The sequence below is a fragment of the Streptomyces cinnabarinus genome (assembly GCF_027270315.1).
Lineage (GTDB): Bacteria > Actinomycetota > Actinomycetes > Streptomycetales > Streptomycetaceae > Streptomyces > Streptomyces cinnabarinus.
This window is the reverse complement of the sequence record NZ_CP114413.1, coordinates 8,936,609-9,051,951: the sequence shown is the minus strand read 5'-3', so window position 1 is coordinate 9,051,951 and position 115,343 is coordinate 8,936,609. Positions and strand designations below refer to the sequence as shown.

Here is a 115,343-nt window from a genome sequence, read left to right as displayed (position 1 = left end):
CCCGCATCCTCATCAAGCTCGACGAGCAGCAACTCGGCTGGATGGCAGCCGACCGGGCACGCCAGGTAGCTGAAGCAGCCGGACACCCCCTCGCCGTGGCCGAGGCCGCCCGAAACCTGGCGGTGCTCGCCCGCCGCGCCGGCTGGGAGGAACAGGCGCTGTCGATCGCGCTCAACGCCGCCGACGACCCAGCCCTTCGCGCGTCCCGCAGCGGCGCTGCCGAGCGCGGCCTGCTGATCCAGTCAGCTGCGTACAGTGCCGCAAGGGCAGGCGACCAAGAGGGGATGCGGGAGTTGACGGACGAAGCCGCCGCCATCGCCGCCGGCCTCGGCGGCACCACGGTGCTGCGTGATCACGGCGGCGGCTTCAGCCCCGCCACCGTCCAGCTCCACCGCATCTCCGCCTCGCCAGGCCGGGAGCTCCAGACCCGACGCGCCAGAGCGTCGACGAACCCTGCGGGTGTGTACCAGCATCCCGCCGGACCCCTGCTGTCCTCCCTTGAGTAGCGAGCCGTTCAACAGGGCGGTGTCTGCTTCCCTCTCGCGGTGGAACAGACCGACAAAGGGGCAGTCCAGCGGCAGCGACCCACTCCGGCAGAGCCAGGGTGGAAAGCGACCCCGGCCGCCGCGCCGCTGCCCGTCTCTGCGGCAGGCGGCCCGACCGCCACCAGCGTCCCCGTCCAAGCGTCAGGGTGACGGTGCAGGCCCCGGGAGAAGTCCTCCAGGTCCGGGCCCGGGAGGCCGGCGGTGAAGCCCCAACGCAGGGAGTGCGGCGGCGGAGCGCAGGACGGCCGCGTATGCCGCCCGACCGCCGGTGCGGTGGAACCTTTACTGGAAGCGGGTCGTTCACAGGGAGAGATCACACAGTTCGAGCACCGAGGTGACATCGATGGCACTGTTCGACCGGCTCAAGGACCAGGCCAAGAGCTTGCAGCAGCAGGTGCAGGGCGGGCAGGGCAGTACCCCGCATGGCGGTGCCCCGCATGGCGGTGCCCCTCACGGCGGTGCCCCTCACGGCGGCTCACGTGGTGGCTCTCGCGCGCCGCTCGTGGGTCTGCTGAAGACCCAGCTCAGCTCGATCAAGACCGAGCTGAAGAGCGGTGCCTACCGGGACGCGAGCATGGCGATGTGCGCGCTGGTCGCGGCGGCCGACGGCCAGGTGGACGCGAGCGAGATCCAGCAGATGGAGTCGATGATCCTCGGCAACGAGGTGCTCCAGAACTTTCCCCCGGAGCAGCTGCGCCAGCGCTTCCACAAGCATGTCGACCAGCTCACCCGGAACTTCGCGCACGGCAAGGCCGAGGCGCTGCAGGACATCGCCAAGGCCGCCAAGAAGCCGACCGAGGCCCGGGCCGTCATCCAGACCGGCATCGTCATCGCGGGCGCCGACGGACACTTCTCGCAGGCCGAGCAGATGATCCTCCGCGAGGCGTGCACCACGCTGGGGCTCTCCCCCGCAGAGTTCCAGCTCTAACCTCCGCGGCCGGCCAAGAGGCCCATTGGTACACCACCCAGACTTCTGCGTTTCTGCTGATCAGGGGCCTGGTAGGGAGTGCAGCGAGGGTTGGGCCGGGCCGACAGCGGCGCCTGGATCGCTCTAGTGGAGCGGAACGTGATCGTCGCTGTCGGTCCTCTGCTCGGCCCCTGTAGCCGGCTCGCACGGCTCTGCCATGTCAGGGGGCGAGGCGTCGACGCATGCGCCCCGGCCGACTGCCGAGGGTGCGGTACTCAGGACACGTCAGCCTGACCCGGCCCCGATCGGCTCCCCGGGGAAATACCGAAGTGGGCACCGTCCTCCATCCCTTCGACAATGCCGACACCACTGACGACGACCGTGCCGATCGGCGTTCGAGCCCGATACCCCGATACGCGGCGAGCCGTTCCTAGGACAGGCGGCAGGTCGACGCACCACCACCGGCGCACAGCCCAGGCTGGACCAGCAGAGCGTTGGAGTGCCCGCGCGCCGCGTCCAGCACCATCTGCGCGCACCCGAAGTCGATGCTCGGTCGTGTGGCCGTTGGCCAGCTTCTCCGTCGGTGCCTCTGCGAGGAGGTGAGCGATCGGGGCAGGCGGTGGCAGCGGGTTCGGCAGGCCGGCCGGTCGGAGATGCGGATCACGACGGCATAGGGGCGGCGTGGTCATGCGGTTGGGTGGTGGAGGAAGTTCAGATCGGCCAGTTCGTGCTCGGAGAGGCGCAGTGAGCCCGCCGCCACGTTCTGGGTGAGGTGATCGAGGTCGCCGGTGCCGGGAATGGCCAGGACGTGCGGGCCGCGGTGCAGTGTCCACGCCAGTCGCACCTGTGCGCTGCTCACCCCGTGGTCGTCGGCGATGGCGTGCACGGTGGGGCTGTCATTCGCAGGTGCGCCGAGGGTGCGTCCGTTGCCGGCGATCGAGTAGAACGGCACGAAAGCGATGTGCTGTTCGCCGCACAGGCGCAGAAGTTCCTCCTGCTCGGGCGATACGCCGATGCCGTACATGTTCTGGACGCACACCACGGGTGCGATGGTCTGGGCCTCGGCGAGGTGGTGGGGGCGGATGTTGGACAGGCCCAGGTGGCGGATGAGTCCGGCTTCGCGGAGTTCGGCGAGCGCGCCGAAGCGGTCGGCGATGGAATCGGTGCCGACGATGCGCAGGTTGACGACGTCGAGGTGGTCGCGGCCGAGTTGGCGCAGGTTCTCCTCGACCTGGCCGCGTAGTTGCTCGGGGGTGGCGTGTGGCAGCCAGGCGCCGGAGGGATCGCGGCCGGGGCCGACCTTGGTGGCGATGACGAGGTCGTCGGGGTAGGGGGCGAGGGCGCTGTTGATCAGTTCGTTGGCGCAGAGCAGTGGTGAGAAGTAGAAGGCGGCGGTGTCGATGTGGTTCACGCCGAGGTCGACGGCCCGGCGCAGCACCTTGATCGCCTGGTCGCGGTCGCGTGGGACGGCGTCGGGCGTGAGCGCTTCGCCTTGCTGGGGCAGGCGCATTGTGCCGAAGCCGATGCGGTTGACTGTGTGGTCGCCGAGTTTCCAGGTGCCCGATGTTGCCGCGGTGATGGTCTGTGAGGTCATGGTGTGATGATCGGTGCACGCTAACCTGGTCGGCTATTGCTTCACGTATATCTGAATCCGTTGGGGGTGTTGTGGCGGAGCTGGCGTTCACGGCGAACGATCTCGCGCAGGTGCGGTTCGCGATCTCGCCGATGTGGGAGGTCGCGCCCAGCTTCCGGCTGCTCATGGCGAACACGCGGCATCCGGTGCACCTGCCCTGGGCCGAGCAGGTGCGGCCTCGGGTGCTGGCCGCCGGCCTGGACCGGGGATGGCTTGCCGAGCTGATCGGACCCTCCGGCTACGTGCCCGACTTCCTGACCCCGGCCCCCGCAGGGCCCGCCCCCGCACCCGCTGACGAGTGGGATGCGATCTTGGCCTCGCCCGCCGAGCAGGTACGCCAGGATCTCGATCACCTCGCCCGCCACCAAGGACACCTCGGGACGCGCCTGTCGGGCCTTCGCGCCGACCCTGTCTCCCGGCTAGCCAAGGTCGCACGGGAGATCGAAACGTACTGGGAGTTGGCGCTCGCCCCCTACTGGGCGCGGATCAGAGCCGTATTGGAAGCCGACATCTTCCACCGGGCCCGCACCGTCGCCGAGCACGGCACCGGGCGCCTCTTCAACGACCTGCACGCCACGGTGAGTTGGAACGACAACGTGCTAGGGCTGGTCCGGCGGAAACGCGACATGCCCCGCGAGTCCTCGGGCGCGGGCCTGCTGCTGATCCCCTCCGCGTTCACCGGCCCCGGCGTGCGTACTCAGGTCAGGCCGCCCGACCCGCCGCAAATCGCCTATCCAGCCCGCACCGTCGGCGCACTGTGGGAGAAACGGCCCGCCACGGGAGTCGCCGCCCTCACCGGTGTCCTTGGCCGTTCACGGACACTTCTGCTGACCGAGCTGGAGACCCCGGCCTCCACCACCGAACTGGCCCACCGCACCGGCCTGTCTCCGGCCGGGGTATCCCAGTACCTCACCGCCCTGCGTAACGCAGGCATGGTCAGCGCCCACCGTGCCGGCCGTTTTGTTCTCTACGCCCGTACTGCCGCCGCCGAAACCGTCCTCGCGGCTGCCTCCGCCTGAAGTTCCAGATCCCCCCGCGGACTTCCGGAGCCGACCGGTGAGCGGGCTGCTGTTCCTGGGACGGCAACCGGCAACCCGGCACGGGCAATGTGGCCGAACCAGGTTGCCCGGCGCCGGGGTTGCTCCATACTGGACCGGCTATGTACGGCCAACTCCCCATATGTGACACGGGAGTTCGAAGGGTCGGAGGTGTCTCGCGTGCAGAGTCGCTCCCACACCGAAGCCACTCGCCTGCTGTGTGCCGGCGCCTACCTCGACGCCGATTTCCGGCGCCGGGTGATCGAGCAACTCGTCGAGCACGAGGAACGTCCCGTGGCTCCTTCGCTAGGCATCGACGCCGTCGCGGTGCTGGGCCACGCGCTGCGCGCTCGCGCCCAGGAACTCCAGGTCGCGGTTGTGATGCTGCTCGCCTGGGCCGCGTTCTTCGCGCTCGAAGTGGACAGTGGCGGCCTGCACATCGACTTCGACGACGGTACCTGGCTCGACATGCCCGTCCTGTGGGCTCCGGCGTATGGGGTGCTGTGCTGTCTGCTGTGGGCCGGGCGGGTGGCCACCGGCCGCAGCATCGCCGTGTACACCCTCGACCGGGGCACGCTGAAGCGGGCCACGCACGGGATCAGACGGCTCACCATGCTGCTGCCGCAGTTCCCCCGCTTCTTGATGCTGGTCTACTGGGCGACGGTGCTGTGCATCCTGTTCACCCGGGGCGAGAACCTGTACGCGGTGTTCTTCCCCCTGCTGATGGCGGTTGTCGTCTGGCTGCACCGCTCCCGCGTGGTGTGGATCATGTCGCACCAGCTGGACCGGGACGTCTTTCCCCTGCTGCCGCCGGCCCGGATGCCCGCCACCCGTACCTGTCGCCGCATCGCCGAGGCCACGGCCCGCGAGCAGTACGCCGGGTTGGTCCTCCACGACCCCTTCCGCCCCTTCGTGGGTGCCGGCAAGCCTTACGAGCCGTGGTCGTTCGCGATCGAGCTCAAGCCAAAGCAGGGGGCCGCGTTCACCGGTCGCCCCTTGAGCACGCGCGCCGTCATCGACCTCGTCCGGCCGCGGGTGGAGGCACTGCGCGAGTCCATGGCCGCCACCAGCCGGGACCGGTTGGGCGACCTGGAGATCGACGAGGTGGTCTATCTGCCCGCCGGTGATGTGCCGCGCACGCGGGTGTCCTACGACCCCGCCGCCGTCGCCTGGCACATCCGCAACGCCGTCGACGAGGGCGGCGAGGCGCGCCGCCACTTCCTGCGCATCCGGATCGGCGCGTGGGAGGAACAGATCGTGGTGACGGTACTGGTCCGCGTGCACACGCAGGGCGGGATGCTGGTGCTGGAAGTGGCCCCCCATGTCCTCACGCCGATCCGGCCCGAGTTCGCGGCGGTCGACGTCATCACGGCGCGGGCCCACCTGGTGCTGCATGACGGACTGCGGGCCCTGCTCACCAGCCCGACTGCCACCTTCGCCTCCGGCGTTTCCGCGCTCGGCACGATGTCAGCCGTGGTGCGGACCTGGCTGGCCGATCCGCAGCGCGCGCTGCCGGACGGGCCCACCACCTCGGTACGGGAGCTGGGCAGCGTGGAGGAGATATCGCTGTTCCAGGAGATGGACGTCAGCCGTTACGTGAAGACGGTGCAGGACCGCATCACCAGCGGAGTACTGGACGCGCTGCGCGCCGAGGGCTATGAGACGGGCGAGTTCGAGCAACAGGTCGTCCAGGTCAGCGGCGGTGTCTACATCGGCGCGATGAGCGGCGGCGCCGTCGCCGTCGGCAGCGGGGCAAGGGCGGAGAGCACGAGCTGAGAGGACGACGGAACATGGCGACGAGTTCCGACGACACGGGCAGGGGACCAAGCGGCCAGGGGCACATCGCCATCGGGGTGATGACGGGCGGCGCCGTGGCCGCGGGGCCGGCTGCCCGCGCCGTCGACGCCTCGACGCGGGCGGCGACGGCGCGGCCGGGCGACTTACTGGACGCACCCCCGGAGTTGCTGGCCGCGGTACGCACCCTGCGCGAGCACCTGCGCACACTGACCCCGACCGACGAGACGGCCGAGGTCGACGAGGCGCTCACCACCCTGGAGGACGAGCTCGACCACACGGGCCGGGCGGCACGGGGCCAACTGGAGTGGCTGGCGGCGCGCCTGAACGCCGGCGCCACGGCCCTGGCCGGGCTGGCCTCCGCGGCGGCCGTCGCCCAGACCCTGAGCGGGTTACTGGGGTGACATCCAGAGAGGCGGCCGCCATGGCGCAGTGGAACACCGAACGCCAGACATGGGTGCCGGACGTGCACGGCCCGCCGCCCGGCCTGCGCGGCTCACGCGTCCTGCTCCTGGCGTTGGTAGCCGCGTTGCTGTGTGCGGGCCTGGGATACGGCGCCTGGACGCTGTTGCAGGACATCGACTGGGGAAGCGACGAGCCCGTCCCGGGGGTGAGTCTGAGTCAGGCCCACGTCGGCGTGTCCTGAACCTTTGAATGGGTTCTGCTTTGGCCACTGTGCACGGCGTACGCGGCGAGCCCTGCGCCTTGCGGATGGCGGAACTCTTGTGGCCGCTGCATCGGGTCAACGGTGTTCGGGGTTGTCCGCGCCAGGGCGGCAGCCGGCGTCCCACTGTGCTCTTTGGTTGCCGTGGGCGGGGATACCGCCTGAGCGTTTGAGGAGGGCGGCGAGGTGCATGAGGTTCCAGGCCATGAAGGAGGTGTTGCGGTTGGTGAAGTCGTTCTCCGGGCCGCCGGAGTCGGGATCGAGGTAGGAGGGGCCGGGGCCGGCGGCGCCGATCCAGCCGGCGTCGGCTTGCGGGGGGATGGTGTAGCCGAGGTGCTGGAGGCTGTAGAGGACGTTCATCGCGCAGTGCTTGACGCCGTCCTCGTTGCCAGTGATCAGGCAGCCGCCGACGCGTCCGTAGTAGGCGTACTGTCCGTGCGAGTTGAGGAGGCTGGAGCAGGCGTACAGACGCTCGATGACCTTCTTCGTCATGGAGCTGTTGTCGCCGAGCCAGATGGGTCCGGCGATGACCAGGATGTCGGCTGCCATGACCTGCTCGTACAGCGCGGGCCACTCGTCGGTGGCGAAGCCGTGCTCGGTCATGTCCGGGTAGACGCCGGGCGCGATGTCGTGGTCGACGGCACGGATCTCGGAGGTGGTGACCCCGCGCGACATCATGATGGCCGAGCTCTTGTCGATCAGGCCCTGGGTGTGGCTGAGCTGCGGGGAGGGCTTGAGGGTGCAGTTGATGTAGAGGGCGGTCAGGTCGTCGTAGCGGAACTGGTCGTCAGCGGACGGCGAGGCTGTCATGAGGTCAGCGTCTCGCGCGAGGGCTGGTTTATCCGGATTCGACACAACCCCGGTCGCCTCGGGTACCGGTGCGGGCCCTCACCGGCTGGTGCTCGGCCCTGGCGACGTCGGCGATCGCTCCCGGGACACTGGCTGCACCGTGATGAGGTCGGTGTCGTCATCGCACGCTCCGAGCGGGCGACGTGGAAGGCCCTTCGCGGCAAAGACCTTGCGTAGATGTGCGAGTCCGCCGCCGTCTTCGCCGTCGGCGTCAATGGGCCACCACAGCCACGGAAGACCGGCGGCCCGGGATCCTCGTCCGTGACCACGACCAGCCTCGGCCAGGGCGTTCCGTCCCTGCCCACGGGACCACCGTAGGGGCCAGTCAAGGCAAGCCGAAATCCCGTGGAGCGCACCTGCGTGGCGTGGAATGCTCTTCGGCGACTGCTGACGGAAGGGAAGGCTGAGAACGTGTACGTACCGTCATCTGCACGAGCTCTCGATGAGGACGAGCGTGAGCTCGTGGAGTTGGCACGCCGCACCATAGACGCGCATACCGACGCCGGGCCCGACGAGGACGGGATCCACACGATGGGCGCCGCGGTGATGGCCGCCGACTACCGGATGTTCGCCGGCGTGAACCTCTACCACTTCACCGGCGGGCCCTGCGCCGAACTCGTGGCTCTGGGAGCCGCACGAGCCCAGGGCGCCCGCCAGATGCGCTGCATCGTTGCCGTGGGAAACCACGGGCGCGGGGTCATCGGCCCGTGCGGGCGCGATCGGCAGGTCTTCGTGGACTACTACCCCACCATGCGCGTCATCGTGCCCACGCCCGCGGGGCCCAGGTCCGTTCTCGCCGCCGACCTGATGCCGCTGACTCAGCGATGGACCCCGGAAGGCATGAACGGTCTCGACCCATCGCTCTACCAAGACCCCGAGACGGCCGGTCCCCCGATCATCCGGTTCAACCCCCGCTACCTCGAAGACGTCCGCTCCGGCGCCAAGACCAGGACCACCCGCTTCCGGGACCCGGCACAGCTCGGGCCGGCACGGCTGGTGTTCGAGAGCGACCCCGAAGTCGTCCTGCCGGCAGAGGTGACCGGCATCAGGCACTGCCTGGTCAGCGACCTCACCGACCAGGACGCCCAAGCCGAGGGGCTGACGACCGCAACCGAACTCCGGGAAGGCCTCAAGGGCCACTACCCAGATCTGGCGGGAACCGACGAAGTCGACGTCATCACCTTCCAGATCAACGACAAGACAGGCGCCGTCTGAACCGCGCAGGCAGCAGCGACGACTGGGCCGCAAGGTGACGACGACCACGGGGCCCCTGACCGCACAGATTTCATACTTCTCAGTGCCGGCGCCGGCGGGCGGCGAGGAGCGCGACGTCGTCCTCGGGAACGCCGTTCGCGAGACCGTCCAGGAGGGTGTCGAGCAGGTCCTCCAAGGGGCCGTCCGCCGACAGACTCTCATCAACCAGCGCCCGCAGCGAGACGTCGATGTCAGTGCCGCGCTGCTCGACCAGACCGTCGGTGTAGAGCAGCAGCACGGCACCGGGCTCGATCCGGACAGTGATGGATTCGTAGTCTCCGAGTTCGGTACCGATGGGAGGGCCGGCCGGAGCCCAGAGCAGCTGGGGACCGCTCCCGGGCTGGATGACGACGGGCGGCAGGTGCCCGGCGCTGGCCACTGTGCAGGTGCCTGCCTGGGGATCCATGAGCGCGAGAAGACACGTGGCGACGCGGTCCACACCGATGTGCGCGACCCGGCGGTCAGTCTCCCCCAGGATCTTCTCGACCGGCATGCCGGATGCGGCCACGGTGCGCAGCAGCGAGCGGTACTGGCTCATGGCGACGGACGCACGGAAGCCATGCCCCATCACGTCGCCCATGACCAGCAGGGTGCGACCGCCCGGCAGGGCGATCGAGTCGTACCAGTCACCACCGACCAGCGCGCTGCGGCCGGACGGGAGGTAGCGCGTGGCGACTTCGACGTCGGGGTGGGGGCCGCCGGGTTCTGAGAGCAGGGCACGCTGCAGTTCCAGTGCCATGGTGTGCTCGTAGGTGTATCTGCGTGCGCTGTCGATGGAGGTCGCGGCCCGCCCGGCCAGGCCCTGGGCTGTCGCGATGTCGTCGTCGCTGAATGGCGCCGATGCTCCGGCCCGCCCCAGGATCACCACGCCGACCGAGCGTCCTGCGGTGGGCAGTGGGACGAAGAGGAGGGAGTGGATCCCGGCCGCGCGGAAGATCCTGGCGCGCTTGGGATCGATCGTCGCCTTCTGGAACACCTCGTCCGAGGCCAGGTTGCCCCGCCACGGTCGCCCGCTGTCCATGCAACGCCGTGCGACCGAGTCCCGCGGGAGGTCCAGGTAGCCTTCCGGACCGCCCAGCAGGCGCAGGCGCCATCTCAACTCCTCCGGTGCGGCGAGGGCCATTTTGCGCAACCGCAGCATTCCCGGAGCTGGCGAGGACGCACCGTCGTGCTCCTCTTCGACGATGCCGACTGCGGCGACATCGGCCATGGAGGGCGCGAGGAAGTCGGCCAACTCGGTGCAGGTGACCTCGACATCGAGTGTGGTGCCGACGCGGGTGGCTGCCGTATCCAGCATGGCGAGCCGCTGATGGGCGTTTTCCAGGTCGTCCAGGTACCGGCGCAGGTTGCTGACCTCCACGCCGATGCCGCACACACCGACAACCTGTCCTTGAATCTCCAGCCGGTGGAAGACCGCGCGCCACAGTCTGCGGCCCACGCTCGAAGGGACACGTGTGGTTCCGGTGACGGTTGCCTCCCGGGGCCGACCGTCTTCCATCACCTTCAGGACGATGTCCGTGGGGCCTTGGACGTCGGGCAGTACATCGCCCAGGGTCCGGCCGAGGAACGTGCTGGCGGGGACGCCGCTGACCCGGACGAACGCGGGATTGACGTAGAGGTAGCGCAGTTGCTCGTCGAGGATGGCGACGGGCGCCAGCGTCTCTTCGACGATCCCGCGCAGGAATCCGCAGTCGCAGACGTTCCCGGTCAGGTCGGCCGAGAGTCCGGTCACCTCTACTGGAACGGCGGCCTGGGCAGAATCGGGGAAGAGCCACCGCGGCGGTCGTTCAGCGTTCACCCGTCTCCTCTTCCCAGAGCCGTCCTGACCAGGTGATTTTCCTTTCCCATCGTGAGGGAAGGGACGTCGTCCCGCATCTGCAGGCCATGGTGTGCGAGACGTCGTCCTTCCCGGACGGTTCGCATCCCCGCCACCGTGCACCGGCTCGATCCCGGCACGGCCTCGGCACTGGCCAGTTCGGGTGATCCTGCTACGCCGCGCAGGGATCCGACCGTGCAGGTCGGACGGTGTGCGCTGGGATGAGGGGCGCGCGGGACCGTCCCGCAGCGGGGAGTCTTCCTGGTGCCTGTGAGCTATCTGCGTTCTGACGCGGACCGTCAGTACGGTGTCGGCTGGTCGGCTGTCCTGCGGCGGGAGTCCGCGGGCATGGTGCGGGATGTGGTGACGGCCGCGCGGCACGCCACCGGCGCCAGCCGTGCGCGTGCGCCGTACTGGATGCTGCGCCGCTTGGCCGGCGCTGCCGGCCGTCCGCTGGACCATGAGGACCTGGTGTCGTTGTCGTTCGCCACGCCGGGCGGCGGCCGTGTCCGTGTCTGGGTGCGCAAGAACCAGAGCGACCTGCTCATCCTGCACCAGATCTTTCTGGAACGCTCCTATGATCTCCAAGCGGCCTACGCGCTGAACGACTGCGGCACTCTGGGCACGATCGTCGACCTCGGTGGCAACACCGGCCAGGCGGCCGCCTACTTCACCGCCCGCTACCGTCCCCACACGCTGCTGACCGTCGAACCGATCGCCGAGAGCCGCGCGGTGCTGCTGCGCAACGCCCGGGCATCAGGTCTCAACTGGCTTGTCGATGAACGGGCGGTGTCCGACGCAGAGGGTGAACTCGCCTTCGCTGTCAGCGGGTTCTGGGACACCTGCACCGCCGTACCCGATGTGTACGAGCTGCGCCGCACCCGCCCTCACCGGTTGGAGAACATCCTCACGCGCCCCTCGCGCACGGTCGCGTCCGTGACGGTCGAGCGGCTCCTGGACGATCACGGCATCGAGCACATCGACCTGCTCAAGGTCGACATCGAGGGCAGCGAACGCGACATCTTCGCCGAACCCCAGCCCTGGATGAAGCACGTGGACCGCATTGTGATGGAGATCCACGACAAGTACATCGACGGCGACGCCGTCCGCGCCACCCTGCGCGCCGCCGGGTTCACCCGCGTGCCGCCCCGCAGCCCCGACCCGGTGGGCTTCAACCCGGTTGAGCTGCACGTGCGCCCTGAGATCCTTCGATGATCACGTTCACGGTCGCCGCGGTCGTCTTCGACTGCGACGGCACTCTGATGGACACCCACCCGTGCGTCCGCCACGCCGTCAGCGGCATGTTCGCCCGCCGCGACCGCTCCAGCAGCCCGCTGGTGCACACACGGCTGGCCTCACTGGCGCTTCCGGCACAGGCCGCCATCCTCGCCGAGCTGCTCGACGAGCCGGCGACCGCGCTGCTGACCGAACTGGAACACAGCACCATTGCCGCCCTTCCACGGCTGGCCCGCCCGATGCCCGGCGCGCTCGACCTCGTGCGCCGCACCGCGCCGAGGATGCCGACCGCGATCGCCAGCAATTCGTCGCGGTCCCTGCTCGACGCCACGCTCGCCCTGGCCGGGCTGGCAGACCTGGTCCCGTTCACTGTGGCCGCCGACGAGGTCGCCGCCCCCAAACCGGCCCCCGACCTCTACCTCGTCGCCTGCGACGCGCTGGGCGTGCGGCCCGAACAGGCGCTCGCCGTCGAGGACTCGCTCACCGGCGCCCATGCCGCCCGGGCCGCCGGAGTGCCGGTCCTGGGCGTAGGCCCCGCACTCGCCCGCCACCGCAGCAGCACCGACTGGTGGACGCCCGACCTGCAGGGCGTGCACATGGTCCGGCTTGACCGCGCGGACCAGAAAGGGACCATCGTCCGGCATGCTTGAGACCGCCAACGCCTGGACTCTGCAGCACCTGCCGCGCCTCAACACCGGCATCCTCTTCCAAGGCGCCCACTACCGCACCCTGATCGAGGCGGTGCGTACGCAAGCCCTGCCCCTCCTGTACGCCGAGCCCGAGGCGTACAGCCCCCGGCAAGCAGCACAGGCCACGGTGCTGCTGGGCATGTGGGGCTCCGCGTGCGTGCGGCACGCCGTCGAGCAGCGGCACACCCCTGCCTTCGACACCACCCCGGTCTTCGATCAGCTGGCCATCCAAGGCCGGCCGTTTCGCACCTATCTCGGGCAGGTCGCCGACCGCACGGGCCAGGGGCACCCGGACCGCGACACCTACGTGTCGTACTTCCACTGGAACCCGCCCACCATCAAGGTCGACTTCGCCGGGCAGCACTGGCACGTACCGGGCGTCTTCGCCGACGGACAGGTCCGCACCCACACCGGCGACCCGCGCGAGGTGGAGCTGCTGCTGTTCGTCAAACGGGCCGAAGCCGTCGAGCTGGCGGCCAACGACCTGCTGGAACCCCTGCTCACCACCGAGATGCCCACCCAAGACACCATCGAGCGGATGACGTGCGCCGCCGGACTCCTGCGTGTCGTGCACCAGTTGTTCGCCGACTTCACCCGCGCTCCCGCCGAGCGGCGCATGTCGCCGGAGTTCTTCACCGACACCTGGCGGCAGTTCACCAACCACTGGGAAGCGGGAGATTTCCCGCCCAGCGGAGCCGCCGACGTCGAGTTCATCGCCCGCGATCTGATCATGGGTGTGGACGTGCCCGACTACCTCTCCTACATCCGCCGGCTGTTCCCCGCCCTCCTGCCCGCCGGACAACAGCGCCTGACCCGCCTGATCGGAGCCACCTCGCTCCCGAACGTGGTTCTCGCCCGGACCGGGCTCGATGCCCAGGTCCTCCGCGATGCGGACCGCGACAAACTCGCCGCCGTCGCCGCCCAGCACCCGCAGCTCGCCGCCTGCTACCTGCTGCTGGCCGAGCACGTCCGCATCGCCACCGCCCACCTGAACTTCGCGCGCCGCTTCGTCTTCGACCTGCGCCGCACCCGAGACGACGCCGGCACCCCCGACACGATCGTCATGAGCAGCCGTATCGGCAGCACGGGCATCCGCGAATCCTTCATGAACGAACTGAAGAACGCCCGCCGCCACCACCCACTGACCGCGTTCGAACGACTGCCCCGAAATGTCCTTCACACCATCGTCCGCGCACCCGAGCCACGTTCACCGGACGACGTCGTCCGCACTGCTCGATAGCCCTCAGCAGCGGGGCTATCGAGGCTCCGGGCAGGTGTTCGCGCCCGTCGCTCCGCGGGCCGCCCGCAGGGACCGCACCACCAGCGGGACCTGCAACGGCACCCGCGCCCAGGCGGCGGCGCGCAGCGCCGGTGAGCGGCGCTGCCAGTCCGCCGCCATCTGCACGTTGGCGGGGAGCACCGCGAGGAACAGTCCGGCCGCCAGCCAGCCGCCCGCGCGCCGGGTGCGCGGCACGGCGAGCGCTGCCGCGACCGCGAGTTCGGCCGCGCCGCTCAGGTGGGTCCAGGTCCGCGGGCGGCCGGGCAGCACGCGCGGCACGATCGCGTCGAAGGGCTTCGGCACGGCGAAGTGCGCGGCGCCCGCCACGGCCAGCAGCCCGGCGAGCTGGAGTGCGGACCGGTCGGCGGCGCGGTCGGGCGTACGGGAGGAGTCCACGAGTACCTCACAGCGTCGGTCGGGGAGCTGACGGACCGTCTTCGTTACTGGCCGGTAGGCAGGGTAGCGGACACTCGCCGTCCTGCGCGGCCCACCCTTGCCCGATGCGGTCACCCCGCCTGACTCCGAGCCCCGGGCGAGCGCACGCCTTCGCCTCTTCCGATCCCGGCGCGGCACGACCTGGGGGCACCTGCTCCGCGTGCCGCATCAGCCGTGCCGGCTGGGTCAGCACTCTTGTCGCAGGGCACGCCTCCGGAGCCTCCAGCGCGACCACACGCCGCTGACCTGTGAGAAGGGCTTTCCCGCCGTGCCGGGCAGGCGGCGGCGCCGGCCGTCCCGTCTCGCCGACATGCGTCGAGGGAGCGCCGGGGTCAGATTGGAGGTATCCGGTCCATCGGAGGGAAACCGCTCCGGGGCGGATGAGGAGGCACCTGACATGACAGCCCACACGCAAGCCCCTGGTCGGCGAGGGCACACGCACGGCAGCGGTCTGCTGGTGTTCGCCGCTGTCATCATGATTTTCAGCGGCATCATGACGCTGCTGGAAGGCATCGCGGCCATAGCCAAGGACGACGTGTTCCTGGCCACCCGCAATTATGTCTTCGAGTTCAGCCTCACCGGCTGGGGCTGGATCCATCTCATTCTGGGCATCTTCATCATGCTCGCCGGGTTCGCCCTGTTCAAAGGCGCCGTATGGGCCAGGATCGTCGGCGTTCTGCTGGCCGGTCTCAGCATGATCGCCAACTTCATGTGGCTCCCCCACCAGCCGTGGTGGGCGCTGTTGTTCATCGCCCTGGACGCGCTCGTCATCTGGGCGCTGTGCGTGGCTCCCGGTCCTCTGCGGGACTGAGTTCCAGGACCGACTCGCGTAACACTCGACACCGCGACACGGGCGCTGCCGTGGGACCGAGCCCCAGGGGGACTGCGTGACACCGTCCGTGGAGCCGACAGCGAGCCGCATGAGCGCGCACGAATTCCGGGCGCTGTACGAACGCCTGCGCGAGCAGGCGGCGCAGCCGACGGTGGACGGCAGAACGGGTGCGCTGCGTCATCTGACTCCTGAGCGGGTCACAGCGGCCGCTGGGGAAGTCCGCACAGGACGTACCGTGTCGCTGGCGGCCGCGATCGATACCGTGCGGGGCCCCGACGACCCCGAACCGGCGGTGCACCGGATGACCGGCCCGAGCCCGGGCGAAATCACCTCGAAGGGGCTGCACTTCGCCACGGACCGTTTCGCCATGAACGTGCACGGCGACGCGGACAGTCATCTCGACGCCCTGTGCCACGTCGTGTTCAACGGTCAGCTCTACGGTGGGGTGCCCGCGAGCGCGGTGACGGCCGAGGGTGCTTCGAGGCTCTCCGTCGACCTGGTCGGCAACGGTCTCGTCGGCCGGGGCGTGCTGCTGGACATCCCGCGGCTGCGCGGCGTGCCCTGGCTGGATCCGGGCGACCACGTGACCCTGGACGATCTGAGGGCTGCCGAGGCCGCTCAGGGGGTCCGCGTCGGTGCGGGCGACCTGCTGTTCGTCAGGGTGGGCCATCGTCTGCGGCGCACGGAACTCGGGCCGTGGAACAGCGCGGAGGCTCGGGTGGGTCTGCATCCGACGGTGGCGGAGTTTCTGGCCGAGCGGAAGGTCACGGCCCTGGGGAGTGACGGCAACAACGACACCGCGCCCAGTTCGGTGCCGGACGTCGCCTTCCCCGTACATGTCCTGGCCATCCACGCCATGGGCATCCACCTGATGGACTACCTGCGGTTCGAGGATCTCGTCCCCGCCTGTGTGCGGGCCCGCCGGTGGAGCTTCCTGTGTGTGGTCGCTCCGCTGCGGCTGGCCGGAGCCACGGGATCGCCCGTGAACCCGATCGCGGTCCTGTGACCGGGACCGGCACCGCGCAAGGCGCTCCGGTCGCTGGCCGCGCGCCGGGGCGATACCTTCGGGACGGCGGGACCGCTGAGCCCTCGCCCAGGGGGGCATCAGGTGCCTGACACCAGGTCGGGGCCATGATCCAAGGATGGTGGTCGCCGTGGGCGACGGCACGCACTACGACGTCGTCATCATCGGCACCGGAGCCGGTGGAGGCACCCTCGCCCATCGCCTCGCCCCGTCGGGCAAGCGCATCCTTCTGGTCGAGCGCGGCGGCCATCTGCCACGTGAACGCGACAACTGGGACTCGACGGCCGTGTTCGTCAAGGGCAAGTACCGGGCGCCGGAGTTCTGGCTCGACAAGCACGGCGACGAGTTCCCGCCCGAGGTCAACTACTACGTCGGCGGAAACACCAAGTTCTACGGTGCGGCCCTGTTCCGGCTGCGGCCCCAGGACTTCGGCGAGCTGCGTCATCACGGCGGTGTCTCTCCCGCCTGGCCGATCCGGTACCAGGATCTGGAGCCGTACTACACGCAGGCCGAGCATCTGTATCTCGTCCACGGACGGCACGGTGAGGATCCCGGCGAGGGCCCGGTGAGCGCGCAGTACGCCCATCCGCCCGTGGCACACGAGCCGCGCATCCAGCAGTTGAGCGACGACCTGGAAAAGCGCGGCCTGCACCCGTTCCACCTGCCGATCGGGGTCAACCTGAGCCAGGAGGACGGGGGGCGGCCCACTCACTCCAGTGTCTGCATCCGGTGCGACCGGGTCGACGGCTTCCCGTGTCTGGTGCGCGGCAAGTCCGACGCCGAGGTGATCTGTGTCGAGCCCGCTCTGGAGCACCCCAATGTCGAGATGGTCACGCACACGCAGGTGGTGCGGCTGGAGACCGATGAGCGCGGTCGCAGGGTCAGCGCGGTCGTCGGCCGGCTTCCCGACGGCTCGCAGGTCCGGTTCACCGCGGATGTCGTGGTCGTCTCCTGCGGGGCGGTCAATTCCGCTGCGCTGCTGCTGGCCTCGGCGAACGAGCATCATCCCCGGGGCCTCGCCAACAGCTCCGACGTGGTCGGCCGGTTCTACATGCGGCACAACAACCTGGCCCTGATGGCGGTGTCGAAGGAACCCAATGACACCAAGTTCCAAAAGACCCTGGCCCTGCACGACTGGTATCTCGGCGCGGACGACTGGGACTTTCCCCTGGGCGGCATCCAGATGCTGGGCAAGTCGGACGCCGAGCAGATCCACGGCGAGGCTCCCCGGTGGGCCGGTGCGGTGGCACCCGACATGCCGTTCGAGGTACTGGCCCATCACGCCGTCGACTTCTGGCTGTGCGGAGAGGACCTGCCGCTGGCGGACAACCGGGTCACCCTCGACGGTGACGCTCGCATCCGGCTCGCTCTCGACGAGCGGAACAACATCGAGGGCCTGAAGCGTCTGCGGCACAAACTGCAGGGCATGCTGGGCCACTTGGGCATGCACGAGCACCGGCTGCTGTCCCGCAGCATCTATCTGCACAAGGGCATGCCGATCGGAGCGACGGCGCACCAGGCGGGCACCGTGCGTTTCGGCACCGATCCGGCCGATTCCGCGCTGGATGTGCACTGCAAGGCACATGACCTGGACAACCTGTACGTCGTCGACACGAGCTTTTTCCCGAGCATCGGCGCGGTCAACCCGTCCTTGACGGCCATCGCCAACGCCCTGCGGGTCGGCGACCACCTCCTGGCCCGGCTGGGCTGACGCCGGCAACCGGGCGTTGGTCCGTCCGGACGAAAGATGCTGGCGCAACAGCCCGAACAGATTCCGAAGAGATGCCGACCTCCCTCCCGGGTGATTGCGTGACCTTGCCCGGTCGAGGTGACGCAGGGCTTGAACGCAACCGGACAGCAGGGAGGCAGTACGGCATGGATTCCACCGTGGGAGCGCCCCAGGGCGTGATCCCGGCGCGCTTGCTGCACGGCCAGAAGGCCTTGGTCACCGGCGCCAATTCGGGCATCGGCAAGGCTACCGCCATCGGTTTGGGCCGGGCCGGTGCCGACGTGGTCGTGAACTACGTGGCGGGTCGTGAGGCCGCCGAGGAGGTGGTTGAGGAGATCGCCTCGTACGGGGTGCGATCGGCGGCGTACGAAGCCGACGTGTCCCAGGAGGACCAGGTCGTCGCCATGATGGACCGGATGGTCAAGGAGTTCGGCACCATCGACGTCCTCGTGGCCAACGCGGGCCTGCAGCGCGACTCCCCGCTCACGGAGATGACGCTCGCGCAGTGGCGGAAGGTCCTGGACGTCAATCTCACCGGCCAGTTCCTGTGTGCACGGGAGGCGACCAAGGAGTTCCGGCGCCGGGGTGTGGTGCCCGAGGTGTCACGTTCCGCGGGGAAGATCATCTGCATGAGTTCGGTGCATCAGATCATCCCCTGGTCGGGTCACGTGAACTACGCGTCCTCCAAGGGCGGCGTGCAGATGATGATGCAGACACTGGCCCAGGAGCTCGCCCCGGAGAAGATCCGTGTGAACGCGGTCGCCCCGGGGGCGATCAAGACGCCGATCAACCGCGCGGCCTGGGAGACCCCCGAAGCCCAAAAGGACCTCCTCAGGCTCATCCCCTACGACCGGATCGGCGACCCCGAGGACATCGCCCATGCCGTCGTGGCGCTCGCCTCCGACCTCATGGACTACGTGGTGGGAACCACCCTGTACGTCGACGGAGGCATGACCCTGTTCCCTGGCTTCGCCACCGGCGGATGACCCTTTCCCGGCCCTTGACCTGAACGAACGGCGAAGCCGCGCATGCCCACCTCGCTCCATCTGCTGGCCGACGCCCCGGCCCAGCTCCTACCGGCCCGGGAACTCATGGCCTTCACCCTGGCCTCCCACATCATCCTGGTCCCCCTCGGCGTGGCCTTCCCCTTCATCACCCTGGTCATGCACTACCGCGGACTGCGCCGCAAGGACGCAACGGCCCTGCTCCTGGCACGACGCTGGTCGGCCGTCATGGCGGTGCAGTTCGCGCTCGGCATCGTCACCGGCACCGTGCTCTCCTTCGAGTTCGGTCTGCTGTGGCCCGGTTTGATGGGGCGGTGGGGTGACGTCTTCGGCGTCGGATTCGGTGTCGAGGCCTGGGCCTTCTTCCTGGAGGCCGTCCTCATCGCCATCTACCTGTACGGATGGCGGCGGCTGAAGCCGCGGACGCATTTCCTCCTCGCACTGCCGCTGCCGTTCGCCGCGCTGCTCGGCGCGTTCGGCATCCTGGCCGCCAACTCCTGGATGAACACGCCGCAGGGCTTCTCCCTCGACTCCGAGGGCAACCCCGTCGACGTGAACGTCTGGAAGGCGATCTTCACGCCGATGTTCGGGCCGCAGTACTGGCACTTCGTCATGGCGATGGTGCTCACCGCGGGCTTCATGGTGGCCGGCGTCTATGCCGTGGGCTGGCTGCGCGGCCGCCGGGACCACTACCACCGGCTCGGCTTCGCCGTGCCGTTCACCATCGCCGCCATCGCCGCTCCGGTGCAGTTCGTCCTGGGCGACTCGATCGCCCGGTCGGTCTTCCACAAACAGCCGGTGAAGTTCGCCGCGATGGAGATCGTCTGGAAGACCGACACCCGCGTGCCGGAATACCTCTTCGGGCGGCTGCACGAGAACGGCACCGTCTCGGGCGGCATCAAGATCCCCCTGCTCGACTCCTTCCTGGCCGGGTTCAGCGCCAACACCGAGGTGAGGGGGTTGACCTCGGTCCCGGCCGACCAGCGCCCCACGGCCGTCCAAGCGACCATCGCCCACTGGGCCTTCGACATCATGGTGCTGATCGGGTCGGCGCTGCTGCTCCTGGCCCTGTGGTACGGGTTCATCCGGCTGCGCCACCGCCGCCTGCCCGCCTCACGGTGGTTCTACCGCGCCGCCGCCTGCGCCGGTGTCGCCTCCGTCGTCGCTGTCGAGTGCGGCTGGATCGCCACCGAGGTGGGACGCCAGCCCTGGATCGTCTACCAGAACATGCGGGTCGCCGAGGCCGTGACATCGACCCGCTCCACCACCCTGTGGATCATGCTCGGGGTGGTGATGGTGGTATACGTCTTCCTCTTCGGCTCCTTCCTCGTCGTCCTGCTGAAGATGCGCACGCGCTGGCGGCTCGCCGACGCGCAGCAAACGCCGAGCGGCTCCCCTATGCCGGAGGCCGACATCCCCTACGGACCGCGCGGTTCCCTTCCGGCGGACGACGTGCCGACGGCCGGTCCTGGCGCCGGCCGGGCGGGGGGTGAGGGCCCGTGACCGCCGACCTCATCGCCATGGTGCTGCTCCTGGCCGTGACCGCGTACGCGTGCGCGGGCGGCACGGACTACGGGGCCGGCTTCTGGGACCTGACGGCCGGCGGGACGGAACGCGGCAGGCGCCCTCGCTGGCTCATCGACCGCGCCATGGCCCCCGTCTGGGAGGTGAACAACGTATGGCTGATCTTCGTCCTGGTCATCATGTGGACCGGTTTCCCCGTCCTGTTCGAGACTGTGTTCTCCGCGATGTGGCTCCCTTTGGCCCTGGCCGTCGTCGGCATGGTCCTGCGCGGCGCCGGTTTCGCACTCCGCAAACCCACCCAACGCCTGGCCGGGCGACGCCTGTACGGTGCCGTGTTCGCGGTGGCCTCACTGCTCACGCCGTTCTTCCTCGGTGCCGCGGTCGGCGGAGTCGCGTCGGAACGCGTGGCTCCCGGTACCGAGCTCTCGGCGGACGTGTGGACCGGTGCGACCTCGCTGGTCTTCGGACTGGTCGCCGTCGCGGTCACCGCGTTCCTCGGGGCGGTGTTCCTCATCGGCGACGCCCGCAGGTTCGACGCGCCCGACCTGGTCGGCTACTTCAGGCGGCGGGCGCTGAGCAGTCTCGCCGTGCTCACCGTCCTGGCGGTGGTCACCGGATGGGTCACCCATGAGGACGCCCCCTACATCTGGCACGGCCTCACCCGCGGCCTGGGCCTGTTCTTCGTCCTCGTGGCCGGGGTCGCCGCTGTCGCCACCGCATGGCTGCTGCTGCGCTCGCCGGGCACGTGGGCGCGCGTCACGGCGGTCGCCGTCGTCGCGTCCGCCGTCATCGCCTGGGGCATGGCCCAGCGCCCCTACCTGCTGCCCACGTCGCTGACCGTGGCCGACGCCGCGGGTGCCTCCGGCACGCTGACGTGGCTGGCCGTCGTCACCCTGGTGGCCCTCGTGGTCGTCGTGCCGGCCGTCGTTCTCCTGTACTGGCTGGACTCGCGCGGTGAGCTGGAGGAGCTCACCGACTCCGAGCTGCGCCGGCCGGGCCGCGCGGCCGGTGACGGTGCGGCACCCGACGGCTGATCGGTTGTCCGTACTCGTCACTCGTCCTGGACATCGCCCCGCGCCCGTACCTCGCGGAGGGAAGCAGCCGTGACCGACGACGAGATCCTGCTCGGGCTCGCCCTGACGGTGGTGCTCGCCACCGGTTCGCAGATCCTGGCGAACAGACTGCGTGTGCCAGCCCTGATCATCCTGCTTCCTGTCGGGTTCGCCGCCGGCGCGGCAACGGACATCGTCCACCCGGACAAGCTGTTGGGCCCGGCCTTCTCGGCCCTGGTGTCGCTGGCCGTCGCGGTGATCCTCTACGACGCCGGGCTCGGCCTCGACCTGCGGAAACTCGCCCACCACACCCGCGGGATCGTGGGCCGGCTGCTGGTGTACGGCCTCCTGCTCACCTTCTTCGTCGTCGCGACGGTGGCACCGGCGATGTTCGCCATGCCGCTGCGCGTGGCCGCGATGCTGGGCATGATCCTCGTCGTGTCGGGTCCCACCGTCGTGGGGCCGATCCTCGACTTCGTGCGGCCGAGCGACAAGGTGCGGCGCATCCTCATCTGGGAAGGAACGCTGACCGACCCGATCGGCGCGATCCTGGGCGCCCTCACCTTCCACGCGGTCGCCTCCTCGCACCAGGTCGACATCGGCCGGGGCTACCAGATCGGCCAGTTCCTCCTCAGCCTTGCCGTGGGACTGGCAGGCGGGGTCGTCGGCACCCTGTTGCTGTGGTTCACCCTGCGCGGCCTCCGGCTCGGGGAGACTCTGGGAACGCTGGCACAACTCGCCGTCGTCATCGGGGTGTCGGCGGGCTGCGATGTCGTACGGGACGACACCGGACTCATCGCCGCGATCGTGACCGGCCTGGCCGTGGCCAATCTGCGCGGCTTCGACATGCCCGCGCGCCGCCCCTTCTTCGAGACCCTGGTCCAGCTGATCATCGGACTGCTGTTCATCTCCATCTCCGCGACGGTCACCCCGGCGTCCCTGGTGCCGGTGCTCCTTCCCGCGCTCGGCCTGATCGCGATCCTCGTGCTGGTGGTCCGGCCGCTCGTGGCCTTCGGCGCCGTGGCGGGCACCGATCTGTCCCGGGGGGAACGCGCCTTCGTGGGATGGATGGATCCACGCGGCATCGTCGCGGCGGCGACGGCGTCGACCTTCTCCGCCGGTCTGGTCCAGCGGGGGGTGACGGGGGCGGCGAAGATCCTGCCCGTCACGTTCCTGGTGATCGTGGGGACCGTTGTGGTGTACGCGCTGACGGCGGCCCCCGTGGCCAGACGGCTGGGGGTCGTCAAGGCGGCGGGCACGCGCATTCTCCTGGTGGGCGGCGAGCCATGGGTTATCGACCTGGGCAGGGCCCTGCGCTCCGCCGGACTGGGGGTGCTGCTGTGGGCGGGCCTCGACGAGCAGCGCGAAAGGATCAAGGAAGCGGGCCTCGGTCTGGCCCAGGGCGACCTGCTGGCCACGGCCATCAACCCCGGAGCGCGTCTGGAGGGTGTGACGGCCGTCTTCCTGGTCACCGATGACGACGACTTCAACGCGCTCGCCTCGATCGTGATGCAGGACAACGTCGACGGGCCCGTCTACCGGGTGGGGCCACCGCAGGACAGCCACGGCGTGGTCGCTCCGTACACCGGCGGCGACATCCTCTTCGGCCGCTCGCTGGTCCGCCACGCGCTCGCGGAGCGCTACGCCCAAGGCGCCCGGTTCACCGTGCGGCCGGCCGCCGATCCGCTGCCGCCGGAGCACGACACGCTGTTCGTGGTGCGGGCCGACCACCAGCTGGACCCCGTCACGGAGACCAGCGAGAGCACGCCGCGACAGGGCGACACCGTCATCCTCCTCGGACCCGCCGCTCCTCCCGCAGCATCCCGTCCAAGGTGATCGCGGCGTCGATCAGCGCGAGGTGGGTGAAAGCCTGCGGGAAGTTGCCCAACTGCCGCCCTGTGAGGTCGATCTCCTCGGAGTACAGCCCCAGATGGTTGGCGTAGGTGAGCATCTTCTCCAGCACCAGCCGCGCCATGTCGGTGCGTCCGGCCCGGGCCAGAGCGTCGACGTACATGAACGTGCACAGGGAGAAGGTTCCCTCGGAGCCGCGCAGCCCGTCGGGGGACGCCTCGGGGTTGTAGCGGTAGACCAGGCTGTCGCTGACCAGCTCGTTTTCCATCGCGTTCAGCGTGGACTGCCACATCGGGTCGCCCGGCATGATGAAACCGACCGTCGGCATGCGCAGCAGCGCGGAGTCGAGCACGTCGTCGCCGTAATGCTGCACGAAGGCCTGCTTCTTGGGGTCCCACCCCCGGTCGAGGACCTGCTCGTAGATCGCGTCCCGCGCCTGGACCCAGCGTCCTCCGGCCGCGGGACGGCCGTCGTCGTGGGCCATCCGCAGGGCCCGGTCGAAGGCCACCCACGACATCACGCGACCGTAGGTGAAGTCCTTGCGGCCGCCGCGTGTCTCCCAGAGCCCTTCGCCGGGCTGATCCCAGTGGTCGACCAGCCAGTCGAGCAGGGTGTGCAGGGCCTTCCAGCCTCCGTGGTCGAGATGCATGCCGTGCTCGTGCGCGAAGTAGATGCTGTCCAGCGCCTCTCCGTAGATGTCGAGCTGGAGCTGGTTCGCCGCCCCGTTGCCGATGCGCACCGGGGCGGAGCCGCGGTACCCCTCCCAGTGGCCGAGGGTCTCCTCGACCAGGTCGGCCGAACCGTCGACCCGGTACATGATGTTCAGCGGTCCGGAGCCGCCGCTTTCCTGGCCCGCCTTCTCCTTCACCCGGGCGTGCAGCCAGTCGATGAACGCGGCGGCCTCCTCCTTGAATCCAAGGCCCAGCAGGGCGTACACGGAGAACGAGGCGTCACGGATCCAGGTGAACCGGTAGTCCCAGTTGCGCTCTCCCCCAAGCTGCTCGGGAAGCCCCGTCGTAGGGGCGGCGACCAGGGCGCCGGTCGGCGCGTAGGTCATGAGTTTCAGCGTCACGGCCGAACGTTCCACCGCCTCGCGCCAGCGCCCGGAGTAGGTGGACTGGCCCAGCCAGGAGCGCCAGTAACGGACCGTCTCGTGGAAGAGGCGTTCGAACTCCTCCACCCGGACCTGCTGCGGGGGTCCCGCGGGAGCGGATTCCATGATCAGGCCGCGCTGTTGTCCGGCCTGCAGGGTCAAGGAGAAGTGCACGTCGTTGTCGTTGGCCGAGAGGATGTTCAGCAGCCGTTCGTCCTGCGGCTCCCGCACGAGGTGCAGGGCGAGGTCGAGGGCCTGGGAAGTGAACACGGCCCCGTCCTCGGTGAGGTGCAGCTCGTGAGGGCTACGGCCGTAGTCGAAGCGCGGAGCGATCTCTCCTTGGAACGTCATGCTGCCGCGTACGCAGCGCAGCATGCGGACCAGACGGTGCCGGTCAGTCACCGTCGTGCCGGTCACGGGCATGAAGTCGACGACCTCTCCCGCCCCGGCCTCGGTCATGAAGCGGGTCACCAGGACGGCGGTGTCCGGATGGTAGAGCTGCTTGGAGGTGTACGTCCTCGCCGCCGGCCGCACCGTGAAGTGGCCGCCCTTGCTCCGGTCGAGCAGAGCGCCGAAGACGCTGGGCGAGTCGAACCGCGGGCAGCAGAACCAGTCGATCGTCGCATCCCTCGTCACCAGCGCCGCGGTCTGCAGATCACCGATCAGGCCGTGGTCCTCGATCAGGGGGTAGTCGTCCATCGCGGACCCCTTTCAGCCCTGGTCGGCCACGGTCGGGGCACCCTCTCGCGGCCGATGTGATCAGCGGGGCGACACCCGATCAGCTTAGGCCGCCGACGCCGCTCCGTCCTGACAAGGCCATCGCACCAGGTGACAGGGGTGCCGGCGGCTGCGCTGGTGCGGAAACCGGCCTGGCGTGAGGTGATGGTGGTCCCGTCGACAAAGCCGGCCGTCTCACGTGGCGACAGCTCACCTGACATGTCCGGTGAAGGGGTGTGATGTGGGTGTCATGACTTCCTGGGCCGCCAGATTCCGGTTGCGGCAGTACGTCAAGGCGAGTCTGTGGATCATTCCGCTGCTCGGTCTCGTCCTGGGCGTCCTGCTCGCCGAACTCGCCCTGCTCGCCGACGGCTCGGACTGGCTGCCCAGTGGCTGGCAGTACTCCGCCACGACGGCGAGCGGCGTGCTCACCGCCATCGTGGGCGCGATGGTGGCGTTGCTCGGGTTCGTCGTCACCATCGGCGTGCTGGTGGTGCAGCAGGCCACCGGAACACTCTCACCCCGCTACATGCGGCTGTGGTATCGCGACAGGCTGCAAAAAGCGGTGCTGGCGACCTTCACCGGAACGTTCGCGTTCGCCTTCTCCCTGCTGCGCAGCGTCGAATCCCACTCAGTCCCCGACCTCGGGGTCACCCTGGCCGGCGCGGCAGTCGCCGTCAGCCTCGTACTCCTGCTCGTCTACCTCAATCGGTTCACCCACAGCCTTCGGCCGGTGGCCATCGCCGAGCTCGTCGCGGGCATGGGGGAGTCCGTCTTCACCAGCGGCGCGGCGGCCATCCGGGGCGCCGCTCCCGACAAATCCGAAGCCCTGCCCCCCGACGGCCCGTCGATGCGCATTCGTACCGAGCGGGGAGGCGCCGTCCAGGCCTTCGACGTGGCCGGGCTCATCGCGCAGGCGGCGCGCCACGACTGCGTCTTCGTCGTGACCCGGCTGGTCGGCGACTTCGTTCCGCCCGAAACCGTGCTCGTCGAGGTCCACGGCGGCGTCTCCGAACCGGACCCGGCCCACGTGGTCGGTCACATCGCCCTCGGGGCCGAACGCACCATCGAGCAAGACCCCGCCTTCGCGCTGAGGATCCTCGTCGACATCGCCATCCGGGCACTGTCCCCGGCGGTGAACGACCCCACCACCGCCGTACAGGTGATCAACTACGTCGAGCGGTTCCTGCACACGGTGGGCAGGACGCAGCTGCCCGGCCGCTACGTGCTGGCCGACGGCCAAGGCACGGCCCGGCTCGTGCTACCGGGGCGCAACTGGGACAATTACCTTCAGCTCGCCGTGTGCGAGATCCTCCACTACGGAAGCTCGTCCTTGCAGGTCTGCCGCAGGCTCCGCGCCATGCTCGAGGGTCTGCTCGCCACCCTGCCGCCGCAGCGACACCCCTCCGTGCGCACGCACTTGACCCTGCTGCAGGAGTCGATCAACCGGACGTTCACCGATCGGGCCCGACGCGCCATCGCGCAACAGGCCGACCCGCAGGGCATCGGCGGGCAGCCCTCCCTGTAACTCAGTGGCGGTACGTCGCGGTCGCGAGCTCGACGAAGGATCGGACCAACGGGTTGGTGTCGCCTTCGTTCCACACCGCCACCACTCGGCTCGGCGTCATGTCCGTCAGCGGCACCACAGCCAACTCGGCGGGCAGGTCGTGCCCGAGAGGAGCCAGACCGACCGTGCCGTTCCACAGCACGGCTTGCAGGCACTCCTGGACGGCGCGCACTACCGGGCCCTCGCGCGGCCTGCCGCCGTTCCAGTACGACTGCCAGAGGGGATCGGTCCCCTGCGGAAACTGAAACCAGCGCCGGTCGCTCAGGTCGGCCAGTCGCAGCCGGTCGCGGCGGGCCAGCGGATCGTCGGCGCGCAGGACCACGCCGATCGGATCGGTCCGCAGCGTACGCACCGTCAGGGCGGCCTCGTCGAACGGGGCCCGGGTCAGAGCGACATCGACCAGCCTGGCGCGCAGCCCGCACGTGGGATCGGTGAGATCGGTGTCCCGGATGCGGATGTCGATGCTGGGATGACGTCGGCGGTAGGCGGAGGCCAGCCTCGCCACTCCCGGATCCGTGCCGTCGCCCAGGATGCCGACGGTGATGGCCGCGACGCCCGCCGCCGCGCTCACCCGTACCCGGACCCGGTCGGCATGATCGAGCAGGTCCCGGGCCTCGTCGAGCAGCACGGCGCCCACCGGGGTGAGCGTGACGCCGGCCGGCGAGCGGACGAGGAGCGGGGCGCCGACGTCGGCCTCCATCTGCTTGATCGCCCGGCTCAGCGGCGGCTGACTCATATGCAGCCGGGCAGCGGCCCGTCCGAAGTGGAGTTCCTCGGCGACCGCCACGAAGTAGCGCAGGGTTCGTAGCTCCACGCAGCAACGATACCCACAAGGTATCGGCACTGCGGAAGGGGTCTTGGACACCGGTCGGGCGTCGGCGGTGCACTCGTACGCATGACTGAACCAGCCGAAACAAGCGAGCGGCAGGCCGGTCCCGCCGTCTCGGTGGTGGGTCCCGGCGACGGGGAGACGGTTGTTCTGGGCACCACGCGCATGCGCGTTCTGGAGGACGGCTCCCGCACCGGGCACCGCCTCGCGATCGCCGAGTCCGTTCTCGCCCCGTACACCGAAGGGCCGCCGCAGCACCGTCATGCCCGACACGACGAGGGCTTCTACATCCTCTCCGGCACCGTGCGGTTCACGGTCGGGGACGCGGTCCACGACGCCGCCGCAGGCACGCTCGTGATGGTTCCGCCCCATACCCCGCACACCTTCGCCAATCTGACCGACCGTCCCGCCGTGATGCTCAGCACCTTCACCCCTGACCTGTACGTGCAGTACTTCCGAGACCTCCAGGAAGCGCTCGCCGACGGCCGACCGCTGACGCCACGGGCCAACATCGACGCGATGAGCCGGTACGCGACCGAGCCCGCCACCGACCCCACCTGACTGCGACGGAATGATGAGCATCGCGTACTGGATCATCGCGGGCCTGCTGGCCCTCTTCTACGTCTACTCGGGCCTGATGAAGGTGGCCCGCAGCCGCGATCAGCTCCGGCCGATGATGGCATGGGTCGATCGCATCCCGTTGCCCGTCGTCAGGGCGCTGGGAGTGGTCGAAGTACTGGGTGCGATCGGACTGCTGCTGCCGCCGCTGACCGGCATCGCGTCGTGGCTGGCGCCGGCCGCGGCGATGGGCTTCGTACTCCTGCAGATCGGCGCGGTCGCCGTTCACCTGACCGGCGAGGACCGCCAGATCACACTCAACGTCGGACTCATCGCCACCGCGGCCGTGACGTTCTGGCTGGCCACCGGCCTGTGATCAGGCACCGTACCGGGCCCGCCGACGCCGCGGTCACAGCGTGGGCGGGCCACGGCGAAGTCCGGCCGAACGGCCCGGAGATCAGGAGCCGGTGAGGGAGATGGCCAGGTCCGTGATGTTCAGCGGGAACTGGCCGATGGAGGTGGCCTGTCCGGTGAAGACGTTGATGCTGTACAGCGAGGGGGTGCCGGCGCCGTAGGGGGTGAGGGAGGCGAAGGCGGCGTTGTCGACCGTCTTCCCGCCGGACAGGGTGCTGTAGATGTCCATGCCGGCGTTGATGCCGGCGTCGATGCCGAGGCTGCCGGTCGGGGCGAGCGTGCCGTTGTTCGCCGGGGACTGCAGGACGACCTGGTCGGTGGTCGTGTTGATGTCCACGAGCGTGGTCACGGTGGCCGCGTTGAGGTCGTTGTTCGTGTAGGCGGCGGCCGAGACGCCCTTGGTCGTGCCCTCCGTCGGCGGAGTGGTGAGGTTCAGGTCCTGGATCGTGCTGTGGTCGTTGAGGTTGTGCCGCAGGTTCTGGCCGTTGTCGCTGATGACGCGCAGCCGGTCGGCCGCCGGGTTGAAGTCGACGCCGAAGTTCGCGCCGTTCAGCGCGTACTGGAGCTGGGAGACCTTGGTGACGACAACGTCCGTGGTGGCCGGCGGGGTCTTGATCGTGTAGATGCCGCCCTTGTTGCCGACGCCGTACATCAGGCCGTCCTGTACCCGGAAGTCGATCCCGATCAGGGCCGTGTCGCCGCTGAGGCCGGTGACGGCCCGCACCCAGTCGAGGATTTGAGGCCGGTCGGTCGTGAACGTGGCCATCAGGGTGCCATCACCGCTGATCCCGAACGCGCGCAGGCTGGGCGTGGCAGCGGCGGCGGAGAAGCCGGTGCCGGGTGTGCCCAGCATGAGCGCCGTCGACGTGACCGGGACCGCTACCGCGGCCATGATTCTCTTTCGCGTACCTGCTTTCATCGAAGTTCCCCTCCCATTTGAGTGAACGCCATTCGAGGCGCCTGGCTGAAAGTTTCCCTACTCCCAGCCGTACTGATTACCGCAGGCATGCCGGCGTCCTGCCGGAATGATTCCGATGGGGTTCTTCCTGCGGGCCGGCATGCGGTACTCATTAAGGCCGCTTCACGGCTCCTCCACAACTGGAAGGGCTGACAAGAACGCCCCGATGCGGGAACTTTGCGCACTTTGACAAAGGCGCTGTCGATGCACTTGGGGCCGTTTTGTGCAGAGTGATAAACACCGTCCGGATCCCCTCTGCCGATCATTCGTGCTGAATGACAGGCTCGCGTTCATGGGGAGCCTCTTCGCCGAGCTGGCCCGGCAGGCGTCGACCAACGCCTGCCGTGAGGTCGAGACATACACACGTGAGATCCCGGAGTTCGAGTTCCTGGACAAGGACCCTCGGGCCCGGGACCAGACGCTGGGGCACTCCGTGTGGCTCCGCCGTCGTACCGTCGAACTGTCGCCCGACAACAGTGAGTTGAGCCGGGATGATCTTGACTACATCGCGTCCATGGGCGAGCTGCGGGCGGGGGCCGGGATGTCCCTCGGCGCGCGGCAGCGGGTGCTTCGCGTGCACACGGCCCTCATGCTGCGCGAGATCAACGAGGCGACCGAGGCCCAGCGCAGCACTGGTGTCGACGAGCTCATGCGCATGATGATCTGGTTCGCCCCGCAGGGTGAACGCGGCATCAGTGCTTACCGCCAGGGATTCGTCCGCGCACTGCGCCGCCGAATTCCCTACATTGAGCAGGTCGCCCTGCTGACCCGGTCATTGCTGAACGCAGACCCGATCTCGACGGAAATCGCCGAAGCGGTCGACATCGAACTTCCGGATCACTACGCGGTGACCGTGTTCCGGCTTCCTGACCCGCCCGCCCTCGATCGTTTCCTGGAAAACGAGATCGGTGCGCTGGTGAAGAGCCATCGGGCGCCGGTCGTATGGGGACCGGAGGTCAGCGACGGGAGCGGTGAGCTGATCGCCCTGCTTCCCCTGTTCCCTGGTGCCGAGACGGAGAGTGCACTGCCACACGTCACTCCCGGCCTCTTACCCGACCGCACGCCAGACCATCTGCCGCCTCTCGTACAGGACTTCGCCCACGCCCTCGGCCGCCCCTGCGCCGTCGGCCTGTCCAGCGCACCCCTGCCGGAACTGGCAGACGCGCTGAACCGCGCTCGGCGGATCAGCCGGGCAGCCCCGCTACAGCGGGCGTCCGCCCGGCTGCGGCCACACACCGTGGCGGATGTATTCGTCGAACTCGCCGTCGCGGACGTGCCGTTCGTCGACGACTGGCTCCGCGCGGTGGCCCGTCGTCTGGACAACGGCCCCGACCTCGTCGCCACCTTGGACGCCTACTACCGTCACGACATGCACCGCGGTGCCACGGCAGCCGCGCTCAACGTCCACACCCGGACCCTGGACTACCGCCTGCGCCGGGTCCGTGAGCTCACAGGTATCGACCCCGGCTCGACGCGGGGCGTGCGCACGCTCAGCGCCGTCGTCACCCGGCGCATGTCGGGAGCGTGACGCTGACCGCGCGCGGGGACCATGGACTGCGTCCTCACCCCGTGTCGCCCGTCTTCGTGCAGCTTGCGGCAACCGTGTCGGCGAAACTCCGGGCGAGCGGGGAGAGGGCGTCCCAGCGCCGTACGGCCCAGCCGACCGACAGCGGCGGCAGCGATGGAACGGGGATGAGGCGCAACGGGCTGCCGTCACCGGTGGCCGAAAGACCCGGTACGGCGGGGACGACGGCGTGGCCCAGGCCGAGTTCGGCCAGGAGCAGGGCGGTGTCCCAGTCGGCGACGCTGGTGTCCGAGCCGGTCCTGATCCCCAACTCCTCGAAGGCCGCGTCCAGATGGGCGCCGGAGGTGGAGTTGGGCGGCAGTCGCACGAGGCGGATGCCGCTTGTCAGGTCGGAGGCGTCGATGCGTGGCCGGGCCGCGAGCGGATCGTCGCGGCGTACGGCGAGCACCCACGGCAGATCGACGACGGGGCGCTGCTCGATGCCGCGCACCGGGCCGCCCACCGTGATCCAGGCCAGGTCGAGGTTGCCGGCCAGCAGGGCGTCGAAGCAGCGGCGGCCGGAGGTCTCGGTCTGGAACTCCAGGCTCACCTTCGGGTAGCGGCGCCGGAAGGAGACGATCGCCTCGGCCATGAAGTGCCGGACCGTCGTTCCGCCGGTCGTGATGCGCACGGAACCGCTTTCGCCGTTCACGAGGTCTCCCAGGCGGCGCAGCGCACCATCGAGACCGGCGATCCCCTCGGCGGCGGCATCGCACAGGATGCGCCCCGCCGCCGTGGCAACGACCCCGCGCGGCTGGCGCTCCAGCAGGCTCAGGCCCGTCTCCCGCTCCAGGCGCTTGACGTGCTGGCTCACCGCGGACTGTGTACAGGACAGGTCACGGGCCACGGCACTGAGGCTTCCCGCCCGGCACACGGCCACGAACACACGCAAGTCATCGAGCGTCACAACACCCAAGCTACACCTGGGATTTGTGAAGCAATCCCCAGGATTGACTGGGGTACCGAGGTGCCAGAAGATCGTTGCAGGGCCCAGGCGGCAACCCGCACGGGGCCTTCGCACGGATCCGGACCGGCGAAGGCGGCGTGCGGGTGCCGACCAACCTTGTCACCGAAGGGAACCGGACACCGTGCCCAGTCCTCCTGCTCCCGCCGAACGGGCTGTCACCATGCTGCGTGACTACGGTGCCGAGGGCGTCGCCCACCCAGGCGGCACGCTCCTCACCCACCTCCAGCGCGTACAGGCACGGGTCGCGGCGTGGAAGGCCCGCCCGGCCCTCCAACTCGCCGGCCTGTGCCACGCGTTCTACGGCACGGACGGCTTTCCCACCGCACTGCTGCCCCTGGACCGTCGCAGCGACCTCGCAGCGGTGGTGGGCACCGAGGCCGAGGCCATGGTGTACCTGTACGGCTCATGCGACCGCAAGTCCACCTACCCTGCCCTCCACCACCCCGACGCTGCCTTCTGCGACCGATTCACCGGCCGCTCCCTCACCCCTGGCCCACAATCGCGCAGAGACTTCGTCGAACTCACAGCAGCCAACGAACTCGACCTCGCCACCACCGACCCCGCCTTCCGCGACACATGGGGCCCTGAACTGCTCACTCTGTTCACCAGACTCCAGGACCTGCTCAGCCCCGATGCCTGGCACGCCTGCCGCATCACGCTCGCCTCCCCCTGAGTGACACAGGTCAGGAGAGCCCAGAAGCCGGCGCGGCCGAGCACGGTCAGCGCCATGCAGGCCTGCACCGCCGGGGCCTGCGTCCACCACCATCGTGGATGCAGGCCCCGGCAGTTCCGGCGCCGTGGCCGGTCGTCGTCGGCGGGCGGCTTACGGTGCGATCTCGAACGAGGGCGGCTGGAGTCCCGCGAGGCAGCTGGTGTCCGGGGCGCTCGGGCGGGCGAAGAACGACGTGGTGATCGTCTGCGCGCACCGCGAGTCGGCGAACACCACGTGGGCGACGTAGGGGACGGTGACGGCGGTCGAGCGGCTCAGCGTGCGGGCGGCGTAGGCGCCGTTGCTGGGTGCCGTCTGGGCGTCGAACCCGCCGGACAGGGCGAGAGTCGGGATGTCGCTGCGGGTCACGTCCCGGACCGACGGGGGCGCCGGGGGGACGTCCCAGGCGTGGCAGTCGTCGTGGAGCCAGGCGAGTTGCGGGGCGTTGGCGAGCATCGACCGGGGGAAGGAGGGGAAGGCGCGGCGTCCGCCCTCGACGATGTCGGCCCGGCTCTCGTACGGGGTCCACTGGCTGCAGAAGATGCCGTAGACCAGTCCGTGGGAGGTCCTTCCGATGGCCTGCGGGCTGTACTTGCCGCCCGCGAGCTGCTCGGCGATCCGCTGCGGGTTGCCATGGGCCAGTTCGTCGAGGGAGCGCGGCACTCCCTCCGCCACGTGAGTGGCCGAGGTCAGCCAGGTGACCAGGTTAGCCCCGTCCAGCACGACCTTCACCGGCTCCGGGTGGACCGGGACCGTGACGGTGGTGGTGATCGGGTCGGCCTCCAGCTCACGGACGAGGCGGAGGAAGGTGGCCCTCAGGTTCGGGTAGCGGGTGTTGCAGGCGGACTGCTGCGCGCACGCCTTGAACAGGCCGTCGAAACCCTCCCGTGCGGCCTTCCAGGTCACGGCCCCGCCGGCCAGGGACGGCGGCAGGACGCCGTCGATGCCGACCGAGCGGATGCCCTTGGGGTGCAGGCGCATGTAGTTCAGCGCCAGGTGGGTGCCGTAGGAGATCCCGAAGACGTTCCACTTCCTGACACCCAGCGTCCTGCGCAGGGCGTCGTAGTCGGCCGAGCTCTCGATGTCGTTGTAGGTGCTGCGGTCGGCGCCCTTGGCGTCCACCCGGTCGCGGCAGGCCCGCGTCGCCTGGACGTGCAGGCGCCGGGTGGACGGTGCGTTGGAGACGAGGCCGAGGGCCCGGGCGTTGAACTGGTCGATGTTCGGGCAGGTGAGCTCCGGGTCGGCCGAGTAGGTGCCGCGCTGGGACATGAAGATCACGTCGCGGTCGCGGTTGAGGTTGCCGACGAGCGCCATCGGGATCTCGGAGACCGCGTCGTCGCCGGGGCCACCGGCAAGCCACACGATGGGGTCGGGCGCGGGTCTTCTGCTCGCTGCGGGCATGATCGCGACAGCGAGGGTGATCTTGCGCCCGTGGCGGGCTCTTGGCTCCTTGTGCCCGTTGGCCTTGAAACGCTTCTCGGGCACGGTGAGGGTGCCGCAGCGGGCGCGCGCCAGGTCGGGGATCGGGTCCGCCGTCCTGGGGCAGGGGCCCGGTTCGAAGTGGGCGCCGTGCACGGTGCGGGCGACGGTGCCGATCGGGTCGTGGGTGCCGGACTCGGCGTGTGCGGGCAGCGCGGCGAGGCCGATGACGAGGGCGCCGGCCGTGGCTCCGGCCAGCGTGGACGGGAGCCGGCGCGCGGGGCGCCGGCCAGGGGTCGTACGAGGGGGCATCTTGCGTACTCCGGTCAGGGGATGATGGTGAACGGCTTGGGTTCGACTCCCGGCACACAGCCGGTGTCGGGCGCGGTCGGCCGCGCCAGGAAGGAGCGCAGCACCGACGCGGCGCAGGGGTTCTGCGGCACCACCCAGTGGGTGATGCCGGGAATGACCACGGCGGTCGAGCGGGGCAGCGTACGGCCGGCGAACGGCCCCCAGCTCGCCCCGGTCTTCGCGTCGAAGGTCCCGCTGATGATGAGCGCGGGCACCTTGCTGTGGGTGGCCACCCGCTGGACCGCGGTGCGGTCCGGGACGTTCCAGACGCGGCACAGGTCGTGCTCGAAGGGCAGTTGCGGTGCGTGGGCCAGCACGGAGTCCGGCCAGCCGGGGAAGGCCTGACGACCCGCCTTCAGCAGGTCGCGCTGGGAGAAGCCCGGGGCCCACTCGGCGCAGGCCACCGAGTGCGTCAGGCCGTGGGCGAACTGGCCGATCGCGGGCGTCGCGCCGGCGGCCTGGGCCTGCGCCAGGCGCTCCGGATTGCCGGCGGCGAGTTCGTAGAGCGCCGCGGGGACGTCGACAGGCGGGACCAGGCTGCCGTTGGTGACCAGCAGGTTCACCAGCGCGCCCCCGTCCAGGACGACCTTCACCGGGGTTCCGCCGCCGGGCGTCGGCACGGTCAGCCTCAGGGGGTTCGCCTCCAGCCGCCTCACCTGCTGCGTGAGGGTGCGGGAGAGGTTCGGGTAGCGGGACTTGCAGGCGGGCTGCGCCTCGCACGCCGCGAAGATCGCGTTGATCCCCTCCTGGGCGCTGTCCCAGGCCCACGGCAGGCTCACGGTCTGTGGCGGCACGACCGAGTCGATCGCCAGCGAGCGGATGCCCCGGGGGTGTCGGCGCAGGTAGGTCAGGCCCAGGTCGGTGCCGTAGGAGTAGCCGTAGACGTTCCACTTGTCGATGCCCAGGGCCCTGCGCAGGGCGGCGAAGTCCGCGGCGTTCTCGGTGGTGTTGTAGGCCGACAGATCGGCGCCCTCGGCTGTGAGGCGGTCCCGGCACTCCTTCGCCGCGCGCACCAGCCCGCGTCCGGTGGACGGCGCGTCGTAGGGCAGGCCCACGGCCCTCGCGTTGAACCGGTCCATCTCCGGGCAGGCGAGGTTCGGCTGTGAGTGGAGAGCCCCGCGCTGGGCCATGACGATCAGATCGCGGTCGCGGTTCACGCCGGAGTCGATCAGGAAGGGAATGGCTCCGAACGCGTCTCCGCCGGGGCCCCCTTCCATGAACACCACCGGGTCCGCGGCTGGCGTCCTCGATGCCGCCGGGATGATGGCGACGGCCAGCCGGATGGTCCGTCCCGTGCGGTGCTCACGGTGCCGGCGGTTCTCGGGGACCTCCAGGAAGCCGCACCGCCCGGGAACCGGCTCGGGCGTCTGGGGGCAGGGGCCTGGCACGAACCGCGCCGGATGCCCCGGTGGAGACCCGCCGACAGGCGGCGACTGGGCACTGCTCGGTGCGGTCCCGACCGCACCGAGGGCACCCAGGCATGCGGCGAGGAGCGCCGCCTTCGTACGCGTGCCGCCGCCCATTCGTGGGATGCGTCGAGCCCGGCTCCGTACGGCCGTCTCGGTCCCGGAGAAGGAGGACAGGGGGCCGGGACCGATGTCGTGTTCCGCCATGTGATCTCGTCTCTGTGACGTCCCTGGCCACTGCGGTCGGGGGACGGTGGGCGTGGCCGCGCCCCGCCGCACGGCCGGGCAGGGTGCGTACGCCAGCCTGCTTTCGGACAAGGACTTGCACCATTCGTCGCCTCCACTTGGAGCAGCCCCACCCCGGACCGAGGGCCGCCACGTCGTCCGCATGCACGTCCCCCGACCCCCCCCCGGTAGCGTGGATTGCGTGCGTTCCGCCAACACCGCCTCGGCGTCCACCGTCAGGCCCCGTGGCTGCCGGTAGGGGAACTCGGCCCGGTGTCGGCCGGCGCCGCATCACGACGCACCCGTGCGGCGCACCCGCAGCGGACTTGACGGCCTCAACCGTGCGACATCGAGACGGCACTGAGCCGCGCTCGTCGTTCCAGGTGGCGAAAGCAGGTGGTGGCCGTGCATCGGATGGCGTCGTTGTGTACCGCCGGGGGCGCCATGGCTCTGGTCGTGCTGGCCGGTGCCGCGAACCCGCACGCCTACGCGAGCGGCGACGACCGGGAGACCCGCAGCGCGCAGGTTCTCCAGGAACTGGTGCCTTCCCCGGACGGCCCGGGCTGCGCGGCGGCTGTCGGCGTGCGGGGAGACGTTGTCTGGGAAGCGGGGAGAGGGAAGGCCGATCTGGCGACAGGGCGCTCCATCACCTCCAAGACAGTCTTCGACATGGCCTCCAACTCCAAGCAATTCACCGCAGACGCGGTCCTGTTGCTGGCCAGACGGCACCAACTCGCGCTGAACGCCCCCCCCGTCCGACTACCTCGACAACCCTCCGGCCTGGGCGCGGGACGTCACGCTGGGCGACCTGATGCACCACACCAGCGGCATTCCCGACTACCAGGATCTGCTGGAGGCCCAGAGCATCGAGCTGACGGATCCGGCCGGCCAGGAGGAAGCGATCGCGGCCATCCTCGCCTCACAGCCACAGGATCCACCAGGAGAGCGTTTCTCCTACTCCAACTCCAACTACGTCCACCTGGCCCATGCCGTCGAGAGGGTGACCGGCACACCCTTCCCGGCCTTCCTCCAGCACGAGTTCTTCACCCCGCTGGCCCTGCACATGACGCTGGCCCCGGCAGTGGACGTGCCCGGAAAGGCGAAGTCGTACGACGAAAAGGACGGCTCCTACACCCCCAACTCCTCCCCCTGGAAGCAGTACGGAGACGGGTCCGTCCAGACCACCCCCGGAGAACTCGTCCGCTGGGCCGACAACTACCGCACTGGTCGCATCGGTGGACCCGAACTGCTCGCCGCGGTCACGGACCAGGCGGTGAATGTGGGCGATGTCCTGCGCCCACGTGGCATCGAAGAAGGCCGCTACGGGGCCGGAATCCTCCTGCTCCCCGACAACGGCCTGGTACATCGCGGCGACTGGGAGGGATTCCACAGCACCTTCAAGGTGAGTCCGGACCGCAGCAGTGCCGTCACCGTCGTGTGCAACGCGGACCCACCCGACAACTTCGGTGCAGCGAACCAACTGCTGGGCATCTGGACCAAATGATGCGTCTGGGCCGTCCGGCACCTGTCGACCCGCCTCGCCCCCGACGCTCCGCGCGCTCCCTCCTGCCCGTACTCATCCTCACCGCAGTCCTGATCGTGGTGGCGGTGGCCGTCGGCTCATGGCTGCAGTTCACCGAACGGCAGGCAGCCGACACGGTGCACACCGTCGGATCCTCGGCCGCCGACCGGGTCGATGTGGAGGCCGTTGTCCAAAGTGTCGACGCCGCGGGCAGAGAGCTGGTACTGCGAGTCTGGGTGACCCCGCGCGGGACCCTCGGCGAGGCGGACGGGGCCGCGCCCGTGGCCGATCTCAGCCTCCAGACCTCGGGGGCGACCCTGAGCGACCTCGAGTTCGCGGCGCACGAGCGGCTCGCGACGAGGGACGTGCGGGTCGCGCTCACCGGCGGATCGATCAGTGACTACCCGTTCGACACCTACGACACCGACATCGCGTTCCGGGCGCAACTGGGCGGCGAGCAGGTGCCGGTACGGATGCTGTTCTCCAACAACGACACCCTCTTCTCGGCCTCCGCGCAGCCAGCGTCCTCCCGCCAGGAGGCCGTGGTGGCACTGGGGCTGGCGCGATCGGGCAGCCTGCTCGTCTTCGCGGGCTTCATGATGGTCGTGATGTGGGCGCTGGCGGCCTCCGTGCTCATCGGGGCCTGGTACCTCACGACCAGCAGGGAGGGCCTGGTCTGGCCCGGCCTCGCCTGGATGGCCGCTACCCTGTTCGCCCTCGCCGCGTTCCGCAACACCGCCCCCGGCACACCCCCGATCGGCTGCGTGCTGGACTGGTTCGCCTTTCTGTGGGCCGAGACCGTCATCGCCCTCTGCCTGATCACCGTGGTCATCACCGGCGTCACCAAGGCCGTCCGCCAGGACGCGGCGCCCTCGTAGTCGCTCCGCCGCACTGGGTGGCTCGGGGCAGTCCCCCGCCGCGTGGTCTCACTCCTTGAGCACCTGTTCGTACCGCCCGAGGAAAGTGAAGGCGCCGTCTCGGGCTGCGTAGAGGAAGCTCGTGTTGTCCATGTCGAGGAGACGGGTCTTCGGGTCGAAGCTGATCGTTTTCGCGATGCCCTCGTAGCGCTGGCGGAACAGCGCCGCGGCCAGGGCGCCCCGGCCCACTGTGCCTTGACCGACCAGGCCGGTGAGGGTCTGGGCGGTCAGACCGACCGCGTCGTACGCCTCCGCCGCCCAAGGGGCTGGCTCCGCTTCCCAGCGTTTGCGGTGGGCGGCAGCGAACCGGGCGGCGGGCCCGGAGGGCGCCGCGCCCGTGGCTGTACGGGCGGAGCCGAAGACCCAGCCCTCGGCGCTCTCCCTCGCCTCGCGCAGGAATGCCGGGTCCATGACCTGCTCGATGGTGGCCCTCGCTCCCTCGAAGCGGGCCTTGGCCAGTTGCCGGGCCAACTGGGCCGCGCGCCGGGGCGAGGTCCCGGCGTAGACCACGGCGCCGGGACGCGTGGCCAGGGCCGCGGCGACCGCGGGCGTGACATCGTCCGCGTCGGCGTCGGCGTCGAGGGAGTGCACGGTGGTCGTACCCTCCGAGGGCGGTGCCTCCATCAGATCCCTGGCCAGGCCCTCGGCGACCGCACCACCCGCGAGATCCCGCACCACGGCGACCTTGCTGACCGAGCGCACTCGGGTCAGGTAGTGGAGCAGCGGCAGCGTCTGCATCGCCTGGGTCGCCCGGGTCACGCACAGCGTGGGCTTCATCAGCGGTGACAGGGCACCGCCGTCGCAGGACACCAGCACCATCGCCGTCCCGGCCGCCGTGTAGAGCGGTTCGCCGGCGGTCACCGTCGCCTCGGACATGGGGCCGATCACTGCGGCGACCGGTGACGAGCCGGACAACAGCGCTTGCGCCGCGGTGTGCGCCCGGCTCGCCCGACCGTGGTCGTCGGCGGTGCGCAGGGCGAGCCTGAACGGCGCGTCGGAACGGGCGTTGTGCGCCGCTACGGCCAGCAGGGCACCCCGGTGGGTGGCCTCCCCCGTCGCTTTGCCCGGTCCGGTCAGATCGGCGTGCAGCCCAAGCGTGTGCAGGGGGCGGGTGTCCGGCTCCGCTGAGGAACGACGGTCGAGGAACACCGCGGCGGCCGTGCCCGACACGGCGAGCAGCGTGGCGCCCGCGCCGCCGGCCAGCAGGAGCCGACGGCGTGCGGTGGTGGGGCGGGCGCTGGGTTCGGCGGTCCGGGTGACGGAAGGGTCCAGGGCCGTTGGGGCCGTCGCCTGTTGGGTGCGCGGCGGTGGGTCGAGGGCGCGTGCGGAACGGTCGGCGATCAGCCGCAGCACTCCGGGCGGGAGCCAGTCGGAGGCGCCCGCCGCTGTGCCCGTGCCCGCTTGCGGGGATGCCGCTGGCGTCCCCCAGCCGCTCAGCCGGCGCGGGTCGGGCGTGTGCCGCGCCGCCGACAGCTCACCGCCGTCGTCCTCGACCCGCAGCTCCAGTTCGAAGGGCTTGTCCGTGCGGGCGTTGTGCTCGGCCACCGCCAGTCGGGCCGCCCGTTCCTGCTCGCGTCCCGCCGTCTTCGCCGGGCCCGACAGATCGGCCTGGACACCGAGCAGCCACTGCCGTTTCGCGCTCACTCGTCCGGTGGCCGGCGTGTCGTCGCGCAGGAGTGCCCACGCGCCCACACCGGCACCCGCCGCGAGCAGCGCGCCGCCGGCCGCCAGGGACAGCACCCGTCGGCGGCCGGGCAGGGAGGGCCCGGCGGTCCCGGCCGTCGTGGCCGCGTGGGGCGTGTCGGCCATCGTGGCCTCGACTCCCGGCAGGGCCAGCAGGCCGGCGGCGCGGTCGGCGATCATCCGGACCACGGCGTCCGGCAGCCAGTGGATGTCGGAGCCCACCGCGCCGGGCGCGAGTACGGCAGCGGCCTCGGCGGCCGAGGGCCGGGCGCCGGGGTCCTTGGCCAGGCAGCTCTCCAGCAGGGCCCGCAAGGAGCCGTCGGTGATGCCGTGGAGATCCGGAGCGTAGTGGACGGCCCGGTAGAGCAAGGCTCCGCTGTCACCCAGGCCGAAAGGCGGCCGTCCGGTGGCCGCGTAGGCGAGGACACAGCCGAGGGAGAACAGGTCGCTCGCGGGAGTAATCAGCTGCCCGCGCGCCTGCTCGGGCGACAGAAAGCCCGGGGAGCCGACGACCAGGCCGGTCGCGGTGAGCGCGGTCTGCTCGTCCACGGCCCGCGCGATACCGAAGTCGATCAGGCGCGGGCCGTCCAGGGCGAGCAGGACGTTGCCGGGCTTGACGTCACGGTGCACCAGACCCGCGCTGTGCACCGCGTGCAGAGCCCGTGCCAGGACGCCGCCCAGGACCCGCACCGCGCCCGCGGGCAGCGCGCCGCAGGTGGCCACCGCCTCGGCGAGCGAGGGTCCGGGGACGAAGGCCGAGGCCAGCCAGGGTGCGGCGGCGTGCGGGTCGGCGGCGAGGACGCGGGCCACCCAGGGGCTCTCCACGCCTCGCGCGGCGGCCACCTCGCGCGCGAAACGGGCTCGGAACTCGGGCTGTTCGGCGTACTCCGGCTGGATCACCTTGACCGCGGCCGGCTCTCCGGCCGGAGTGCGGGCCAGGTACACCACGCCCATCCCTCCCGCTCCGAGCCGTCCCAGCAGCCGGTTTCCGCCCAGTTGCGAGGGGTCCGAGGGCAGCAGTCGCTCCATCACCTGCCCTCCGTCGCACCAGTGGCGGGGGTGTGCGCGGCCGAATCGGCCTTGGAGTCCGTCGGGTCGACGGGCCGGCCGATCTTCGCCTCCGCCCGCAGCAGCATCCGCGGCACCGGGCCGTTCACCTCCTGCAGAAGCCCCTTTGCGTCCCAGCCCTCGCCTGCGCAGGCCGACATCGACACCACGACCGGCCCGAAGGTGGCCTGTTGGTACTGGTAGGGGTAGGGCCCGCCCTCGGTGGGGCTCGTGCAACTGCCCATCTCGAAGAGGGAGTCCTCCGCGTAGTTGTTGCCGGCCTCGCCCCACACGGAGGCGTTGGAGAACAGCCCTGACAGCTTCCTGCCCTCGCTGAGGGTCTGTTCGGAGCAGCTCAGCGCCTCCTCCAGCATTCCGGCCTGCTCCCAGGCCGCGTCAGCGGTCGCCGGATGCACGGTGACGGTCACTGACATCCGTACCGGGCCCTTGCTCCCGACGGCGGGACGGACGAAGTTCCGGGTGAGGGTGGCGAGTACCCGCTCGGGCAGCGGTTCGCGCTGCCCGACGCAACTGTCGTCGAGCACCGACCAGTTATGGGGATCGTTCTCGTAGGGCGAGGCGCGCTTCGTCTCGGCGCCGAACAGTTCGGGACCGGCGATCACCTGCCGGATCAGCTTCCTGGCCGCTTCCTCCGTCCGCGGCACCTTGGCCGGATCGGCCTCCACCGTCGGCACGGGAGCGGGCGCCGGGTCGTCATCGCCGCCGCTTGCCTGGGTGGCGGCGGGCTTCCCCGATGCCCCGCCGTCGGAATCCCTGTCCGCCTTCTCCCCCGTACAACCCGATGTCAGCACTACCGCCGACACCGCAGCCCCCACCGCACACCGAAGTCTCAACGACGCGTGCCTCACCGTTCCGCCCCCCGCGGTTCGTGCCCCCGTGCGTGGCCGGCCTGGCCGCCGACAGCATGCAACTCCGCCCCCAGCATGCACTGTGGTGGCGTGCCGACGCCGCCGGGTCCCGGAATCCTGGCCGTCGGCCGGTGGGGTCTTCGAAGAGTTTCAACGTCGCTCCCGGCCACAGGGCGGAAGCGGGCCGGGCACGGCGCGGGGAGGCGAGCGCGGGGGTGTGGAGCGGGTACGCCCGCCTCCTGCGGGCGTCAGCCCTGAAGCCACCACGGGCTGCTGTAGGCCACCCCCCAGTCGTTGCAGGCGTGGCCGGCGGGGCCCGGCGAGGCGTTGGTCTGGGTGGGGTCGGAGACGCGCAGGACCGTCCAGGTGCCGTCGGCGGAGTTCATCGGGACCGTGAACTCGGTGACCCGGCCGACGGTGGCGGGAATGACGTCCACGACCGTGGGGGCGCTGGTGCCGGGGCGCAGTACCTGGATGTTCAGGGTCCTGCCGATCCAATCGGCGCCCCGGTCCAGGTCGACGGCGAACGTGACGTCGCCCGCGGTGAGGGGCACGTCGCCGCCCATCCGTATGCCGTTCGCGGTGGCGTCCAGGCGTAGCCCGGAGACGCGGGTGGCGAAGAACCGCCGGGCGCGCATGGCTGCCAGGACACCGGCCCGGGTGTTCTCGGTGACCCACAGCCCGCTGCGGCCCTTGCCCTCGGGAAAGCCCCAGTCGGTGCCGTGCTCGTCGCTGACACCGGTCAGGCCGGTGCGCCAGCCTGCGTTGAGGCAGGCGACGAGCGGGGAGGAGGCCCCGGAGGACCAGCCTTCGAAGAGGTAGTCGTCACCCCGGTTGAACATCTCCAGACTGACCATGCGGTCACGGACGGCCGAGTTGTAGGCGAAGTTGTTGAAGCGGCCTCTCTCCCGGCCCGGGTGGTTGAAGCCCGCGATGGCGTCCTTGTCGTCGAGCCAGTTGAAGTACGCGCTCATGCTGGGAGCGAGCGACATGTCGACGTAGCTGTCGGAGAACCACACATTGGAGTGGCCGAGGATCGCGTGGGTCCATTCGAAGCCGCGGATGGCGGTGTAGACGCCCGGAACGTTGGCAGCGTCAGCCAGGTCGGCGGTGCGCCTCCACTCCGCGGAGCTGAGGCCCCCGATGGTGAACACGCCGCTGTGGTCGGTGAGTGCGGCGACGTCGAGGCCGGCGCTGCGCATCGAGGCGAAGGCCAGGGCGGGGTCGCCGTCGCCGTCCGACATGGCGGTGTGGTTGTGCAGGTCGGCGTGGACCAGTGTGGTTCCCGAGGTGATCAGCGAGGTGCGTGAGGCGCCTCCGGCCGCGAGGGCGGCGACGCCGTTCGCCGCCGCGGTGCCGGTGGTGGCGGCCCGCGCGGTGCCGGGTGCGGCGGCCATGAACAGCATGCTGCCGGCCGCCGCGCCGAGCAGCGAGCGCCGGCTGGGGCCGCCCTCGTCGACCGCGTAGCCGCTGCCCTCGGGGCGGTCGTGGCGATGGGCGTGGTGGCGGTCAGGACTGTGGTGGTGCCTGGGATCTGCCATGCGTACATCCCACCGCCTTGGCAGGAACATGGCCACAATGAGCACGCTCCGACGAGCGAACGCCTGATGGAACCAAGCGGCGGGTACTGCGCCGCGGAGCTCTCTCGGCCCCCGTGCTCCCGCGGAACCCTGCCGCCGGGTGAGCTTGCGTGTTCAGGTGTGTAATGGGAACTGAAGGGTGGTCCGGGCGGAGAGCAGAGCCATGAGTGACCGCGCACGCAATCCCCGGCTGCCGCAGGCGGACGGCACGGCGGTGTGGAAGGCCCCCCAGTGGGGCGAGCAGGCCCCTGCCCAGGTGGTGTTTCCCGGCCACGGCAGGCCCATCGACCCCGAGCAGCGGGAGGCGGAGCTGACACGGTTCGTCGGCCGCATGACGGCCGACGGCTGGACCGAGGTCCACCGTATGCCCGGCGCCGTGCTCCTCGCCCAGGTCCAGCCCGCCCATGGCGCAACGGCCGTCGGCGTGGGTGCGACAGGCGTGGCGGCCGGAGCGGCAGTGGGCGGGGTCGGTCTCCTGGGCGTGCTGGGCGGCATCGGCATGATCATCCTCGGGGTACTGCTCACCCTCACCATCATCGGCGCCATCATCGGCATCCCCATGATCGCGGCAGGGATGGCCGTCTTCACCGGAGGCGCCGCGGCAGCCACCGCCGGCGGCGCGGTCGGCGCGGCCGGCATGGCGGTCGGCATCAGCGGCACCGCCTCCCACGACCGCACACTGCGCATCCAGGCCTGGACCGATGAGACAGGACGCATCCTCGCCAAGGGCGCCTGAGCACCGCTTTTGCGCTGCATGCCGCGAGGAAGGGCCCGCGACACCACCTCGGCCATCACCGGGGACGCCTGCCGTGTCGTGAACATCAAGCCCGCGGGCGTCGGCGGCTGACACCGGCACTGCGTTGTGGGCCAACTCCCGCCCCCTGTCGGGCATTTGCCACCCACCGAACGGCCATGACACGCCACCATCCGATCGTCGGAGATCACTCCCGGACACTTCCTCCTCGCGTGACGGCGACGTGCATACGGTCCCGAACACCGAGGCGGGTCGGCCAGGACCGGCCCGCGCAGCCAACGGCACACAATTGGGAGGGCGCTATGGCGAGTGTGGAAGTGTCGCTGAAGGAAATGATGGCCGGGGTCGAGGGGGCCCTGGGGGCGGCCGTCGTCGACTACACCAGCGGAATGGCGTTGGGCACGCTCGGCGGGGGCAAGGAGCTGGACCTCAACATCGCCGCGGCCGGCAACACCGATGTGATCCGGGCCAAGGTCCGCACCATGGAGCAACTGGGCCTCAAGGGCCAGATCGAAGACATCCTGATCACACTGGATCACCAATACCACGTGATCCGCCTACTGACCGGCCGTGCGGGCAACGGACTGTTCCTCTACCTCGTTCTCGACAAGGCCCACTCGAATCTGGCGATGGCCCGTCACCAACTCAAGCGTGTGGAGGCGGACATCGAGATCTAGCCCGCTTCGGAAACGCCAGGGCTCACGTATGCCCATGATGTGAAAACTTCTTCAAGTCGCCACATCAGCATGGTGTCAATGTGCGTCCCTGCCGCGTCCGAGACGTGAAGGATCGGCATGCGAAGGCGGCCTGTGGTGCGGCGGTGTCCATGGACGCCGCCGCACCGCGGCGACCGCTAAGCCACCCACCCGAGCAGGAGCGAGCATCGATGCAGGCCCCCCTCTACCAGGTCAAGGCAGAGTTCTTCCGCATGCTCGGCCACCCCGTACGCATCAGGGTGCTGGAACTCCTCCAGCACGGGCCGGTGTCCGTGCGGGACCTGCTGGCCGACATCGAGATCGAGCCGTCGAGCCTCTCTCAGCAACTTGCTGTCCTACGGCGCTCCGGCATCGTCGTATCCATGCGGGAAGGCTCCACGGTCCGCTACGCGCTCGCCGGAGGAGACGTCGCCGAACTCCTGCGTGCGGCCCGCCGCATCCTCACCGAGCTGCTCGCCAACCAGAACCAGCTCCTCACCGAACTCCAGCAGGTCGACGCCCCGGCCACGCTACGGAGAGATCCAGACCTGGCGGGCTACGCCACGGTGCAGAACGCCTACGAGCCGGTCAAAGCCTCACCGCGCGAACGGAGCTGACGCGCGCCCCGGATCGGACATTTCCAGCAATCCGACGTCGTCGGCGCCATGGCAGATCGGAGATGAGCGGCGCACGTTGACCGTGCTCACACCCGCATCTACTGTGCGCGGAGCGGACACCACCTGAGCATGTGCACGCAGGACCGTCATGTGGGTGTCATCTGGCCTTGCCCCTGCACCGCGCCACCCCTGCCCCTGACGACGGAGCCGCGCATGGACACTCCCCTCGCCACCGTGTTCCTCCCGCTCGCCCTCGCCGTCATCATGTTCGGACTGGGTCTGTCCCTGACCATCGACGACTTCCGGCGAGTGCGACGCCACCCCCGGGCCGTGGTCGTGGCGATGTCCTGCCAACTGCTTCTCCTACCCGCCGTATGCCTGGGCCTGGTCCTGGCCTTCGACCTCTCCCCCGTGCTCGCCGTCGGCATGATGCTGCTGGCCGCATCACCCGGCGGAACGACGGCGAACCTCTACAGCCACCTCTTCGGTGGCGACGTGGCACTGAACATCACGCTCACGGCGGTGAACGCGCTGCTAGCCATCGTGACGCTGCCCATCATCACCAACCTCTCCCTGCACTACTTCGAACCGGACATCGGCGAGAACGGCATGGGGTTGCAGTTCGGCAAGATCCTGCAGGTGTTCGCCCTGGTACTCGTGCCGGTGGCGATCGGGCTCGTCATCCGCCGCCGCTCACAGGAGTTCGCGCGCCGCATGGACCGCCCGGTTCGGCTGCTGTCGGTCGCCGTACTCGTCACGATCATCACCGGCGCGCTGGTGGCCGAGAGGGACAACATCGGCGACTACCTCTCGGACGTAGGGCCGACGGCGGTGGTCTTCTGCGCGCTGAGCCTCACGATCGGGTACGCGATACCCCGCATGGCCCGGTTGGACAAGCGGCAGTCGATCGCCTGCTCCATGGAGATCGGTGTTCACAACAGCGCCATCGCCATGACCCTGGCCATCAGCGTGCTCGGCAGCGTCAGCCTGGCCGTACCCGCCGCCGTCTACGGGGTCCTCATGAATCCCATCGCGGCCCTCGCGGGGGTGCTGATGACCCGGGGACCCCGGCCAGCCGAGAAGGCGGCGCCGGCCCACTGACCCCGCAGTCCCGGCATCGATGGAGATCGGCAGCTTCTCGTCGTGCCCTGGCGATCGTCCGCACGGACCGCGGATCTGGCTGTCAAAGGCGCTCGGAATTGGGCTAGTTGGGGTGATTCAACCCGATGAGTCGGCATACTGAGGGTGCTTCGTGCGCCTGGGCGCGTCACTCGGGGAGGGCTCCTTGGAAGTCACAGTCAGGTTGTTGGACGAGGAAGCGGACACGGCGCTGCGCTCCCTCGGAGCATGGCTCCGTGCCGATCCCGAGGTCGCGCGAGCCGCTTCCGTGACGCTGACGAGGAGTAGTGCCGCCCCGGAGGACATGGGGGGTGCCTTCGACGCCATCCAGGTGGTGTTCGACGACGCGGTCAGTCTCGCCAACCTCCTCATCGCCTACGGCACATGGCGCAGCACACGGACCCACCGCACACGTGTGGAGTTCCGGCGAGGCGACGGCCGCCGTGTCGAGGACAACGACGGTTCGCCGGAGAGTCGGCAGCGAGCAGCCGATTTCCTCACAGGCACTGGAACAGGCACAGGCCCTGACGACGACCTCTCGGACGCATAGTCGCGCAGGAACCGCAATGACCGCCGACACCGAACTCTCCCGCGCGGTACTGATCGGTTGCGCCGAGTACGCGTCCCTCAGTCCCCTCCCCGCCGTGGCGCGGAACCTCGCCGGCCTGTCCGGCTCGCTGACGGACCGACGGCTGTGGGGTCTGAACAAGCAGCACTGCTCGGTGCTCCTGAACCAGGACCGCATCATGATCACCGACATACTGGACCGGGCGTCTCAAAGTGCACAAGACCTGCTACTGGTCTACTACGCCGGGCACGGCTTGTGCGCCGAGCGGGACGGGGCGCTCCACCTGGCCACACCCGCCACCAGGGCCGACCGACTGTGGGCCGCCCTGGAATTCGACCAGGTGCGTCAGGCGTTCCTGCGTACACGCGCGACCCGCAAGGTACTGCTGCTCGACTGCTGCTTCGGTGGCCGTGCCATCGGCTCCGAAATGGCCGCCTCCAGCGCGCAGTTCGCCGACCGCGCCCTCATCGAGGGCACCTACACCATGACCGCGACCGCGCCGACGCGGACCGCCCTGGCACCACTGGACGCAAAGTACACGGCCTTCACCGGAGAGCTGATCACGGTGTTGGGCTCGGGCATCCCCGAGGCCGGCCAGATCCTGGACTGCCAGACCCTCTTCGAGCACGTGCTCCAGCGGTGTCTCAGCAAGTCCTATCCGCAGCCGCAGCAGCGCAGTACGGGTATGGGCGCCCGTATCCCTCTGGTCCGCAACCTCGCCCATCGCAACCGTCCACGGTCCGTCACCTTGCGGCCGCTCGACCTCTCCCTCGATTCCTGGGCGAACGACTGGCTCCCGCCGGGAAGTACCGAGGTCAACGCGGTGGTCACAGTGACGGCCCGGGACACAGCAGACCGCCTGGTGCCTGATATCTCACTCCGCCGCCAGGGCATCGTGTTCCTGCTCGGCTGCAAGACCTCCGCCACAAGTGGGTCGGCGAACTGGGACGCCGCACGCCACGCCACGGCCGAGGCACTGGAATTCCTGCCGGACGGCGTGCGCTTCGCCATCGTCTCCGGCGCGGCGACCGCCGCGGTGATCTACCCCGACCGTGCCGGTCCGGCGCCGGCCTCCAGGGCGACACGAAGGGAGGCCAGGACCGCCCTGGAGCGCATGCGCCCACGCCCCGGATCCGCGTTCGCCCCCTGGCTCCGCGCGGCGCGCACCCTGCTCGCCGACCTCGACCACGGTCATGTCGTCCTGCTGACCGACGCCCTCGATGAACGCCCCGAGGAGCTGGCAGCGGCTCTGAACGAATGCCGTGGCCGGCTCAGCGCCGACGTCCGAGGAATCGGCACCGACTGGAGCGTCCCTCAACTGACCGGGATAGCCAACGCGCTGCTCGGTTCCGCCGACATCGTCGCCGACCCCGCGGGCCTGCCCAGCGCGCTGTGCGAGACCGTCGCACGCTGGGCCGGAACAGCGGTCGCCAATCCGCTGCTGCGCATCTGGACCCCGGAGGCCCGCGTCCGCTGCATCAAGCAAGTGAGCCCATACGTCCAGGACCTCACCCAGGAGTTCACAGGATCGGGCAGAGAGACCCGGGACTATCCGCTGGGCATCTGGGGAGAGGAGAGCCGCGACTACCACCTCGCCCTCGACCTGGCGGCCGCGCGCCGTCCTGGCATCGAGGTGCTGGCCGCCGCCGTGGCCGTCATCCGCCCCGATGCGAACGGCAACGACGAGACCGTCGGGCAGCGCCTGTTGCGGGTCCGCTGGGGGCCCGATGCACAGGGGCGAGAAGACCAGCCCTTCCACACGTCATACCGTCAACGGAACGACGAACTCCGGGACGCGGTCCGCAGAGCGATGCGCCCGGATCCCGGACAGGCCGCGCCCGTCGAGGACCGACAATGAAGGCATGGCGCATCTGCTCCACCTCAGCCGCACGCTCGACGAACTCGACCCTCCGCGCTGGAACCCTCCACCCGCCGACGCGACCTCTCTGGTACACAAGGTGCACACCCTGCGACGCGTACCGCTCATCGACCTCAGTCCAGCGGATCTGCGCACGCTCGTCTCCCAGCAGGTGTCGCTCGCCTACGTCCTTCCGGTCACCGTGCACCTGCTGCTTGAAGAACCCCTGCTGGACGCCTACTTCTACGAGGGTGACCTGCTGCTCGCCGCGATCCAGGCCCCGGCCTCCGCCTGGTCCATGATCCCAGACCTCGAAGCGCGGCTGCGTGACGTGATCACCGAGCTGCCCCAGACAGCCGTAGCTGACCTGCCTCGCGACGCCGCCGCGGAACTCGCCGCGTTCGTCGCCCGGCCCGACGGATCTCGGTGACCTGAGCACATCCCATCGTCCTGGCAGGAGTACGACCTCAACGGCGCGACGTAAAGGGCCGTCGCATGCCTGCCCGCCAACCGGCTCCACTGCCGACTGAGCTGTTCAACGACGCATTGCCGATCTCGGGACGGAGCTGATGTCTCCCCCTGTCACCAACCCGGTCGACGACACGGCTCCGCCGACTCCATCGTCCCTGAATGGCCGGCGGGTTCGATGCGCGTGTCGCCGAAAGCCTCACGGACGCAGATTCCCAAAGCCTCGGGGGGACGGCTGACAAGCAGGGGCGCCGATGACCAGGACGCCCGAGAACAGCAATTACCCACGACGTAATCGCCCTCATGCCTCCCTCCCGGCTACGTTCCGGTCGTCACCCCGCCCTGGGGCGAACGGAACGAAGGAGCCCTGCCGTGTCCGCCTATGGCTTCGCCCACCTCCGCAGCCGCCGCCATCACACCGACATCATCGAGTACTTGGAGCGCATCCAGGCCACCCTCGACCCCTTCTCCGGCCGCTTCCTCATCCACGGCCCGCCAACCGAGGTCGTGGAGGGCACATGGCCCGGCAGCATGGTGCTGATCGAGTTCCCCAGCCTGGCAGAGGCCCGTGCCTGGTACGACTCCCCCGCCTACCGGAACATCCTGCACCTGCGTACCGATCACATCGAGGGCGATGTGCTGCTGATCGAGGGTGTCGGACCGGACTACGACCCGGCCGAGCGGGCCACCAAGCTGCGCCACGAGGCCGAGTAGGCAGGGCAGTTGGCCGCGTGATCGCAAGTCCCTCCGCAGAGTGCCAGCCCGCGGGGGGCGCAACGGCTGTACACAGCTCACCTCGAGACCCACAGCGACCACCGTTCGACGAGCCGACGGCGGCCTTCGACGGACGGCGGCACATATCTTGTGCGTCAGGGAACTTCAGGGCGGTACCTGGTGCCATACGTCCTATACGGCGGTTGATCACCCCTGGGTCAGCGAGTCCAGGAGTTCACGGCCGTGCTGCCACGAGCCCAGGCCGCTGGCGGAGTTGATGTGTCCGATGGCGCCGGCCAGGTGCCATCGCGCCTCCCACCGTGCCGCGAATCCGGCGGCCGCCTCCGGGGTGCAGTACGGGTCATTGGTGCTGCCCACCACCAGCGCCGGGCACGACAACGGTTGTGCCGACACCTCGGTGAACGTCGTGGCAGCCCGGCGTGGGAAAGCCGGCCCTTGCGGGTCGGGCGGCGCGACCAGGAAGGCGCCGCCTGCCGGACGCGAGGGGTTCTTCTCCAGCCAGGCGGACGCAGCCCAGCAGCCCAGGCTGTGGGCCACCAACACAACATGGCTGTCCTGCTGGGAAGCGTCGTCGTACGCCTCCTGGACAGCGTCGACCCAGTCATCCAGGTCGGGGGCGGACCACGACGCCGGGGAGATCCTCACCGCCGAGGTGCCCCACTGCCGCTCCCACAAGGTCTGCCAGTGCTGCCCGTCCGAGCCGTCGATACCGGGGATGATGACGTACGCGACCACTGCCCACCACCGTTCCACTCGTCGCTCCCTACGATCAAGGGAGCGCCTGGCGCAGATTCTGTTGGATGCATCAGGGCAGCGGTGGAGACGCAAGTGATCTCAAAGGAATTGGTGCGGACAACAATGGAATCACTCGACCGGATAGACCGAGACATCCTCGCCCTGCTCCAGACCGACGGCCGGTTGACCGGTGCGGAGGTAGGGCGCCGCGTCGGACTCTCGCAGCCCGCGGCCGGCGCGCGCATCCAGCGGCTGGAGAAGATCGGCGTCATCACCGGCTACCGAGCCGTGGTCGACCCAGCGGCCCTCGGTCTGAACATTCACGCGGTCATCCGGCTGCGCACCACGCACGCCCAGCTCTCACGCGCCCTGGACTTCGCCTCCCGGACCTCCGAGATCGCCTCCACCCTCAGAGTCACGGGGGAAGACTGCCTCATCTTCGACGTCCACTGCCCCCAGGCAGGACGACTCGAAGAAGTGGTCGACGCACTTGCCCGTTACGGCCCTGTCACCACATCCCTCGTGCTCCGCGCCTACCCCCAGAAGCCGTTGACCGACGCCACGTCAGCAACGTCATGACCCGCAGCACCTAAAAGCCCGGCCCGCCATGGGTCGTTCCGCCCGAGCATGAGGACGCCCCGGACGCCGAACGTCGCGGCGTACCGCCAGCAGAATCCAGAAGAAGATCCGGCGATCCGGCGCGATCCACTCACGCGCGAGCGCTCCACCGCGGCCACGGGCTGTGCCGCGCCCTCAGGGGCGCCCGCTCATGACACTGCGCAGCAGGTCGACGATGGGCTGCACGGGGACGGTCGGGTCGAAGGCGCGCTGGACCCCGAGCCCGATGCCGAGACTGAGCAGGGTCAGGGCGGCGGTGTCGGCGGGCAGGGCAGGGGTGAGGCCGAGTTCGTCCGCCTGTGCCCGGATCAGGTCCGCCAGCGCGTCGGTGACGGTGCGTCGGCGTTGGGCGAGCTGCTCGCACACCTGCGTGTCGTGGCGATTGGCGGTGGCGAACTCGACTTCCAGCGAGGTCCACGAGCTGTCGCCGATGGTCTCGTCGGCCCAGCGGGAGAATCCCGCGATCCGGTCCTCGAAGCGGGGCGCGGTGCCCATCGCGGCGGCCAGCTGCGTCACCTGTTCTGCGGCGATCCGGTCAAGGACGGCCAGGCACAGCTCGTTCTTGGTCGCGAAGTTGGAGTACACCGCCCCCTTCGAGTAGCCCGCCGCCTCGGCGACACGCTCCATGGACGTCGCTGTGAAGCCGTCGCTCAGGAAGAGCGTGTACGCGGTATCGAGGACGTGTTCGCGGGTGCGGGCCTGGCTTTCGGCCCGGGTCAGTCTTGCCACTCCCGGAGGATACCGCTAGCTTTCAGATTCTCTTGGAATTCGAATACTGGGAGAATCCATGACGGGGAGTCAACGACGCGGGCTGGTCGTCGGGTGCGGCGGAACCCTCGGCTACGCATGGGCGGTTGCGGCGCTGGCCGCGGTCGAGGAACGGCTCGACTGGGACGCCCGCACGGCACAGGTGCTGGTGGGAACGTCGACGGGGGCAGAGGTCGTGTCCGCGCTGGGGTCCGGCCGGTCGGTCTCCGACCTGCTCGCGGCACTGCAGGGCCACCCCGACGCGGACCCGCTGCTCCTCCGGCACGTCGGCGCGCATCCGGGCGCCCTGCCACCGGTTCCGTGGCCGGGCCTGCCGGGCGCCGGTCTGATGGCTGGGGCCGTCCTCGGTCGTGTCCCGCTCGGGACGGGGCTGCTCGGCCTCCTGCCGCGCGGCCGGGGGGATGCGGGGTGGCTGCGGAGCTTCGGCGCCGCGCTGGCCAACGGCCGTACGTGGCTTGACTCGTCACGTACATGGCTGGTGGCGACCGAGACGCGCTCCGGCAGACGGGTCGCGTTCGGATCGCCCGGCGCACCCGTCGCCGACATCGGCAGTGCGATCGCCGCGTCGTGGGCGATCCCGGGCTGGTTCCCTCCCGTACGCATCGATGGGCGCGCCTACCTGGACGGCGGGATTCTGTCGCCGACGTCGGCCGACCTTGTTGCCCCGCTCGGCCTGGACGAAGTGGTGATCGTCGCCCCGATGACGACGTCCGGGGGCGCCCCCGCCACCGGGCTCAGCCGCCTGGAACGCGTTGTCAGGCGCTGGATGACCCGCACCCTCGACGCGGAGGAACACCTGCTTCGGGCCGCGGGGACCCGCGTCGTGCGGATCGAGCCCAGCGCCGAGGAACTGGCCGTCATGGGCTTCAACTTCATGAACGCCGCCCGCCGCCCGGCCACCCTCGACGTCTCCCTGCGTACCGCCCCCGACCGTGTCAAGGCAGCCGTCGACAGGAGCATCACAGCATGAGCGCCCATTTCGAGGTCATCGTCATCGGCGCCGGCATCTCCGGGGTCGGCGCGGGAGTCAGGTTGCGCGAGGCCCGGATCCGGGACTTCCTGATCATCGAGGCCGCCGACGACTTCGGCGGCACCTGGCGGGCCAACACCTACCCGGGCTGCCAGTGCGATGTGCCGTCCCGGCTCTACAGTTACTCGTTCGCGCCGAACCCGGACTGGACGAGGGTGTACGCGCATCAGCCGGAGATCCTCGCCTACGTGAAGGGGGTCGCCGACCGGCACCGGCTGTGCGAGCACACCCGGTTCGGCGTGCGTATGACCGAGGCGCACTGGCAGCCCGACGCGGCGCGGTGGCGGATCCGTACCACCGCCGGCGAGTTCACCGCCCGGTTCCTGATCGCCGGTGCCGGGCCGTGGAACGAGCCGCTCATCCCCGATGTCCCGGGCCTCTCGGAGTTTCCCGGTGAGGTCTTCCACTCCGCGCGCTGGAACCACGACTACGACCTGCGCGGAAAGCAGGTCGCGGTGCTCGGAACCGGGGCATCGGCCGTGCAGTTCGTCCCGGCGATCGCCACCCGGACCGACCGGCTGCACCTGTTCCAGCGCACCGCCCAGTGGGTGCTGCCCAAGCCGGACCACCGCATACCGAAGGCCGAGCGGTGGGTGATGCGGCACGTGCCCGGCGCCCGGGCCGCGCTGGCCGCGGTGGAGTACCGGGCCATGGAGACGCTGGGCCGCGGATTCCGCAGGCCGTCACTGCTGCGCGGCGTACAGGCGGTGGCACGCGCACACCTGCGCGCCACCGTCCGCGACCGTGAACTGCGCCGCAAGCTGACCCCCGACTACACCATCGGCTGCAAGCGCATCCTGTTCTCCAACCACTACTACCCGGCCCTGACCCGCCCGAATGTGGACCTGCACGCCTGCGCCGTCCGCGCAGTCGACGGCAGCACCGTGCTCGGCGCCGACGGCAGCAGCGCGGAAGTGGACGCGATCATCCTCGGCACGGGCTTCCGCATCCTCGACATGCCCCTGTCGAACCTCATCCACGACGGTGCCGGGCGCTCGCTCGCCGACCACTGGCAGGGCTCACCCGAGGCGTACCTGGGCACCGTCACCGCCGGGTTCCCCAACGCGTTTCTGCTCCTCGGTCCCGGCCTGGGCACCGGACACAGCTCCGCGTTCACCATCCTCGAAGCCCAGCTCGATCTCGTCGTCGGCGCGATCCGCTCAACACGCGCCCAGGGGTGGGCTTCGGTCGAGGTACGCCGCGAAGCGCAGACCGCCTACAACACCGAACTGCAGGCCGCCCTCGCGGGCACCGTCTACAACACCGGCGGATGCCGCAGCTACTACCTCGACGCCAACGGCCGCAACAGCTTCAGCTGGCCCTGGTCCACCACCCGGCTCCGCACCCAGGTGGCACGCTTCGACCCCCGCGACTACAACGTCGTCCACCCCACTCACCGGCAGGGCCTGAGCGCATGACATGCCCCGCCATCGACAGGCGCGACGCCGACATCGCGTCGTCGGCGCCATGGCCTCGACGTACGCCTGACGTCGTCGAAGCAGTCTTCGCCTCGGCTCGCCTGCCGGGAGCCGATGCTTGTCAGCGGAGTCGGCGCACGCGGAGCACGAGGTCGTCCGTGTGGTGCGCGCCGGCCCCGCCCTCGGGTGCCACGCGCGGCCGTTGCTCATTCACCTCGGTCACCCAGTCACCGTCGAGCAACTCGGCGACCATCGAGGGCCAAACATAGTCCGCCGGGTCGAAGCCGCTGTCGTGCGCCTGATGCGTGTCCATCCCCGCGTGGTGCACGAGCAGCAGCACGCCGCCCGGCGCGACGGCCGCGAGCAGCGACCGCTCGGCCGCGGCGTCGGGGGTGCGCAGCAGGGCCGGGTACTGGGCGGAGACCAGGTCGAAGGAGGCGGGCGGGAGCGCGGCTTCGGTGAGCGCGGCATGTACCCAGCGAACGGCGACACCGGCGTCCCGTGCGTGCCCGGCAGCCCGCTCCAGCGCCACGCCCGAGACCTCCAGCGCGGTCACGTCCCAGCCGCCGCGCGCGAGCCAGACCGCGTCCGCGCCCTCACCGCAGCCGACGTCGAGGACACGCCCAGGCGTGAGCCCGGCGACCTCGGCGACGAGTGCGCCATTGGGTTGGCCGCTCCACAACTGTTGGCGCTCGGTGTACCGACTGTCCCATTCCGCGCGCACCGAAGGATCGCCGACGTATCCGTCCCCGGGCGAAGGGGTGTCTGACGCGGGCGATCCGGCTCCAATGTTCTCGGTCACGGACCCACCGTCACCGACCGAGGCCCCGCTACGCCAATGCTGTTGCCGATCCGGCAAACGGCTGCCGACACGCCTCACTGACACCAGCACCGCTACCGGCAGGCCAGCAGCACGCAACGGGCTTGTTCAGCGGGGGACGGCATGGGTCAGGACCAAGGGCCCTGCTAGATCACCTCCGGGAGCGCGCCTCAGAGGGCCCGCTGCTGTCCAGGCGTCGGCGCTTGGCCGAACAGCATTCAGCGCGGCGGTCCTTGGGCGCCTGATGGTCCCCTCCCTTGCTGTGCGGCTCGACCGGCCGGACCCGTCCGTTCCCGCCGAGTCACCCGGCGTCCGCTCCACCCCTGCGGGCGGTGAGCAGCAGGTACTCCCACTCCATGCCCCCATCCTTCAGCGCGCTGCCCGCCAGGTCGGTGAGGGCGGCGTCCAGGGCGGCCGTCCGCTCGGGGTCGTCGGCCAGATTTCGGTAGATCGCGATGGTCGGCCCGTAGGCGGCCTTGAAGAAGTCGCGGAACTCCTCCGGCTCCCGGAACATGTCCACACGGATCGTCCGGCGGCGCACCTCGACATCGGTGACACGGTCGCCGAGCAGCGCGCGCACGTGCTCCTCCTTCCCCCACAGCGGCGGCGGCTGCGCCCCGGGAGGAGGCGGTGGGGCGTACGGCTTCATAGTGGCGAACATCTGCCCGATGAACCCCTCGGGGGTCCAGCTGAGCAACCCGATGGTGCCACCGGGCCGGCAGACCCGCACCAGCTCGTCGGCGGCGGCCTGGTGGTGCGGAGCGAACATGACCCCGACGCAGGACATCACCGTGTCGAAGGTGCCGTCCTCGAACGGGAGCGCCTCGGCGTCCGCCTCCTGCCAGCTCAGCGTGGCGCCGCGGGCCTCGGCCTCCTGACGGCCCACGGCCAGCAGCTCGGGCGTGAGGTCGGAGGCGACCACATCCCCGCCCGCCAGCGCGGCCGGGATCGAGGCGTTCCCGGACCCGGCGGCGATGTCCAGGACCTGGTCGCCGTCCTTGACCGCACAGGCCTCCACCAACGCCGGCCCGAGCGCCGCCACGACCTGCCTGGCCACCGCCGGGTAATCACCGAGCGCCCACATCGTCCGATGCTTCGCCTTGAGCGCACGATCCGCCTCACGCGCATCCGCCGTCTCCGACATGCCACTTGCCTCCCTGGTCCCTACGGTGCCGATGGCCGTCCTTCTTCGAGCCTAGAACCCGCCACCCCCACCGGCGAGCGCCGCACCGCCGACCGGGTGGAAACCCGGTCAAGGCCGGCGCCACAGGGGCAGCCACAACCTGATCCGCCGCTGCATCACCTGGCGGAACAAGCATGCCGCCGGCGAGTGACTCCGTCAGGTGGTGAACAGGGCGAAGCTGCCTGATGTGGCAAGAGAGGTGACGGTTCGTCATACGACCTACTGCGCTGCGGGGCCGTCTAGCTCGTCGAGGGCCTTCTGGCAGCGGGTGACCCCGTCGACGATGTCAATCTCGGCGTAGAGATCGCGGGCTGAGCGCAATGCGTCGGCCGCATCGTCGTACCGGCCCTGGACTCGGTGAACGTCACCGAGGCCTTTGATGGCGTTCGCCTGACCGAGTCGGCTGCCGAGGGCCTGGTAGCGGGTCAAAGCGTCTTCATAGGCGGTGATGGCCTCGTCGTACCGGCCCTGGCTTTGATGGACGTCACCGAGGCGCTTGGTGGCGTTGGCCTGACCGAGTCGGTCGCCGAGGGTCTGGTAGCGGGCCAGCGCGTCCTGATAAGCAGTAGTGGCCTCGTCGTACCGGCCCTGGACTCGGTGAACGTCACCGAGACGTTTGGTGGCGTTGGCCTCACCGAGTGGGCTACCGAGAGCTTGGTAGCGGGTCAGCGCGTCCTGATAAGCGATGGCGGCTTCGCCGTACCGGCCCTGGGCATGGTGGACGTCACCAAGGCCTTCGGTGGCGCCGGCCTGGCCATGCCGGTCGCCGAGGGTCTGGTAGCGGGTCAGCGCGTCCTGATAAGCGATGGCGGCTTCGTCGTACCGGCCCTGGGCATGGTGGACGTCACCAAGGCCTTTGATGGCGTTGGCCTCACCGAGTGGGCTACCGAGAGCTTGGTAGCGGGTCAAAGCGTCTTCATAGGCGGTGATGGCCTCGTCGTACCGGCCCTGGACGTGGTGGACGTCACCGAGGCAATCGATGGCGTTGGCTTGGTCGATGGAATCGGCGGGTGTGATGCGCAGGATGGTGTGGAGAATGTCCTGGGCTTCGATGTAGCGATCGTCCACGTACAACGACGTGGAGACGGTTTCCAGGAAAGCGACCGTCTGCGGCCAATCGCTCGTACTGGCGGTGCGGGCGGTGGCCTGGACCTCCTGGGTGTGCTCACTGAGCCACCGGCGGGCGCTTCGCGCGTTCTGCTCCTCGTCGGGCGCGTCGGTGTCCAGGATGTTCCGGGCTCGTTGGAGCCCGGTGTGCAGGTGGTGGTACAGCCGTTGTCTGCTGGCTTCTTGTTCCTCCGGGGCGCAGTGGGCGGCAGCGGTCTGGCGGGCGTAGCTGAGGCTGCTGTCGTGGAGGCTGTAGCGGTTGGCCTTACGGATCAGGAGTTGCTCGATCTCGGTGAGGCGGACCTCCACCTCGTCTTGGGGGCGACCGGCCATGGCGGCGAGGGAGTCAGCGCCGAAGTCGGGGCCGGGGTGCCAGGCGCACTGGTGGATGAGGTGGCGCAGGTCGGTGTCGAGGGCGTTGTAGGCGCTGTGGAAAGCGGTGCGTTCGGCAGCGTCGAGGCGGGGGAAGGCGGCGAAGCGGTCAGGGCCTGCCAGTGTGGCGAGGATGGCGGTGGGGGTGGCTCCGCGCAGGAGCCGGGTGCCGACCGGGCCCAGGGCCAGGGCGCTGCCGTTGATGCGGTCCGCGAGCTGGTGGAGGCCGTCGGTGTCTGGAGGGACGCCCATCTTGTGCCAGACGGTGACGCAGTGCTCAGACGGCAGCGGAGACAGTGCGCACCGTACATGGGCGCTCAGGTCGAGCAGTTCGGAGCGGCTGGAGATCATCACTGCGCTCGGGGAGCCGGCGGCCGGGATCAGGGGGGCCAGCTGGGTGGCGTCGCGGGCATTGTCCAGCAGGAGGAGCACAGGATGCCGGTTGAGGAACAGGCGCCAGGCTTCGGTGCGTGCGGTCAGGTCCGTGGGGATGCGTTCGGGCCCGTAGCCCGCATGGTGCAGTTGCTCGGCGATGACCATGTGCGGGTTGCGGGGCTCACTGTCCGGGGTCCAGCCGCGCAGGTCGATCTCCATGCAGCCACCGGGGTAGAGGGGAGCCAGCCGGGCTGCTGCGGCCCGCAGCAGCTCGGTCTTGCCCTGGCCACCACGGCCGTGCACGACACACACCGCGCCCGGATCCCCCACGGCTTGCTCCAGCGCCGTCAGCTCGTTCTCACGGCCGGTGAAGTACCGGGTGGCCGCATAGGCGGTGACGGGCGCGGCAGGGGGCGATGCTCCCACGGGGGCCGTCAGGGGCTCGGTCTGCGGTGCCGTGTTGGTGGCGAGGGGGATGCGGTGGCCGCTGTCCCGGGTGCTCATACGCGGTGCCGGTACCCGGTGACCTTCCACGGTCCTGCCCTTCAACCGCTCACACAAGGCCTCGTAGACTTCGGCCATGGTCAGCACCGAGAGGTGCTCGCCGCGTCGGCCGTCGGGTAGTTCCCCCGTCAGCCCATCACGCAGGAGCAGGACCAACTCCCGGGTGAAGACACTGCCGTCCGGCAGGCACAGGGACCTTTCGGTCTCGGCCGACGACGTCAGTACGCAGGCCCCTTCGATCTCGAAGTCCGGGCCCCCTTCGCGGTGTTCCCGACCGCTCATGTGCAGGGCGCCCCCGCTGAAACAGCAGTCGACGATCACGACGCGGTGCTGGGCCGTGGAGTCGGCCATGATGGCTCGGACTTCGTCGTAGGCGACCGAGTGGTGCGGACGGTCCGGGCGGGAAGCCTGGGTGGCCAGTAACAAGCCGCGCCCGTCCCGGCCGAAGTGCCCGTGCCCCGCGTAGTACACCAGCAGCAGGCCCGTCGCGTGAACCGCCGCGTCCTGTACGGCGTCCAGCAGAGCCGTAGGAGTGCTGTTGGCGGGCACCGCCACGCAGTGCTCACCGGCGAACCCGCCCACCTCCGGGGCGGTCAACAGGTCGCGCAGGGCGGGCACGTTGTGGCGTACGCCGTCCAGGGCAGGCAGATGGTCGTAGGCGTGGACCCCGAACAGCACCGCGCGGGACCCGGACTGCTCGACCCGCATCAGCAGGACCCGGGGGCCGCACCGTCTCCGTCACTGTTCAGGCTCCGCAGCAACTCCGCGAGTTCATCCGCCGAGAGGTGGCCGATGTCGACGGTGCTGTCGCCGTGCACCAGCGTCCTCGCCCCATCGGCCGTTCCAGCCGGAGCCGTCCGAGTGGTGCGCCACGTCGCATACGCCACGGCGAAGTTCGCAATACCGGTGGCGTTGCCGAGGACCACGTCGAGCGCTTCGAGCACCCCCATGGTCGGCCCGTCACCGGTCACCGACTCCACCGGCAGCCCCGCCGTACCAGGATCACGCCCCAGCCAGGAACGAAGATCCGTCAGCGCCCGCTCATCACCCTCGGCCAGTACCTGGATTTGCATGCTCCACCGCCCCCGGCGTACGCCCTCACCCGACTGAGAACACACAGTAGTCGCGTTGTGGACGCCCAGTTGGCCAAGCTGTCGTGAGCGGTCCGGCGCGAGCAGATTTAAGGCTGGCGGGGGCGGTTGCGATCGCCCTTCGGAACCGCAGGCGCTACGGAGGCGTGGTTGGCCCTCGCCTTCGCCCACCACAAGGACTCGCGCGGTCTGGACCGCCCCCAGCGAGGCGTTCGACGTCGGCTTGGACGAGCTTCTCCGCCCGGCGAGCGAGCGGAGACGTCATCGATTACCTGCCTGAACCCGCAGCAGCGACGATCGCGGCGCAGGCCACGACCCAGTCGGGGCTCAGCCCGGCGCACGCCGACACGATGACCGCGATCACCACGATCACCACGACGGTGTGCCACCGGGATGCGCCGTGTAGCGGGCAGCCGCCGGGGTACGTCTCACAGAGGAGTGCAGTCATTGTTTCTCCATTCCAGGATCGCCTGGGAACAGGTCCTCGGAGCAGGCCGGTTGGGAAGCCGGAGTGCCTGCGCCGGGGACCTTCTCGGTGTTGGTGGTTCCCTACCCACACCACAACCCTGTTCTCTGCCACGAAGCCCTGCAGGGCGAGGCATCAGGGGCGCACGTATGCACGGCGTCCGCCAAATGGACACTTTCGTGAGCCTGTCCAGCCAACATCGAAACCGCGCTGGCCGACGCAAGCACGACAGCGGCTCATTTGACTTGTGGCAAGATCACGGGATGCTACGACTAACTGACTTCATCATCGACTGCCCGGACACGATGAAGCTGGCAGCCTTCTACTCCGAGGTGGTGGGGCTCCCGGTCAAGGAGGGCAGTAACGAGAACTGGGCCGGTATCCAGTTCGGCGACATCGAACTGGCCTTCGTCCCGGTGGAGGACTACCGCGCCCCGCAGTGGCCCGACAGCGAGCACCCCAAGCAGTTCCACCTCGACTTCGAGGTCGACGACATCGAGGCCGAACAGAGCCGCGTCCTGGCACTCGGCGCGACCCTGCAGCGGGACTGCTCCGGCCCTGACGGCTACGGCTTCCGCGTCTACACCGACCCCATCGGCCACCCCTTCTGCCTCTGCCGCAACAAGGGTGTCATCTGGACCGATCAGGGCCCGGTCTGGCCCAAGCGCGACCAGTAGGCCGTGTTTCGAAGAAGGTGGGGCCGTGGTTGATGCCGCACTCCACGGCGTGCCAGCCGCGGTGGTCGATCGGGGCGAGGGCGGGCGGCCGGCCTGCGTGATCATTCCACTGCTTCAGGTTCCCCCTGCTCGAACGCGATGCGGCAACGTTCCACCTGGTCGGCCACCTGTTCCATGAACCAGCGCATGACCTCGTAGGGGACAACGCGTTCGTCAGGACCGTAGAGGCGAACGGTCGGTTGCAGATTCGGGTCCTCGTCCGGGACATGCGCTACCAGAAAGGCAGCGCCGGGCAGGTGAGTCATCGTGGCGTTGGGGTTCTCGGCCCCCTCGGCCGACGCGGGCACAGCCTCGCTCAGCTCTACAGCCCAGGCGTCGTCGGGCAAGGCGTAGTGGAACAGGACCGCGTAGTGACGGCCTGCATGTTCTCGCAACTCCCATGACATGTCAGCAGGCTGCCACAACTGCTTGCGGGCAGGCAGCCCGGACGGGGGCGGTTCCGGCATATCCCGAACAAGCCGGTGCCGCCGTCAACGCAAAGACGCTCGGCTGAGAAACCCCAGCCGAGCGTCTGCCCAAACTGCTGTCGCCACACGTCAGTCATCACATGTGGCGACGGTCACTGGAAACCGGCGTACTTGGGAGCCTCAGTGGCCCGGTCCGGGCCAGTTCGCCTTCGATGCGATCTCGGCCGTGCCCATGGCCGTCTGGATCGCCTGCTGAGTGACCATCATCTGCGTACTCATAACCTGCGAGTCGCATGCAGCCTTCTTCATGGCGCCTATGCTTGTGCCGTCGTACAACGACGCGCAGTACGACGTGGATTTCTTGACATGCCAATCAAGGCTGTGGACCGCGGCCGCCGCCGGGGTTGCCGCAACAGCAACTACCGCCAAGGCAGCCGCTCCCATCGACAGCCCGGCAAGTGATTTCCGCGCACGGTTCTTCATCAGGTACTTCTCCATTTCGACATGCGTTAGTGCTGTTCTCATGCCTGACCTGGCGGTCTCCCCACGAGCAGTCCACATGTTTCGAAGCACGTATCAGCCGTTTGCGCCTTCCAACGCTCACGTGGCGACTGACCGCGTTTCCTCAACCGGCAGACAGGCAGCCCCAGTTTCTCGCCGTACGCCGCCGCCTTTCAACGCAGCGGGAATGCAGATTAATTCATGGGGGAAGATGACGCCATGGCCAAAGATCGCCCCTGGAACCGCAACGCCCAGCCCGCCCCTGAACCTGAGTCCGCACCCGACGCGCCGGTCCCGGAGGACCTCAGACTCGCAGGCCTCGAGATCCACGACATGACGGACGACGAGGTGCGCCGTTACTGCCTGGTCTGGGCCCGGCATTTCCTGGTTCGCTATGACCTCATCGGCCGGCGGTCCGACGATGACCTGGACAAGGCGTCCCGCTACGCCCAGATCGCCCAGGCCTTTCGGCCCGGCCCGGACCCGACGCAGCAGCAACCGATCGACGCACCCTGACCTTCCCACTCCAAGAAGCGGGAGACGGTCTGCGATCACCATCGCAGACCGGCCCGATTAGGATGTGCCCCGCTTTGAAGACGGGCCTGTCGAGGGGGAGTTACGGGGATGGCGTCTACGGCTGCCGCGCTGGTTCTGCGAGGAAAGAGGGGTACGGCGCTCCGCCTTGATGGTCAGGTGGTAGTGCTGCGGACGCCCGCCGAGGAGTTCCGCATACCGGTGGAAGCGATTGCGGAGGTACGGGCGGACGGACGCGCCGTCGCGATCGAACTGCTGGGTGGAGGCCAGCCGGTGGTCTACCGCGTCGAGGGGGTCTCCGAGGCGGGCGCCGCCGCCTTCGGGCAGGCGGTCGGTCGTCTGCTGCCGCCGCCCGACGGTGACGCCGAGCCCGTGGACGGTCTGTCACTGATGGACGTTCGTCCGCTGCCCGGCCGGAGCACGGGATGGTTCTCCGGGCTCAGACCCGTCGCCGCGGTGGGCGCCCTGCTCTATGCCGGGCTGGTGGCGGCCGTGGGCACGGCCGGGGGCGGGGAACAGGTCGCCGCACTGCTCGGCGGTTCGGTCGCGCTGTACGCCGGGTGTTTCATGATCTACGCCGGAACCCGGACGAACGTGGAGGACTGGCGACTCAATCGGCGCGGCATCACCGTCATGGCCCAGTTCTCGCACTACACCAACAAGCGGCGGGTGTACTCGTACACGACGGCCACCGGCGAGAGCTACACGTACCAGACGACGGGCAGTGGCACGGACCCGATCGAGGTCACCTACGACCCCGCGCGGCCCGGCTACGCAAGGGCGCGCGTCAGCGTCCTGGACACGCTCGTCATGGTCCTCATCCTCGCGATCCCGGGCTTCGTGGCGGCGATCGGCGTCTTCCTCGTCGGTCAGGCGGTCGCCGCTCCGTGGGGCGGCTGGTGACCGCCATGCTGTGGAGCGACTGCTGAAGTTTCGGTTGGGGTGACACGTCAGTCCTCTGCTCTTCAGCAGCGGGGCGGGTTCCGGCGTGGCCGCCCGATCAACCGTCGAGCGCGGCGGAAGGTGCGTCGCCGTTCTGGGCCTGCCGGGCCCGCTCGGCAAGCACCATGGCCAGGTCCCGGACTCCGCCCTCGTCGATGCCGCCCTTCTCCGTGGAAGCCGCCTCGGTCCACAGCAGCACCGTGCCGACCCGGGTCTGGGTCACGGCTCCGGGCTCACCGCGGAAACCGGAGGAACCGAATCGAGCGTCGCGCTCGTCACCGATCGGGCCGATCCCGAAGGTCTTGGCCCTCTGTCCCGCCCTCTGGCCGTAGTAGCCGTCCCAGAGCACGTCGTACGCCTTCCGGGCGGCCTGTTCGCTGTCGTAGGCGACGATCAGAAAGGACACGATGGCAGCGTTGTCGTCGCGCCGGAAGGTCGAGACGCCGTAAGAGCGGGAGTTCTCGCAGCCCGCGTTGTCCTTGATGGGGCAGGCCTGCGAACGGTAGAGCTTGTCCATCTCGACGGCCGTGGGCGGATCGGACTCCTTCCAGCCCGGCATGGCCTCACCGTCCGGCAGTGTCTTGCGTACTTGTTCCTTCGTGAGCGCCGTCGCCTTGCCGTTCCCGCTGTCGCTCTCCGCGCCACCGCCGCAGCCGGCCAGCAGCAGTGCCGCCGCGATCGCCACGCACCACCGGTAGTTCCTCATGGCCATGCCACCACCCCCTGAGCGGTGATCTTACGCGGACCGTCTTCGCGTGGATGGCACCGCTCTCCCCCGGCAGTTGACTTGGAGAGCACTCCAAATCCGAGCATGGAGGGCATGAACCTCACCGATCCCCAGATCGTCCTCGGGACCATGGACTTCGGCACCCACATCGACCCTGACCGGGCCTTCGCGATCCTGGACTCCTTCGTGGCCGGCGGCGGCCTCTGGCTCGACACCGCCAACTGCTACTCCTTCTGGAACGACCCCGCAGGCCTCGGCGGCGCGAGTGAACGTGTCATCGGCGCATGGCTGCGAGCCCGCCCGGGCATGCGCGAGCGGGTGCGGATCGCGACCAAGGTCCGGCACAACCCGCTGACCCCGCACGTGTGGCCGGAGAGTGCGGAAGGACTCTCCGCGTCCGCCGTCCACGCCGGCTTCAAGGAAAGCCTGAGACGGCTCGACGTCGACCATGTCGACCTCCTCTGGGCCCACGCCGAAGACCGCACTGTGCCGTTGGAAGAGACCGTCGGCGCGTTCGGTGAACTCGTCACCAAGGGGACGGCCTTGCGGGTCGGAGCGGCCAACCATGCCGCCTGGCGCGTCGAGCGTGCCCGGTCACTCGCACGAGAGCAGGGCGTTGAGCCGTGGACGGCCCTGCAACTGCGCCACTCGATCCTCCAGCCGCGACCCCTCACCCCCGTGGCTGAAGCCGGCCATCGGATGCTCACCGACGAGGACCTGGACCTCGCGGCGGCGGAGGGACTGAGCGTGTGGTCCTACACCGCACTTCTGTGGGGCTCATACGAACGCGCGGACAAGCCGCTGCCCACCACCTACGAACACCCCGGGACCGCACGGGTCCTCGTCGTCCTGAAGGAGGTCGCCGACGAACTCTCCGCCACCCCGAACCAGGTTGTCCTCGCATGGCTGATGCGACAGGGCATCCATCCGATCGTCGGCGCGAGTCAGGTGCCGCACATCGAGCAGGCACTCGCCGCGCGCCACGTTCAGCTCAACGACCAGCACCTGACCCGCTTCATCGAAGCGCGCTAGCGGGGCGAAACCCGAAACCCGCCCCTCCCCGCGCCAACACTTGCGCCACCTATCGAATATCGATAGCTTTTCATCGTGATTCGATGGAAGGAAGGGTCATGGGCAAACTGACCGTGCGTGCGCTGCGCGCCGTGCTCGTGGTGGTGCTCGCCGGCACCGGGTTCGTGCAGACCTTGATGGTGTGGGTATTGGTCAGTGGGAGCGATCCGGAGGACGGATCGCTCCCCCTGACCGCGCTGCGCGTGCTCACGATCCTGGGCATGGTCTCGGTCCAGGTCGCCCTGGTCTGCGTATGGCGGCTGGTGACGATGGTGCGCCGCGGAACTGTGTTCTCCCACGCCGCCTTCCGGTACGTGGACGGCGTGATCGGCGCGATCGTGGCGGCTGCCCTCGTGTGGTTCACGGTCACGGCCGTCAACGCTCCGGGCCAGCGGGAGGACCCGGGCGTCACCGTCATCATGGCCGGGGTGGGCGTGGCCATCCTCGGGGTCGCGCTCCTCGTGCTCGTGCTGCGGATGCTGCTCGCCCAGGCCGTCGCGCGCGACGTCGAAGCGGCGCAGATGCAAGCCGAGTTGGACGTGGTGATCTGATGCCGATCGTCGTCGACATCGACGTGATGCTGGCCCGGCGGAAGATGTCCGTGGGCGACCTCGCGGACCGGGTGGGGATCACCCCCGCCAATCTGGCAGTACTCAAGAACGGCCGTGCCAAGGCGGTGCGCTTCGCGACGCTCGCCGCGCTCTGCGAGGTGCTCAAGTGCCAGCCGGGCGACCTGCTGCGCTGGGAAGCCGAGGCCCCTGCGGGCGAATGACGCGCCGTTCTGCACGAAGGGGAACAGCGTGGCGGGACCGTCTCGGGAACGGGCACGAGCCTTGCCAGGACCTGGTGCCAGCGGACGCCACCGGGTTTCACGGGGCGTACAGGTCCAAGGCTGTGGTCCTGGCAAGGACAGCGAGCCTGCGCTACGGCAGGCGCACGGGGCAGGTGCTCACTCCGACGCGATCAAGGGCAGCGGTTCGCGGGCCGCGTGCCAGGCAGGGGGCAGTGCGGCGACTCCCGTTCGGGCGGCGATCACCCCGCCCGCGATGGCGGAGGTCGTGTCGATGTCGCCGCGCCCTGCGACCGTGAGCCACAGGCCCTCGTGCAGGTCGTCAAGGTGCGTCGCCGCGCACCACAGGGCGAACGGGACGGTGTCGGGCCCCGACATCCGGTAGCCGGATCCCAGGACCTGCGCGGCGTGCCGGACCGAGGTGCGTTCCGACATCCGGGCCGCGACCCGCACTCCCGACCGAACGTCACTGTCGGGGAGGCGTTCGGCGACGGCGTGAAGGAAGTCCGGGCGGGCCGCAGCGGCCTCGCCCCGGCCACTGGTCGCCAAGGCGGCGGCAAGGGCGACGGCCACCGCTGCGGCCACCGCCTCCGGGTGGTGGTGCGAGACCACGCTCTGGCGGGCTGCCTGCTCGGCGGCCGCGTCGAGGTCCGCGGCGTGCCAGGCGCCGAGCGGCGCGGCACGCATCGCCGCACCGTTGCCCCAGGAGCCCTGGCCGCCGAACTGACCGGCAACCACGTCCTGCCAGGGCTCGCCCGCGCCGATCCGGCGGAGCACGTCGTGCATCGAGGCGCCGTAGCCTCGATGCGTGTCGTCGGCGTAGGCAGCCGCGAAGCGCCCGGCAAGGCGGTCCTGGTCGACGGTGCCGCCGCCGACGGCGAGTTCCTGGACAAGGACGACCGCCTGGGCGGTGTCGTCGCTCCACCGCCACAGTGGATCCGCGGGCAAGGTCCGCGCCTCCAGGGCCGCCGGCCCGTCCCGGCGCAGGATGCCGAACCACTGGTCGCCGAACGCGTCCCCGAAAGCGAGTCCGTGCAACGAGTCCAGCACGGCGCCAGGCATGGTGATCATCGTGGCAGTTTCGCAGCGCAACCGCGCTCCCGCACCCCGGTTTCGGCACAGGTATGCCAAGGAGATCCTCAGGCCGGGCCAGATGCCAAGGACCAGGTCGGCGAGTGTCCCAGCGAGCGGCGCGATGCTGAAGGCCAGCGCCGTACCGATGCACGTCAGCAATGAATCAGTCCGAGGTCACACTTGGCACGTGCCCGGATGAACGCAGAAGCGGACGGGACCGTTGGATTCGCCTGACCGTCCTGTCACGCCGCGGCTTGTTCGGCTGCGTGGGGCATGGGCGCTATAGCAGACTTCCGTGGTCTGCAAAGCCGTAGCCGCGCCCGGGGGCCTCATGCGAAGAAGACTGCCCCGACTGACCTCTGCCGTCAGCGTGTTGTTGTTGATGATGGTGCCGCTGGTTGCTGCAGTGGGAGCCGTGGCGGGCAACGAGATCAATGCTCTCGCGAACCTCCCCGGCTGGCTGCAGCCCGCCCGGGATCACCCTCTCAGAGTGGCGGCCGCCGCGGTTGTGGTGGCGGGGGCGCTCGGTGTGATCGCCTGGCGCGTCCAGCAGGCACAGATCGCCATGGACAGCGACACGCCCTTGCGCGACCCCGCCCGGAACGGACGGCCCGTGCTGCTCTCCCCGGACGCGGGCGACTGGGTGGTGGACCGCGTTGAGGAGACGAGGGCCCTGGTCGAGGCGTTGACCGCCCGTGCAGAGCGGGGAGCAGAAATGCGAGTCGTCGGGCTCTACGGAGCGGGTGGCTTCGGTAAGACCGTCCTCTACAGGCGTGTGTGCGAACACCCGTCCGTCCGCGCTTGCTTCAGCAACCGCGTCTTCACGATCAGCCTCGGCCGTGACACCAAGACGTCCGCCGCGATCGCGGACAAAGTGAACAACTTGATCCTCAACCTGACAGGGAGGAACCCGGGTTACACCGATCCGGAGATGGCCGGTGCCGAGCTGGGCCGACTGTTGGATGAGCTGCCGCGGAGTCTGCTGGCACTCGACGACGTCTGGTATGAGCAGCAGTTGCTGCCCTTCCTTACCGGTGGCCCCGCCTGCGCCCGGCTCATCTCGACCCGGTCGCCGACGCTGCTGCCCAGCACCGCGGCCACCGTAAAGGTCGACCGCATGACCAGGGAGCAAGCGGAAGCCGTGCTTTTGCACGGACTGGAGCCGGGAGCCGTGCCCACCAGCACAGTCAGGGAACTTCTGCGGGTCACCGACTGCTGGCCCCTGCTGCTCAACCTCGCCTGTGGATTCATCTCCTCCCATGCCATGCGCTTCACCACCAGGCCCTACGCCGAAGCCGCCGCAGAGCTGGTGGCGTTGATCGACGCGGCGGGACCCGCGGCTCCTGGAGTGTCGGGCATGGAGTACGACCCCGCCACGGACCTGGACGACAGTGCCCGGCGCAGGCGCATAGTGCGGGCCACCATCGAGGCCGGCACGAAACTGCTCCCGCCCGGCAGCGAGGAGTGCTTCGCACGACTGGGGATCTTCGCCGGCAACGAAGCGATTCCCCTGGCGGTCGTCACCGCCCTGTGGAGTCAGGGCAACAGACTCGACCAGATCACCGCCCACACCCTGTGTCAGCGCCTCGCGGAACTCTCCCTCGTGACGATGAACCACCACGACGCCGTCTCGCTGGTGCTGCACGACGTCATCCGCGACCACCTGCGACGGGAGCTGGGAGCGCACGGCATCGCCGCCGCGAGCAGATGTCTTGTCAGGGGCCTGCGGCAGGCTCTCGAAGACGGCGGTAGCGGCCGGACGCCCACCGCATGGTGGGAACTGCGCTCGAACTACGCACTGAATCATCTGATCCGCCACTTGGTCGAAGCTGGGTACGACGCGGAGGCACGTGGGACCGCGACCGATCTGCGGTGGATCGGATCACGGCTGAGCACAGCGCCCAACGCCCCGCATGCCGACCTTGCCGAACTGCCCGATCCGGACGGGGTCCTGGAGGCGGCCATCCGCGTGCTCGGCGCTTCGACCCACCTGCTGTCCCCCACCGAGCCGGCGCACTCGCTCTTCGATGTTCTGTACAGCCGCCTCGCCCATGTCCCGCTGTGGCGGGACCAGATCGAGGAGCTGTCAGCCGCGCGCACCCAGCCGCGGCTGGTCAACAACAACGCCCTACCCGACACGCCGCATCCCGCCCTGGAGCGCACGCTGACCAGTTCCTCCACGAGGGCATACGCACCTGCTTGGTCCCCGGACGGCAGGCGTCTGTCAGCCCTCGGGCACAACGGGGGCGTGCGGGTGTGGAATCCGGTCACCGGAGAGTTGTCCCATGTTCTTACGCCGGACAAGTCCGTGCGACTGCTGGCCTGGTCCCCGGACAGCTGCTTCCTCGCCGCTCTCTCCGGTACGCGCACTCTGGGCACGTCCTTCGACGCACGCACTGCTGCAGGCGATGGGTGGGAGCTGGGCGGCACCGCACAGGTGTGGGATCTGCAGACAGGGTCGGTTCGCGTCCTCGCCCATGACGTGCTGGACCTCATGTGGTCCCCGGACAGCACGTACTTGCTCACTCGGGTCATCGGTCTGAACGCCCGCCTGTGGGATCCCGCGACCGGCGACGCGGTCTGCGCGTTGCGCTCGCCCGGTGGGCCGCTCGCGCAGCTGGCCTGGTCTGCGAGTGGCGACCTGCTGGCCGGTACGGACCATGGGACGTCTGTGCAAGTGTGGTCGGCGGAACGCCTGAAGGCCGGTGAAGGGGACAGCCCGGCGCCGTTGGTCGGTCATGTGGGCGTCGCGCACTCGGTCGCCTGGTCACCTGACGGGGGGATGCTCGCCACCACGGACGGCAGCGAGTACGTGCGTCTGTGGCACGTGGCTGGGCTGACGCTCGCTCATTCCCTGGCGGGGCATGGGGCCGAGTTCCGATCCGACGATTCGTCTCCTGTGCGTCGCACCATCTGGTCCACGGACGGCAGTCGGCTGCTGACCCTGGACGGCCTGCGCACAGCACGGCTGTGGGACACCGCGAGCGGCGCGGTTCTGCACATCCTCACGGGCCCGGGGCTCGTCGGTCATACCGTGACCTGGTCGAGCGACGGTGGCAGGTTCGCCGCGGCCGACGTGGCGGGCGAGGTACACGTGTGGGAGGCGCGGACGGGTGCAATGGTCCGTACGCTCAGCGCGCAAGGGACCCCGGAAGACGTGCGGTGGTCCCCCGACGGCAGCACCCTCCTCGTGCGCACCCGCAACGCCGTGCGCCTTTGGAGCGCGGACACCGTCGCGTCACACAGCCTTCCCGGAGGGACCGCGGCCCAGTGGTCACCTGACGGCGCTCGCCTCGCGATCGTCGATCACTCCGGCCGACTGCGGATCTGGCGCTCGGCCTCCGTCCCGGCTGTGGCGACCCCGACCGTGGCGACGCCCGGCGCGCGTGCCGTCGCGATGAGCAGGTTCGCCTGGGCGCCCATAGGGACATATCTGGCAACGCTCGGGGATCTTTCGGACCCTGGTGCTGTGGTGCGGGTGTGGGACGGGCGTACGGGCGAGGTGGTCCGAGAACTGTCGGGGCCTTCACAGGGGGGACGCCGGCTGCTGTGGTGCCCCGACGGTCGGTGGCTCGCCGTATCCAACGCAGTGGGCACAGTGAATCTCTGGGACACGAGCACGGGAGCCGCCGCCCCACCGCTCACCGGGCACACCGGGGCGGTCGAGGCGATGTCGTGGTCGCCCGACGGAGTCCATGTGGCGACCGTGGACGGCGCGGGCATGCTTCGCTGCTGGGACCACCGCAGTGCGAGCGCCGTGAGCGTCGGCCACGGGGTGGGTGTCCCGGTGTGGTCGCCGGACGGAGCCCTGCTGGCTCTTGTCGGCACTGACGGGCGGGTCCAGTTGCGCGATCCGTTCGCACTGGCCACCCCGCATGTGCAGCCCAGCGGCGCAGGAGCGGTACGGGCGATGGCCTGGTCACCCGACGGCCGCCGCTTCGCTGTCCTGAGAGGCAGCGCCGGACCGCGTCACCAAGTTCAGATCTGGGACGCGGCGGGCCGTGGGCTCCTGCACACACTCCGATTGACGGGCGGCCCCGCCGCCAAGCTGGCCTGGGCGCCGGACGGGCGGCTCATCGCGGTCCTCGCCCGCAACGGAGCTGTGCACGTCTGGAATTGCCGAGCAGACACCCCGGCACACCGGCTGACGGGACACGCACGTGCCATGGGCTGGTCCCCGGATGGCGAGCATCTGGCGACGGCTGAGGGCGGCACGGGCGGCGCGCTGATCGTCTGGGATCCACACACGGGTCGCAGGCGCGCGCTCATGCGCACCGAGGGCGATCTCTCGTGGTGCGCCTGGTCGGAGACTGCCGAGTTGCTCGCCGCGGGCGGGGAGGGGGGCTTGTACTTCTTCCGCTTCCGCACCGGCGTCGGCGCCTGACTCTGATCGGGTGGGCAATGACCACCGCTTCTCTCATCGACCAAGATCAATCGCGGATCGGCCGGGCGATTAGGGTCGAGGCATGACAACACCCCTTGCCGACAGTGCCTTCGACTCGCTCCGCGTTGACGCCGTGCCCGACCAGGAGGCGCTCCGTCAGGTCTACGAACTCCCGAAGGATGCGGCCCTGCGCAAGCAGATGACCGAACTCACCGCGCAGACCCGGCAGTTGATCGGGTGCTCGTCGCTGGTTCTGGTCGCCAGCGCGGACGCCGAGGGCAACTGTGACGTTTCGCCGCGTGGCGGTCCCGCAGGGTTCGTCGCCGTCCTGGACTCACGGACGGTGGCGATACCGGACGCGACCGGCAACAAGCGTCTGGACACCCTGCAGAACGTCGTCGCCACCGGACGAGCCGGGCTGCTGTTCATCACCCCAGGGCGCACCACGACGCTCAGAGCGAACGGCCGGGCCTGCGTCTCCACCCGCCCGGAGCTGCTGTCGCAACTGACCGCCGTGGGCAAGCCGCCTGCCAGCGCGCTGGTGGTAGGAATCGAGGAGGTCTACCCGCACTGCCCCAAGTCGCTGCTGCGCAGCGGCGCTTGGAAGCCCGAGCAGTGGCTGCCGGCGGACGCGCAGCCGACCTCGGCCGAGGTGACACTGGCCCAACTGCGGATGCCGGGGCTGACGATCGCCGACATCGAGCAGGCGGAGGCGGATTCGCTGAAGTACCGGTACGAGTAACCGGCCGGCCGGCGGTAGTTGAACCGCCGGTCCGCCGAATCCGGGCCAGCACGCCCCGACGTCAGGCGCGGGAAGCACGCACCCGCTGCGCCTCAGAGCTAGGCCGTGAAGGCGGCCGCGTGCTCCGCCGACCACTGGCCGAACGAGCGGGCGGGGCGGCCCGTGACCTTCTCGACGGTGTCGATGACCGTACGGCCGACCTCCGGAGTGTTGCCGTAGGCCTCGATGAGGAAGCCGATGACGTCCTCGGGGTGGCCTGCCGCCCGCCACTGGTCGACGGCCTGTTCCTCCGTCAGCTCCACCAGGGAGACCGCCCGGCCGCGGGCGTTGGCGACAGCGGCCACCTTGTCGCCGACGGTGAGCAGTTCGGGGCCGGTGATCACGTATTCCTGGCCGGCGTGGCCCTCCTCAGTGAGCGCGACCGCGGCAACGGCGCCGATGTCGCCCTCGTGCACCATGGCGCTGAGGCGGTTGACGAACGGTTCCCGGACCTCGTCCCGGGTGACGATGCCCTCCGCCCATTCCAGCGCGTTGGCCATGAACTCGACCGGCATGAGTACGGTCCAGTCCACCCCGTCGTCCGCGCGCACGGCGTCCTCCAGCAGCGACGGCCCGCCACCGTGCAGCACGGTGACCCGGCGTACGCCGGCCGCGCGGGCCAGTTCCAGGATCCGCGGGCCCGTCTCCAGAGGGGCGAAGAAGGCGCCGCCGAAGGTGATGAGGTGCAGGCCGGTCACGCCTTCCAGGGCGGCGGCCAGGGTGTCCGGGTCTGTCAGGTCGCCCTCGACGACCTCGACTCCGTCAGGGAAGTCGGCCTTGGCCGCGTCCCGGGTCAGGGCGCGGACTCGGTGGCCTCGGGTGAGCAGTTCGGCGACGATCTGACGGCCGACGGTTCCGGTGGCGCCGGTGACAAGGATGTTCTGCGTCTGAGTCATGGAACGACCGTAGGAACCCTTGCGGTCAACCTGTGTCCTCGACTCCGGGCCTCGACCACTGATCCGTATCTCGTGCCGAGGGGCGTCCCCGAGGGGGCAGAGTGATCCTGAAGGAGTGAGGGGTCTCCCAGCCGACTGGTTTCCGGCGGCCTACGCCGCTTCGGGCCGTCGGGCCGTGCGTGTGGCGCTTGCCGCCGCGGTCGGCTTCTACCTCTTCCGGTACGGACTCGACAGTCCCGTCGCGGCCACCTACGCCCTGTTCGGCGCGGTGTCCCTGGGCGGGCTGTCGCGGATCCCCGGGACCGGACGGCAGCGCGCCGCAACCATGGCGCGGGTACTGCCGGTGTGCTGGGTGCTGGTGGTCGTCGGCACGTATCTGTCGGTACGCACCTGGAGCGCCGTCGCCGGGATGCTGGCGGTCGGCTTCACGCTGGCCTTCTGCGCCGTGGGCGGACCCCGTCCGGCGGGCGTGGCACCGGGGCTGCAGCTGCTGTACATCCTGCCGTCGTTCCCGCCGTACGACCCCGGCTCGCTCGGCGAGCGGCTGCTCGGTACGACGACCGGGCTGGTGCTACTGGTCGCCGCCGAGTGGCTGATCTTCCCCGAGCCCGCCCCCATGGCGTACCGGGAGCGGGCCGCCCGCGCCGCCTGGACCGCGGCGCACTGTGCGCGGGCCCTGGCCGTGCCGCCGTACGTCCTGGGCGCCGCGGACCGGAGCTCGGCGGAGGAGAACGGGCGGGCCCTGCGGTCGCTGATGGTGCCCGAGGCGGAGCGTCCGGCGGGCCCCGGAGTACGGGAGCGGGCCCTCGCGCACACCGGCCTCGCCGTCCGTACGCTCCTGAACCGGCTGGCGCGGCTGCCCGCCCCGCCCCGGGCGCCGGAGCGGGAGGTGACCGCCGTGCTGCGTGCGGTGGCGGGCCTCGCCACGGCGACGGCGGGGTGTCTGCGCGAAGGACCCTCGCCCATGGGGCCGTACCAGGAGCTGTCCTCAGCGCGTGCCGCGCTGTCGGCCCTGTCCGCGCAGGCGTCCGGGTTTGCGCCGGTGGTGCTGCGCGGGCACGCGGCCGTGCTGGAGATCGCGGATGCCGCGCTGGCGATGGGGGCGGCGGCCGACCGGGTTGTACGCGGGCGGCATGCCGAGGTGGAGGTGCCGCCCGAGCGTTTCTGGTACTCCACCGTCCCGGCCCCGGTGCTGTGGTGGCACCGGCTGCGCGGGCACGCGGGGCGGCGTTCGGTGTTCTTCCAGAACGCGGTGCGGATCGCGCTGGCTCTCACGGCGGCGCGGCTCGTCGCGGGGATCGACACGCTGCCGCACGGCTTCTGGGCCATGCTGGCCACGCTCAGCCTCACCAGGACCACCCTGGAGGCGACCCGGCACACCATCCGGCTCGCGCTCACGGGCACACTGGCCGGGGCGCTGCTGACCGCCGGGACACTGACCCTGGTGGGCACCCACACGAACGTCTACGCCGTAGTGCTGCCCGTGTGGATGCTGTTCGCCTTCACCGTCGGGCCGGTGCGGGGGGTCGGCTGGGCCCAGGGGCTGTTCACCGTGCTGGTGGCCCTGGTGTTCGCGCAGCTGGCGCCGTCCACCTGGCAGCTGGCGGAGGTGCGCATGCTCGACGTGCTCATCGGCAGCGCGATCGGCGCGGTGTTCGGGCTGCTGGCATGGCCGCGCGGGGCCCATGACGAGATGCGCCGAGCCGCCGCCGAACTCCTGCGCACCGCCGCGGAGGTCGTGGTGGCGACGACCTCGTCGGTGGCGGGCGGCGCCGCCACAATCGTGCCGGCCGGCGCACCCGGGCACCGGTCATTGCATCACGCCGTCGTCCTCGCCGAGTCGGCCTACGCGCAGTTCCAGAGCGAGCCCACATCCCTCACCGGCGCCCGGCGGGGTCCCCCGGCGCCGGTGGACTGGCAGGCGACGCTCATCGCCGGCCACCACACACTGTGGGGCTCCGAGCGGCTGCTGGATCCGCCCGTCACCGTGCTGCCCGCCGCGACGGCCCGGGCGGTGGAGGCACTCGGTGAACGCATGGCCGGGCGGATGCTGCTGCTCTCCGCGGCCCTGGACCCGGGCGGGGACACACCCTCCCTGTCCGTCCCCCGGATCGCTCCGGTCACCGCCGAGTTCAGCGCCGAGCCGGTGGGGGCGCCGCGGCGGTATTACGCAGTGGTCGAGTGGCTGGAGTCCCTGGCGGCCGATCTGACGCGGCTCTCCCGCGGCGGGGCGACACAGGAGGCCGATGTCGGCTCGGACGCCGGCGGCGGTCCCGGTGGCAGCGGCTCTCGCAGGCCTGCCTGAGACGGGCGGCGACCGCGACACGGTCAGGCGCTCTTCGCTGAGGTGCGCTCCTGCTGCGCCTCGACGGAGGAGGCGGCCGCGGTGCCGCCCGGGTGGAGCAGCGCGAACAGGAAGGCGATGCCCAGGGCGATGGCCATGCCGTAGAACACCCACTGGTTCGCCTCGGCAAAGTCCCTCTGCACCGCGCTGACGACCTCCCGCATCTGGTCGGCGGCGGGCCCGGTGCCCGTGGGCGGGGCGGCGTCGCCGCTGCCCGTGATGGAGCCGCTGAGGCTGTGGGCCGTGTCCCGGGCCTGCTCGGCCGACATGCCATGCGCTTCCAGGGTGTTCGTCACGTTCGAACGGGTGACATGGGTGAGCAGGGTGCCGAAGACCGCCATGCCCACGCTCGCGGCGTAGTTGCGCACCGTCTGGGTGATGCCCGTGACCTCGCCGTAGGACGGACCGATGGCGCGGTTGACGGCATCCGTGGAGGCGGGGGCCAGGATGAAACCGATGCCCGCCCCGGCCAGGGCCGCATACGGCCACTGGTCGTGCATGGACAGGTCGGTCAGCTTGCCCGCCCACAGGGCGAACCCGACGCAGCCCACGACGGCGCCCATCTGCAGCGCCGGACGGGCGCCCCGCTTGTCGAGGATCCGCCCGCCCCACTGCGAGGCGATGGCGAAGCCGGCAAAGACGTACAGCAGGAACAGCGCGGCCTGGTTGGGCGAGGCGCTGAGGGAGACCTGGGCGTACACGGACGCGAAGAAAAACAGCGGGACGAAGGCGAGCATGGCGAAGAACAGCACCGCCGCGTCCATGGTGAAGCCCCGGTCGCGGAAGACGCGCAGGTCGATCAGGGGATCGCGGACGCCCCGCTCGTAGCGGACGAAGACGGCGAGGATCGCCAGGCCGCCCGCGACGCACAGCCAGGTGGCGGCGCTGTCCCAGCCCCAGACGTAGGCCTGCTGGAAGCCGAGGACGCTCAGGCCCATGCCGGCCGCCATCAGGGCGGCGCCGACGATGTCGAGAGTGCCGGTCCGTCTGCGGTCGGTGATGTGCGCCATCGCGGTCAGCACCAGCGCCACCACGGCCACGGGCACGTTGACCCAGAACACCGCGCGCCACGTCCATGCCGCGGTGAGCCAGCCGCCCAGCAGCGGTCCCACGGCGGTCAGCGCGCCGGACAGCCCGAAGAACAGGGCGAGGGCGCGGCCGCGCCGCTCGGCCGGGAACACCGCGACGACCACCGCCAGCGCGGCGGGAAAGAGCAGCGCCGCCCCAAGACCCTGGACGGCCCGGAAGCCGATGAGCCAGCCCTGCGCGGCGTCCCCTTTGGGGACACAGCCGCACATCACCGAGGAGACGACGAACACCAGGGTGCCGATGACGACGATCCGGCGCGGGCCGTACAGGTCCGCGAGGCGGCCGCCGACGGCGAAGAAGGCGGCCAGGGCCAGCAGATAGGCGTTGATCACCCACTGCATGCCGGACGCCGACAGGTCCAGTTCCCGGACGATGTCCGGGGCGGCGATGGAGACGATGGTCTGGTCGATGAAGGTCATCGCGACCGCGAACATCATGGCCGCGAGTACCAGCGTCTGTTGATGAGCCGCACGAGGCGCGGGCGTGGTGTCATCACGCCCGAGGGGTGTGTCACTCACCTTCCCAGTCTGCGCCCGTCCGGGCGAGCCCGCAGCGGCGGGCACCGGGTGGCCACTGCACCATTGACGCATGACCACCCGGTACGCGCGGACGTCACAGCATGACGTGCTTGACCTGGGTGTAGTCGAGCAGACCGGCGAGGGAGAGGTCGCTGCCGTAGCCGGAGTGACCCACCCCGCCGTGCGGCATCTCCGACACCGTCGTGCCATGGGTGTTGACCCAGACGATGCCGGTGCGCAGGGACCGTGACGCCCGCATCGCACGGTCGTGGTCGCGCGTCCATACGCTCGCGGCGAGCCCCTGCGGGACGCCGTTGGCCAGCCGTACGGCCTCGGCCTCGTCGGTGAAGGGCTGGACGGTGACGACCGGGCCGAACACCTCGCGCTGCACGATCTCGTCCTCCTGCCGCACTCCGGCGACCACCGTGGCGTGGTGGAAGTAGCCGGGCCGGTCCACGGCTGTGCCGCCCGCGACGATCTCGGCGTGCCCCGGAAGATGCTCCAGCAGGCTGCGTACGGAGGCGAGTTGGGCGGCGTTGGCCAGCGGGCCGAAGTCCGTGCGCTCCTCGTCCGGGGCCCCGGGCCGCCGGTGCGCCGCCCGTTCGGTGAAGCGGGCCAGGAAGGAGTCGTGGACGCGCCGGTCGACCAGGATCCTGGTCGCGGCCGTGCAGTCCTGGCCGGCGTTGTAGAACGACAGCGACGACAACTGCTCTACCGCGTCGTCCAGATCGGCGTCCGCGTGGATCAACACGGGCGCGTTGCCGCCGAGTTCCAGGTGCAGCCGCTTGAGGTCGGCGGCCGCCGCCGCGGCGATCTCCTGCCCCGCGCGGACACTTCCGGTGACAGCCACCAGCCGGACGTCCGGGTGGGCGACCAGGGCACGGCCGGTGTCGCGGTCGCCGCACACGACGTTGAGCACGCCCGGCGGCAGGTGCTCGGCGGCCAGCCGGGCCAGGAGCACGGCCGAGGACGGTGTGGTGTCGGAGGGTTTCAGGACCACGGTGTTGCCGGCCGCGAGCGCGGGGGCGATCTTCCATACGGCCATCATCAGCGGGTAGTTCCACGGCGTGATCTGCGCGCAGACGCCGACGGGCTCGCGCCGCAGCATGGAGGTGCGGCCCGGCGTGTACTCGGCGGCGGCCGCGCCGGGCAGATTGCGGGCGGCTCCGGCGAAGTACCGCAACACGTCCACGATCGCGGGCAGTTCGTCGCCGAGGAACAGGGCGCGCGGCTTGCCGGTGTCGGCGACCTCGGCGTCCGCGACCGGTCCGGCCGCCCGCTCCAGGGCGTCGGCGATCCGCAGCAGTGCCGTCTGCCGGTGCCCCGGAGTCGTCGACGACCAGCCCTCGAAGGCCTCTTCGGCGGCCCGGCAGGCCGCGTCCACGTCCTCGGGGCCGGACAGCGGGGCGGTCCCGTGGGCGCGCCCGGTGGCCGGGTCGATCAGTGGCAGGGTGGCGCCGGACGCGGCCGGCGCCTCCTTGCCGCCGATGTGGTTGGGACGGTCGGTGTCAGCCACGGCGCAGCGCCTCCTCGGCGGCGGCGCGGCCGGTGCGGACGGCGCCCTCCATGTATCCGGCGACCCATTGGTCGGAGCCGCAGACGTAGAACGGCGGTTCGTGCGTGCCGTGCAGCGGGCCGACGGCCATCACCTCGCCGGGCGGCCACTGGGTGACGTAGCCCTGGGTCCAGGGGTCGGTGCCCCACAGCCGCAGGTGGCAGGAGCTCGGCCGCAGGGCCTCGTCGCCGAGCATGGCGGCGATCTCGGCGAGCAGTTCGGGGGTGCGCAGGTGGGGTGGGGTGCCGAGCAGGACGCCGTAGCGCTCGGGCGGGATCAGTGCCGACAGGACGCCTTCGTTCTGCGGCCAGGTGCTGCCCAGCACGCCTTCGGTCTCGGACAGGCCGTTGAGCCCTGTGTCCCGCCAGAAGGGGCGGTCGTAGACGGCGGCGAACTTCGCGGCCGTGGCGTGGCGTTGCCGGTGCAGGGAGGCGAGGCGCGCGTCGCTGACCCCGCTGACGTGGACGTCCCGCAGCGGGCCGACGGGCAGGGCGCTCACCACAGCACGGGCGGTGAGGGCCTCGCCGGAGTGCAGGCGCACGGTGCAGCGTCCCGGGCGGATGTCCAGCGCGGCGACGGGCGAGCCGAGCCGGATGCGCGGTCCCAGCACGCGGCCCAGGACCTCGGCGAGGGTCGCCGAGCCCTCCGCGAGGCGTAGTCCCTCCCAGTCGTCGTAGTCGTAATCGCCGGTGCCCGAGCCGGGGACCGCGGCGCTCTTGCGCAGTGCGGCGAGCAGGGAGATCCGCTCGTACGAGCCGCCGGCCAGGGCGAGTTGGCCGATGTCCCACAGCCGGACCACGGCCGGTCCGGCCTCGCGGGAGCGCAGCCAGTCGGCCACGGAGAGCCGGTCCAGGGCGGCGGCGTCCGGATGCGACCAGGGGTCGTCCGGGTCGACGGTGGCGGCGAGGGCGGAGAACTCCTTGCTCAGCCGCGTGTGCAGGGCCGCGTCGCCGGGGCCGAACCAGTGCGGCGGTTCACCGGCCGAGAGCCCTTCGGGGGTGGCGCGGGTCATGCGGCCCGGCTCCTGGACATAGCTGGGCACCAGCTTCAGGCCCAGTTCCTTCGCGAGCCGGAGGTAGGCGGTGTGCCCGTGGCCGACGACCTCACCGCCCAGCTGGACGGTGCGGCCGTCGGGTGTGCGGGTCTGCTCGACCCGGCCGCCGACGCGGTCCCGGGCCTCCAGGACGAGCACGTCGGTGCCGGCGGAGGCCAGGTCCCGGGCGGCGGCGAGCCCGGCGAGACCGGCGCCGAGCACGATCACGTCGTGATGCATGGTCGCTCTTTTCCGTCGGGGCGCTCAGGCCAGGACCAGGCAGTGCTCGGGCCGCCACCCGAACTCCACCGTCTCGCCGCCGCTCCAGCGGTCCTCCATCCGGGCGCGGGCGGTGTTCTGTTCCAGCACCGACAGCGTCATGCCCGGGGCGAGCTCGATCAGATAGGTCGTGGTCGGGCCGCTGTAGACGGTCTCGCGGAGCACGCCGCTCAGCTTCGCCATGCCCGGTTCGAAGTCCGACAGCCAGATCTTCTCGGGGCGCAGGGAGACGCTGACGGCGGTGCCGTCCGCGATGCCGGTCCGCGCGCCGACGGGCAGGGCGGGGCCCTTGTCCAGGGTCACCTCACCGTCCCGGTAGGTGCCGTTCATCAGGTTGGAGGTGCCCATGAAGGAGGCGACGAAGCCGGTCGCGGGGTGTTCGTAGATGTCCTCGGGGGTGCCGCACTGCTCGATGCGTCCCGCGTTCATCACGGCGATCCGGTCGGACATGGTCAGCGCTTCGTCCTGGTCATGGGTGACGAAGACGAAGGTGATGCCGACCTCGCGCTGGATCTGCTTCAGCTCCACCTGCATCTGCCGGCGCAGCTTCAGGTCGAGGGCGGCCAGCGGCTCGTCCAGCAGCAGCACGGCCGGGCGGTTGACGAGCGCGCGGGCCAGGGCCACGCGCTGACGCTGGCCGCCGGAGAGCGTGCGGGGCCGGCGGTCGGCGAGACCGGCGAGCTGCACCAGTTCCAGCATCTCGCCGACCCGCTGCCGTATCTCGTTCCTGGCGACGCCCTTGCGCTTGAGGCCGAAGCCGACGTTGTCGGCGATGCTCAGATGGTCGAACAGGGCGTAGCTCTGGAAGACGGTGTTCACGTTGCGCTTGTTGGGCGGCAGCGCTGTGACGTCCTCACCGGCCAGCAGCACCGCGCCCTCGCTGGGGTCGCTGAAGCCGCCGATCATGCGGAGCGTGGTGGTCTTGCCGCAGCCCGAGGGGCCGAGCAGGGAGAAGAAGTGGCCGGCCTCGATGTCGAGGTCCAGGCGGTGGACGGCGTAGGAGTCCGCGTACTGCTTGGAGACACCGTCGAGCCGGACGGCGGGGGTCGCGTCCATGGGGATCACTCTCCGGAGAGGATGTCGAGGCCGCCGCGGCGGCCGAAGAGGCGCGGGATGAACAGGGCCAGGGCGATCAGGGCGATGGATCCCGCGAGCATGAGCGTGCCGACCGCGTTGATGGTGGGCTGCACACCGAAGCGGATCGCCGAGTAGATCCGCACCGACAGGGGCTGGGGGTCGACGCCGGTGGTGAAGTAGGCGAGCACGAAGTCGTCGAAGACCAGCGCGAAGATCAGTACGGCAGAGGCGAGTACGGCGGGCAGCAGCGCCGGCAGGGTGACCAGCCGGACCGCCTGCCAGCGGGTGGCGCCGAGGTCCATGGCGGCCTCCTCCACCTCCGGGTTCAGGGCGGCGACCCGGGAGCGGAGGATGACGGTGACGTACGAGATCGAGAAGGTGATCTCGGCGAGGATCACCGTGGTGGTGGACAGCGGTACGCCCAGGCCCTTGAAGAGCAGCATCGAGGCGACGCCGGTGACGATCTCCGGCGTGATCAGGGGGACCAGCATGACCAGTCCGGCCAGTGAGCCGAGCCGGGTGCGGCAGCGGACCAGGCCGAGGGCGAGCGCCCCGCCCAGGAGCACCGAGCCGGCCATCGCCACCAGGGAGATGCGCAGGCTGGTTCCCAGGGAGGCGATCAGGACGTCGTCGTGCACGAAGGCGCGGTACCAGCGCAGGCTGAACCCGTCGAACACGGTCAGGGACTTCTGGGAGTTGAAGGAGAACAGTGCCACGACGGCGATGGGCAGGTAGAGCAGCGCGAAGAACAGCGCCGTGATGGCGATCAGGAGGCGGGGCCTGCGCCGGGCACGGGAGCGGCGGCCGCGGGTGCGGCCCGCCGGGGCGGCCGGTGCGGTGGTGGAGGGTGTCTTGAGCAGGGTCATCGCAGGGCCTCCGCCTCGTCCTTGCGGGTGCGCCGCAGATAGCCGAGCATCCCGATCAGCAGGACCAGCATCAGCAGCATGGTGAGCGCTGAGCCGAGCGGCCAGTTCTGGCCCTGGAAGAACTTGTCCTGGATGAGGTTGCCGATCATGATCTGGTCCGGGCCTCCCATGAGCTGTGCGCTGACGAAGTCGCCCATGGCGGGCAGGAAGACCAGGACGAGCCCGGCCGCCGCGCCCTGCCGGGTGGCGGGCAGGGTGACGAAGAAGAAGGTGCGGACCGGGCCGCCGTACAGGTCGCGGCCGGCCTCGATGAGGGAGACGTCGAGGCGTTCCAGGGCCGCGTACAGCGGGATGATCATGAAGACGACGAAGCCGTAGACGAGTCCCGCGATGACGCCGAAGCCGCTGTTGAGGATCTTCGTGCCTTCGTCGGCCAGGCCCACCGCGCGCAGGGCGCGCAGCACCGGTCCGTCGTCGGAGAGGACCACTGACCAGCCGTACATCCGCACCAGGTAGTTGGCGAAGAACGGCACCACGATCGCGGCGATCAGCGCGTGCTTGTAGCGGCCGCCGTGCAGGGCGATCGTGTACGCCACCGGGTAGGCGATCAGCAGGCAGATCACGCAGGTCAGCAGGGCGTAGCCCAGGGAGCGGGCCAGGACCTCGGTGTAGGCGGGATCGGCGAGGGCGCGCACGGCGGACAGGTCGAAGCCGAAGCGCGGGTTGCCGAGCTCGTCGGTGGTGCCGACCGCGAGGACGGCGACGAGGATCAGCGAGGCGATCAGGAAGCCGGTCATCCACAGGGTGCCCGGCAGCATGAACCAGACCCATATCCGGTTCCGGGAGGTATCCCGGCGGCGGGTGCGGGACGAGGGGCGCTGCAGTGCCATGTCTCAGCCCGCCTTCACATGGGTCCAGGCGGTGTCGCGCGCCTGTTCCGCCGCGCGTGTGCCGTTGCGGAAGAACGCGTCGGCCTTCAGGTCGTCCTGGGTGACCAGACACTCGGGGAAGGGCTCGACGAGATCGGCGTAGGTCTTCTCGCTGCCCGCGACCGGCATCGGGTAGCCGATGTACTCGATGTTCTTCTTCACGTTCTCCGGCCGCAGCATGTAGTCGATGAACAGCATCGCGGTGCCGGGGTGGGCGGCGTTCCAGGGGATGGCGTAGCAGTCGGAGTTGATCGGCGTGCCCTCCTTGGGGGCCTGGAACCCGAACACGGAGGGGTCGTCGGCCTGGTAGAGCATGGCGGCCATGTCGCCGCTCCACGCCTGCTGGATCAGCGCGTTGCCGTTGAGGAGGTTGTTGTAGCTGTCGCTGGAGAAGCCGCGCAGCCGCGGCCGCAGGGAGCCCAGCAGGGAGGTGATGCGGTCGAGGTCGCCGGGGTCGCCGGTGCTGACGTCGAGGCCGAGGGTGAGGGCGGCCATGCCGAGGACCTCGTCGCGGTCGTCCAGCAGGAAGACCTTGCCCCGGGCCCGGTCGTTCCACAGGTCCCGCCAGGAGTCGGTGAGTTCACCGATCCTGTCGCGCCGCCAGCCGATGCCGGTCTTGTAGGCGGTGAAGGGGACGGTGTGCGCGGAACCGGGGTCGTACCAGGGATCGGTGAAGTATGTGTACGTGCCGAACACGGACTGCGCGTTGCTGAGCCGGGAGTGGTCGATACGGCGCAGCCGGCCCCCGCGGGCCAGCCGCTGTGCCCACTTGGCCGTGGGGAAGATGATGTCGTAGCGGTTGCCGGCGTTGAGCTTGGCGACCATGCCTTCCATCGAGTCGAAGTTCGACTGGATGACGTTGACGCCGTACTCCTTCTCGAAGCCCTTGAAGACGGCCGGGTCGACGAAGTCGGCCCAGTTGAAGTAGACGAGATCGCCGTCGACGCGTGCCTCGACCGGGGCGAGCTGGTCGGCGTCGGGTTTCTTGGCGGGCATGAACCCGCAGCCGCCGGCCGCTGCGCCCAGCAGGCCGCAGGCGCCCGCCCGCAGCAGGGCGCGTCGGGACGGCGGTGGTACCTCGGGGGACATGGAACGTCCTCTCCGTCGAGGAACGGCACAAGTCCAGGGCTGGACCGGCTGGTCGGTTCGCTTCGGGCCCTGATTCCGAAGCGAGGACCGGTCTGGGGAGGGTGCGTGCGCGGCTCAGAGGGTGCGTGCGCGGCTCAGAGGGCGCGGGCTAAGACCGCGGCCGACGACGGGCGCACGTCGCGGCGCGCGAGTGAGGTGTACGGGGGCGTCACGGCGCGTCCCCCTCCAGGTCCCGTCGGACCCGCCGGGCGAACCAGCCGACGCCGGCCTCGCGCTGCGACAGCGGTCCGGGCTCGAACCCCGGCATGCGCATCCCGGCCTGCACGCGCTCCACCAGTTCGGCGTCCTCGTCGTTGGTGACCCAGCCGATGTGGATGTTCAGCCGCCTGGCCAGCCGGGTGCGGACGTCCTCGCCGAGCTTGGTGTAGAAGGCGCCGGGGATCGCCGCCCGGTCCTGGGCGGTGGGCAGGGCGGTCCACGCGAGCACGTGGTCAGGGTAGAAGTCGATGAGCGTGTTCGGGTAGATCACGGCGTACCGCCAGACCCGCCGGTCGTCCTCGGTGAGGCCCGGCATCGGGGTCGCCAGGCGCTGGTAGAGCCGTTCGGTCCAGTTCGAGGAGGGCTTGTCCCGCAGGGGCGACTCGAACAGGACGTAGTTCTCCTGCACGTCCACCGTGTACGCGGCGTAGTCGAGCAGACGCATCAGCGAGGGGTGGGCCACGGGGACGTGGTAGCCCTCCAGATAGTTGTCGACGATGACCTTCCAGTTGGCGTTCTGCTCCTCGCCGCCCTTCAGGTCGTGGATGCGGTGCTTGCCGACCGGTACGAGGCCGGGCCCGGCGTAGCGTCCGACGGCCTCGGCGAGCCCGGCGCAGCTCTCGGCGAGCGGGGTCGCCTCCAGGTCGAGGTTGACGAAGACGAAGCCGAGGAAGGACTCGACGTTGACCGGGTGCAGTCCGAACTTGGGCTTGTCGAGGCAGGGGATGCGGCGGGCCTCGGGGGCGCCGACCAGGCGTCCGTCCAGCTTGTAGGTCCAGCCGTGGTACGGGCAGCGGATCGCCTTGCCCGCGGGCTCCGGGTCGGTGACCAGCCGGGTTCCGCGGTGCCGGCACACGTTGAGGTGGGCGGCGAGGCCACCGTCCTCGGTGCGGACGACCAGCACCTCGCGGCCGGCTGCGGTGGCGGCCAGCCGGGCGCCGGGGCCGGGGAGGTCGGACTCGTGACAGACGAGCTGCCAGGACTTGGCGAAGATGCGGTCGGTCTCGGCCTGCGCGATGGCCGGGTCGGTGTAGTAGCGGGCCGCCAGGGCCTGCCCGGGGTGCTCGGGGGGCGGGACCGGCGGAGTGGGGGAAGCGTCGACGTCGGCTGCCCGGGTCGTCGGGGGGTTCATGGGGTCCTCCTCCGCGCCGTGTGGACGGCGATGGGCGGTGAGGGCGTGGCCGGGAGGGGAGGCAGGTGCGGGTTCCGGACCTGCCGCGATCCGGCTGACTGATTGGTTAGTCAGAGTGGAACCATCGGCGGGGCAAGTCAAGACTTGTGGGCTGACTAATTAGTTAGTTAGTCTCGTGGCAGGCGGACGGCCCGGGACCCGCAGACGGATGCCCAGCAGCCCTCCGCAAGCCCGCGGACCCCGGTCCGCGCCACAGCGGGCGCCCGCTCCGCCGGGCACCCCGCACGGCTCCCGCCTCGCGTCAGACGCATTACGACTTACGACTCACGTCTTACGGCGTCGGAGCACCCCCATCCCCGTCATCGCCGCGCCGCCCCCGTTCCCGGACCCCGGAAACGGAGCGATCCCGGAGGTCCGCATGAGCGCTCGCCGAAGTCTCGTCTGGCTCGGCCTCACCCCCGAGCCCGAACAGGAGCTGCCCGCGGCGGTGGCCGCCCTGCGCTCCCCGCCGGACGACCGCCCGCCCTCGGCCCTCGTCGCCGCCGAGCGCCACCGCGTTGAGCGGCTGGTGCTGCGCGGCACCCAGCGCGGCTGGCTGCGCTACCTGCACGAGGTCACCGACCTGGTCGTCGAGGCGGCCCGGTCGCGGACCGCGGACCCGGGCGCGGCGCTGCTGGCCGGCGAGGTCGTCCTCGACCACCACCGCATGCTGATCGGCCTGCCCGGAGCGGGCTACGACCGCACCGCCGCCCAGCGGCGGGAGCTGGAGCGGGCGCTGGACCACCTGCGGTCCCGCCCCGCGCTCGCGCCCGCCGGCACCGGGCACATCGGCCGCATCGAGCCCAGGAGCACCGTATGACCAGCGTGTACTCCCTCCTTCCCGAAGGACGGCCCGGCCTCCTCTCCCCCGCGCCCGGCGGTGAGGACATCGCCGGGTACCTCGCCGCGGGCGGCTACGCGCCCCTGGTGGCGCCCGGACGGCTGCTCGACCGGATCGCCGCGGCGGGACTGCGCGGGCGGGGCGGCGCCGGGTTCCCGGCCGCCGTCAAACTCCGGGCCGTCCGCGACGCGCCGAGCCCCCGTGTCGTCGTCGCCAACGGCGAGGAGGGCGAACCGGGATCCGTGAAGGACCGCTGGCTGCTCCGCCACCGCCCGCACACCGTCCTGGACGGACTGCGGCTGGCGGCGGCCCTGACCGGCGCCGAGCGCGGCCACGTGTACCTCTCCGACCTCGCGGCCGAGCGGGCCGTGCGCCAGGCGCTCACCGAATGCGCCCTCGACCTGCGCGTCGACGTCGTCCGTACCGAGCACACCTATGTCGCGGGCGAGGAGAGCGCCGTCGTACGGCGCATCGACGGCGGCCCCGCCCTGCCGACGGCCAAACCCCCGCGGCCGTTCGAGAGCGGTGTCGGCGGCGCGCCCACCCTCGTCGCCAACGTGGAGACGCTGGCCCGCGTCGCGCGGATGAACACGCACCCCGGCGAGGCGGACGCCGTCGCCGCGGCCCACCTGGTGACCCTCGCCGGTGGCGGCGGTGACAGCGCGCTCGTGGAAGTGCCCGCCGGCACGCATCTGAAGGTCCTCGCCGACCTGTGCGGGCACGGCAGGTCCGAGGCCGTCCTGCTGGGCGGGATGTTCGGCGGGCTGTACGGCGAGGGCTGGCGGGACCTGCCGCTCGACCACGACGGCCTGCGCACGGCCGGTGCGGCGCTCGGCTGCGGCGCACTGCACTTCCTCGGCCCCGAGGACTGCCCCCTCGCCGTCGCCGTGGAAGCCGCCTCCTACCTCGGCGCGCAGAGCGCCCGGCAGTGCGGTGTGTGCGTCTCGGGCACCGGGGCGATGGCCAAGGCCCTCTCCGCCGTCGCCCGCGGCGAGGGGAACCCGGACACGCTCACCCAGCTGCACCGCTGGTCGAGCCAGCTGCCCGGCCGCGGAGCCTGCGCCCTGCTCGACGCCGCCGCCCGCGTCGTCGCCACCCTCCTCGACCGCTTCCCCGACACGCTCGACGCCCACCGAAGTCCCGGCTGCCCCGCCTGCGCGGGCCCGGCACCCGAGGACGGGCGCCGCTTCACCGTCCCGGTGCCCTGAGCCGCACCCCGTCCCCTCCCCCGCACTGCAACCTGCCGCGCCGAATCGACCCGGGTCCCCTGCACCCGAATCCGCCGCGCGCCCAGCACCCCCGCCCCGAACGGACCCGGGTGCCCCCAACCCCACCCGAGCCCCGCGCGCACCAGCCCCGCCGCGCCGAAAGGACCCACCATGAAACTGCTGCTGGACTCCACCCGCTGCCAGGGCTACGGCCTCTGCCAGGAACCCGCGCCCGAGCAGGTCGACCTCGACGAGTGGGGCTACGCGTCGGTGCGTGCCTCCGAGGTGCCGCCCGGCGGCGAGACAGCCGCCGAAGCCGCCGTCACCGCCTGCCCCAACTCCGCGCTGCGGCTGGTGAAGTGACATGGGACGTGACCTCTCGGCACTCTTCGACCCGGTATCCGTCGCCGTCGTCGGAGCCAGCGACGACCCCGCCAAGTACGGGCACGCCATCGCCGCCCAGGCGGTCCGCGCGAACGGGCGCCGCCCCGTCCACCTGGTCAACCGGCGCGGCGGCACCGTCCTCGGCCGCACCGCGGCGCCCAGCCTGAGCGCGATAGGGGAGCCCGTCGACCTCGCGGTCGTCTCCGTGCCCGCCGCCGGTTTCGAGGACGCCGTCGACGAGGCCCTGCGGTGCGGGGCCCGGGCGATCGTCGCGATCACCGCAGGGTTCGCCGAGACCGGTGACGCCGGGCGCGCCCGGCAGGAGGCCGTCGCCGAGCGGGTGCGCGCCGCCGGTGCCGTGATGGTCGGGCCGAACTGCCTGGGCCTGGCCGACAACACCACCGACCTCTTCCTGGCCTCCGACACCTTCACCCCCGGCGGCGTGGCCCTGCTGAGCCAGAGCGGCAACCTCGCCCTCGAACTCCAGCTCCGCTTCCGCCCGCACGGCCTCGGGTTCTCCCGGTTCGTCTCGCTCGGCAACCAGGCCGACGTCACCCTCGTCGACCTGCTCGCCGACTGCGCCCGGCACGAGGGCACCCGGGCCATCGCCGTGTACGCCGAGGACTTCGGCGACGGACGCGCCTTCGCCGAGGCGGCCGCCGACGCCGGGAAGCCGGTCGTGCTCCTCACCGCCGGACGCGGGGACGCCTCCGCGCGCAGCGCCCAGTCCCACACCGGGGCGCTGACCACCTCGGCCGACGTGGTGGCCGCCGCGTGCCGGGACGCCGGGGTGGAACTGGTCGCCACCCCGCGCGAACTCACCGTCGTCCTCGCCGCAAGGCACGGCGCACGCCGGGCCGACGGCCGCCGGGTCGCCGTGCTCACCGACGGCGGCGGCCACGGCGTCATCGCCGCCGACGCCGTCGAGGCCGCCGGGCTGACCGTGCCCGAACTCGGCGGGCCGACGCGGGAGCGGCTGCGCGAGGCCCTGTGGGAGCAGTCGGCCGTCGCCAACCCGGTGGACCTCGCCGGCATGGGCGAGCAGGACCCGGGCTCCTACGCGCAGACCGTCGCCGCGCTGCTGGCGGCCGAGGAGGTCGACGCCGTCCTGATGACCGGATACTTCGGCGGCTACGCGGCCGCCGAGGGCGGACTCGGCGGAGGCGGCACCGCCCTGGCGGACGGGGAGAAGGCGGCGGCACTCCTCATCGCCGCCCGCCATCGCGCCACCGCCACCCCTCTGGTCGTGCAGTCGATGTATCCGGAATCGCCCAGCTGCCGCACCCTCGCCGCCGCCGGGATACCCGTCTTCTCCGCCACCGAGGACGCCGCCCGCGCACTCGCCGCCACCGCACCGGGCGCACCCCGCACCGGTGTGCCCCCCCTGCCCAGCCCCGCGGCCCCGCTGCGGGAGACCGGCTACCTGGAGACCCGCAGAGCCCTGGAGGCGGCCGGACTCGCCTTCCCCGCCGCCCGCGAGATCCACGACGAGAGCGAACTGCTCGCAGCGACCGAGGAGTTCGGCGGCCCGTACGTCCTCAAGGCCCTGCATCTGCTCCACAAGTCCGACGCCGGAGGAGTGGCCCTCGGCCTCGCCGGACCCGACGAACTGCTCGCCGCCTTCCGGGAGATGCACGCCCGGCTCGGCGCCCTCTCCTACTCCGTGGAGGCCATGGCCGACCTCAGCGACGGCATCGAGCTGATCGTCGGCGTCAACCGCGACCCGCGCTTCGGCCCGGTCGCCATGGTGGGCCTGGGCGGAGTGCTCGCGGAGGCACTGCACGACGTCGCCTTCACCCTCGCCCCCGTGCCCGCCGACCGCGCCCTGCACCTGCTGCGCGGACTGCGGACCGCGGTCCTGCTCGACGGCGTGCGCGGCCGACCGCCCGTCGACGTCGAGGCCGCCGCGGCCGCCATCGAGGCGATCACCGCGTTCGCCGCCGCCCACCCCGAGATCGCCGAGATCGAGGTCAACCCCCTCCTCGTACGGCCCGACGGCGCCCTCGCCCTCGACTCCCGCGCCGTACTCGCCTGACCGAGCCGAACCCACCCGACCGAGCCGAACTCGCCCCGCCCGACCCGGAAGAGGTCTCCATGGACATGCGCTACACCCCCGAGCAGGCCGACCTGAAGCGTCGCGCCGCCGAGTACGCCCGCCTGCTGATGCGCTACGAGGACCAGTCCGAGCAGGCCGGCGGGCCCCTGCCGCAGGAGCTCGTCACCGAACTGACCCGCGCCGCGATGGACGCCGGGGTCTACGCCATCAACATGCCCGCCGAGTGGGGCGGGGCGGGCCTGAGCCTGCTCGACCAGGTCATCGTCGAGGAGGAGTTCGGCAAGGTCACCAACTGCCTCTGGGACATCCCCTGGCGGCCCGCCAACGTCCTCGCCTACGGCGACGAGCGGCAGCGCGAGAAGTACCTGCTGCCGGTGATCCGCGCCGAGAGGTTCGACGCGTTCGCCGTCACCGAACCCGGCGCAGGCTCCGACCCGTCCGCCGGCACCTCCACGGCCACCCGCACCGACGGCGGCTGGCTGCTCAACGGCGAGAAGTGGTTCGTCACCTGCGGCGACATCGCCGACTTCCTGCTGGTGCAGGCGGACGCCGGTCCCGACAAGCTCCCCACGCTGTTCTTCGTCGACAAGGCCGCGCCCGGCGTGCGGATGACGAGGCTGCCGCAGTTCATGCACTCCGCCGTCAACGGCCACCCCGAGTTCACCTTCACCGACGTCTTCGTCGCCGACGAGGACGTGCTCGGCGGCGTCGGCAACGGGTACGAGCTGACCAAGGAGTGGTTCACCGACGAACGCCTGATGATCGCCGCCCGCACCGTCGGCGCCGCCGAACGCGCCCTCCAACTCGCCCGGGACTGGGCCGTGGAGCGCGAACAGTTCGGGGCCCCCATCGCCTCGTACCAGCTGATCCAGGGCATGCTCGCCGACTGCGCCGTCGACATCGCCGTCAACCGTGCCTACACCCACCAGGTCGCCTGGGAGGCCGACCAGCCCGGCACCGACCGCAAGACCCTGCACGCCAAGGCCTCCACCGCCAAGCTCGCCGCCAGCGAGGCCGCCGGGCGGGTCGCCGACCGCTGTCTGCAGATCTTCGGCGGCCGCGGCTACGACCGCACCTATCCCGTCGAGCGCATGTACCGCGAACTGCGCGTGGACCGGATCTGGGAGGGCACCTCCGAGATCCAGCGGCTGATCATCGCCAACGAGCTCATCAAGCGCGGCACCCGGGCCCTGGACCTGCCCACGCACTGACACCCGCCCTTCCCCATCCCACAGCGAGGACTTCCATGGACTTCCGCCTCACCGCGCGCCAGGTTCAGCTCAAGAGCGACGCACGCGCCCTCACCGACTTCATCGCCGGCTACGAGACCCAGTGCGAGGAGAACAACGGCCTGCCCGCCGACGCGCACGCCAAGATCCGCGACGCCGTGCTGGACGCCGGACTCCAGGCCGTCAACATGCCCGCCGAATGGGGCGGCGCCGGCCTCACCATCGCCGAACAGGTCACCGTGCAGGAGGAGCTGGGCCGGCTGACCGGCGCCCTGTGGGACATGGTGTGGCGGCCCGCGAACGCGCTGCGGTTCTGTACCCCCGAGCAGCGCGAGCGCTTCCTCGTCCCGGTGATCAAGGGCGAGCGGCGCGACTGCTACGCCGTCACCGAGCCCGGCGCCGGCTCCGACCCGCAGAACCTCGCCACCACCGCGACCCGGAACGACCGAGGCTGGGTGCTCAGCGGCGAGAAGTGGTTCGTGACCGTCGGCGACCACGCCGACTTCATGATCGTGCTCGCGGCGGCGGGGCCGGAGCGCGCCCCCACCCTCTTCCTGGTCGACAAGGACACCCCCGGCATCGAGATGACCCGGGTCCCGCGCTTCATGCACACCTTCGTGTACGAGCACCCCGAGTTCACCTTCACCGACGTCCAGGTGGGCGAGGACGCCGTCCTCGGCGGCATCGGCGAGGGCTACGACATCACCCGCTCCTGGTTCACCGAGGAGCGCCTGATGATCGCCGCCCGCACCACCGGCGCCGCCGAGCGGGCGCTGGAGCTGTCCCGTGACTGGGCCGTGGAGCGCGAGCAGTTCGGGGCACCCATCGCCTCGTACCAGCTGATCCAGGGCATGCTCGCCGACTGCGCCGTCGACATCGCCGTCAACCGTGCCTACACCCACCAGGTCGCCTGGGAGGTCGACAACTCCCCCGCCGAGGACCGCAAGACCCTGCACGCCAAGGCGGCCATCGCCAAGCTCGCCGCCAGCGAGGCGTCCGGCCGGGTGATCGACCGCTGTCTGCAGATCCACGGCGGCCGCGGCTACGACCGCGCCTATGCCGTGGAGCGGCTCTACCGCGAGCTGCGCGTGGACCGGATCTGGGAGGGCACCTCCGAGATCCAGCGGCTGATCATCGCCAACGAGCTCGTCAAGCGCGGCTCGGGGGTCCTGGACCTGCCCACCGCCTGACGCTCACCGACGCAGACCTGAAGGAGAGGGAGACGGATGACGGACATCAAGCGCGTGGGAGTCGTCGGCTGCGGGCTGATGGGCGCCGGAATCGCCGAGGTCTGCGCACGGGCCGACGTACCGGTCACGGTCGTGGAGCGCGATGCGGAGGCGGCCCGGGCCGGCCGGCTCCGCATCGGCCGCTCACTCGACCGGGCCGTCGCGCACGGCAGGCTCAGCGCGTCACGACGGGAGGCCGCCGCGGCCCTGATCACCGTCGTCGACGAGCTGGCCGCCCTGCACGACCACGACCTGGTGATCGAGGCGGTGGCCGAGGACGAGGACCTCAAGGTCGATGTCTTCACCCGCCTCGACACGGTCGTCACCGGCGAGAGCACCATCCTCGCGACCAACACCTCGTCCATCCCCGTGATCCGGCTGGCCGCCGCGACGAGCCGCCCGGACCGGGTGGTCGGCGTGCACTTCTTCAATCCCGTGCCGGTGCTGCGGCTCGTCGAGCTCGTGCCGTCGCTGCTCACCTCACCCGGCACCGCGGCACGGGCCGAGGAGTTCGTGACCGGCACCCTCGGCAAGGAGGTCGTCCGGACCCGGGACAAGGCCGGCTTCGTCGTCAACGCGCTGCTCGTGCCCTACCTCCTGGCCGCGATCCGCATGGTGGAGTCGGGCAGCGCGACCGTCGAGGACGTCGACCGCGGCATGGTCCTCGGCTGCGCGCACCCACTTGGCCCGCTCGCCCTGACCGACCTGATCGGCCTGGACACCACACGGGCCATCGCCGAGTCGCTGTACGCCGAGTTCCGCGAGCCGCAGTACTCGCCGCCGCCGCTGCTGTCGCGGATGGTGGAGGCCGGACTGCTCGGCCGCAAGTCGGGCCGCGGCTTCCACGCCTACGACGAGGAGGCTTCACGACAGGCACCGGCACCGGCGTGACCTCCGTGGGGGAAGATGGTCACGACGAACGGGCACCGGACGAGGGGAGCCGCAACGTGCCGACCAAGGTGCGCAATGCCGACACACGCGAGCGCATCCTGACCGCGGCGTGCGAGGTCATCGCCGACATCGGGTTCGAGAAGATCCGGATGCGGATGGTCGCGGAGCGGGCCGGGGTGTCCACGGCGCTGCTGCACTACCACTTCGACACGCGCGAGAAGCTGTTCACCGAGGCGATGACACACTCCTTCGCCAACACGGCCGTCGACGTCGAGCGTGACGCGGAGACCGTCCCGGCGGCGGTCGTCCTCGCCCGGATCGTGCGCAGCCTGCTGCCGACCGACCCCCAGCTCCACCAGGACTGGCGGCTGTGGCAGGAGCTCTGGGTGCGGGCCCTGCGCGACGAGACCACCCGGGTCTTCGCCGTGGACCTGTACGCCCAGCTGCACGGCTGGGTCTCCGACGCAATCCGGCGCGGCATCGCCTCCGGCGAGTTCACCCCCACCGACGTCGACGACCTCAGCACGCTGGTGCTCTCACTGAGCGACGGCTACGGCATCCGCCTCATGCTGCGCGACCCGACGGTCACCCTCGACTCCGCGGTCGGCGCCATCTGGCGCCATGTGTCCACCGCACTCGGAACACCGACGGAGCCGCCTACCTCGTGAGCCCGGCATGATCCGGTCATGCCGGAGCTGGGAGGGAACGACCTTCGTGTGGCCCCGCACTGTGGGCGGGGCCAGGTGAAGTCTGTGGTCTCAGCAGGAGATTCGGTCGAAGTAGAAGTGATCGATGTCGCTGATCTTCAGCCAGATGCTGTCCTTGCCGTGGCGGTCCTCGTCGTGCCACTCCTTGGGCTGGCCCCAGTAGTGGTAGTAAGTCGTGCAGCCGGCCGGGAACTTCACCGCGTCGGTGTCGTAGAACGCGGAATACTGGTCCTCGCGCTGGCCGGGTGACAACCAGACCCGCGCCTTGGCCTTGTTGCCCACGCGCGGCGGATTGCCGTGGCACGGGAGGTTGTCGCCGTTCTCCCAGGTGCCGTAGACGCTTTCCCAGCAGTTGGAGATGGAGACGGAGAAGGTGCTGTTGTTGTCGACCTCTCCCCCGCACCCTGGCTTCGGGTCGGCACAATCACCCGCGGCCGACGGCCCGGTGAGCACGGTCAGGTTCATCGTGGCCGCGAACAGGACGACAGCCGCCGCGTAGGCGAAGCCCTTCTTCAAGAGCGCTCCTCAAGGAAAGAGAGTCCGCAGGACTCCGGCGCTCGCCGGAGCTCCTTCACAGCGCTGGCGACATTAAGGGCTCCCGCTTTACACGGTCAATGACCTGTACATGCCCACACCGCAAGGGGCGTTCACACGCTGGAGCACAGCAGACAATGCTGGGTGCCAACCAGCAGTGCGGGTGCTACGACGGGACCACCACGCCCGGGACCTGATCGTCGCTCTCCGGCTCTGCGGGCGGCTCGCCCAGCTGTTCGCGCACGTAGTTCCAGACCACCGCGATCAGGGCCGTGACCGGGACGGCGAGGAGGCTGCCGACGATGCCCGCGAGGTTGCCGCCCAGCGTCACCGCCAGCAGGATCACCGCCGCGTGCAGACCCAGCCCACGGCTCTGGATCATGGGCTGGAAGACGTTCCCCTCAAGCTGCTGCACGACCACGATGATGGCCAGCACGATCAGCGCGTCGGACAGGCCGTTGGAGACCAGTGCGATGAGGACCGCCACGAGGCCGGCGAACAGCGCGCCCACGATCGGCACGAACGCGGTGACGAACGTCAGCACCGCCAGCGGCAGCACCAGCGGCACCCCGAGTATCCACAGGCCGATCCCGATCAGCACGGCGTCGAGCAGGCCGACAGCGGCCTGGGACCGGACGAAGGAGCCCAGGGTGTCCCAGCTGCGCGCGGCGACGGTGGGGACGTCGATGGCGAGCCGGCCGGGCAACTGGCGGGCGAGCCACGGCAGGAACCGGGGGCCATCCTTGAGGAAGAAGAACATCAGGAAGAGGGCCAGCACCGCGGTGATCACGCCGTTGACGACACTGCTCACTCCCGTGACCAGGGCGCTGACGGCGCTGCCGAGGCCGTCCTGGGCGCGGTCGACCGCGCTGTCGAAGGCCTTGTCGATCTGAGCGTCCCCGATGTTCAGCGGCGGCCCGGCGGCCCACTCCCGCAGCCTCTGGACACCCTCGACCACGCCGTCGGTCAGTTCACCGGACTGGGACGCCACCGGAACCGCGATCAGCGCCACGACTCCCGCGGCAACGAGGAGGAAGCCGACGGTCACCAGCGACGCGGCCAGCGCCGGATGCCACCCCCGGGAGCGGAGGAACCGCGTCGGAGGCCAGGTCAGCGTGGTCAGAAGCAGACCGACGATGAGCGGCCAGACCACCGACCACATCCGGTCGAGCAGCCAGAGGGCCACCGCGAGCGCCACGAGGATCAGCAGCAACTCGGCCGAGACACGGGCCGATGTGCGCAACGCGGCGCGGGTTTTCGCGGGACTCAGTATGTCGGGCATGACGCTCACCCTATGGGGAGCCCCGGTGCGCCATGTCGTCGCGGTCAGCAGCGGATCAGCCGTGACACACACGCGGCCCGGCGTCGCGCAGCAGCCTGCAACCAGGGCGCAATACGTCGGGTGCGGCACCCGGCGCCACCACCCGGCAGGCATGATTCTCGGAGGCACCTCAGGAGGAGAAGCGTGACCGACACCCACAACACCCGGCCCGCCGACGGCGAAGCGCAAGCTGCAGGGCGGAGCCGGCTGCGCCGCGTGATGCGCTACCTCCCCCTGGTCGCCCCCGTCCTGCTGTGGGCCGTGCCCTGCTGGGTACTGCTGTACGCCGGCCAGCACTGGCCGCTGCCCGTCACGCTCGCCGGGACCGCCCTGTTCGCGCTCGGCCTGATCGGTATGCCGCTCGCGATGGCGCGCGGACACGGCCGACGCCAGCAGGACTGGGCGGCGATCACCGGTGACAGCCTGCTGGGCGGCAGCTGGGTCCTGTTCACCTGGTCCGTTCTCCTCGGTGTCCTCCTGCGGCTCGCCCTGCGGGTGGCAGACGTCGGCGACGGCCAGGACCGGGCCCGCATCGTCACCTGGGCCGTCCTCGGCGTGACCGCCGTACTGCTCGCCTGGGGGTACACCGAGGCCCGCCGTATACCGCGCGTGCGCCGGCTCGACGTGCAACTCCCCCGGCTGGGAGCCGGGTTGGACGGCACCCGCGTAGTCCTCATCACCGACACCCACTATGGGCCGCTCGACCGCGCCCGCTGGTCAGCGAGGGTCTGCGAAGCCGTCAACGCCCTGGAGGCCGACGTGGTCTGCCACACCGGCGACATCGCGGACGGCACGGCCGAACGCCGCCGCGACCAGGCCGCTCCACTCGGCACCGTGCAGGCGACCCGGGCCCGGGTCTACGTCACCGGAAACCACGAGTACTACAGCGAGGCCCAGGGCTGGGTCGACCTGATGGACGAGCTGGGCTGGGAGCCGCTGCGCAACCGCCATCTGCTGCTCGAACGCGGCGGCGACACCCTCGTCGTCGCCGGCGTGGACGACGTCACCGCCGAGTCCTCCGGCCTGGCAGGACACCGCGCCCACCTCGCCGGAGCCCTGGACGGCGTCGACCCGGACCTCCCCGTATTGCTCCTGGCCCATCAGCCCGCGTTCGTCGGCCGAGCCGCGGCCGCAGGCGTTGACCTCCAGCTCTCCGGCCACACCCACGGCGGCCAGATCTGGCCCTTCCACTACCTGGTCCGCCTCGACCAGCCCGCCGTCGCCGGCCTCAGCCACCACGGCCCCCGCACCCTCCTCTACACCAGCCGGGGCACCGGCTTCTGGGGCCCGCCGTTCCGTATCTTCGCCCCCAGCGAGATCACCCTGCTCGTGCTCCGCTCCCCGCAGGCGCCCACTTCGGGGTGACGTGGAGGTCGGTGCGCCGGTCCCCGATAGCAGGCTGCGGGGCGAGGTCAGTGGGCCGGCGTGGGCGCGGTCTTCTTGCGGGCGCGATACGCCGCTGCCTTGATCTTGTTGCCGCAGGACTCCATGTCGCACCACTGCCGGCGCATGCCCCGCGAGCGGTCGATGTAGGTGCGGGTGCACTCCGGGTTGCCGCACTCCTTGAGCAGGGGTACGTCCGGCCCGCTCAACAGCTCGATGGCATGGCGCGCCACCATGGAGAGGGCCTCTTCCGGCGTCGCCTGGGTCCATCGCCCCGACGGAGTCAGCTGGGGCACGGCCGGGGGTTTGCGGGCCGCGTTGTTGACCACGGTCAGCGCCGTCCCGTCGTACTGCTCCCCGAGGCGGCGGGCCGTCAGCAGCCGGTACACGGCTTCCCGCACGGTCGTCGCCTGCTCCACGTCGGCCTCCTGAACGGGCGAGACCGCGTCGACGAGGCCGGACTCCACGTACCCTGCCGTCAGCCTGTCCGGCGTCACGAACATGGTGAAGGGGGCCTGGTCGGCGTCCAGGGTCCCGCACCCAGCCCCAGGGCCCTGTTGAAGGCGCGCCTGTCGATCATGTGAATCCTCCGTGCGTCTGCGCATGTCGGCCTGCGCGATGACTCGACTCTGCTCGAATTTGAGTAACCAGTCAAGAAGGTGATGTCGGTTTCTCCAACTGGGTAAAACTTCCACGCGCAACACCCCCTTGACCGGTGGCACGGAAAACTGCAAGCATTCCATCACCGTCCAAACAGGTGACGAAAGTGATTGCAGACCACGCTCGCGATCCCGAAGGAACTGGGCGGCTCCGGCGACGCCACCGCCGAGATCACCCTCAACCACGGGGATCACGGCGAGTTCGGGCTGGCCGCGCTGCTCAACGTGCAACTCGTGGGCGTCGACCACCAGACGGCGACGGAACTCGGCGCCGCCGCCCACCAGATCTGCCCCTATTCCAAGGCCACGCGCGGCAACATCCCGGTCACCATCAACGCCACCGCTGTGTAACGGGCCCGCCGTGCGGTGGGGAGAGCGCCACGACACCCTGAGTCAGACCTGACATCGACGAATCCTCGACACGCCGTCAGATTCCTTGACTACACTGCGTGCACGGCCCGTTTCAGTACGGATCTCGGGGGTGTGGGGAGTGGAGATCTACGTCTTCGCTCCGGGCCCGGCGCGCGATGACGATCTGCGGGAGTTGCGCCGCAGACTGATCGACGTCGAGGAGCTACGGGGTGGTGTCCGCAGTGTGGCCACCGAAGCACGGCCCGGTTCGCTGGGCGGTCTCCTTGAGGCACTGGCGGTCAACGCCCTGTCCGCCGGCGCGGTCACCGCCGTGGCAGGGGTGGTGGTGTCGTGGATCCGTCACAGGACGACCAACACAACCATCAAACTGCGCCGCCCGGACGGCATGGAGATCGAGGTGACAGCCGAACGGGTCCGTCGGCTGGACTCGGCCGCCGTGCGCGTCATCGTCGCCGAACTCTCCGACGTCGCCCAAGAACCGGGAAGGGATCCCGATGCCGCCGGGACACCGCCCGGAGGGTGACGGGGTCCTCCGGTGGAGCGACATCCCCGGGGCCCGAGTGCTGCTGTTGGGCACCGGCTGCCATGCGGCAGGCTCGCCGCTCGCCGACGTACCGGCCGTGGCCCGCACCCTCGCGGATCTCGCCCAGGCCTATGTCGAGCAGTGCGGCATCGCCGCCGAAGCGGTCTCCAGCATGCTGGATCCCCCCACACCGCTGGAGATGGGGGACGCCGTCGCGGCCGCCTCCGAGCGCGCCGACGGCCTGCTCATCGTCCACTACGTCGGTCACGGCCTCGTGAGCGACGAAGGGCTCCTGCACCTCGCGACCAGCTCCACCGACCCCCGGCCCACCCGGCTGCCGCACACGTCCTTGCCCTACGCCACCATCCGGTACTGCCTCCAGCAGTACCTCAACGGCGGACCCCGCCGACGCCTCGTGGTCATCCTCGACTGCTGCTTCTCCGGCCGGGCCACGACGTTTCTGAGCGGCATCGACGAGGTCATGCCGCTGGCCGGGATCTCGGGCGCGTACGTCCTGGCCTCCGCCGGGCGCGACGAGCTCGCCCTCGCGCCGCAAGGCGAGCGGCACACCGCGTTCAGCGGCGCCTTCTGGAGACTGCTGACCGCCGGCGACCCGTCCGGCCCGCCCGACATCACCCTCGACCACGCCTTTCGACACCTCCAGCGGGAACTCCCCGCCGCCGGCCTCCCCCGGCCCCGGCACCTGAGTGAGGGCCGAACGGGCGAGCTCGTCGTCGCCGCCAACCCCGCCTACCGGCCCGCTCCTCCGGCTCCGTCGACTCCTGGCCCCGGCTCCCTGGCCGCCCCGGGAGCCCCTGGCATCGACACCTGCCCCTACAAAGGGCTCGCCGCCTTCGAAACGGCCGACTCCCCTTGGTTCTTCGGCCGGGAGAACCTCACCCGTGTCCTCGTCGACGCCCTCGGCCGCAGCCACGACGACGGGCGCATCCTGGCCGTGCTCGGCGCCTCCGGCTCGGGCAAGTCCTCGCTGCTGCGCGCCGGACTGCTCCCCGCCCTCGGTCGAGGAGAGCTGGGCATCGCCTCCTCCGCCACCTGGCCCCGCCTGCTGCTCGCCCCGACCGCCGATCCACCGACCGCGCTCGCCGAGGCCCTGTCCCGTCCCACCGGCATACCCGCCGAGCGCCTGGCGGCGACCCTGGCCGACGATCCGCTGCGCCTGCCTGCCGAACTGCGGCGCCATCACGGCCGTACGCCGCTGGTCATCGTCGTCGACCAGTTCGAGGAGGTCTTCACCCTCAGCAGGAGCGCCGACCTCCGCGAAACCTTCGTCCGGGCGTTGCACGCCTTGGCCCACGGCGACGAGCACGGACCTGCGGCCCTGGTCGCCGTCGGGGTCCGTGCCGACTTCTACGCGGAGTGCATGGCCGTACCGGAGCTCGTCCCCTCCCTGCGTGAACAGCCCGTTGTCGTAGGGCCGATGACCGGACCCGAGCTTCGCGACGCCGTGGAAAAGCCTGCCGCACGCGCCGGGATCGCCCTCGAACCCGGGCTGGTCGACGTACTCCTGAGCGACCTGGGCACCTCGCCGCACGCCCATGGTGACAGCCCCGGTCCTTACGACGCCGGGCGGCTGCCCCTGCTCTCCCATGCCTTAAGGACCGCCTGGCAGCAGCGCACAGGTCCCACCCTCACCGTCGTCGGCTACAAGGACACCGGGCGTATCCACGGCGCGCTCGCCACCACCGCCGAACTGGCGATGTCCCGCCTCGACGAGGCGGGACACGACGCCGCCCGTAGCCTCCTGCTCCGCCTCGTGCACATCGGAGAAGGAGGCGAAGCGACCAAACGCCGGGCCGCCCGCGCCGAGTTGCTCGCAGAGGTCCCGGACCCTCGACGCGCCGCCGCCGTCCTCGCGGCCTTCACGATGGAGGACACCCGGCTGATCACCGTGGAGCGCGACAGCGTGGAGATCATCCACGAGACCCTGCTCCACGCCTGGCCCCAACTGCGCGCGTGGATCGACGAGAACACCACCCGGCTGCGCACCGAACAGCAACTCACGGAGGCTGCCCACGCCTGGGACAAGGCGGACCGCGACCCCGCACTGCTCTACACGGGCAACCGCCTCGCCCACGCCGAGGCCTGGGCCGCCGACGAGAGCGCGGACGGCGGCAACCCACTGGCCCTGGAGTTCGTCCGGGCCGGTGGCCGACGGCGACGCCATGCCGCGACACGCCGCCGAAGCGTCCTGGGGGCCGTGCTCTGCGTGCTCGTGGTGATTGCCGCCGTCCTCGCCACACTCCTCCAGAGCACCAACGAACAACGCCGACGGGCCCAGACACAACACCGCACCGCCACTGCCCGCGGACTGGTGTTCCAGGCCGAGTCGCTGCGTGAGACCGCCCCGGACACCGCGGTCCGCCTGGGGATGGCGGCCCAGCGGCTCGGTTCCGGTGACGCGGCCCGCGCCAGCCTGATGACCACGCTCCTCGGCCGCCACGAACCCGACTTCCTCACCGCTCACACCGGCCCCGTCAAGGCAGTCGCCTGCAGTGACGACGGCCGGACCATGGCCACCGCCGGCGCCGACCGCACCATCCTCCTGTGGGACCTCACCGACCGGTCCGCACCGCGGCGCATCGCCCGCCTGACCGGCCATCACAAACCGGTCCGTGCCGTGGCCTTCGCCCGTGGCGGCACCCTCCTCGCCACCGGCGGCGAGGACCGCACGATCATTCTCTGGGACCTGTCCGACACCTCCCGGCCGCGCCGCCTCTCCACCCTCGACGGCGCGACCAGCACCGTGGAGTCCGTCGCCTTCAGCCCCGACCGGCGCAGTCTCCTCAGCGGTGGGGCCGGCCGTTTCGGCATCCTGTGGGACATCGCGAAACCCACCCGCCCGCGCAAGCTGACCACGCTCGAAGGCGGCACGTACAAACAGGTCCACGGAGTGGCCTTCACCCCCGACGGGCGGACCGCCGTGGTGGACGGCGCGGGAGAAAGCCCCTACATCTGGGACGTCAGCGACCGTGACCAGCCACGCAGGCTCGGCTTCGCCCCGGGCCGGGGCGCCGAAGAGGTCTACGCGGTCGCCATCGCCCCGGACGGCCGTACCCTCGCCGTCGCCTACAGCGGCAACGAAGTGATCCTTTGGGACATCCCGCAGCTGACCACCACCGACAATCAGCGTCAGCTGTCCGTAGTCCGCGGCCACACCCGACCCGTGCGCAGCCTGGCGTTCAGCCCGGACGGCCGTACCCTCGCCACCGCCTCGGAAGACCACCAAGCGCAGCTGTGGAACGTCACCGACACCGCTCACCCCCGCCGGATGGCCGTGCTCAACGGTCACAGCAGCGGGGTCAGTTCGGTCGCCTTCGCCGCCGACGGCCGCACTGTCATCACCGGAAGCGACGACCACAGGGTCGCGCTCTGGGACGCCGCCGAGCAAGCGCTGCCCCACCCCACGACCGCACTCCCCGATGCCGGCGGTCAGTTGCTCGGCCTGGCGCTGCCACCCGGCGGCCCCACGCTCGCCGCGACGACGGACACCGCCGGCGAGCGCGTCACCCTGTGGGAGCTCACCAGCCCCCGACACCCCCGACGGCTGTCCACCGTCCCGGCCACCGACCCCACATCGGTCTCCTTCTCACCCGACGGCCGGCTGATGGCCGTTCTCGGCACCGAAACCACCCACGTCCAGGTCTACGACCTCGGCGATCCGGTCCACCCGCGCCATGCCTCGACCCTCACCAGCAACCGCGGCTGGATCTCGTCAACGGTCTTCAGTCCGGACGGCCGCACCCTGGCCACCGTGACCGAAGGCCCCTTCGACAGCGAGGGATTCTTCGACAGCGACGCCGCCGTCACCATCTTCTGGGACGTGGCCCGTCCCGCCCGACCGCACCGCGCATCGGCCATCCCCGCCGGTATGGGTGCGTACGTCGTGTTCAGCCCGGACCGGCGCACGCTGATCTCATCGGCCTACGGTGAACCGGCCGTACTGTGGGACGTCAGCACCAGCACCCAACCCCGTCGGCTGGCCCGGATCGCCGCATCCGGCGACGTCTTCTCGAACAACCCCACCGCGGCCTTCACCCCCGACGGAAAGACCCTCGCCCTGGCCCGCGACGACCGGCAGGCCACCGTCCTCTACGACATCCGGCGGCCCACGCGACCCAGCGAACTGGCCACCCTCATCGGGCATTCCGCCTCCCCCCAGGCCGTGGCCTTCGGGGCCCGCGGCCGCATGCTCGCGACGGCCGACGACGACGGCACGCTGATCCTCTGGGATGTCACCGTCCCGGCCACTCCACGGCGACTCACCGTCGTCAGCGGGTCGGCGGACGATTCCTTCGGCAGCCTGGTCTTCTCCCCGGACACCACGACCTTGGTCAGTGGCCACCCGGACATACAGCACGGAGTGCTCTGGGACGTCACCGAGATCACCCAGGCCGTCACCGACCCCGTCGCCCGTGCCTGTTCCCTCGTGGACCGGGGCCTGACTCCGGACGAATGGCGGCGGGCCACAGAGGGGTTGCCCTTCCAGAGCACTTGTCCGCCACCGGGGAGCCGGTAGGGCCGGTCAGACGGGAGGCGAGAGCAGGACGATGCCGGTCTTGCCGACCACCGCGATCCGGTCACCGACTGCGGCCGTGCTCCAGACGTTGAAAGGAAGGTCGAGCGGCGGGCGTACTGGGGTCATGGTCCGTGTGTCGAAGAGATGCACACCCTCCTCTCCATGGACCGCGAGGAGAGCCCGGCCGTCCGCCGACTTGAGAGGGCACACCGGCCGCTCGAAGTCCCCGGTGACCGCGGGGCCGATCCGGGTGGCGGTGGCCGGGTCCCACACCTGGAGGCTCTCGCCGCTCTCGCTGAGTACGGCCACCACTTCCCGTCCGTCGGCGAGTCGGAAGGCTGCCAGGTCCGACACCTCCTCGCCGGTGCGCTGTTTGGCCAGGCAAGTGCCGGTGTCCGGGTCCCACACCTTCAGAGAGCCTTTACGGGTGCTGCTGAGAAGCCGGGGCGCGGAGTGGGGGCCGGTCCAGGAACACAGTGCGTCCACCGGTTGCTTGTGCGCCTTGATGACAGGGCCCGCCGGAGTCCCCTCGGGGGCGTTCCACAGTCGGATGCAGCCGGCGCTGTCGCTGGTGGCCAGGCGGATACGACCTTGGGCGTCGGTGATGAAGCACATCCCCCACAGCACGGCGTCGCCAGGGATCTCGGCGTACCGCCCGAGCGGCTCGCACTCGGCGACGTCCCAGAACCGGACGACGCCCTCGCGGTGGCCGACGGCCAGCAGCACCAACCCGTCCCTCCGGTGGATTCGCAGGTGTTGGACGCGGTCTTTGAACTCCCAAGCGAGTTCGGGGCCGATGGAGTTGCCGGTCAGGCTGTCCCACAGGCGCACGGTTCCGCCCAGGTTCCCGGTGGCGAGCAGCGGCGGCCCGGAGGCAGTGGGCAGCGCGGTGGCGCAGGTGGCGCCGATGTCGCTCCTACGGCTGTTGCCGTGCTGGTCCGCGAGGGGATCGCGGACCAGGCGGACGCCGTCCTCGCCGACGACGACCAGCAGCGTCGATCCGCCCGGGTCGGTCAGGCACACGGCGTTCGCCGCGTCCACATCGCCCGGTCCGGTGCTGAGGGTGCGCAGCAGGCCACGGTCGGACAGGTCGACGAGGTACACGGAGCCTGACATCCCACACCCGGCCATCAGCACCGTGGCTGCGGAGGACGGCAGCGAGCACAGCCCACTCAGATAGTCGTCGGTCTCCAGTGTGCGGCTCGCCGGACGGCCGGTGACCGGATCCCAGCAGCGCACGGTCTCGTCGTCGGAGGCTGAGACGAGCAGTGGGCGGCCCGCGGGCGTGGGTACCGCGGCCAGCGAGCGGATCTCATCGGTGTGTCCGGCCAGTCGCGCCGTGTACCGGCCCGTTGCTGTGTCCCACAGCCGTAGTTCGCCCTCCATGTCGCCGATGGCGAGCAGGACTTGGCCGTCAGGCATGGCGAGGGAGCAGACCGCGTTGGGATTTGTCCACAACGTGAACGGCGGTTGTAATTCGGTCCCGCTGCCCGGATCCCAGAAGCGGATCGTCCCGTCGTCGCCGACGGAGCACAGCCGGTCCAGTCCTGGTCTCGCGGGCAGGGCGTAGACGGCGAGCACCTCGCTGCTGTGGCCCCGCAGCGGGTCTCCGACCTGGGCGCCGGTGTCCAGGTCCCAGAGCCGGACCGTTCCGTCGAAACTCGACGACGCCGCCCGTAGGCCCTGTTCGGTCCGGACGGGGCAGATGGCGGTGACCAGCCGCTCGTGGCCGCGCATGACCTGGGGGTGAACAACGGCGGCGAAAGGGTCGAAGAGGTGGATGGGGCCGTCGGTTCCCGCCGCGGCCAGCAGCGCCCGGGTGTTGTCGCGGCGCAGCACGGCGACGCAGTGCAGGTCCTTGCCGGACAGGATGTCGAGTTCCACGGGTTCGGCGATGAGCCGCGCCATGGACACCTGCCACGTGCCGCCGAAGGGCTCGGTGGGGAACGTGCGGGTGGCGTTGTGCCGGGCCATGGCCATACGGCGAGGCACCTGGCGGTCTGCCGGAGGGCAGTCGGTGTGACAGGTTCCGAGCAGGCCGAGGATCTCAGCGGGCAGTCGCTGGCCCGCGAGGCTGAGGGCCCGCCAGGCGTACTGGCCGGTGGTGACCGGTTCGAGGCGGTCGAGCAGATCCTCGTGGTCGGCCAGGCGTTGCCAGGCCCGCTCTCCGGCGAGCAGGCAGTGGTGGCCCAACTCGCGTTCCACGTAAGGGTTGAGTGCCACTCCGGACGATGTCTCCGCGAGGTCGATGAGGGCCTCGACGATGCGCAGGTGCAGGCGTGCGGCGGAGGCTGGGTCGATGCCGGTGAGCCGCCGTGCCTCGGGGTAGCGCAGGCGCAGATGAGGCTGTCCGAATCGGTCGGCCTCCTCCAGCAGAGACCCGGCACGCGTGAGGAAGTCCGAGACGGCACGCTGGTCGACGGGGGCGGTGCCCGCGATCGCCCCGCCCATGACCGCGAGCACCCGGTCGGTCACCGCGACACCTGTCTCGGGTGCGAGGGAGAGGGCCTGGAGGAGCGGTTCGAACGGCGGTGCCGCGCCCGCCAGATGGCTCACCGCGTCCGCCAACGGCCGCAGGCGCTCACCCGGCGGCAAGCTGTCCAGGTCAAGGAGCGGATCGGGCGGTGCCGCGGAGGCGTGTGCGGGTCTCCAGGCGCGGTTGCGCACGAGGGGGAGTTGATCCCCGCTGTTGACCTGTCCTGTGGTCGGCTGGGGCATCCTGCGGGCCCGAAGCCCTTCGCGGACGGCCTCGGAGATCTCCCTCATCGACAAGAGCTCCGAGGACGAGGGCACGCCCAGAGTGATCGCTCGCAGCAGTTCCTCGGTGAAGGCGGTGTTGCGGCGGTCGGCCGGCGCCAGCGAGACGGTGTCGCTGTCGGAGGAAGTGAAGGTGAAGCCCTTCGTCTCGTTCAGCATCGGGGCCAACGCGGACGCCACATCGCTTTGTGTGTGGGCCAGTCCGCTGTAGCAGGAGTCCAGGATGGTGACGGCATGCAGGGCCTGGCGCTCGTTGACGGCTCTGCGGATGGTCTCGTACTGCAGGGCGGCGAAGTACGCGTTGTCCCTCGTGGTCGAGGGCAGGCACAAGGCCAACTGGCCGTCGTGGAAGAGGCCGTGGCCCGCGTAGTAGAACAGCAGCAGGTCCTGAGCCTCCTGGGCCGCACGGTGCAGTGCCCAGTGGATACGGCCGGGGTCGTCCGTGTCCTGGAGGACCGTGCAGTGCGCCTCCGGCAGGCCCCAAAGATCGGGTGCGGTGAGCGCGTGCTTGAGATCGGCGAGATTGTTCTCGACCGAGGGCAGGTCGGTGAGTGCAGCGTAGGTCGTCGTCCCGACGAGCACGGCCCGCGAGAGCGCGGGGTCAGGAAGCCTCGTCATCCGCGATCTCCCCCAGAGCGGTGCGTAACGTGGTGATCAGCTGTGCCAGTTCCCTGGCGTCCTGCACCGAACGCACCGTCGCCTCGACTTCGATGCCGCCGACACGGAAGACCAGCACGATGTCCCGTGCGCGGGACTGGAGCCAGCCCAGCGCATGCTCGACGACGGCGATGCCGATGCCACCGGCGCCGAAAGAGATCAGCAGCACGTCGCCGAGCGCGCTCATCTCGCCCGGAACGGACCTCGAATCAGCCGTCTTTATCTGGGCGGACCGCAGCCGTCCGTCCCTGCGCATCAGATAGCTCAGCGAGCTTGCCTCGACTTGCGGGTTGTCGGCCATGACCTGGATTGTCAACTCCACCCAGCAATGCTGCCCGTTGCCCGACCGCCCGCTCAACCCAGTCGGCAGGACTGGCAAAAGAGCTCAACTGCATTCCGGTAAAAGGCGCGCTCCGTGACACCCGGCCGAGCTGGCGTGTTGACGGCGCCGGATCATGTCAGTCACGTGCTCGGCTCCGGGCCTGTTCGATCTCGTTGATGTGGTCCTCCGTCCACCGGCGCAGCGCCGTGATGGGCTCGGCCAGACTGCGCCCGAGCGCGGTGAGTTCGTAGTCGACCCGGGGCGGGATGGTGGGGTGGACGGTGCGAGTGATGAACCCGTCGCCTTCGAGACTGCGCAGGGTCTGGGTGAGCATCTTCTGTGAGACACCCTCGATGCGTCGGCTCAAGTCGGTGTAGCGCATGGTGCCTTCGAGGAGGGCGTCCACGACGAGGATCGTCCACTTGCCTGCGATGTGATCCAGCACCTGGCGGGTCGGGCACTTCGCCGAGAAGGCGTCGGCCGGCAGCCCGGAGGACTCCACAATGGTCTCCATGAAGGGAGAGTAACGCACTAATTAGTGCCTTCTTCCTCATGGAGAGTCACTCTCCCATAGTGAGTGACATGACGCCTCACACCATGTCTGTCGCCGAAGCCATCCGCACCCGCCGCACCGTCCGCCACTACCGTCCCGATGCGATCCCCGCGGCCGCGCTCGACGCGCTCCTCGCCCTCGCCATCGAAGCACCCACCAGCTGGAACCTCCAGGACCGGTCCATCGTCGCCGTCACCAGTGACGAAGGCCGTGAGGGGCTCGCCCGGGCCACCGGTGGTCAGCCACAGCCGCAGGAGGCGCCACTCATGCTGGTCTTCGTCGCCGAGCCGCTGTCCTGGCGCGAGGACCACAGCGACGTCTACGAGCAGGCCCGTCGCAATGGGGCGTGGAACGACGAGTTCGTCACGATGTTCTCCGCGGCATCGCAAGCCTTCCAGACAGACCTCGAGGAGCGTGGCCTGCTGCGGGAGTACGCGGTCAAGGACGCGATGATCGCGGCCAGTTACGTGCTGCTCGCCGCCACGGAGATGGGGCTTGCCACTTCGCCGATGAACGGCTGGGACGAGGCCGAGGTGAAGAAGGTGATCGGCATCGAAGACCGCGACGACCTGGCCATCGCCCTGCTGATATCCCTCGGCTATCCGGCGGAGGAGCGTCGGCACCCCGGCCGTCGGGCCCAGGAACGCAACGTGTTCCACGAGTCCTACGGATCACCCGGGAACACCACTCGCGGTACCGGGCAGCCAGGTCCGGAATAGCCGTCAGAACCTGCGTCCTCGACCGCCACAACCCGCCCGCAGTCACAGTCACCTGGAAGGAGCTGTGAGGGCGGCGCAATGGAACTTCTCACGCAGCCTAACGGGGCAGAAACCGCCCGGCGTCGCGGTCGGTCTAGCGTCGTGATGCATGAGGGTGTGGGAGTCAGTGCGACCGCTGCTCGGCAGACGAGGCGCCATCGGCATGGGCTTATTGGGCAAGGGCAACTCTGGGCTCCGCCCCGACAGCCCAAGGGCTTCCGGCCGTCGGCCGGTTCGTGGCTGGCGCAGCATCAAGGGCCGTGTGGCGGTGGTCGTCACGATCCCGATCTGCCTGTTGCTGGCCGTGGCCGGATACGCCGTGCACGGCCGCGCGGAGGCGCTCGGCGACGCCCGGACGACTCGTGCCGAGGTGGGTCTCAGCCTCCGCGTCCAGGCCCTGGTACATCAACTGCAACGCGAACGAGGCCTCACCAACGGCCTGTTGGGCGGTGAGGAGGAGTTCCGGCCCACGCTTACCGCCGTGCGCACGCGCGTTGACGCCGCACTGCGCGACATGCGCGGAGAAGACGCCGTGCAGAAGGTCATCCAGCGACGCTTGCGGAACCTCGCCGACATCCGCGCCGCCGCCGACGCGCAGACCGCTGACCCAGCCGCGACCCTCACCTTCTACACCGACGCCGTCGAGGCACTCAACGCCGTCGATCCGGTGGCCGAGACGGCGACGGGCTCCGACCGCCAACTGCGGGACGGACTGGCAGCGTTGCGGGAACTGGCCGCCGCCAAGGAGTCCGTCGCGCTCGAACGCGGCTACCTCAACGGAGTGTTCGCCCACGGCTCCTTCCGCAGCGGCGAATACCTCGCCTTCACCGAAGTACGCGCCACCCGGGTGGCCGCCCTCGCCCGCTTCCGGCAGGTCGCCACTTCACCCCAACGCGCGGCTCTCAAAGACGCGTTCGGCACCCCGAGCGCCGAACGGGCCGCCGCATACGAGAACCGGGCGGAAGGCGCCGCCGAAGGTTCCGGCAAGCTGCCTGCCGACGTCGGCACCTGGTGGGACGCCATGACCGTACTCGTCGACGATCTGCACGCCGTGCAGCAATCCGTGGGAGACGACGTACGGAACCGCGCCGAGCAGCTCAGGAACGATGCCGAGAAGGGACTTGCCGCCTGTCTCGTCGCGGGAATGCTCCTGTCCGCCCTCGTCGCCGGCCTCGCCGCCTTCGCCTCCCGGTCCCTCACTCGCCCGCTCGGCGCCCTCGCCGAGGCCGCACATCACGTCGCGCGACATCGACTGCCCGCAACCGTCGCCCGTATCCAGCGCTCGCCTCAGGACCCTGGGCACCCCCTTCCTCCGGCGGACGAACCGGACCAACCCGACGCGCAACTGCTGGGCGGTGCCGCGGAGATCGCGGAAGTCGCGGCCTCCCTCCAGCAGGTGGAACGCACCGCCCTCCACCTGGCCGCTCAACAGACCGGCCTGCGCCGCAACACCACCGAGTCACTCGCCAACCTCGGCCGCCGCAACCAGAACCTGGTGCGTCGTCAGCTCAGTCTCATCACCCGTCTGGAACGGCAGGAACTCAACCCGGACGCCCTCGCCAACCTCTTCGCACTCGACCATCTCGCCACCCGTATGCAGCGCAACGCCGAAAGCCTGTTGGTCCTCGCCGGGCAGAATCCACCGCGGCCCACGGCAGCACCGGCGCATGGGCTGGAGGTCGTCCAGTCCGCTGTCGCCGAGGTGGAGCAGTACCAGCGGGTCCTGATCGCCGCCGTGGAGCCGGTCCAGGTGCGCGGGCACGCCGTCGCCGATGTCGCCCACCTCCTCGCCGAACTCATCGAGAACGGGCTGACCTTCTCGCCACCGACCGAACCGGTCGAGGTGCACGGCTGGTACGACCGTGAGGACGACATGTACTGCTTCGCTGTCGTGGACCACGGAGTCGGCATGTCCGAGGCCGACCGGGCCCGCGCCAACGCCCGCCTCTCCGACTCCGGTGAGGAAGCCTTTCTCGCCGCGCCCACCAGGTTTCTCGGCCTCCTCGTCGTCGGCCGGCTCGCCCATCGCCTCGGTGAGGGCACCCAGGTCCACCTCTTCGACACCACCGGCGGCGGCCTGTCCGCACTCCTCACCCTCCCCCGACGCCTCCTCGCACCCACAGCGGACATCCCCGCCCCACCCCCGCCCGCCAAACCCGCCGTCGCCGCCCTCCTCAACGGCTTCCGAGCAGGCGTCGCCCGCGCGGAAGCCGGCACGACTCAAGGAGCATCATCATGACCACCGCCGTCCAGAGCTTCAGCTGGCTCATCTCCGACTTCGTACGCACCGCGGACGGAGTCACCGACGCCGTCGCCGTCTCCTCCGACGGGCTCCTCATGGCCGCCTCCGACACCCTCGGCCGGGACCGTGCCGACCACCTCGCCGCAATCGTCTCCGGCATCACCAGCCTCGCCCAGAACGCCGCCACCGCCCACGGGTTCCACGGCATGAAGCTCGTCATGATCGAAATGCTCGGGGGCTTCCTCATGGTCGGCCGCATCCGCGACGGCAGCTGCCTCGGCGTCCTGGCCGCCGAAGGCTGCGACGTCGGCCTGGTCGGCTACGAGATGGCCGTCCTCGCCGACCGCGCCGGCGAACTCCTCACCCCGCAGCTCGTACGCGAGCTCCACTCCACGCCCGCGGCCGCGGGATAGACACGAAGCGCTCCCCCGGCTGCTCGCCTGCCCCGCCCAAGTGCGGCATTCAGAATCCGGAGATCCGGCATGATGACCTTCATGGCGGACGAGACGGACCTGCGGGCGGCAGCGGCGGCATTCGACCGGAGCGGCGCACCGGAGACCGCGACAGCCGCCGAGGACGAACGCAAGCAGGTACTCGCTCAGTTCCCGTTGGGCGGGTGGGCGGAACTGCCGTTGTCGCGCTACGCCCTGGGGCAGGCCGCGCCGTCCGGGGGCGGGCCGACGTACTGTCGGCTGATGGAGTTCGGGACGCCGAACCTGGGCAGCATCAAGGGCGGCAGCGCGGCGAAGCACATCATGTACCGCCACAACTCCGGCGAGTGGCGGGTGGCCGCGCCACTGCGCGGGATGGAACCGCAGGAAGCCTGGCAGGAGTTGCGCGGACAGTTCGTGCGGGCCTTCGAGGCGGTGGGCGCAGGGGACTTCGAGGCCGTGGACGACCTGGACGTGCTGCGGTTCGGTCCGACGTTGGTGACCAAGTCCCTGGCCACCTACTTCCCCGAACACTTCCTGCCCATCTACGCCACCGAGCACCTCCGCAAGTTCGTCACGCTGCTGGGCGGGACCACCCCGTCCGGCGCATCGGCTTGGCACACCAACCGTCGGCTGCTCGAACTTGTCCGCTCACGCCCGGAGTTCGACGGATGGAGCCGACAGGAGGTCATGCGCTTCCTGTACGCGGAATTCAACCCTCGCGCGCTGGAGCGCACCGTCTGGAAGATCGCCCCGGGTGAGCGGGGCCGGCTGTGGGACGAGTGTCGTGACGCGGGAGTGATCCGTGTGGGCTGGGACGACATCGGCGATCTCGGCCAGTACCAGACCGACATCGAGCTGAAGCAGGCCCTCGACGCATGCTGGCCCCGCAGTAGCGGCGGCAGTCTGACGCTCGCCCGACGGCTGCTGGCATTCCGGGACCTGGAGGCGGGAGACCGGATCGTGGCCAACCGTGGGATGGACGAGGTGCTGGCCACCGGTACGGTCAGCGGGAGTTACCGCTTCGACGCCGACCTCTCCGAATACCAGCACGTCGTCCCGGTCTCCTGGGACGTGTCCCACGCCCGGAAACTGTCAGGGCCCCAGGCCGGGTGGCGGTCCACCTTCGCCAAAGTACAGCCGGCGTTCTTCGCCCGGCTCGCCACCGGCCCCGCCGAGCCGGACACGGGGTCCGAGGCGTCGTACGCCGATGGTCCCGTCACTCTGCCCGAGGACGTCGCGGGCGTACTCGAAGCGCTGGACCGCAAGGGCCAGGTGATCCTGCACGGGCCTCCCGGGACGGGCAAGACCCGGCTCGCACTCGGTGCCGCCCTCGCCCTCGCCGGTCGCACGGACGCGCTCAACTCCACGCCGGACCAGCGGGCCGCAGCCCAGGTCGAGGCGCTGCGAGAGGGCCGCGTCAGCATGGTGACCTTCCATCCCTCCTACGGGTACGAGGACTTCGTGGAGGGCTTCAAGCCGGACATGAGCGCCACCGGTCCCGGGCTCACCCTGGCTCTCACCGACGGCGTGTTCCACGCTCTGTGCGCCCAGGCCTCCGCCCGCCCGGACGAGACCTTCCTGCTGATCATCGATGAGATCAACCGGGGCGATCTGCCCCGCATTTTCGGTGAGTTGGTCACCCTGCTCGAACTCGACAAGCGCGGCCTGCCCCTCGCCCTGGCCATCAGCAGGCGCACCTTCTCCGTGCCACCGAACGTGCGGATCGTCGGGACCATGAACACGGCGGACCGCAGCATCAGCCACCTGGACGCCGCCGTACGCCGCCGCTTCGCCTTCCTCCCGGTCGGCCCCGACCCGGACGCCGTGTCCGGTGCGGTCGGCCCCCTGGATCTGGCGCAGTTCTTCGAGTCCCTCAACACCCGTATCGCCCGGCACCTCGACGCCGACCACCAGATCGGGCACGCCTACCTGCTGCGCGACGGCGCGCCGATCGCGACCGAGGACGATCTGGCCGCGGCCTTCCACCACGAGGTGATCCCGCTCCTGGAGGACTACTGCCTCGGCCGGGCCGACCTCCTGCACCGCATTCTCGGCGGCCTGGTCGACGAGCACACCGGACGACCGGCACTGATGCCGCCGCAGGATCTCGCCGCCGCACTGGCGACCGAGTTCACCAGCGGCGCGCCGGGCCCCGATGCCTGACCGCACCGAGGTCCGGCTCGTCGAGTACGGCTCCGCCCTGCTGGGGGCCGAGCAGCTCACACCCGGGGACGTGGGGCGGCTCCGAGCCCTCCGGCGGAGCGGCAGCCTCAGCCTCGAACCGGCCCCCTCGGGATGGCGGCTCAAGGCCGACGCCACCGTCGGCGTCCTGATCCTCGACCGGATCCGCCTGATCATCGAGCCCAAGTTCGCCATCCCGGGTGAGCAGTTGATGAACTGGCTCGCCTACGCCCTCGACGCTCCGGCGCCCCTCCCAGCGACCGCACGGCGCTGGGCCACCAGCCCGGAAGGCTACGCCGACCTCGTGGCTTCGGCACTGCTGGAACAGTGCGAGCAACTGGTCCGGGAAGGGCTGCGCCGCGACTACGTACGCCGTCAGAACCTCGAACCGGTCCTGCGGGGACGTCTGGACGTCGCGGCCCAGGTGTCCCGTCGCTACGGTCGGCTGGATCAGTTGCACGTCCGCACCTTCGACCGGGAGGCGGACATCTGGGACAACCGTGTACTGGGGACCGCGCTGCGCATGGCCCGCACCCTGGCCACGCATCCCGGCCTGGCCCGCAACCTCCACGCCATCGCCGACGCGTTCCCGCAGGCCCCCACCCCCGGCGCCGCCCTCCGCGCCCTGGACCGGACCCGGTACACACGCCTCAACGCCCGCTACCGCACCGCGCACACCTGGGCCCGCCTGCTGCTGCGCGGCGGCGGTGTCACCGACCTCTTCACCGACCGGGGCAGCATGGCGGACGGCCTCCTGCTGGCCATGCCCCGGCTCTGGGAGGCCGTCGTCCGACGCCTGGCCACCGAGGCCGCCGCCCCGCAGCCAGGGCGCGCCCTCCCCAACGGCCCGACGGGCATCACCATTCAGGGCGACCTCGGCAGCACCTCGACCTTCCGGCCGGACGTCCTGCTCAGCCTTCCAGGGCACGACTCGTCCGACCCCACGCTGCTGCCGGTGGACGCCAAGTACAAGCGCTACGACCGTCACCGCGTCGGAGCCGCCGACGTCCACCAGCTCCTCACCTACGGTGCCGGATACGCCGCGAGCACCGATCCGCGTGCGGTGATCGTCCACCCGTGTCCCGGCGGGCACTCCCGGCGAGTTCTCCAGGTCAGTGGGCCGTGGGGCGCACTCGGGAGGATCCATGTCCTGGGAGTCGACACCCATGAGGTCCCGCAAGAGGCGGCCGAGTGGCTCGGAACGGCCCTGCGGTAGATCTGGACCGCAGGACAAACGCTTGTACGGACAGGCTCTAACATGTCGCCCGACGGGTGACCGCCAGTTGCTGCGTTCCGCGTGGTCGTGCCGCATGTGCGGCGACGCCCGTCCTGCTGTGCCATGGCAGTTGTGTCTACGGGGGAGAACTTCGGTGTTCGGAATCATCAGGCCTTGTCGTCATCGTCTGGGCGAGGGCATGCGTACGGAGTGGATGGCGCATCTGTGCGGGCTGTGCCTGGCGCTGCGCGGCGAGTACGGGCAGTTCGCCCGGGTGGCCACCAACTACGACGGCCTGATCGTCTCGGTGCTGACCGAGGCGCAGTCCGAGCGCTCCGGCGACTGGCGGCGAGGCGCCGGTCCGTGTCCGTTGCGCGGGATGCGGTCGGCGGACGTGGCGCAGGGTGAGGGCGCCCGGCTGGCGGCGACGGTGTCGCTGGTGCTGGC

At 70.3% G+C, this 115,343-nt stretch carries 98 protein-coding genes and 5 pseudogenes (1 of these 103 cut by a window edge); 63 read left to right on the top strand and 40 right to left on the bottom strand.

All coding sequences use genetic code 11. From position 1 onward, the window contains the following. Positions 1–41 precede the first annotated feature (41 nt). On the top strand, positions 42–506 hold the full coding sequence (locus STRCI_RS40735) for a hypothetical protein (protein WP_269664047.1): 465 nt from the start codon (positions 42–44) through the stop codon (positions 504–506). Positions 507–888: 382 nt separating this feature from the next. Beyond that, positions 889–1,473 (top strand): tellurite resistance TerB family protein, encoded by a 585-nt coding sequence (locus STRCI_RS40730; RefSeq protein WP_269664046.1) that lies wholly within the window; start codon positions 889–891, stop codon positions 1,471–1,473. A 664-nt stretch (positions 1,474–2,137) separates the two neighbouring features. Here STRCI_RS40730 and STRCI_RS40725 read toward each other — a convergent pair. Then, positions 2,138–3,046, bottom strand: a complete 909-nt coding sequence (locus tag STRCI_RS40725; RefSeq protein ID WP_269664045.1) for an oxidoreductase — start codon at positions 3,044–3,046, stop codon at positions 2,138–2,140. A gap of 80 nt (positions 3,047–3,126) precedes the next feature. Here STRCI_RS40725 and STRCI_RS40720 point away from each other — a divergent pair, with 80 nt between their 5' ends. The 4 genes from STRCI_RS40720 to STRCI_RS40705 all read left to right on the top strand — a co-directional run bounded on the left by STRCI_RS40720 (position 3,127) and on the right by STRCI_RS40705 (position 6,562). After that, a complete protein-coding gene (locus STRCI_RS40720) occupies positions 3,127–4,104 on the top strand; it encodes an ArsR/SmtB family transcription factor (protein ID WP_269664780.1) in 978 nt (325 codons plus the stop codon). 198 nt (positions 4,105–4,302) lie between these two features. Continuing rightward, on the top strand, positions 4,303–5,898 hold the full coding sequence (locus STRCI_RS40715; protein WP_269664044.1) for a hypothetical protein: 1,596 nt from the start codon (positions 4,303–4,305) through the stop codon (positions 5,896–5,898). A 14-nt stretch (positions 5,899–5,912) separates the two neighbouring features. After that, positions 5,913–6,320: a hypothetical protein gene (locus tag STRCI_RS40710; RefSeq protein WP_269664043.1), complete on the top strand. Its 408-nt coding sequence runs from the start codon at positions 5,913–5,915 to the stop codon at positions 6,318–6,320. Continuing rightward, positions 6,317–6,562, top strand: coding sequence for a hypothetical protein (locus STRCI_RS40705; RefSeq protein ID WP_269664042.1), 246 nt, complete (start codon positions 6,317–6,319; stop codon positions 6,560–6,562). Before STRCI_RS40710 ends, STRCI_RS40705 begins: the two co-directional genes overlap by 4 nt. Positions 6,563–6,658: 96 nt before the next feature. Here STRCI_RS40705 and STRCI_RS40700 read toward each other — a convergent pair whose 3' ends face one another. Then, on the bottom strand, positions 6,659–7,390 hold the full coding sequence (locus tag STRCI_RS40700) for a flavodoxin family protein (RefSeq protein ID WP_269664041.1): 732 nt from the start codon (positions 7,388–7,390) through the stop codon (positions 6,659–6,661). A gap of 501 nt (positions 7,391–7,891) precedes the next feature. Here STRCI_RS40700 and STRCI_RS43450 point away from each other — a divergent pair. Continuing rightward, complete coding sequence (locus tag STRCI_RS43450) at positions 7,892–8,644, top strand: ASCH domain-containing protein (RefSeq protein WP_336298835.1); 753 nt, start codon at positions 7,892–7,894, stop codon at positions 8,642–8,644. 79 nt (positions 8,645–8,723) lie between these two features. Here the strand turns inward: STRCI_RS43450 and STRCI_RS40685 are convergent, their stop codons facing one another. Next, positions 8,724–10,415 (bottom strand): SpoIIE family protein phosphatase, encoded by a 1,692-nt coding sequence (locus STRCI_RS40685; protein WP_269664040.1) that lies wholly within the window; start codon positions 10,413–10,415, stop codon positions 8,724–8,726. Positions 10,416–10,763: 348 nt separating this feature from the next. On the opposite strand from STRCI_RS40685, the gene STRCI_RS40680 reads away from it, so the two are divergent. Genes STRCI_RS40680 through STRCI_RS40670 form a run of 3 tightly spaced genes read left to right on the top strand, consistent with a single transcriptional unit; the run spans position 10,764 to position 13,664 of the window. Beyond that, complete coding sequence (locus STRCI_RS40680; protein ID WP_269664039.1) at positions 10,764–11,714, top strand: FkbM family methyltransferase; 951 nt, start codon at positions 10,764–10,766, stop codon at positions 11,712–11,714. Continuing rightward, complete coding sequence (locus STRCI_RS40675) at positions 11,711–12,385, top strand: HAD family hydrolase (protein ID WP_269664038.1); 675 nt, start codon at positions 11,711–11,713, stop codon at positions 12,383–12,385. Before STRCI_RS40680 ends, STRCI_RS40675 begins: the two co-directional genes overlap by 4 nt. Further along, entirely contained in the window at positions 12,378–13,664 is a 1,287-nt protein-coding gene (locus tag STRCI_RS40670) for a hypothetical protein (RefSeq protein WP_269664037.1), read from the top strand. The genes STRCI_RS40675 and STRCI_RS40670 overlap by 8 nt, the downstream gene beginning before the upstream one ends. A gap of 15 nt (positions 13,665–13,679) precedes the next feature. Here STRCI_RS40670 and STRCI_RS40665 read toward each other — a convergent pair whose 3' ends face one another. Continuing rightward, positions 13,680–14,099, bottom strand: coding sequence for a DoxX family protein (locus STRCI_RS40665; protein WP_269664036.1), 420 nt, complete (start codon positions 14,097–14,099; stop codon positions 13,680–13,682). Positions 14,100–14,535: 436 nt separating this feature from the next. Here STRCI_RS40665 and STRCI_RS40660 point away from each other — a divergent pair, with 436 nt between their 5' ends. From STRCI_RS40660 to STRCI_RS40630, 7 genes are all read left to right on the top strand, one after another. Then, positions 14,536–14,949 (top strand): DUF7144 family membrane protein, encoded by a 414-nt coding sequence (locus STRCI_RS40660; RefSeq protein WP_418953433.1) that lies wholly within the window; start codon positions 14,536–14,538, stop codon positions 14,947–14,949. A 109-nt stretch (positions 14,950–15,058) separates the two neighbouring features. Next, positions 15,059–15,976, top strand: coding sequence for a cyclase family protein (locus tag STRCI_RS40655; protein ID WP_269664035.1), 918 nt, complete (start codon positions 15,059–15,061; stop codon positions 15,974–15,976). Between the two features lie 136 nt (positions 15,977–16,112). Then, positions 16,113–17,705: a GMC oxidoreductase gene (locus STRCI_RS40650; protein WP_269664034.1), complete on the top strand. Its 1,593-nt coding sequence runs from the start codon at positions 16,113–16,115 to the stop codon at positions 17,703–17,705. Positions 17,706–17,869: 164 nt separating this feature from the next. Next, a complete protein-coding gene (locus STRCI_RS40645) occupies positions 17,870–18,709 on the top strand; it encodes an SDR family oxidoreductase (RefSeq protein WP_269664033.1) in 840 nt (279 codons plus the stop codon). Between the two features lie 42 nt (positions 18,710–18,751). Continuing rightward, the gene (locus STRCI_RS40640; RefSeq protein ID WP_269664032.1) at positions 18,752–20,230 is read left to right on the top strand and encodes a cytochrome ubiquinol oxidase subunit I; all 1,479 of its coding nucleotides are present in this window, start codon (positions 18,752–18,754) and stop codon (positions 20,228–20,230) included. Beyond that, positions 20,227–21,285, top strand: coding sequence for a cytochrome d ubiquinol oxidase subunit II (locus STRCI_RS40635; protein ID WP_269664031.1), 1,059 nt, complete (start codon positions 20,227–20,229; stop codon positions 21,283–21,285). Before STRCI_RS40640 ends, STRCI_RS40635 begins: the two co-directional genes overlap by 4 nt. Before the next feature lie 69 nt (positions 21,286–21,354). After that, positions 21,355–23,139 (top strand): cation:proton antiporter, encoded by a 1,785-nt coding sequence (locus tag STRCI_RS40630; RefSeq protein ID WP_269664030.1) that lies wholly within the window; start codon positions 21,355–21,357, stop codon positions 23,137–23,139. Here the strand turns inward: STRCI_RS40630 and STRCI_RS40625 are convergent. Beyond that, on the bottom strand, positions 23,090–24,946 hold the full coding sequence (locus STRCI_RS40625; RefSeq protein ID WP_269664029.1) for a glycoside hydrolase family 15 protein: 1,857 nt from the start codon (positions 24,944–24,946) through the stop codon (positions 23,090–23,092). The genes STRCI_RS40630 and STRCI_RS40625 overlap by 50 nt on opposite strands. Before the next feature lie 268 nt (positions 24,947–25,214). Here STRCI_RS40625 and STRCI_RS40620 point away from each other — a divergent pair, with 268 nt between their 5' ends. Then, the gene (locus tag STRCI_RS40620) at positions 25,215–26,492 is read left to right on the top strand and encodes a DUF2254 domain-containing protein (RefSeq protein ID WP_269664028.1); all 1,278 of its coding nucleotides are present in this window, start codon (positions 25,215–25,217) and stop codon (positions 26,490–26,492) included. 1 nt (position 26,493) lies between these two features. Here the strand turns inward: STRCI_RS40620 and STRCI_RS40615 are convergent, their stop codons facing one another. After that, complete coding sequence (locus STRCI_RS40615; RefSeq protein ID WP_269664027.1) at positions 26,494–27,345, bottom strand: LysR family transcriptional regulator; 852 nt, start codon at positions 27,343–27,345, stop codon at positions 26,494–26,496. A gap of 81 nt (positions 27,346–27,426) precedes the next feature. Here STRCI_RS40615 and STRCI_RS40610 point away from each other — a divergent pair, with 81 nt between their 5' ends. Next, positions 27,427–27,921, top strand: a complete 495-nt coding sequence (locus STRCI_RS40610; protein ID WP_269664026.1) for a cupin domain-containing protein — start codon at positions 27,427–27,429, stop codon at positions 27,919–27,921. Between the two features lie 13 nt (positions 27,922–27,934). Continuing rightward, positions 27,935–28,294 (top strand): DoxX family protein, encoded by a 360-nt coding sequence (locus STRCI_RS40605; RefSeq protein WP_269664025.1) that lies wholly within the window; start codon positions 27,935–27,937, stop codon positions 28,292–28,294. Between the two features lie 81 nt (positions 28,295–28,375). On the opposite strand, the gene STRCI_RS40600 is transcribed toward STRCI_RS40605, so the two are convergent. After that, positions 28,376–29,224, bottom strand: coding sequence for a DUF4394 domain-containing protein (locus tag STRCI_RS40600; protein WP_269664024.1), 849 nt, complete (start codon positions 29,222–29,224; stop codon positions 28,376–28,378). A 358-nt stretch (positions 29,225–29,582) separates the two neighbouring features. On the opposite strand from STRCI_RS40600, the gene STRCI_RS40595 reads away from it, so the two are divergent. After that, positions 29,583–30,818 carry a PucR family transcriptional regulator gene (locus tag STRCI_RS40595; protein ID WP_269664023.1) on the top strand — a complete coding sequence of 412 codons (1,236 nt, stop codon included), beginning with the start codon at positions 29,583–29,585 and terminating at the stop codon, positions 30,816–30,818. Positions 30,819–30,852: 34 nt separating this feature from the next. Here the strand turns inward: STRCI_RS40595 and STRCI_RS40590 are convergent, their stop codons facing one another. After that, positions 30,853–31,761, bottom strand: coding sequence for a LysR family transcriptional regulator (locus STRCI_RS40590; RefSeq protein WP_269664022.1), 909 nt, complete (start codon positions 31,759–31,761; stop codon positions 30,853–30,855). A gap of 220 nt (positions 31,762–31,981) precedes the next feature. On the opposite strand from STRCI_RS40590, the gene STRCI_RS40585 reads away from it, so the two are divergent. Then, a complete protein-coding gene (locus tag STRCI_RS40585; protein WP_269664777.1) occupies positions 31,982–32,494 on the top strand; it encodes a DUF6817 domain-containing protein in 513 nt (170 codons plus the stop codon). Between the two features lie 150 nt (positions 32,495–32,644). Here the strand turns inward: STRCI_RS40585 and STRCI_RS40580 are convergent, their stop codons facing one another. After that, a complete protein-coding gene (locus STRCI_RS40580) occupies positions 32,645–34,261 on the bottom strand; it encodes an alpha/beta fold hydrolase (RefSeq protein WP_269664021.1) in 1,617 nt (538 codons plus the stop codon). 14 nt (positions 34,262–34,275) lie between these two features. Next, a complete protein-coding gene (locus STRCI_RS40575; RefSeq protein ID WP_269664020.1) occupies positions 34,276–35,913 on the bottom strand; it encodes an alpha/beta hydrolase in 1,638 nt (545 codons plus the stop codon). A 432-nt stretch (positions 35,914–36,345) separates the two neighbouring features. Here STRCI_RS40575 and STRCI_RS43610 point away from each other — a divergent pair. From STRCI_RS43610 to STRCI_RS40565, 3 genes and pseudogenes are all read left to right on the top strand, one after another. Continuing rightward, positions 36,346–36,672: pseudogene (locus STRCI_RS43610) on the top strand (serine hydrolase); the annotation flags it as partial. 25 nt (positions 36,673–36,697) lie between these two features. After that, positions 36,698–37,435 (top strand): annotated as a pseudogene (locus STRCI_RS40570) (serine hydrolase domain-containing protein); the annotation flags it as partial. Continuing rightward, entirely contained in the window at positions 37,435–38,331 is an 897-nt protein-coding gene (locus STRCI_RS40565) for a DUF4436 family protein (RefSeq protein WP_418953486.1), read from the top strand. The pseudogene STRCI_RS40570 and the gene STRCI_RS40565, both read left to right, overlap by 1 nt. Before the next feature lie 48 nt (positions 38,332–38,379). Here STRCI_RS40565 and STRCI_RS40560 read toward each other — a convergent pair. From STRCI_RS40560 to STRCI_RS40545, 4 genes and pseudogenes are all read right to left on the bottom strand, one after another. Continuing rightward, positions 38,380–39,456: pseudogene (locus STRCI_RS40560) on the bottom strand (ABC transporter substrate-binding protein); the annotation flags it as partial. A gap of 360 nt (positions 39,457–39,816) precedes the next feature. After that, positions 39,817–41,082 (bottom strand): annotated as a pseudogene (locus STRCI_RS40555) (serine/threonine-protein kinase); the annotation flags it as partial. Continuing rightward, entirely contained in the window at positions 41,082–41,786 is a 705-nt protein-coding gene (locus tag STRCI_RS40550; RefSeq protein WP_269664019.1) for a hypothetical protein, read from the bottom strand. The pseudogene STRCI_RS40555 and the gene STRCI_RS40550, both read right to left, overlap by 1 nt. Positions 41,787–42,217: 431 nt before the next feature. After that, on the bottom strand, positions 42,218–43,510 hold the full coding sequence (locus STRCI_RS40545; protein WP_269664018.1) for a CehA/McbA family metallohydrolase: 1,293 nt from the start codon (positions 43,508–43,510) through the stop codon (positions 42,218–42,220). 202 nt (positions 43,511–43,712) lie between these two features. Between STRCI_RS40545 and STRCI_RS40540 the strand changes: the two genes are divergently transcribed. The 8 genes from STRCI_RS40540 (at position 43,713) to STRCI_RS40505 (ending at position 50,342) form a co-directional block, all read left to right on the top strand. After that, complete coding sequence (locus STRCI_RS40540) at positions 43,713–44,285, top strand: DUF5362 family protein (protein ID WP_269664017.1); 573 nt, start codon at positions 43,713–43,715, stop codon at positions 44,283–44,285. 320 nt (positions 44,286–44,605) lie between these two features. Further along, positions 44,606–44,980, top strand: coding sequence for a roadblock/LC7 domain-containing protein (locus STRCI_RS40535; RefSeq protein WP_269664016.1), 375 nt, complete (start codon positions 44,606–44,608; stop codon positions 44,978–44,980). A 209-nt stretch (positions 44,981–45,189) separates the two neighbouring features. Further along, a complete protein-coding gene (locus STRCI_RS40530; protein ID WP_269664015.1) occupies positions 45,190–45,615 on the top strand; it encodes an ArsR/SmtB family transcription factor in 426 nt (141 codons plus the stop codon). 213 nt (positions 45,616–45,828) lie between these two features. Next, the gene (locus tag STRCI_RS40525) at positions 45,829–46,716 is read left to right on the top strand and encodes a bile acid:sodium symporter family protein (RefSeq protein WP_269664014.1); all 888 of its coding nucleotides are present in this window, start codon (positions 45,829–45,831) and stop codon (positions 46,714–46,716) included. Between the two features lie 205 nt (positions 46,717–46,921). Then, positions 46,922–47,284, top strand: coding sequence for an effector-associated constant component EACC1 (locus tag STRCI_RS40520; RefSeq protein ID WP_269664013.1), 363 nt, complete (start codon positions 46,922–46,924; stop codon positions 47,282–47,284). 16 nt (positions 47,285–47,300) lie between these two features. Further along, entirely contained in the window at positions 47,301–49,160 is a 1,860-nt protein-coding gene (locus STRCI_RS40515; protein WP_269664012.1) for a caspase, EACC1-associated type, read from the top strand. 4 nt (positions 49,161–49,164) lie between these two features. Beyond that, positions 49,165–49,590, top strand: coding sequence for a contact-dependent growth inhibition system immunity protein (locus STRCI_RS40510; protein WP_269664011.1), 426 nt, complete (start codon positions 49,165–49,167; stop codon positions 49,588–49,590). 410 nt (positions 49,591–50,000) lie between these two features. Continuing rightward, on the top strand, positions 50,001–50,342 hold the full coding sequence (locus tag STRCI_RS40505; RefSeq protein ID WP_269664010.1) for a DUF1330 domain-containing protein: 342 nt from the start codon (positions 50,001–50,003) through the stop codon (positions 50,340–50,342). Between the two features lie 207 nt (positions 50,343–50,549). Here STRCI_RS40505 and STRCI_RS40500 read toward each other — a convergent pair whose 3' ends face one another. After that, a complete protein-coding gene (locus STRCI_RS40500) occupies positions 50,550–51,116 on the bottom strand; it encodes an RBBP9/YdeN family alpha/beta hydrolase (protein WP_269664009.1) in 567 nt (188 codons plus the stop codon). Between the two features lie 105 nt (positions 51,117–51,221). On the opposite strand from STRCI_RS40500, the gene STRCI_RS40495 reads away from it, so the two are divergent. Continuing rightward, positions 51,222–51,677, top strand: coding sequence for an Lrp/AsnC family transcriptional regulator (locus STRCI_RS40495; protein ID WP_269664008.1), 456 nt, complete (start codon positions 51,222–51,224; stop codon positions 51,675–51,677). A gap of 174 nt (positions 51,678–51,851) precedes the next feature. Here the strand turns inward: STRCI_RS40495 and STRCI_RS40490 are convergent, their stop codons facing one another. Beyond that, positions 51,852–52,445, bottom strand: a complete 594-nt coding sequence (locus tag STRCI_RS40490; RefSeq protein WP_269664007.1) for a TetR/AcrR family transcriptional regulator — start codon at positions 52,443–52,445, stop codon at positions 51,852–51,854. Between the two features lie 58 nt (positions 52,446–52,503). Between STRCI_RS40490 and STRCI_RS40485 the strand changes: the two genes are divergently transcribed. Next, a complete protein-coding gene (locus tag STRCI_RS40485; protein ID WP_269664006.1) occupies positions 52,504–53,454 on the top strand; it encodes a patatin-like phospholipase family protein in 951 nt (316 codons plus the stop codon). Further along, positions 53,451–54,932, top strand: coding sequence for a flavin-containing monooxygenase (locus STRCI_RS40480; protein ID WP_269664005.1), 1,482 nt, complete (start codon positions 53,451–53,453; stop codon positions 54,930–54,932). The genes STRCI_RS40485 and STRCI_RS40480 overlap by 4 nt, the downstream gene beginning before the upstream one ends. 121 nt (positions 54,933–55,053) lie before the next feature. On the opposite strand, the gene STRCI_RS40475 is transcribed toward STRCI_RS40480, so the two are convergent. The 5 genes from STRCI_RS40475 to STRCI_RS40455 form a co-directional block, all read right to left on the bottom strand. Continuing rightward, positions 55,054–55,734, bottom strand: coding sequence for a class I SAM-dependent methyltransferase (locus STRCI_RS40475; RefSeq protein ID WP_269664004.1), 681 nt, complete (start codon positions 55,732–55,734; stop codon positions 55,054–55,056). A gap of 319 nt (positions 55,735–56,053) precedes the next feature. After that, positions 56,054–56,896: a class I SAM-dependent methyltransferase gene (locus tag STRCI_RS40470; protein WP_269664003.1), complete on the bottom strand. Its 843-nt coding sequence runs from the start codon at positions 56,894–56,896 to the stop codon at positions 56,054–56,056. A gap of 258 nt (positions 56,897–57,154) precedes the next feature. Further along, positions 57,155–60,001 carry a caspase, EACC1-associated type gene (locus STRCI_RS40465; RefSeq protein ID WP_269664002.1) on the bottom strand — a complete coding sequence of 949 codons (2,847 nt, stop codon included), beginning with the start codon at positions 59,999–60,001 and terminating at the stop codon, positions 57,155–57,157. Beyond that, positions 60,001–60,366, bottom strand: a complete 366-nt coding sequence (locus STRCI_RS40460; RefSeq protein WP_269664001.1) for an effector-associated constant component EACC1 — start codon at positions 60,364–60,366, stop codon at positions 60,001–60,003. The genes STRCI_RS40465 and STRCI_RS40460 overlap by 1 nt, the downstream gene beginning before the upstream one ends. Before the next feature lie 286 nt (positions 60,367–60,652). Next, a complete protein-coding gene (locus STRCI_RS40455) occupies positions 60,653–60,832 on the bottom strand; it encodes a hypothetical protein (RefSeq protein WP_269664000.1) in 180 nt (59 codons plus the stop codon). A gap of 281 nt (positions 60,833–61,113) precedes the next feature. Between STRCI_RS40455 and STRCI_RS40450 the strand changes: the two genes are divergently transcribed. After that, complete coding sequence (locus tag STRCI_RS40450) at positions 61,114–61,527, top strand: VOC family protein (protein WP_269663999.1); 414 nt, start codon at positions 61,114–61,116, stop codon at positions 61,525–61,527. 101 nt (positions 61,528–61,628) lie between these two features. Here STRCI_RS40450 and STRCI_RS40445 read toward each other — a convergent pair whose 3' ends face one another. Together STRCI_RS40445 and STRCI_RS40440 are read right to left on the bottom strand one after the other, a co-directional pair. After that, entirely contained in the window at positions 61,629–61,973 is a 345-nt protein-coding gene (locus STRCI_RS40445; RefSeq protein ID WP_269663998.1) for a hypothetical protein, read from the bottom strand. 201 nt (positions 61,974–62,174) lie between these two features. Then, entirely contained in the window at positions 62,175–62,492 is a 318-nt protein-coding gene (locus tag STRCI_RS40440) for a hypothetical protein (RefSeq protein WP_269663997.1), read from the bottom strand. A 222-nt stretch (positions 62,493–62,714) separates the two neighbouring features. Here STRCI_RS40440 and STRCI_RS40435 point away from each other — a divergent pair, with 222 nt between their 5' ends. Beyond that, positions 62,715–63,011 carry a hypothetical protein gene (locus STRCI_RS40435; RefSeq protein WP_269663996.1) on the top strand — a complete coding sequence of 99 codons (297 nt, stop codon included), beginning with the start codon at positions 62,715–62,717 and terminating at the stop codon, positions 63,009–63,011. Positions 63,012–63,230: 219 nt separating this feature from the next. Next, positions 63,231–63,932 (top strand): DUF3592 domain-containing protein, encoded by a 702-nt coding sequence (locus STRCI_RS40430; protein WP_269663995.1) that lies wholly within the window; start codon positions 63,231–63,233, stop codon positions 63,930–63,932. Positions 63,933–64,029: 97 nt separating this feature from the next. Here STRCI_RS40430 and STRCI_RS40425 read toward each other — a convergent pair whose 3' ends face one another. Further along, the gene (locus STRCI_RS40425) at positions 64,030–64,677 is read right to left on the bottom strand and encodes a hypothetical protein (protein ID WP_269663994.1); all 648 of its coding nucleotides are present in this window, start codon (positions 64,675–64,677) and stop codon (positions 64,030–64,032) included. 114 nt (positions 64,678–64,791) lie between these two features. On the opposite strand from STRCI_RS40425, the gene STRCI_RS40420 reads away from it, so the two are divergent. From STRCI_RS40420 to STRCI_RS40410, 3 genes are all read left to right on the top strand, one after another. Continuing rightward, positions 64,792–65,730, top strand: a complete 939-nt coding sequence (locus STRCI_RS40420) for an aldo/keto reductase (RefSeq protein WP_269663993.1) — start codon at positions 64,792–64,794, stop codon at positions 65,728–65,730. 98 nt (positions 65,731–65,828) lie between these two features. Then, the gene (locus STRCI_RS40415; protein WP_269663992.1) at positions 65,829–66,320 is read left to right on the top strand and encodes a DUF2975 domain-containing protein; all 492 of its coding nucleotides are present in this window, start codon (positions 65,829–65,831) and stop codon (positions 66,318–66,320) included. Beyond that, entirely contained in the window at positions 66,320–66,541 is a 222-nt protein-coding gene (locus STRCI_RS40410; protein WP_269663991.1) for a helix-turn-helix domain-containing protein, read from the top strand. The genes STRCI_RS40415 and STRCI_RS40410 overlap by 1 nt, the downstream gene beginning before the upstream one ends. A gap of 177 nt (positions 66,542–66,718) precedes the next feature. On the opposite strand, the gene STRCI_RS40405 is transcribed toward STRCI_RS40410, so the two are convergent. Beyond that, a complete protein-coding gene (locus STRCI_RS40405; protein ID WP_269663990.1) occupies positions 66,719–67,630 on the bottom strand; it encodes an ADP-ribosylglycohydrolase family protein in 912 nt (303 codons plus the stop codon). Positions 67,631–68,123: 493 nt separating this feature from the next. Here STRCI_RS40405 and STRCI_RS40400 point away from each other — a divergent pair, with 493 nt between their 5' ends. Further along, entirely contained in the window at positions 68,124–72,017 is a 3,894-nt protein-coding gene (locus tag STRCI_RS40400) for an eIF2A-related protein (RefSeq protein ID WP_269663988.1), read from the top strand. 82 nt (positions 72,018–72,099) lie between these two features. Next, entirely contained in the window at positions 72,100–72,759 is a 660-nt protein-coding gene (locus tag STRCI_RS40395) for an MSMEG_1061 family FMN-dependent PPOX-type flavoprotein (RefSeq protein ID WP_269663987.1), read from the top strand. 98 nt (positions 72,760–72,857) lie between these two features. Here the strand turns inward: STRCI_RS40395 and STRCI_RS40390 are convergent, their stop codons facing one another. Then, the gene (locus STRCI_RS40390) at positions 72,858–73,694 is read right to left on the bottom strand and encodes an NmrA family NAD(P)-binding protein (protein ID WP_269663986.1); all 837 of its coding nucleotides are present in this window, start codon (positions 73,692–73,694) and stop codon (positions 72,858–72,860) included. Between the two features lie 175 nt (positions 73,695–73,869). Here STRCI_RS40390 and STRCI_RS40385 point away from each other — a divergent pair, with 175 nt between their 5' ends. Continuing rightward, positions 73,870–75,999 (top strand): FUSC family protein, encoded by a 2,130-nt coding sequence (locus STRCI_RS40385; RefSeq protein WP_269663985.1) that lies wholly within the window; start codon positions 73,870–73,872, stop codon positions 75,997–75,999. A 23-nt stretch (positions 76,000–76,022) separates the two neighbouring features. On the opposite strand, the gene STRCI_RS40380 is transcribed toward STRCI_RS40385, so the two are convergent. The 8 genes from STRCI_RS40380 to STRCI_RS40345 form a co-directional block, all read right to left on the bottom strand. After that, on the bottom strand, positions 76,023–77,564 hold the full coding sequence (locus STRCI_RS40380) for an MFS transporter (RefSeq protein ID WP_269664774.1): 1,542 nt from the start codon (positions 77,562–77,564) through the stop codon (positions 76,023–76,025). A 175-nt stretch (positions 77,565–77,739) separates the two neighbouring features. Continuing rightward, on the bottom strand, positions 77,740–79,161 hold the full coding sequence (locus STRCI_RS40375; protein ID WP_269663984.1) for an aminobutyraldehyde dehydrogenase: 1,422 nt from the start codon (positions 79,159–79,161) through the stop codon (positions 77,740–77,742). Continuing rightward, on the bottom strand, positions 79,154–80,473 hold the full coding sequence (locus tag STRCI_RS40370) for a flavin monoamine oxidase family protein (RefSeq protein ID WP_269663983.1): 1,320 nt from the start codon (positions 80,471–80,473) through the stop codon (positions 79,154–79,156). Before STRCI_RS40370 ends, STRCI_RS40375 begins: the two co-directional genes overlap by 8 nt. A gap of 24 nt (positions 80,474–80,497) precedes the next feature. Further along, positions 80,498–81,568: an ABC transporter ATP-binding protein gene (locus tag STRCI_RS40365; RefSeq protein ID WP_269663982.1), complete on the bottom strand. Its 1,071-nt coding sequence runs from the start codon at positions 81,566–81,568 to the stop codon at positions 80,498–80,500. 5 nt (positions 81,569–81,573) lie between these two features. After that, on the bottom strand, positions 81,574–82,455 hold the full coding sequence (locus STRCI_RS40360; protein WP_269663981.1) for an ABC transporter permease: 882 nt from the start codon (positions 82,453–82,455) through the stop codon (positions 81,574–81,576). After that, entirely contained in the window at positions 82,452–83,345 is an 894-nt protein-coding gene (locus STRCI_RS40355; RefSeq protein WP_269663980.1) for an ABC transporter permease, read from the bottom strand. The genes STRCI_RS40360 and STRCI_RS40355 overlap by 4 nt, the downstream gene beginning before the upstream one ends. A gap of 3 nt (positions 83,346–83,348) precedes the next feature. After that, positions 83,349–84,473 carry a polyamine ABC transporter substrate-binding protein gene (locus STRCI_RS40350; protein WP_269663979.1) on the bottom strand — a complete coding sequence of 375 codons (1,125 nt, stop codon included), beginning with the start codon at positions 84,471–84,473 and terminating at the stop codon, positions 83,349–83,351. Between the two features lie 208 nt (positions 84,474–84,681). After that, positions 84,682–85,863, bottom strand: a complete 1,182-nt coding sequence (locus tag STRCI_RS40345; protein ID WP_269663978.1) for an aromatic ring-hydroxylating oxygenase subunit alpha — start codon at positions 85,861–85,863, stop codon at positions 84,682–84,684. Between the two features lie 418 nt (positions 85,864–86,281). On the opposite strand from STRCI_RS40345, the gene STRCI_RS40340 reads away from it, so the two are divergent. From STRCI_RS40340 to STRCI_RS40305, 8 genes are all read left to right on the top strand, one after another. Continuing rightward, positions 86,282–86,722: a hypothetical protein gene (locus STRCI_RS40340; RefSeq protein WP_269663977.1), complete on the top strand. Its 441-nt coding sequence runs from the start codon at positions 86,282–86,284 to the stop codon at positions 86,720–86,722. Continuing rightward, on the top strand, positions 86,719–87,951 hold the full coding sequence (locus tag STRCI_RS40335) for an NADH-ubiquinone oxidoreductase-F iron-sulfur binding region domain-containing protein (protein WP_269663976.1): 1,233 nt from the start codon (positions 86,719–86,721) through the stop codon (positions 87,949–87,951). The genes STRCI_RS40340 and STRCI_RS40335 overlap by 4 nt, the downstream gene beginning before the upstream one ends. Positions 87,952–88,122: 171 nt before the next feature. Beyond that, positions 88,123–88,314: a ferredoxin gene (locus tag STRCI_RS40330; protein ID WP_269663975.1), complete on the top strand. Its 192-nt coding sequence runs from the start codon at positions 88,123–88,125 to the stop codon at positions 88,312–88,314. 1 nt (position 88,315) lies between these two features. Further along, complete coding sequence (locus tag STRCI_RS40325; protein WP_269663974.1) at positions 88,316–90,370, top strand: acetate--CoA ligase family protein; 2,055 nt, start codon at positions 88,316–88,318, stop codon at positions 90,368–90,370. Between the two features lie 59 nt (positions 90,371–90,429). Continuing rightward, positions 90,430–91,602 (top strand): acyl-CoA dehydrogenase family protein, encoded by a 1,173-nt coding sequence (locus STRCI_RS40320; protein ID WP_269663973.1) that lies wholly within the window; start codon positions 90,430–90,432, stop codon positions 91,600–91,602. 35 nt (positions 91,603–91,637) lie between these two features. Continuing rightward, positions 91,638–92,810 carry an acyl-CoA dehydrogenase family protein gene (locus tag STRCI_RS40315; protein WP_269663972.1) on the top strand — a complete coding sequence of 391 codons (1,173 nt, stop codon included), beginning with the start codon at positions 91,638–91,640 and terminating at the stop codon, positions 92,808–92,810. A 36-nt stretch (positions 92,811–92,846) separates the two neighbouring features. Next, the gene (locus STRCI_RS40310) at positions 92,847–93,740 is read left to right on the top strand and encodes a 3-hydroxybutyryl-CoA dehydrogenase (protein WP_269663971.1); all 894 of its coding nucleotides are present in this window, start codon (positions 92,847–92,849) and stop codon (positions 93,738–93,740) included. A gap of 56 nt (positions 93,741–93,796) precedes the next feature. Beyond that, complete coding sequence (locus STRCI_RS40305; RefSeq protein ID WP_269663970.1) at positions 93,797–94,408, top strand: TetR/AcrR family transcriptional regulator; 612 nt, start codon at positions 93,797–93,799, stop codon at positions 94,406–94,408. Between the two features lie 90 nt (positions 94,409–94,498). On the opposite strand, the gene STRCI_RS40300 is transcribed toward STRCI_RS40305, so the two are convergent. Beyond that, complete coding sequence (locus STRCI_RS40300) at positions 94,499–94,963, bottom strand: hypothetical protein (RefSeq protein ID WP_269663969.1); 465 nt, start codon at positions 94,961–94,963, stop codon at positions 94,499–94,501. Positions 94,964–95,147: 184 nt separating this feature from the next. After that, positions 95,148–96,263, bottom strand: coding sequence for an AI-2E family transporter (locus tag STRCI_RS40295; RefSeq protein ID WP_269663968.1), 1,116 nt, complete (start codon positions 96,261–96,263; stop codon positions 95,148–95,150). A gap of 183 nt (positions 96,264–96,446) precedes the next feature. Here STRCI_RS40295 and STRCI_RS40290 point away from each other — a divergent pair, with 183 nt between their 5' ends. Further along, a complete protein-coding gene (locus STRCI_RS40290; protein ID WP_269663967.1) occupies positions 96,447–97,667 on the top strand; it encodes a metallophosphoesterase in 1,221 nt (406 codons plus the stop codon). Between the two features lie 47 nt (positions 97,668–97,714). Here STRCI_RS40290 and STRCI_RS40285 read toward each other — a convergent pair. Then, positions 97,715–98,194, bottom strand: a pseudogene (locus STRCI_RS40285) (CGNR zinc finger domain-containing protein); the annotation flags it as partial. Between the two features lie 261 nt (positions 98,195–98,455). On the opposite strand from STRCI_RS40285, the gene STRCI_RS40280 reads away from it, so the two are divergent. The 3 genes from STRCI_RS40280 (at position 98,456) to STRCI_RS40270 (ending at position 103,776) form a co-directional block, all read left to right on the top strand. Next, a complete protein-coding gene (locus STRCI_RS40280; RefSeq protein WP_269663966.1) occupies positions 98,456–98,695 on the top strand; it encodes an OsmC family protein in 240 nt (79 codons plus the stop codon). 139 nt (positions 98,696–98,834) lie between these two features. Continuing rightward, the gene (locus STRCI_RS40275) at positions 98,835–99,239 is read left to right on the top strand and encodes an effector-associated constant component EACC1 (protein ID WP_269663965.1); all 405 of its coding nucleotides are present in this window, start codon (positions 98,835–98,837) and stop codon (positions 99,237–99,239) included. Next, the gene (locus tag STRCI_RS40270; RefSeq protein WP_269663964.1) at positions 99,211–103,776 is read left to right on the top strand and encodes a caspase, EACC1-associated type; all 4,566 of its coding nucleotides are present in this window, start codon (positions 99,211–99,213) and stop codon (positions 103,774–103,776) included. Before STRCI_RS40275 ends, STRCI_RS40270 begins: the two co-directional genes overlap by 29 nt. A 6-nt stretch (positions 103,777–103,782) precedes the next feature. Here the strand turns inward: STRCI_RS40270 and STRCI_RS40265 are convergent, their stop codons facing one another. The 3 genes from STRCI_RS40265 to STRCI_RS40255 all read right to left on the bottom strand — a co-directional run bounded on the left by STRCI_RS40265 (position 103,783) and on the right by STRCI_RS40255 (position 108,026). Further along, on the bottom strand, positions 103,783–107,151 hold the full coding sequence (locus tag STRCI_RS40265) for a caspase, EACC1-associated type (protein WP_269663963.1): 3,369 nt from the start codon (positions 107,149–107,151) through the stop codon (positions 103,783–103,785). Then, entirely contained in the window at positions 107,135–107,491 is a 357-nt protein-coding gene (locus STRCI_RS40260) for an effector-associated constant component EACC1 (protein ID WP_269663962.1), read from the bottom strand. The genes STRCI_RS40265 and STRCI_RS40260 overlap by 17 nt, the downstream gene beginning before the upstream one ends. A gap of 157 nt (positions 107,492–107,648) precedes the next feature. Then, a complete protein-coding gene (locus tag STRCI_RS40255) occupies positions 107,649–108,026 on the bottom strand; it encodes a winged helix-turn-helix transcriptional regulator (protein ID WP_269663961.1) in 378 nt (125 codons plus the stop codon). Between the two features lie 68 nt (positions 108,027–108,094). Between STRCI_RS40255 and STRCI_RS40250 the strand changes: the two genes are divergently transcribed. From STRCI_RS40250 to STRCI_RS40225, 6 genes are all read left to right on the top strand, one after another. Then, on the top strand, positions 108,095–108,784 hold the full coding sequence (locus STRCI_RS40250) for a nitroreductase family protein (protein ID WP_269663960.1): 690 nt from the start codon (positions 108,095–108,097) through the stop codon (positions 108,782–108,784). 301 nt (positions 108,785–109,085) lie between these two features. Then, positions 109,086–111,062, top strand: coding sequence for a sensor histidine kinase (locus STRCI_RS40245; RefSeq protein ID WP_269663959.1), 1,977 nt, complete (start codon positions 109,086–109,088; stop codon positions 111,060–111,062). Beyond that, the gene (locus STRCI_RS40240; RefSeq protein WP_269663958.1) at positions 111,059–111,478 is read left to right on the top strand and encodes a roadblock/LC7 domain-containing protein; all 420 of its coding nucleotides are present in this window, start codon (positions 111,059–111,061) and stop codon (positions 111,476–111,478) included. Before STRCI_RS40245 ends, STRCI_RS40240 begins: the two co-directional genes overlap by 4 nt. An 81-nt stretch (positions 111,479–111,559) precedes the next feature. Continuing rightward, complete coding sequence (locus STRCI_RS40235) at positions 111,560–113,662, top strand: McrB family protein (protein WP_269663957.1); 2,103 nt, start codon at positions 111,560–111,562, stop codon at positions 113,660–113,662. Next, entirely contained in the window at positions 113,655–114,896 is a 1,242-nt protein-coding gene (locus STRCI_RS40230; protein WP_269663956.1) for an McrC family protein, read from the top strand. Before STRCI_RS40235 ends, STRCI_RS40230 begins: the two co-directional genes overlap by 8 nt. A gap of 154 nt (positions 114,897–115,050) precedes the next feature. Continuing rightward, positions 115,051–115,343: the start of a DUF5685 family protein gene (locus STRCI_RS40225; RefSeq protein WP_269663955.1), read on the top strand. Its footprint extends 1,111 nt past the window's final position; 293 of the gene's 1,404 nt are visible here — the first part of the coding sequence; it begins with the start codon at positions 115,051–115,053; its stop codon lies off the right edge, out of view.

What these genes read in the sequence shown, in the direction of transcription:
- STRCI_RS40735 (WP_269664047.1), top strand. Translation starts at nt 42, where the DNA reads ATGGCAGCCGACCGGGCACGCCAGGTAGCTGAAGCAGCCGGACACCCC.
- STRCI_RS40730 (WP_269664046.1), top strand. Translation starts at nt 889, where the DNA reads ATGGCACTGTTCGACCGGCTCAAGGACCAGGCCAAGAGCTTGCAGCAG.
- STRCI_RS40725 (WP_269664045.1), bottom strand. Translation starts at nt 3,046, where the DNA reads ATGACCTCACAGACCATCACCGCGGCAACATCGGGCACCTGGAAACTC.
- STRCI_RS40710 (WP_269664043.1), top strand. Translation starts at nt 5,913, where the DNA reads ATGGCGACGAGTTCCGACGACACGGGCAGGGGACCAAGCGGCCAGGGG.
- STRCI_RS40700 (WP_269664041.1), bottom strand. Translation starts at nt 7,390, where the DNA reads ATGACAGCCTCGCCGTCCGCTGACGACCAGTTCCGCTACGACGACCTG.
- STRCI_RS40675 (WP_269664038.1), top strand. Translation starts at nt 11,711, where the DNA reads ATGATCACGTTCACGGTCGCCGCGGTCGTCTTCGACTGCGACGGCACT.
- STRCI_RS40670 (WP_269664037.1), top strand. Translation starts at nt 12,378, where the DNA reads ATGCTTGAGACCGCCAACGCCTGGACTCTGCAGCACCTGCCGCGCCTC.
- STRCI_RS40660 (WP_418953433.1), top strand. Translation starts at nt 14,536, where the DNA reads ATGACAGCCCACACGCAAGCCCCTGGTCGGCGAGGGCACACGCACGGC.
- STRCI_RS40655 (WP_269664035.1), top strand. Translation starts at nt 15,059, where the DNA reads ATGAGCGCGCACGAATTCCGGGCGCTGTACGAACGCCTGCGCGAGCAG.
- STRCI_RS40650 (WP_269664034.1), top strand. Translation starts at nt 16,113, where the DNA reads ATGGTGGTCGCCGTGGGCGACGGCACGCACTACGACGTCGTCATCATC.
- STRCI_RS40645 (WP_269664033.1), top strand. Translation starts at nt 17,870, where the DNA reads ATGGATTCCACCGTGGGAGCGCCCCAGGGCGTGATCCCGGCGCGCTTG.
- STRCI_RS40640 (WP_269664032.1), top strand. Translation starts at nt 18,752, where the DNA reads ATGCCCACCTCGCTCCATCTGCTGGCCGACGCCCCGGCCCAGCTCCTA.
- STRCI_RS40625 (WP_269664029.1), bottom strand. Translation starts at nt 24,946, where the DNA reads ATGGACGACTACCCCCTGATCGAGGACCACGGCCTGATCGGTGATCTG.
- STRCI_RS40620 (WP_269664028.1), top strand. Translation starts at nt 25,215, where the DNA reads ATGACTTCCTGGGCCGCCAGATTCCGGTTGCGGCAGTACGTCAAGGCG.
- STRCI_RS40610 (WP_269664026.1), top strand. Translation starts at nt 27,427, where the DNA reads ATGACTGAACCAGCCGAAACAAGCGAGCGGCAGGCCGGTCCCGCCGTC.
- STRCI_RS40605 (WP_269664025.1), top strand. Translation starts at nt 27,935, where the DNA reads ATGAGCATCGCGTACTGGATCATCGCGGGCCTGCTGGCCCTCTTCTAC.
- STRCI_RS40600 (WP_269664024.1), bottom strand. Translation starts at nt 29,224, where the DNA reads ATGGCCGCGGTAGCGGTCCCGGTCACGTCGACGGCGCTCATGCTGGGC.
- STRCI_RS40595 (WP_269664023.1), top strand. Translation starts at nt 29,583, where the DNA reads ATGGGGAGCCTCTTCGCCGAGCTGGCCCGGCAGGCGTCGACCAACGCC.
- STRCI_RS40585 (WP_269664777.1), top strand. Translation starts at nt 31,982, where the DNA reads ATGCTGCGTGACTACGGTGCCGAGGGCGTCGCCCACCCAGGCGGCACG.
- STRCI_RS40580 (WP_269664021.1), bottom strand. Translation starts at nt 34,261, where the DNA reads ATGCCCCCTCGTACGACCCCTGGCCGGCGCCCCGCGCGCCGGCTCCCG.
- STRCI_RS40575 (WP_269664020.1), bottom strand. Translation starts at nt 35,913, where the DNA reads ATGGCGGAACACGACATCGGTCCCGGCCCCCTGTCCTCCTTCTCCGGG.
- STRCI_RS40565 (WP_418953486.1), top strand. Translation starts at nt 37,435, where the DNA reads ATGCGTCTGGGCCGTCCGGCACCTGTCGACCCGCCTCGCCCCCGACGC.
- STRCI_RS40545 (WP_269664018.1), bottom strand. Translation starts at nt 43,510, where the DNA reads ATGGCAGATCCCAGGCACCACCACAGTCCTGACCGCCACCACGCCCAT.
- STRCI_RS40540 (WP_269664017.1), top strand. Translation starts at nt 43,713, where the DNA reads ATGAGTGACCGCGCACGCAATCCCCGGCTGCCGCAGGCGGACGGCACG.
- STRCI_RS40535 (WP_269664016.1), top strand. Translation starts at nt 44,606, where the DNA reads ATGGCGAGTGTGGAAGTGTCGCTGAAGGAAATGATGGCCGGGGTCGAG.
- STRCI_RS40530 (WP_269664015.1), top strand. Translation starts at nt 45,190, where the DNA reads ATGCAGGCCCCCCTCTACCAGGTCAAGGCAGAGTTCTTCCGCATGCTC.
- STRCI_RS40525 (WP_269664014.1), top strand. Translation starts at nt 45,829, where the DNA reads ATGGACACTCCCCTCGCCACCGTGTTCCTCCCGCTCGCCCTCGCCGTC.
- STRCI_RS40515 (WP_269664012.1), top strand. Translation starts at nt 47,301, where the DNA reads ATGACCGCCGACACCGAACTCTCCCGCGCGGTACTGATCGGTTGCGCC.
- STRCI_RS40510 (WP_269664011.1), top strand. Translation starts at nt 49,165, where the DNA reads ATGGCGCATCTGCTCCACCTCAGCCGCACGCTCGACGAACTCGACCCT.
- STRCI_RS40495 (WP_269664008.1), top strand. Translation starts at nt 51,222, where the DNA reads ATGGAATCACTCGACCGGATAGACCGAGACATCCTCGCCCTGCTCCAG.
- STRCI_RS40485 (WP_269664006.1), top strand. Translation starts at nt 52,504, where the DNA reads ATGACGGGGAGTCAACGACGCGGGCTGGTCGTCGGGTGCGGCGGAACC.
- STRCI_RS40480 (WP_269664005.1), top strand. Translation starts at nt 53,451, where the DNA reads ATGAGCGCCCATTTCGAGGTCATCGTCATCGGCGCCGGCATCTCCGGG.
- STRCI_RS40470 (WP_269664003.1), bottom strand. Translation starts at nt 56,896, where the DNA reads ATGTCGGAGACGGCGGATGCGCGTGAGGCGGATCGTGCGCTCAAGGCG.
- STRCI_RS40465 (WP_269664002.1), bottom strand. Translation starts at nt 60,001, where the DNA reads ATGCGGGTCGAGCAGTCCGGGTCCCGCGCGGTGCTGTTCGGGGTCCAC.
- STRCI_RS40460 (WP_269664001.1), bottom strand. Translation starts at nt 60,366, where the DNA reads ATGCAAATCCAGGTACTGGCCGAGGGTGATGAGCGGGCGCTGACGGAT.
- STRCI_RS40455 (WP_269664000.1), bottom strand. Translation starts at nt 60,832, where the DNA reads ATGACTGCACTCCTCTGTGAGACGTACCCCGGCGGCTGCCCGCTACAC.
- STRCI_RS40450 (WP_269663999.1), top strand. Translation starts at nt 61,114, where the DNA reads ATGCTACGACTAACTGACTTCATCATCGACTGCCCGGACACGATGAAG.
- STRCI_RS40445 (WP_269663998.1), bottom strand. Translation starts at nt 61,973, where the DNA reads ATGTCATGGGAGTTGCGAGAACATGCAGGCCGTCACTACGCGGTCCTG.
- STRCI_RS40440 (WP_269663997.1), bottom strand. Translation starts at nt 62,492, where the DNA reads ATGGAGAAGTACCTGATGAAGAACCGTGCGCGGAAATCACTTGCCGGG.
- STRCI_RS40435 (WP_269663996.1), top strand. Translation starts at nt 62,715, where the DNA reads ATGGCCAAAGATCGCCCCTGGAACCGCAACGCCCAGCCCGCCCCTGAA.
- STRCI_RS40425 (WP_269663994.1), bottom strand. Translation starts at nt 64,677, where the DNA reads ATGAGGAACTACCGGTGGTGCGTGGCGATCGCGGCGGCACTGCTGCTG.
- STRCI_RS40420 (WP_269663993.1), top strand. Translation starts at nt 64,792, where the DNA reads ATGAACCTCACCGATCCCCAGATCGTCCTCGGGACCATGGACTTCGGC.
- STRCI_RS40415 (WP_269663992.1), top strand. Translation starts at nt 65,829, where the DNA reads ATGGGCAAACTGACCGTGCGTGCGCTGCGCGCCGTGCTCGTGGTGGTG.
- STRCI_RS40410 (WP_269663991.1), top strand. Translation starts at nt 66,320, where the DNA reads ATGCCGATCGTCGTCGACATCGACGTGATGCTGGCCCGGCGGAAGATG.
- STRCI_RS40405 (WP_269663990.1), bottom strand. Translation starts at nt 67,630, where the DNA reads ATGATCACCATGCCTGGCGCCGTGCTGGACTCGTTGCACGGACTCGCT.
- STRCI_RS40395 (WP_269663987.1), top strand. Translation starts at nt 72,100, where the DNA reads ATGACAACACCCCTTGCCGACAGTGCCTTCGACTCGCTCCGCGTTGAC.
- STRCI_RS40390 (WP_269663986.1), bottom strand. Translation starts at nt 73,694, where the DNA reads ATGACTCAGACGCAGAACATCCTTGTCACCGGCGCCACCGGAACCGTC.
- STRCI_RS40380 (WP_269664774.1), bottom strand. Translation starts at nt 77,564, where the DNA reads ATGATGTTCGCGGTCGCGATGACCTTCATCGACCAGACCATCGTCTCC.
- STRCI_RS40370 (WP_269663983.1), bottom strand. Translation starts at nt 80,473, where the DNA reads ATGCATCACGACGTGATCGTGCTCGGCGCCGGTCTCGCCGGGCTCGCC.
- STRCI_RS40365 (WP_269663982.1), bottom strand. Translation starts at nt 81,568, where the DNA reads ATGGACGCGACCCCCGCCGTCCGGCTCGACGGTGTCTCCAAGCAGTAC.
- STRCI_RS40360 (WP_269663981.1), bottom strand. Translation starts at nt 82,455, where the DNA reads ATGACCCTGCTCAAGACACCCTCCACCACCGCACCGGCCGCCCCGGCG.
- STRCI_RS40355 (WP_269663980.1), bottom strand. Translation starts at nt 83,345, where the DNA reads ATGGCACTGCAGCGCCCCTCGTCCCGCACCCGCCGCCGGGATACCTCC.
- STRCI_RS40350 (WP_269663979.1), bottom strand. Translation starts at nt 84,473, where the DNA reads ATGTCCCCCGAGGTACCACCGCCGTCCCGACGCGCCCTGCTGCGGGCG.
- STRCI_RS40345 (WP_269663978.1), bottom strand. Translation starts at nt 85,863, where the DNA reads ATGAACCCCCCGACGACCCGGGCAGCCGACGTCGACGCTTCCCCCACT.
- STRCI_RS40340 (WP_269663977.1), top strand. Translation starts at nt 86,282, where the DNA reads ATGAGCGCTCGCCGAAGTCTCGTCTGGCTCGGCCTCACCCCCGAGCCC.
- STRCI_RS40335 (WP_269663976.1), top strand. Translation starts at nt 86,719, where the DNA reads ATGACCAGCGTGTACTCCCTCCTTCCCGAAGGACGGCCCGGCCTCCTC.
- STRCI_RS40330 (WP_269663975.1), top strand. Translation starts at nt 88,123, where the DNA reads ATGAAACTGCTGCTGGACTCCACCCGCTGCCAGGGCTACGGCCTCTGC.
- STRCI_RS40325 (WP_269663974.1), top strand. Translation starts at nt 88,316, where the DNA reads ATGGGACGTGACCTCTCGGCACTCTTCGACCCGGTATCCGTCGCCGTC.
- STRCI_RS40320 (WP_269663973.1), top strand. Translation starts at nt 90,430, where the DNA reads ATGGACATGCGCTACACCCCCGAGCAGGCCGACCTGAAGCGTCGCGCC.
- STRCI_RS40315 (WP_269663972.1), top strand. Translation starts at nt 91,638, where the DNA reads ATGGACTTCCGCCTCACCGCGCGCCAGGTTCAGCTCAAGAGCGACGCA.
- STRCI_RS40310 (WP_269663971.1), top strand. Translation starts at nt 92,847, where the DNA reads ATGACGGACATCAAGCGCGTGGGAGTCGTCGGCTGCGGGCTGATGGGC.
- STRCI_RS40295 (WP_269663968.1), bottom strand. Translation starts at nt 96,263, where the DNA reads ATGCCCGACATACTGAGTCCCGCGAAAACCCGCGCCGCGTTGCGCACA.
- STRCI_RS40270 (WP_269663964.1), top strand. Translation starts at nt 99,211, where the DNA reads ATGCCGCCGGGACACCGCCCGGAGGGTGACGGGGTCCTCCGGTGGAGC.
- STRCI_RS40265 (WP_269663963.1), bottom strand. Translation starts at nt 107,151, where the DNA reads ATGACGAGGCTTCCTGACCCCGCGCTCTCGCGGGCCGTGCTCGTCGGG.
- STRCI_RS40260 (WP_269663962.1), bottom strand. Translation starts at nt 107,491, where the DNA reads ATGGCCGACAACCCGCAAGTCGAGGCAAGCTCGCTGAGCTATCTGATG.
- STRCI_RS40255 (WP_269663961.1), bottom strand. Translation starts at nt 108,026, where the DNA reads ATGGAGACCATTGTGGAGTCCTCCGGGCTGCCGGCCGACGCCTTCTCG.
- STRCI_RS40250 (WP_269663960.1), top strand. Translation starts at nt 108,095, where the DNA reads ATGACGCCTCACACCATGTCTGTCGCCGAAGCCATCCGCACCCGCCGC.
- STRCI_RS40240 (WP_269663958.1), top strand. Translation starts at nt 111,059, where the DNA reads ATGACCACCGCCGTCCAGAGCTTCAGCTGGCTCATCTCCGACTTCGTA.
- STRCI_RS40235 (WP_269663957.1), top strand. Translation starts at nt 111,560, where the DNA reads ATGGCGGACGAGACGGACCTGCGGGCGGCAGCGGCGGCATTCGACCGG.
- STRCI_RS40230 (WP_269663956.1), top strand. Translation starts at nt 113,655, where the DNA reads ATGCCTGACCGCACCGAGGTCCGGCTCGTCGAGTACGGCTCCGCCCTG.